The organism is Amycolatopsis solani (assembly GCF_033441515.1).
GTDB classification, from domain to species: Bacteria; Actinomycetota; Actinomycetes; order Mycobacteriales; family Pseudonocardiaceae; genus Amycolatopsis; species Amycolatopsis solani.
In genome coordinates, this window is sequence record NZ_JAWQJT010000002.1 from 1 (window position 1) to 108,529 (window position 108,529).

120 protein-coding genes (1 of these 120 cut by a window edge) are annotated in these 108,529 nt (G+C 72.7%); 60 read left to right on the forward strand and 60 right to left on the reverse strand.

The features are described from left to right. Positions 1-112 precede the first annotated feature (112 nt). Both SD460_RS20825 and SD460_RS20830 read right to left on the reverse strand, forming a co-directional pair. The gene (locus SD460_RS20825; RefSeq protein ID WP_290061470.1) at positions 113-742 is read right to left on the reverse strand and encodes a ScbR family autoregulator-binding transcription factor; all 630 of its coding nucleotides are present in this window, start codon (positions 740-742) and stop codon (positions 113-115) included. Then, a complete protein-coding gene (locus SD460_RS20830; protein WP_290061467.1) occupies positions 739-1,158 on the reverse strand; it encodes a nuclear transport factor 2 family protein in 420 nt (139 codons plus the stop codon). Before SD460_RS20830 ends, SD460_RS20825 begins: the two co-directional genes overlap by 4 nt. A 253-nt stretch (positions 1,159-1,411) precedes the next feature. Between SD460_RS20830 and SD460_RS20835 the strand changes: the two genes are divergently transcribed. The 6 genes from SD460_RS20835 (at position 1,412) to SD460_RS20860 (ending at position 9,281) form a co-directional block, all read left to right on the forward strand. Continuing rightward, on the forward strand, positions 1,412-1,939 hold the full coding sequence (locus tag SD460_RS20835) for a DUF4142 domain-containing protein (RefSeq protein WP_290061464.1): 528 nt from the start codon (positions 1,412-1,414) through the stop codon (positions 1,937-1,939). 113 nt (positions 1,940-2,052) lie between these two features. Then, on the forward strand, positions 2,053-2,721 hold the full coding sequence (locus SD460_RS20840) for a response regulator (RefSeq protein ID WP_290061461.1): 669 nt from the start codon (positions 2,053-2,055) through the stop codon (positions 2,719-2,721). Positions 2,722-2,822: 101 nt separating this feature from the next. Beyond that, complete coding sequence (locus SD460_RS20845) at positions 2,823-3,374, forward strand: lamin tail domain-containing protein (RefSeq protein WP_290061458.1); 552 nt, start codon at positions 2,823-2,825, stop codon at positions 3,372-3,374. Between the two features lie 79 nt (positions 3,375-3,453). Then, positions 3,454-3,708, forward strand: coding sequence for a helix-turn-helix transcriptional regulator (locus SD460_RS20850; RefSeq protein WP_290061455.1), 255 nt, complete (start codon positions 3,454-3,456; stop codon positions 3,706-3,708). A gap of 115 nt (positions 3,709-3,823) precedes the next feature. Then, positions 3,824-4,441, forward strand: a complete 618-nt coding sequence (locus SD460_RS20855) for a lamin tail domain-containing protein (RefSeq protein WP_290061453.1) — start codon at positions 3,824-3,826, stop codon at positions 4,439-4,441. Between the two features lie 934 nt (positions 4,442-5,375). Next, a complete protein-coding gene (locus tag SD460_RS20860) occupies positions 5,376-9,281 on the forward strand; it encodes a S8 family peptidase (protein ID WP_318306580.1) in 3,906 nt (1,301 codons plus the stop codon). On the opposite strand, the gene SD460_RS20865 is transcribed toward SD460_RS20860, so the two are convergent. The 5 genes from SD460_RS20865 to SD460_RS20885 all read right to left on the reverse strand — a co-directional run bounded on the left by SD460_RS20865 (position 9,271) and on the right by SD460_RS20885 (position 13,213). Further along, positions 9,271-10,257 carry a helix-turn-helix domain-containing protein gene (locus SD460_RS20865; protein WP_290056827.1) on the reverse strand — a complete coding sequence of 329 codons (987 nt, stop codon included), beginning with the start codon at positions 10,255-10,257 and terminating at the stop codon, positions 9,271-9,273. The genes SD460_RS20860 and SD460_RS20865 overlap by 11 nt on opposite strands. Positions 10,258-10,335: 78 nt before the next feature. Next, on the reverse strand, positions 10,336-11,295 hold the full coding sequence (locus SD460_RS20870; RefSeq protein ID WP_290056829.1) for a threonine ammonia-lyase: 960 nt from the start codon (positions 11,293-11,295) through the stop codon (positions 10,336-10,338). Next, complete coding sequence (locus SD460_RS20875) at positions 11,292-11,936, reverse strand: helix-turn-helix transcriptional regulator (protein ID WP_290056830.1); 645 nt, start codon at positions 11,934-11,936, stop codon at positions 11,292-11,294. Before SD460_RS20875 ends, SD460_RS20870 begins: the two co-directional genes overlap by 4 nt. Further along, complete coding sequence (locus SD460_RS20880) at positions 11,929-12,282, reverse strand: RidA family protein (RefSeq protein ID WP_290056832.1); 354 nt, start codon at positions 12,280-12,282, stop codon at positions 11,929-11,931. Before SD460_RS20880 ends, SD460_RS20875 begins: the two co-directional genes overlap by 8 nt. 46 nt (positions 12,283-12,328) lie before the next feature. Beyond that, positions 12,329-13,213, reverse strand: coding sequence for a CE1 family esterase (locus SD460_RS20885; protein WP_290056833.1), 885 nt, complete (start codon positions 13,211-13,213; stop codon positions 12,329-12,331). A gap of 78 nt (positions 13,214-13,291) precedes the next feature. Between SD460_RS20885 and SD460_RS20890 the strand changes: the two genes are divergently transcribed. Further along, complete coding sequence (locus SD460_RS20890) at positions 13,292-13,867, forward strand: TetR/AcrR family transcriptional regulator (protein WP_290056835.1); 576 nt, start codon at positions 13,292-13,294, stop codon at positions 13,865-13,867. A 123-nt stretch (positions 13,868-13,990) separates the two neighbouring features. Here the strand turns inward: SD460_RS20890 and SD460_RS20895 are convergent, their stop codons facing one another. Both SD460_RS20895 and SD460_RS20900 read right to left on the reverse strand, forming a co-directional pair. Continuing rightward, positions 13,991-14,704: an ANTAR domain-containing protein gene (locus SD460_RS20895; protein ID WP_290056837.1), complete on the reverse strand. Its 714-nt coding sequence runs from the start codon at positions 14,702-14,704 to the stop codon at positions 13,991-13,993. Positions 14,705-14,804: 100 nt separating this feature from the next. Further along, positions 14,805-16,325: an FAD-dependent oxidoreductase gene (locus tag SD460_RS20900; RefSeq protein ID WP_290056838.1), complete on the reverse strand. Its 1,521-nt coding sequence runs from the start codon at positions 16,323-16,325 to the stop codon at positions 14,805-14,807. A 156-nt stretch (positions 16,326-16,481) separates the two neighbouring features. Here SD460_RS20900 and SD460_RS20905 point away from each other — a divergent pair, with 156 nt between their 5' ends. Both SD460_RS20905 and SD460_RS20910 read left to right on the forward strand, forming a co-directional pair. Then, positions 16,482-17,285 (forward strand): GAF and ANTAR domain-containing protein, encoded by an 804-nt coding sequence (locus SD460_RS20905; protein ID WP_290056840.1) that lies wholly within the window; start codon positions 16,482-16,484, stop codon positions 17,283-17,285. Next, complete coding sequence (locus SD460_RS20910) at positions 17,282-17,542, forward strand: hypothetical protein (RefSeq protein WP_290056841.1); 261 nt, start codon at positions 17,282-17,284, stop codon at positions 17,540-17,542. The genes SD460_RS20905 and SD460_RS20910 overlap by 4 nt, the downstream gene beginning before the upstream one ends. Positions 17,543-17,547: 5 nt before the next feature. Here the strand turns inward: SD460_RS20910 and SD460_RS20915 are convergent, their stop codons facing one another. From SD460_RS20915 to SD460_RS20950, 8 genes are all read right to left on the reverse strand, one after another. Continuing rightward, a complete protein-coding gene (locus SD460_RS20915; RefSeq protein ID WP_290056843.1) occupies positions 17,548-18,027 on the reverse strand; it encodes an ANTAR domain-containing protein in 480 nt (159 codons plus the stop codon). After that, a complete protein-coding gene (locus SD460_RS20920; protein WP_290056844.1) occupies positions 17,982-18,269 on the reverse strand; it encodes a hypothetical protein in 288 nt (95 codons plus the stop codon). The genes SD460_RS20915 and SD460_RS20920 overlap by 46 nt, the downstream gene beginning before the upstream one ends. Positions 18,270-18,320: 51 nt before the next feature. Further along, a complete protein-coding gene (locus tag SD460_RS20925) occupies positions 18,321-19,016 on the reverse strand; it encodes a GAF and ANTAR domain-containing protein (RefSeq protein ID WP_318306581.1) in 696 nt (231 codons plus the stop codon). A 111-nt stretch (positions 19,017-19,127) separates the two neighbouring features. Further along, positions 19,128-19,289 carry a hypothetical protein gene (locus tag SD460_RS20930; protein ID WP_290056846.1) on the reverse strand — a complete coding sequence of 54 codons (162 nt, stop codon included), beginning with the start codon at positions 19,287-19,289 and terminating at the stop codon, positions 19,128-19,130. 73 nt (positions 19,290-19,362) lie between these two features. Beyond that, positions 19,363-19,593 carry a DUF6480 family protein gene (locus SD460_RS20935; protein ID WP_290056848.1) on the reverse strand — a complete coding sequence of 77 codons (231 nt, stop codon included), beginning with the start codon at positions 19,591-19,593 and terminating at the stop codon, positions 19,363-19,365. Further along, on the reverse strand, positions 19,590-19,919 hold the full coding sequence (locus tag SD460_RS20940) for a DUF3140 domain-containing protein (RefSeq protein WP_290056849.1): 330 nt from the start codon (positions 19,917-19,919) through the stop codon (positions 19,590-19,592). The genes SD460_RS20935 and SD460_RS20940 overlap by 4 nt, the downstream gene beginning before the upstream one ends. 272 nt (positions 19,920-20,191) lie before the next feature. Continuing rightward, on the reverse strand, positions 20,192-21,472 hold the full coding sequence (locus SD460_RS20945; protein WP_290056850.1) for a PP2C family protein-serine/threonine phosphatase: 1,281 nt from the start codon (positions 21,470-21,472) through the stop codon (positions 20,192-20,194). Between the two features lie 77 nt (positions 21,473-21,549). Further along, a complete protein-coding gene (locus SD460_RS20950) occupies positions 21,550-22,299 on the reverse strand; it encodes a GAF and ANTAR domain-containing protein (protein ID WP_290056851.1) in 750 nt (249 codons plus the stop codon). 102 nt (positions 22,300-22,401) lie between these two features. On the opposite strand from SD460_RS20950, the gene SD460_RS20955 reads away from it, so the two are divergent. Both SD460_RS20955 and SD460_RS20960 read left to right on the forward strand, forming a co-directional pair. After that, complete coding sequence (locus tag SD460_RS20955; protein ID WP_290056852.1) at positions 22,402-23,145, forward strand: ANTAR domain-containing response regulator; 744 nt, start codon at positions 22,402-22,404, stop codon at positions 23,143-23,145. A gap of 20 nt (positions 23,146-23,165) precedes the next feature. After that, the gene (locus SD460_RS20960) at positions 23,166-23,780 is read left to right on the forward strand and encodes a LysE family translocator (protein WP_318306582.1); all 615 of its coding nucleotides are present in this window, start codon (positions 23,166-23,168) and stop codon (positions 23,778-23,780) included. 16 nt (positions 23,781-23,796) lie between these two features. Here the strand turns inward: SD460_RS20960 and SD460_RS20965 are convergent, their stop codons facing one another. The 7 genes from SD460_RS20965 to SD460_RS20995 all read right to left on the reverse strand — a co-directional run bounded on the left by SD460_RS20965 (position 23,797) and on the right by SD460_RS20995 (position 29,402). Next, complete coding sequence (locus SD460_RS20965; RefSeq protein ID WP_290056513.1) at positions 23,797-24,219, reverse strand: YkvA family protein; 423 nt, start codon at positions 24,217-24,219, stop codon at positions 23,797-23,799. 96 nt (positions 24,220-24,315) lie between these two features. Continuing rightward, the gene (locus SD460_RS20970) at positions 24,316-24,591 is read right to left on the reverse strand and encodes an SRPBCC family protein (RefSeq protein ID WP_290056514.1); all 276 of its coding nucleotides are present in this window, start codon (positions 24,589-24,591) and stop codon (positions 24,316-24,318) included. Between the two features lie 57 nt (positions 24,592-24,648). After that, complete coding sequence (locus SD460_RS20975; RefSeq protein ID WP_290056515.1) at positions 24,649-25,713, reverse strand: acetate/propionate family kinase; 1,065 nt, start codon at positions 25,711-25,713, stop codon at positions 24,649-24,651. Further along, entirely contained in the window at positions 25,701-27,983 is a 2,283-nt protein-coding gene (locus tag SD460_RS20980; protein ID WP_290056516.1) for a phosphoketolase family protein, read from the reverse strand. The genes SD460_RS20975 and SD460_RS20980 overlap by 13 nt, the downstream gene beginning before the upstream one ends. Then, positions 27,983-28,420, reverse strand: a complete 438-nt coding sequence (locus tag SD460_RS20985; RefSeq protein WP_290056517.1) for a PPOX class F420-dependent oxidoreductase — start codon at positions 28,418-28,420, stop codon at positions 27,983-27,985. Before SD460_RS20985 ends, SD460_RS20980 begins: the two co-directional genes overlap by 1 nt. A gap of 25 nt (positions 28,421-28,445) precedes the next feature. Next, positions 28,446-28,919, reverse strand: coding sequence for an SRPBCC family protein (locus SD460_RS20990; RefSeq protein WP_290056518.1), 474 nt, complete (start codon positions 28,917-28,919; stop codon positions 28,446-28,448). Positions 28,920-28,982: 63 nt separating this feature from the next. After that, positions 28,983-29,402 (reverse strand): DUF6292 family protein, encoded by a 420-nt coding sequence (locus SD460_RS20995; RefSeq protein ID WP_290056519.1) that lies wholly within the window; start codon positions 29,400-29,402, stop codon positions 28,983-28,985. A gap of 103 nt (positions 29,403-29,505) precedes the next feature. Here SD460_RS20995 and SD460_RS21000 point away from each other — a divergent pair, with 103 nt between their 5' ends. Both SD460_RS21000 and SD460_RS21005 read left to right on the forward strand, forming a co-directional pair. Continuing rightward, a complete protein-coding gene (locus tag SD460_RS21000) occupies positions 29,506-29,955 on the forward strand; it encodes an MSMEG_6728 family protein (protein ID WP_290056520.1) in 450 nt (149 codons plus the stop codon). Positions 29,956-29,992: 37 nt separating this feature from the next. Then, on the forward strand, positions 29,993-31,351 hold the full coding sequence (locus SD460_RS21005; protein WP_318306583.1) for a cytochrome P450: 1,359 nt from the start codon (positions 29,993-29,995) through the stop codon (positions 31,349-31,351). Between the two features lie 11 nt (positions 31,352-31,362). Here SD460_RS21005 and SD460_RS21010 read toward each other — a convergent pair whose 3' ends face one another. From SD460_RS21010 to SD460_RS21020, 3 genes are all read right to left on the reverse strand, one after another. Further along, on the reverse strand, positions 31,363-31,845 hold the full coding sequence (locus tag SD460_RS21010) for a hypothetical protein (protein WP_290056522.1): 483 nt from the start codon (positions 31,843-31,845) through the stop codon (positions 31,363-31,365). Beyond that, positions 31,842-34,187, reverse strand: coding sequence for a molybdopterin oxidoreductase family protein (locus tag SD460_RS21015; protein WP_290056523.1), 2,346 nt, complete (start codon positions 34,185-34,187; stop codon positions 31,842-31,844). The genes SD460_RS21010 and SD460_RS21015 overlap by 4 nt, the downstream gene beginning before the upstream one ends. Positions 34,188-34,248: 61 nt before the next feature. After that, entirely contained in the window at positions 34,249-34,722 is a 474-nt protein-coding gene (locus SD460_RS21020; protein WP_290056524.1) for a MarR family winged helix-turn-helix transcriptional regulator, read from the reverse strand. 87 nt (positions 34,723-34,809) lie between these two features. On the opposite strand from SD460_RS21020, the gene SD460_RS21025 reads away from it, so the two are divergent. Further along, the gene (locus tag SD460_RS21025; protein WP_290056525.1) at positions 34,810-36,603 is read left to right on the forward strand and encodes a thiamine pyrophosphate-requiring protein; all 1,794 of its coding nucleotides are present in this window, start codon (positions 34,810-34,812) and stop codon (positions 36,601-36,603) included. A 56-nt stretch (positions 36,604-36,659) separates the two neighbouring features. Beyond that, positions 36,660-37,139, forward strand: coding sequence for a hemerythrin domain-containing protein (locus tag SD460_RS21030; protein ID WP_290056526.1), 480 nt, complete (start codon positions 36,660-36,662; stop codon positions 37,137-37,139). Between the two features lie 12 nt (positions 37,140-37,151). Here SD460_RS21030 and SD460_RS21035 read toward each other — a convergent pair whose 3' ends face one another. Continuing rightward, entirely contained in the window at positions 37,152-38,204 is a 1,053-nt protein-coding gene (locus SD460_RS21035; protein WP_290056527.1) for an NAD-dependent epimerase/dehydratase family protein, read from the reverse strand. 39 nt (positions 38,205-38,243) lie between these two features. Then, a complete protein-coding gene (locus SD460_RS21040) occupies positions 38,244-39,671 on the reverse strand; it encodes an MFS transporter (RefSeq protein WP_318306584.1) in 1,428 nt (475 codons plus the stop codon). An 86-nt stretch (positions 39,672-39,757) separates the two neighbouring features. Between SD460_RS21040 and SD460_RS21045 the strand changes: the two genes are divergently transcribed. Beyond that, positions 39,758-40,723 (forward strand): TIGR03557 family F420-dependent LLM class oxidoreductase, encoded by a 966-nt coding sequence (locus SD460_RS21045; protein WP_290056529.1) that lies wholly within the window; start codon positions 39,758-39,760, stop codon positions 40,721-40,723. A 10-nt stretch (positions 40,724-40,733) separates the two neighbouring features. Here SD460_RS21045 and SD460_RS21050 read toward each other — a convergent pair whose 3' ends face one another. Further along, complete coding sequence (locus tag SD460_RS21050; protein ID WP_290056530.1) at positions 40,734-40,970, reverse strand: hypothetical protein; 237 nt, start codon at positions 40,968-40,970, stop codon at positions 40,734-40,736. After that, positions 40,946-41,413, reverse strand: coding sequence for an alpha/beta fold hydrolase (locus SD460_RS21055; RefSeq protein WP_290056531.1), 468 nt, complete (start codon positions 41,411-41,413; stop codon positions 40,946-40,948). The genes SD460_RS21050 and SD460_RS21055 overlap by 25 nt, the downstream gene beginning before the upstream one ends. A 97-nt stretch (positions 41,414-41,510) precedes the next feature. Between SD460_RS21055 and SD460_RS21060 the strand changes: the two genes are divergently transcribed. Continuing rightward, positions 41,511-42,047: a helix-turn-helix transcriptional regulator gene (locus tag SD460_RS21060; protein WP_290056532.1), complete on the forward strand. Its 537-nt coding sequence runs from the start codon at positions 41,511-41,513 to the stop codon at positions 42,045-42,047. Beyond that, positions 42,029-42,487 (forward strand): helix-turn-helix transcriptional regulator, encoded by a 459-nt coding sequence (locus SD460_RS21065; protein WP_318306585.1) that lies wholly within the window; start codon positions 42,029-42,031, stop codon positions 42,485-42,487. Before SD460_RS21060 ends, SD460_RS21065 begins: the two co-directional genes overlap by 19 nt. Before the next feature lie 28 nt (positions 42,488-42,515). Here the strand turns inward: SD460_RS21065 and SD460_RS21070 are convergent, their stop codons facing one another. From SD460_RS21070 to SD460_RS21100, 7 genes are read right to left on the reverse strand one after another with little or no spacing between them, the layout of a single operon-like run. Next, complete coding sequence (locus SD460_RS21070; RefSeq protein WP_290056534.1) at positions 42,516-44,033, reverse strand: hydroxysqualene dehydroxylase; 1,518 nt, start codon at positions 44,031-44,033, stop codon at positions 42,516-42,518. Then, positions 44,030-44,737: a class I SAM-dependent methyltransferase gene (locus SD460_RS21075; RefSeq protein WP_318306586.1), complete on the reverse strand. Its 708-nt coding sequence runs from the start codon at positions 44,735-44,737 to the stop codon at positions 44,030-44,032. The genes SD460_RS21070 and SD460_RS21075 overlap by 4 nt, the downstream gene beginning before the upstream one ends. Then, entirely contained in the window at positions 44,734-45,051 is a 318-nt protein-coding gene (locus SD460_RS21080; protein ID WP_438860616.1) for a lycopene cyclase domain-containing protein, read from the reverse strand. Before SD460_RS21080 ends, SD460_RS21075 begins: the two co-directional genes overlap by 4 nt. Beyond that, the gene (locus SD460_RS21085; protein ID WP_290056536.1) at positions 45,051-45,398 is read right to left on the reverse strand and encodes a lycopene cyclase domain-containing protein; all 348 of its coding nucleotides are present in this window, start codon (positions 45,396-45,398) and stop codon (positions 45,051-45,053) included. Before SD460_RS21085 ends, SD460_RS21080 begins: the two co-directional genes overlap by 1 nt. Before the next feature lies 1 nt (position 45,399). Beyond that, a complete protein-coding gene (locus SD460_RS21090) occupies positions 45,400-46,347 on the reverse strand; it encodes a phytoene/squalene synthase family protein (protein ID WP_318306587.1) in 948 nt (315 codons plus the stop codon). After that, entirely contained in the window at positions 46,344-47,846 is a 1,503-nt protein-coding gene (gene crtI / locus SD460_RS21095) for a phytoene desaturase family protein (protein ID WP_290056538.1), read from the reverse strand. The genes SD460_RS21090 and crtI overlap by 4 nt, the downstream gene beginning before the upstream one ends. Beyond that, positions 47,843-48,922, reverse strand: a complete 1,080-nt coding sequence (locus tag SD460_RS21100; protein WP_290056539.1) for a polyprenyl synthetase family protein — start codon at positions 48,920-48,922, stop codon at positions 47,843-47,845. Before SD460_RS21100 ends, crtI begins: the two co-directional genes overlap by 4 nt. A gap of 152 nt (positions 48,923-49,074) precedes the next feature. On the opposite strand from SD460_RS21100, the gene SD460_RS21105 reads away from it, so the two are divergent. After that, positions 49,075-50,082, forward strand: a complete 1,008-nt coding sequence (locus tag SD460_RS21105; protein ID WP_290056540.1) for a Rieske (2Fe-2S) protein — start codon at positions 49,075-49,077, stop codon at positions 50,080-50,082. Here the strand turns inward: SD460_RS21105 and SD460_RS21110 are convergent. The 4 genes from SD460_RS21110 to SD460_RS21125 form a co-directional block, all read right to left on the reverse strand. Further along, positions 50,064-50,450, reverse strand: coding sequence for an STAS domain-containing protein (locus SD460_RS21110; protein WP_290056541.1), 387 nt, complete (start codon positions 50,448-50,450; stop codon positions 50,064-50,066). The two genes, SD460_RS21105 and SD460_RS21110, sit on opposite strands and share 19 nt — an antisense overlap. A gap of 239 nt (positions 50,451-50,689) precedes the next feature. Further along, positions 50,690-51,556, reverse strand: coding sequence for a manganese catalase (locus tag SD460_RS21115; protein WP_290056542.1), 867 nt, complete (start codon positions 51,554-51,556; stop codon positions 50,690-50,692). 49 nt (positions 51,557-51,605) lie between these two features. Then, positions 51,606-52,040, reverse strand: a complete 435-nt coding sequence (locus tag SD460_RS21120; RefSeq protein WP_290056543.1) for a DUF6292 family protein — start codon at positions 52,038-52,040, stop codon at positions 51,606-51,608. A 73-nt stretch (positions 52,041-52,113) separates the two neighbouring features. Next, positions 52,114-52,557, reverse strand: a complete 444-nt coding sequence (locus tag SD460_RS21125) for an Hsp20/alpha crystallin family protein (RefSeq protein ID WP_290056544.1) — start codon at positions 52,555-52,557, stop codon at positions 52,114-52,116. A gap of 103 nt (positions 52,558-52,660) precedes the next feature. Here SD460_RS21125 and SD460_RS21130 point away from each other — a divergent pair, with 103 nt between their 5' ends. Next, entirely contained in the window at positions 52,661-53,272 is a 612-nt protein-coding gene (locus SD460_RS21130; protein ID WP_290056545.1) for an HSP18 transcriptional regulator, read from the forward strand. Positions 53,273-53,325: 53 nt separating this feature from the next. Continuing rightward, positions 53,326-54,006, forward strand: a complete 681-nt coding sequence (locus SD460_RS21135; RefSeq protein ID WP_290056546.1) for a VOC family protein — start codon at positions 53,326-53,328, stop codon at positions 54,004-54,006. On the opposite strand, the gene SD460_RS21140 is transcribed toward SD460_RS21135, so the two are convergent. Next, positions 53,928-54,869: a helix-turn-helix transcriptional regulator gene (locus SD460_RS21140; RefSeq protein ID WP_290056547.1), complete on the reverse strand. Its 942-nt coding sequence runs from the start codon at positions 54,867-54,869 to the stop codon at positions 53,928-53,930. The two genes, SD460_RS21135 and SD460_RS21140, sit on opposite strands and share 79 nt — an antisense overlap. 117 nt (positions 54,870-54,986) lie before the next feature. Here SD460_RS21140 and SD460_RS21145 point away from each other — a divergent pair, with 117 nt between their 5' ends. Further along, positions 54,987-55,892, forward strand: a complete 906-nt coding sequence (locus SD460_RS21145) for an oxidoreductase (RefSeq protein ID WP_318306588.1) — start codon at positions 54,987-54,989, stop codon at positions 55,890-55,892. Here the strand turns inward: SD460_RS21145 and SD460_RS21150 are convergent. Beyond that, positions 55,883-56,197: a CBU_0592 family membrane protein gene (locus SD460_RS21150; protein ID WP_290056549.1), complete on the reverse strand. Its 315-nt coding sequence runs from the start codon at positions 56,195-56,197 to the stop codon at positions 55,883-55,885. The two genes, SD460_RS21145 and SD460_RS21150, sit on opposite strands and share 10 nt — an antisense overlap. A 72-nt stretch (positions 56,198-56,269) precedes the next feature. On the opposite strand from SD460_RS21150, the gene SD460_RS21155 reads away from it, so the two are divergent. Further along, positions 56,270-57,211 carry a LysR family transcriptional regulator gene (locus SD460_RS21155; protein ID WP_290056550.1) on the forward strand — a complete coding sequence of 314 codons (942 nt, stop codon included), beginning with the start codon at positions 56,270-56,272 and terminating at the stop codon, positions 57,209-57,211. Between the two features lie 76 nt (positions 57,212-57,287). On the opposite strand, the gene SD460_RS21160 is transcribed toward SD460_RS21155, so the two are convergent. Next, complete coding sequence (locus tag SD460_RS21160; RefSeq protein WP_290056551.1) at positions 57,288-58,181, reverse strand: SDR family oxidoreductase; 894 nt, start codon at positions 58,179-58,181, stop codon at positions 57,288-57,290. Positions 58,182-58,288: 107 nt separating this feature from the next. On the opposite strand from SD460_RS21160, the gene SD460_RS21165 reads away from it, so the two are divergent. The 4 genes from SD460_RS21165 to SD460_RS21180 are packed head-to-tail and all read left to right on the forward strand — an operon-like array spanning position 58,289 to position 60,843. Next, positions 58,289-58,876, forward strand: a complete 588-nt coding sequence (locus tag SD460_RS21165; RefSeq protein ID WP_290056552.1) for a TetR/AcrR family transcriptional regulator — start codon at positions 58,289-58,291, stop codon at positions 58,874-58,876. A 59-nt stretch (positions 58,877-58,935) separates the two neighbouring features. Beyond that, positions 58,936-59,436, forward strand: a complete 501-nt coding sequence (locus SD460_RS21170; RefSeq protein WP_318306589.1) for a TetR/AcrR family transcriptional regulator — start codon at positions 58,936-58,938, stop codon at positions 59,434-59,436. Positions 59,437-59,449: 13 nt separating this feature from the next. Further along, positions 59,450-59,800, forward strand: a complete 351-nt coding sequence (locus SD460_RS21175) for a hypothetical protein (protein WP_318306590.1) — start codon at positions 59,450-59,452, stop codon at positions 59,798-59,800. A gap of 14 nt (positions 59,801-59,814) precedes the next feature. Further along, entirely contained in the window at positions 59,815-60,843 is a 1,029-nt protein-coding gene (locus SD460_RS21180) for an alpha/beta hydrolase family protein (protein WP_318306591.1), read from the forward strand. Between the two features lie 12 nt (positions 60,844-60,855). Here the strand turns inward: SD460_RS21180 and SD460_RS21185 are convergent, their stop codons facing one another. Continuing rightward, entirely contained in the window at positions 60,856-62,532 is a 1,677-nt protein-coding gene (locus tag SD460_RS21185; RefSeq protein ID WP_318306592.1) for an alpha/beta fold hydrolase, read from the reverse strand. Between the two features lie 177 nt (positions 62,533-62,709). Between SD460_RS21185 and SD460_RS21190 the strand changes: the two genes are divergently transcribed. Next, entirely contained in the window at positions 62,710-63,276 is a 567-nt protein-coding gene (locus tag SD460_RS21190; RefSeq protein ID WP_290062877.1) for an RDD family protein, read from the forward strand. On the opposite strand, the gene SD460_RS21195 is transcribed toward SD460_RS21190, so the two are convergent. Both SD460_RS21195 and SD460_RS21200 read right to left on the reverse strand, forming a co-directional pair. Further along, complete coding sequence (locus SD460_RS21195) at positions 63,157-63,807, reverse strand: response regulator (RefSeq protein WP_290062876.1); 651 nt, start codon at positions 63,805-63,807, stop codon at positions 63,157-63,159. The genes SD460_RS21190 and SD460_RS21195 overlap by 120 nt on opposite strands. 17 nt (positions 63,808-63,824) lie before the next feature. After that, on the reverse strand, positions 63,825-65,000 hold the full coding sequence (locus SD460_RS21200) for a sensor histidine kinase (protein WP_318306593.1): 1,176 nt from the start codon (positions 64,998-65,000) through the stop codon (positions 63,825-63,827). Between the two features lie 145 nt (positions 65,001-65,145). Here SD460_RS21200 and SD460_RS21205 point away from each other — a divergent pair, with 145 nt between their 5' ends. The 3 genes from SD460_RS21205 to SD460_RS21215 all read left to right on the forward strand — a co-directional run bounded on the left by SD460_RS21205 (position 65,146) and on the right by SD460_RS21215 (position 66,987). Beyond that, positions 65,146-65,583 carry a hypothetical protein gene (locus SD460_RS21205; protein ID WP_290054661.1) on the forward strand — a complete coding sequence of 146 codons (438 nt, stop codon included), beginning with the start codon at positions 65,146-65,148 and terminating at the stop codon, positions 65,581-65,583. A gap of 9 nt (positions 65,584-65,592) precedes the next feature. Next, complete coding sequence (locus SD460_RS21210) at positions 65,593-65,955, forward strand: MerR family transcriptional regulator (RefSeq protein WP_290054664.1); 363 nt, start codon at positions 65,593-65,595, stop codon at positions 65,953-65,955. A gap of 96 nt (positions 65,956-66,051) precedes the next feature. Continuing rightward, positions 66,052-66,987, forward strand: coding sequence for an NADP-dependent oxidoreductase (locus tag SD460_RS21215; protein ID WP_290054667.1), 936 nt, complete (start codon positions 66,052-66,054; stop codon positions 66,985-66,987). Here SD460_RS21215 and SD460_RS21220 read toward each other — a convergent pair. After that, entirely contained in the window at positions 66,974-67,858 is an 885-nt protein-coding gene (locus tag SD460_RS21220) for an AraC family transcriptional regulator (protein ID WP_318306594.1), read from the reverse strand. The genes SD460_RS21215 and SD460_RS21220 overlap by 14 nt on opposite strands. A gap of 88 nt (positions 67,859-67,946) precedes the next feature. Between SD460_RS21220 and SD460_RS21225 the strand changes: the two genes are divergently transcribed. The 3 genes from SD460_RS21225 to SD460_RS21235 are packed head-to-tail and all read left to right on the forward strand — an operon-like array spanning position 67,947 to position 70,503. Beyond that, a complete protein-coding gene (locus tag SD460_RS21225) occupies positions 67,947-68,996 on the forward strand; it encodes an acyl-CoA dehydrogenase family protein (protein WP_290054672.1) in 1,050 nt (349 codons plus the stop codon). A 45-nt stretch (positions 68,997-69,041) separates the two neighbouring features. Then, entirely contained in the window at positions 69,042-69,905 is an 864-nt protein-coding gene (locus tag SD460_RS21230) for an oxidoreductase (RefSeq protein ID WP_290054674.1), read from the forward strand. Then, on the forward strand, positions 69,898-70,503 hold the full coding sequence (locus tag SD460_RS21235; RefSeq protein WP_290054676.1) for a TetR/AcrR family transcriptional regulator: 606 nt from the start codon (positions 69,898-69,900) through the stop codon (positions 70,501-70,503). The genes SD460_RS21230 and SD460_RS21235 overlap by 8 nt, the downstream gene beginning before the upstream one ends. Positions 70,504-70,792: 289 nt before the next feature. Here the strand turns inward: SD460_RS21235 and trpA are convergent, their stop codons facing one another. The 4 genes from trpA to SD460_RS21255 form a co-directional block, all read right to left on the reverse strand. Further along, positions 70,793-71,590 (reverse strand): tryptophan synthase subunit alpha, encoded by a 798-nt coding sequence (gene trpA / locus SD460_RS21240; protein WP_318306595.1) that lies wholly within the window; start codon positions 71,588-71,590, stop codon positions 70,793-70,795. Continuing rightward, a complete protein-coding gene (gene trpB / locus SD460_RS21245) occupies positions 71,587-72,813 on the reverse strand; it encodes a tryptophan synthase subunit beta (RefSeq protein WP_290054681.1) in 1,227 nt (408 codons plus the stop codon). Before trpB ends, trpA begins: the two co-directional genes overlap by 4 nt. 79 nt (positions 72,814-72,892) lie before the next feature. Further along, positions 72,893-73,069, reverse strand: coding sequence for a tryptophan biosynthesis modulator TrpM (trpM, locus tag SD460_RS21250; RefSeq protein WP_290054683.1), 177 nt, complete (start codon positions 73,067-73,069; stop codon positions 72,893-72,895). A gap of 53 nt (positions 73,070-73,122) precedes the next feature. After that, on the reverse strand, positions 73,123-73,659 hold the full coding sequence (locus SD460_RS21255) for a TetR/AcrR family transcriptional regulator (RefSeq protein WP_290054686.1): 537 nt from the start codon (positions 73,657-73,659) through the stop codon (positions 73,123-73,125). Positions 73,660-73,723: 64 nt separating this feature from the next. Here SD460_RS21255 and SD460_RS21260 point away from each other — a divergent pair, with 64 nt between their 5' ends. Then, positions 73,724-74,758, forward strand: coding sequence for an aldo/keto reductase (locus tag SD460_RS21260; protein WP_290054688.1), 1,035 nt, complete (start codon positions 73,724-73,726; stop codon positions 74,756-74,758). A 67-nt stretch (positions 74,759-74,825) separates the two neighbouring features. Here the strand turns inward: SD460_RS21260 and SD460_RS21265 are convergent, their stop codons facing one another. After that, complete coding sequence (locus SD460_RS21265) at positions 74,826-77,960, reverse strand: LamG-like jellyroll fold domain-containing protein (RefSeq protein ID WP_290054690.1); 3,135 nt, start codon at positions 77,958-77,960, stop codon at positions 74,826-74,828. 329 nt (positions 77,961-78,289) lie between these two features. On the opposite strand from SD460_RS21265, the gene SD460_RS21270 reads away from it, so the two are divergent. The 3 genes from SD460_RS21270 to SD460_RS21280 are packed head-to-tail and all read left to right on the forward strand — an operon-like array spanning position 78,290 to position 83,306. Then, positions 78,290-79,216, forward strand: a complete 927-nt coding sequence (locus SD460_RS21270) for an ABC transporter ATP-binding protein (RefSeq protein ID WP_290054693.1) — start codon at positions 78,290-78,292, stop codon at positions 79,214-79,216. Then, on the forward strand, positions 79,213-80,556 hold the full coding sequence (locus SD460_RS21275) for an ABC-2 transporter permease family protein (protein WP_318306596.1): 1,344 nt from the start codon (positions 79,213-79,215) through the stop codon (positions 80,554-80,556). The genes SD460_RS21270 and SD460_RS21275 overlap by 4 nt, the downstream gene beginning before the upstream one ends. A 5-nt stretch (positions 80,557-80,561) precedes the next feature. Next, positions 80,562-83,306 carry an alkaline phosphatase family protein gene (locus SD460_RS21280; protein WP_318306597.1) on the forward strand — a complete coding sequence of 915 codons (2,745 nt, stop codon included), beginning with the start codon at positions 80,562-80,564 and terminating at the stop codon, positions 83,304-83,306. Between the two features lie 156 nt (positions 83,307-83,462). Here the strand turns inward: SD460_RS21280 and SD460_RS21285 are convergent, their stop codons facing one another. The 5 genes from SD460_RS21285 to SD460_RS21305 form a co-directional block, all read right to left on the reverse strand. Beyond that, a complete protein-coding gene (locus SD460_RS21285) occupies positions 83,463-84,143 on the reverse strand; it encodes an alpha/beta fold hydrolase (protein ID WP_318306598.1) in 681 nt (226 codons plus the stop codon). A gap of 121 nt (positions 84,144-84,264) precedes the next feature. Next, positions 84,265-85,296: an MBL fold metallo-hydrolase gene (locus SD460_RS21290; RefSeq protein WP_318306599.1), complete on the reverse strand. Its 1,032-nt coding sequence runs from the start codon at positions 85,294-85,296 to the stop codon at positions 84,265-84,267. Further along, on the reverse strand, positions 85,293-86,039 hold the full coding sequence (locus tag SD460_RS21295) for an SDR family NAD(P)-dependent oxidoreductase (protein WP_290054702.1): 747 nt from the start codon (positions 86,037-86,039) through the stop codon (positions 85,293-85,295). Before SD460_RS21295 ends, SD460_RS21290 begins: the two co-directional genes overlap by 4 nt. A gap of 25 nt (positions 86,040-86,064) precedes the next feature. Further along, complete coding sequence (locus tag SD460_RS21300; RefSeq protein WP_290054705.1) at positions 86,065-86,823, reverse strand: SDR family NAD(P)-dependent oxidoreductase; 759 nt, start codon at positions 86,821-86,823, stop codon at positions 86,065-86,067. Then, the gene (locus tag SD460_RS21305) at positions 86,820-88,106 is read right to left on the reverse strand and encodes an MFS transporter (protein WP_290054708.1); all 1,287 of its coding nucleotides are present in this window, start codon (positions 88,104-88,106) and stop codon (positions 86,820-86,822) included. The genes SD460_RS21300 and SD460_RS21305 overlap by 4 nt, the downstream gene beginning before the upstream one ends. Before the next feature lie 210 nt (positions 88,107-88,316). Here SD460_RS21305 and SD460_RS21310 point away from each other — a divergent pair, with 210 nt between their 5' ends. From SD460_RS21310 to SD460_RS21395, 18 genes are all read left to right on the forward strand, one after another. Beyond that, positions 88,317-89,105, forward strand: a complete 789-nt coding sequence (locus SD460_RS21310; protein ID WP_290054711.1) for an enoyl-CoA hydratase/isomerase family protein — start codon at positions 88,317-88,319, stop codon at positions 89,103-89,105. Between the two features lie 19 nt (positions 89,106-89,124). Next, entirely contained in the window at positions 89,125-90,132 is a 1,008-nt protein-coding gene (locus SD460_RS21315; protein WP_290054713.1) for a phosphotransferase family protein, read from the forward strand. After that, complete coding sequence (locus SD460_RS21320) at positions 90,129-90,878, forward strand: SDR family NAD(P)-dependent oxidoreductase (protein WP_290054715.1); 750 nt, start codon at positions 90,129-90,131, stop codon at positions 90,876-90,878. The genes SD460_RS21315 and SD460_RS21320 overlap by 4 nt, the downstream gene beginning before the upstream one ends. After that, the gene (locus SD460_RS21325; protein ID WP_318306600.1) at positions 90,875-92,092 is read left to right on the forward strand and encodes an acyl-CoA dehydrogenase family protein; all 1,218 of its coding nucleotides are present in this window, start codon (positions 90,875-90,877) and stop codon (positions 92,090-92,092) included. Before SD460_RS21320 ends, SD460_RS21325 begins: the two co-directional genes overlap by 4 nt. Before the next feature lie 124 nt (positions 92,093-92,216). Further along, positions 92,217-92,450 carry a hypothetical protein gene (locus tag SD460_RS21330; protein WP_290054720.1) on the forward strand — a complete coding sequence of 78 codons (234 nt, stop codon included), beginning with the start codon at positions 92,217-92,219 and terminating at the stop codon, positions 92,448-92,450. After that, on the forward strand, positions 92,447-93,244 hold the full coding sequence (locus SD460_RS21335; protein ID WP_290054722.1) for an SDR family NAD(P)-dependent oxidoreductase: 798 nt from the start codon (positions 92,447-92,449) through the stop codon (positions 93,242-93,244). Before SD460_RS21330 ends, SD460_RS21335 begins: the two co-directional genes overlap by 4 nt. Continuing rightward, positions 93,241-93,654, forward strand: coding sequence for a Zn-ribbon domain-containing OB-fold protein (locus tag SD460_RS21340; RefSeq protein WP_290054723.1), 414 nt, complete (start codon positions 93,241-93,243; stop codon positions 93,652-93,654). Before SD460_RS21335 ends, SD460_RS21340 begins: the two co-directional genes overlap by 4 nt. Further along, the gene (locus SD460_RS21345; RefSeq protein WP_318306601.1) at positions 93,647-94,792 is read left to right on the forward strand and encodes a thiolase family protein; all 1,146 of its coding nucleotides are present in this window, start codon (positions 93,647-93,649) and stop codon (positions 94,790-94,792) included. The genes SD460_RS21340 and SD460_RS21345 overlap by 8 nt, the downstream gene beginning before the upstream one ends. Before the next feature lie 9 nt (positions 94,793-94,801). Then, a complete protein-coding gene (locus SD460_RS21350; protein WP_290054728.1) occupies positions 94,802-96,091 on the forward strand; it encodes an acyl-CoA dehydrogenase family protein in 1,290 nt (429 codons plus the stop codon). Further along, complete coding sequence (locus tag SD460_RS21355) at positions 96,088-97,146, forward strand: acyl-CoA dehydrogenase family protein (protein ID WP_318306602.1); 1,059 nt, start codon at positions 96,088-96,090, stop codon at positions 97,144-97,146. Before SD460_RS21350 ends, SD460_RS21355 begins: the two co-directional genes overlap by 4 nt. Continuing rightward, positions 97,118-98,452, forward strand: coding sequence for an FAD-binding protein (locus SD460_RS21360; RefSeq protein ID WP_318306603.1), 1,335 nt, complete (start codon positions 97,118-97,120; stop codon positions 98,450-98,452). Before SD460_RS21355 ends, SD460_RS21360 begins: the two co-directional genes overlap by 29 nt. 54 nt (positions 98,453-98,506) lie before the next feature. Then, a complete protein-coding gene (locus SD460_RS21365) occupies positions 98,507-99,148 on the forward strand; it encodes a TetR/AcrR family transcriptional regulator (RefSeq protein ID WP_318306604.1) in 642 nt (213 codons plus the stop codon). Positions 99,149-99,238: 90 nt separating this feature from the next. Further along, the gene (locus SD460_RS21370) at positions 99,239-99,607 is read left to right on the forward strand and encodes a nuclear transport factor 2 family protein (RefSeq protein WP_290054740.1); all 369 of its coding nucleotides are present in this window, start codon (positions 99,239-99,241) and stop codon (positions 99,605-99,607) included. Beyond that, positions 99,604-99,975, forward strand: a complete 372-nt coding sequence (locus tag SD460_RS21375) for a nuclear transport factor 2 family protein (RefSeq protein WP_290054743.1) — start codon at positions 99,604-99,606, stop codon at positions 99,973-99,975. Before SD460_RS21370 ends, SD460_RS21375 begins: the two co-directional genes overlap by 4 nt. 25 nt (positions 99,976-100,000) lie before the next feature. Further along, a complete protein-coding gene (locus tag SD460_RS21380) occupies positions 100,001-100,321 on the forward strand; it encodes an EthD family reductase (protein WP_290054745.1) in 321 nt (106 codons plus the stop codon). Beyond that, a complete protein-coding gene (locus SD460_RS21385; RefSeq protein ID WP_318306605.1) occupies positions 100,318-101,805 on the forward strand; it encodes a class I adenylate-forming enzyme family protein in 1,488 nt (495 codons plus the stop codon). The genes SD460_RS21380 and SD460_RS21385 overlap by 4 nt, the downstream gene beginning before the upstream one ends. A 10-nt stretch (positions 101,806-101,815) precedes the next feature. Beyond that, on the forward strand, positions 101,816-102,853 hold the full coding sequence (locus tag SD460_RS21390; protein WP_290054750.1) for an alcohol dehydrogenase catalytic domain-containing protein: 1,038 nt from the start codon (positions 101,816-101,818) through the stop codon (positions 102,851-102,853). A 38-nt stretch (positions 102,854-102,891) separates the two neighbouring features. Next, positions 102,892-103,572: a nitroreductase family protein gene (locus tag SD460_RS21395; protein ID WP_290054751.1), complete on the forward strand. Its 681-nt coding sequence runs from the start codon at positions 102,892-102,894 to the stop codon at positions 103,570-103,572. 4 nt (positions 103,573-103,576) lie between these two features. Here SD460_RS21395 and SD460_RS21400 read toward each other — a convergent pair whose 3' ends face one another. Continuing rightward, the gene (locus SD460_RS21400; protein ID WP_318306606.1) at positions 103,577-104,734 is read right to left on the reverse strand and encodes a mandelate racemase/muconate lactonizing enzyme family protein; all 1,158 of its coding nucleotides are present in this window, start codon (positions 104,732-104,734) and stop codon (positions 103,577-103,579) included. A 73-nt stretch (positions 104,735-104,807) separates the two neighbouring features. Here SD460_RS21400 and SD460_RS21405 point away from each other — a divergent pair, with 73 nt between their 5' ends. From SD460_RS21405 to SD460_RS21420, 4 genes are all read left to right on the forward strand, one after another. Then, the gene (locus SD460_RS21405) at positions 104,808-105,542 is read left to right on the forward strand and encodes a FadR/GntR family transcriptional regulator (protein ID WP_290054758.1); all 735 of its coding nucleotides are present in this window, start codon (positions 104,808-104,810) and stop codon (positions 105,540-105,542) included. 48 nt (positions 105,543-105,590) lie between these two features. Continuing rightward, a complete protein-coding gene (locus SD460_RS21410) occupies positions 105,591-106,739 on the forward strand; it encodes a Gfo/Idh/MocA family protein (protein WP_318306607.1) in 1,149 nt (382 codons plus the stop codon). Positions 106,740-106,813: 74 nt separating this feature from the next. Beyond that, entirely contained in the window at positions 106,814-108,238 is a 1,425-nt protein-coding gene (locus tag SD460_RS21415) for an extracellular solute-binding protein (protein ID WP_290054764.1), read from the forward strand. Then, positions 108,235-108,529, forward strand: the 5' portion of a protein-coding gene (locus SD460_RS21420) for an ABC transporter permease (RefSeq protein ID WP_290054767.1). The gene runs 1,724 nt beyond the window's last position; the window shows 295 of its 2,019 coding nt (coding positions 1-295); the start codon lies at positions 108,235-108,237; its stop codon lies off the right edge, out of view. The genes SD460_RS21415 and SD460_RS21420 overlap by 4 nt, the downstream gene beginning before the upstream one ends.

Here is a 108,529-nt window from a genome sequence, read left to right on the forward strand (position 1 = left end):
GGGGGGCGCCGCCCCGGTCCGGCCCCCTTGCGTGTTGTGTGTTTTGTGGGGTACAACCCCCAAAAACCCCCCACGACAAGGTGACCACCAGGAGAGCGGTGCCCCTCGACGGTCACCCCGGCTCCGGTGGCTCCAGGCGCACCCGCGCCGACGTGCCGGGTTCGACGAGCCCGGGCAGGCGCTGCCGCCACATCGCGCGGACGCGGCCGGCGAGGTCAGGCTCGCCGGCCGTCGCCCGCGCGAGCAGGTGGGTGCCGGCGAACTCGGCGACGGTGCTCTCGGCGGCCGCCCGCACGTCGACGCCGTCCCGCAGTTCACCCGCGTGCCGGGCGCGGCGCAGCAGCTCGCGCACCACGGCCAGCCAGCCGAGGAAGTGCGCGGGCGCGAGCACGTCCGCGAGCTCGGCGTGCAGCGGCAGGCGGACGCTCGCCCGGTAGCGGGGATCGTGCTGCAGCCGGCGGGCGACCTCGAACGTCAGCCCGACGAGCACCTGCACCGGGCTGGACTGCCGCGCGGAGAGCCGCGCCGTCAGCTCCCACCACAGCGGGCAGTACCGCTCCACGACCGCGGCGGCCAGCGCCGCCTTGGACGGGAAGTGGCAGTACAGCGCGCCTTTCGTCACCTCGGCCTCCGCGCACACCGTCTCCAGCGTGGTGCCCGCGAAGCCGAGCCGGTCGAAGATCGCGGCGGCGGCGTCGACGAGCTCCTCCCGCGTCCGGCGGCCGCGAGCGGTGCCGCTCACGCCGCGGGGCCCGCCGGGTGCGCGAGCAGCCAGCACGAGTCGACGAGGCCCGCCCCGGCGGTGAGGGACACGGCGAACTCGTAGGCGGTTTCGGCGCCGCCGGTCTTGGCCTGGCAGCGGATCCGGCCCAGCACCACGACGGTGTCGTCCTCGCAGACCCAGCGGCCCACGCTGAGCCCGGCGACGGTCAGCGCGGAATCGAACGCCGAAAGGAACGACTCGACCTGCCGCCGGGTGCAGACCACGCAGGTTCCGCCGGGTTTCTCCGGGGTCGGTCCACGCCATTCGACGCGCGGCGCGAGCAATTGCGCGACGCCCGCGAAGTCTCCGGTGCCGAACCGCAGGAGCACTTGCTGCGCGAGGACGATGGCGGCCGGATCCGGGCGTCGGCAGCGGGCCTGGACAGCAGAGTTCACGCGGTCTCCTGGGGGATTCGCGGTCGGTGGACGGCGGGGCGACGATACCGGAAAAACGGTCCTCCGCCGCTCCTCGGTGGTGATTCATCATCAGGGACGACGGCATTCGCAGGTGATCTTTGCGCCGTTCGCGGGAGTTGCGTTTCTGGGGCGTGGCCGCAAATCGGATGTCGGCTTTCGTTCCTCGGATTGCCGGTGCCGCGACGATCATCGACGATCGGCCCCGGCCTGCCCCCGACCCAGGGAGAACGACATGAAAGCTCGGTCCGTCTTGGCGGTGGCCGCGGTGCTCGGCGTCCTGCTGCCGGTGGCGCCGGCCGCCGCCGCCCCGGTGCCCGCCGACGTGTCCGTGGAGGACCGCGAGTACCTGAACCGGGCGCACCAGGACAACTTGGCCGAGATCGTCACCGGACGGCTGGCGGAACGGGGCAGCTGCGCGGCCGTGCGGGAACTCGGGCCCCGGTTCGCCGCCCACCACACGGATTCCGACGCCGACCTGATCGGCGTCGCGACCCGGGAGTCGGTCACGCTGTACTCCGTGCCCGACCCCGGCAGGCTCGACCGGATCGCCGACCTCGCGGCCCGCTCGGGCCCGGACTTCGACGCCGCCTGGCTGCGCGACCAGATCGGCGCGCACGTGGCGGCGCTCGCCTCGGCCGACCGGGAAACGCGGCAGGGGTGGTCGCCCGAGGTCAAGGCGCTGGCCGACCGCACGGCGCCGATGCTGCGGCAGCACTTGGACGAGGCCGTCACGGCACTGGACGTGTGCACCCCCGCGTGAGGGATCCGTTCGGCGTGTGAACGCGGCGTATCACCCGGATGACGGTCTGCGTCCGGCGGCGGAAGCGGCAGGATCGCACCCGGCCGGAGCCGGACGAGACACCAAGGGGAACCATGCACTGCGTCACGACGCTCGTGGTGGACGACCAGCCCGTGCTCCGGTATGCGCTCCGGCAGCTGCTGCGGGACTACGCCGGGGTCCGCGACGTCACCGAAGCCGGCTCCGAGCGAGAAGCGTTGCGGCACTGCGAAACCACGCACCCCGACCTGGTCATCACCGAGCTGTCGCTCGCCGGGGAGCCGGCGGGGGCGGGCATCTGCCAGTTCGCGAAGGAACGCCTCGACCGCACGGCCGTGCTCGTGTTCGCCGGCGACGCCTCGCCCGCGGCCGTCGCGACAGCCCTGAACGCCGGCGCCGACAGCTTCGTGCACAAGTCGGTCAGCGGCACGCGGCTGATGGCCGCGGTGCGGGCCACGCTCGCGGGCAGCCGGGTGTGGGTGCCGGCCGGGCAGGCGGCGCCGCTGCTCGCCGGGGCCGTGCCCCACACCGCCGCGATGACCAAGCGGGAGGAGGACATCCTCGCACTGATGCTCTGCCGGTGGTCGAACGACGAGATCGCCGGCGAGCTGCACCTGGCCCGGCAGACGGTGAAGAACTACGCCAGCCGGATCCTGCAGAAGCTCGGGTTTTCGAGCCGGCGGGAGCTGGTGCACTCGCTGGCCTCCGGGGCCGGCCCGGTGCCCTGCGCGACGCCGTTCCGCCCGCCGGGTGCCGACGGTTGACCCGGGCGCGGTACCGGCGGTACCGGGAGTACCCCTCGCGGCCGAGGTTCGGTACCGGCCGGTCCCTGTGACCCGGAGATCTTTTTCCTAGTGTGGCCGGAGTGAGCACTTCGGCGTCGGCGAAGCAGCCGTTCCCCCGGGAGGCCGGTTCCGTGATCGCGCGAGGCGCGCTGGCTCTTTCGCTCGCGCTCGGCGGGCTCCCGGCGCCACCCGCCGCGGGGCCGCTGGTCAAGATCCACGAGGTGCTGACCGGCACGGCCGGGTACCTCGTCCTGCACAACGTCGGCGCCGCGGACGTGGACCTCGGCGGCTGGTCCGTGCGCTCGTGCACGGGCAGCCCGGCGCCGGTCGAGCTGGCGCTGCTGCCGGCGGGCGCGGAACTCCCCGCCGGCGGCCACTTCCTCATCGCCGCGGCGGGCTTCGGCGGCACGGACGCGGCGCAGCTCGTCGTGCCGGAGGTGCCGGGCGACGGCGAAATGCTGCTGGACCAGCGCCGGGCGCGAGCCGACGCCGTCGGCTGGACGGCGTCGTCACCGTGCCGGGAGCGGCAAGCGGCGACGGCGTGCCCCGGGCTCGCGGAATCGCGGGACGCGGCGAGCCGTGACACCGACGACAACCTCGCCGACTTCAGCTGCGTGCGCGCGAGGATCTGAATTCATCCGAAATCAGGAGAAAGGGGTGTTCGTGGTGCCCGCAAAAAGCAGGCGCGGGGAAAGAACGTCGTTCGATTCGATGTGCGAACTGCTGGCCGAGCGACGGACGGCGCGGGGCTGGTCCCAGGACGACCTGGCGGCCCGGCTGCACGCGATGTCCGGCAACGACAGCGTCACCCGGGAGGAGATTTCCCGCTGGGAGCGGGGAAAGCGGATCCCTGGCCCGTACTGGCGGAGCTGGCTCAGCCGGGTGCTGGAAACCCCGTGCGCGGAGCTGGAACTCGCTGCGGCGGTGACCCGGCGGCAGCGCCGGCTGGCTGAAAGTACCGGATAACTGGCCCCTTCCGGTCGCGTCGATCTTCCTTGGATACTGGTCCGGCCACCGACCGAAAACAGTTCCGGAATGGTGGACAGCGGTATTCTCAATTCCTCCCCGAAAGGATTCGATCATGCGTCGTCTTCTGGCTTGCTCGGCAATCCTGGCCTCGGTAGCGGGCCTCGCGGCCGGCGGTGTGGCCGCCGCGACCGAAGAGCAGCCTGCCGTTTCGTCGTCGGTGGTGATCAACGAGCTCTCGACCCGCGGCCCGAACGGCACGACCGACGAGTTCATCGAGATCCGCAACGTCTCGAACCGCGCGCAGGACCTGACCGGCTACACGATCCGCGTGTACGGCCCGGGCAACGCGGTGCTGGACACGATCGCGCTGCCGGCGGGCACGGTGCTGCAGCCGAAGGGCAACCCCGGCCAGTTCGTGGTCCTGACCGGCCAGAACTTCTCCGGTACGATCACCGACCAGACCAACGTGGTCCCGTTCTTCCTCTCGACGGTGGAAGGCATCCCGTCGAGCGGCGGCGTCGCGGTGTTCAGCCAGACGGGCGCGAAGGTCGACGGCGTCGCGTTCAGCACGTCGGCGTTCACCCCGCGCGAAGGCCAGGCGGCGGTCCCGGAGACGGCGACGACCGAGCAGCTCGCGGGGGCCAGCGCCCGCGACATCCTGAGCACGGACACCGACAACAACCGCATCGACTTCTCCCTGCACCAGCGCACGCCGGGCATGGAGAACTGACCTTCGCCCCCGCGGCGGCCGGCTCGTGAGTGCCGGCGCCCGGGCGGGTCGCCTGGTCGGGTGGATGCCGGACCTTGGCGGCCCGCCTGGGAGGGCCTCGTCCGGCTGATTCCGCTGCCTCGGCCGGGTGGGGAGCCTCGCGGTCGCGGAGCTTTGTTCCACCGGAATGCCGAGCCCGGCCGCGGGTCGGCCGGGCGGCTTAGCCGGGGCTGGGTCGTGAGTGCCTGCGCCGGGAGCCGCTGCTCGCGGTCGGGCCGGCCGGGCGGCTTTGCCTGCGCCGCGAGCCGCTGCTCGCGGTCGGGCCGGCCAATTTCCCGGCAGGGCCCAGGGAACTGCGGTCGCGGGTCCGGCCACTCGCCTGGCGGAAGTCCCGACGGGGCGGATCGCCCTGCCGCGGCCGGGCAACCGCGATCTCGGGTCCGGCCGCCCGCTCGGCGAGAGTCTCCTCTGGCGGCGGGACCCCTGCCGCGGCCGGGTCGTGACGGGGGCGTGGCCCTCACGGCCCGGCCGCACTCCATCCGGCGGGCGCTCGCGCCCCGGCGGGCGCTCCCGCCTGGCGGGTACCCCGCCAAGACGGACGCTTCCGCCCGGCGGGTACCCCGGCCCGGCGGGCGCTCCCGCCCTGGCGGGTACCCCGCCCCGACGGGCGCCCCGCCCGCGGCCGCCGTTCCCCTCGCGTGCGGCATCCGCCAGGCGCGGCGGAGCGCCCGCCGCGGCCGGGCCGTCCGAGCGCCGCTCCGGTCCGGTCGCACCCCGGGAGGCCCGGGCCGTCCCACTCGGCCCGGGCCTTCCCCTTGGCGGGATGTCGCCGATGGCGACACCCCGCCAGCCGAACCCGTGTCTTTCTGGCAAAACCTCGCTCATCCTCGGAAAAACCCTCGCGGCGGCCGTGCTCCACGGCCGCCGCCTGGCATCCGAGGAGAGTGAGGTCCCGATGTCCCCGCGTCCCCCTCACCGGCCGAAGCGGCTTCACCTGGCCGTCGTCGCCGCGATCGTCCTGTCCCTGCTGCCCGTGCCCGAAGCCGAAGCAAAAGCCGCCACACCGCCCGACCTCCACCGCGTCACGCTGCTCACCGGCGACGTCGTGACCTACGAACAAGACAACGCGGGGCACCGCACCGCCCAGGTCGAGCCGGCGTCGCGCCCGGACCGGCCCCAACCCGCCTTCACCATCACCACCACCGCCGAAGGCCTGCTCGTCTACCCCTCGGACGCCCTCCCGCTGATCACCACCGGCGTGCTGAACCGCGACCTGTTCAACCTCACCGCACTGGTCGGTGACGGCCGGGACGACGCGGCCTCCGCGACGATCCCGGTCATCGCCCGCTACGGCGGCCGGACCGCGCTCTCCGCGACGGCGCTGGACGCGAAGGCGAAAGCCCTCCCGCGCACCGCCCGCCGAATCCCGCTGACCAGCGCCAACGGTGTCGGGCTCCGGGTCGAAAAGGCCGGCGCGGCGGACTTCTGGCACGCACTGGTGACCCGGGACGCCGCGGGCCGGCCCGCGCTGACCGGCGGGATTTCGGCGGTCCAGCTCGACCGGAAAGTCCGGGTGGCGCTGGACCAGAGCACCGTCCAGGTCGGCGCCCCGATCGCGTGGCAGCACGGCTTGACCGGGGCCGGGACGACGGTCGCCGTCGTCGACACCGGGATCGACGCCGAGCACCCGGACCTGGCCGGCAAGACGGTCGCCGCCGCGGACTTCAGCGGGGAAGGCGACGTCGTCGACCGCAACGGCCACGGCACGCACGTCGCGTCGATCGTCGCGGGCACCGGTGCGGCTTCCGGCGGGCGCTACAAAGGTGTCGCGCCGGACGCGAAACTGGTGGTGGCCAAGGTCTTCGACGCCTCGGGCGAAGGCGACACCGCGCAGGTGATGGCCGGCATCGACTGGGTCGTGGCGCAAGGCGCGAAGATCGTCAACCTCAGCCTCGGCGCCGGGGTCAGCGACGGCTACGACCCGCTCAGCCAGCAGCTGGACACGCTTTCGGCCGAGAAGGGCACGCTGTTCGTCGTCGCCGCGGGCAACGCGGGCCCCGGCGACCGGACGGTCACGACCCCGGGCGCGGCGGCGTCGGCCCTCACCGTGGGCGCTCTCGACCGCGACAACTCCCTGGCGTGGTTCAGCAGCCGCGGGCCGCGCCTGCGCGACGCGGCGGTGAAGCCGGAGATCGCCGCGCCGGGGGTCGGCATCGCGGCGGCCCGCGCGGCGGGCACGGAGCTGGGCGAGCCGGTCGACGACTTCTACACGCGGTTGTCGGGCACGTCGATGGCCACCCCGCACGTCGCGGGCGCCGCGGCGATCCTGCTCCAGCAGCAGCCGGGGCTGTCCGGCGAAGCGCTGAAGAACGAGCTGGTCAGCACGGCGAAGGACGTCGGCCTGCGGTGGTACGAACAAGGGTCCGGGCTGCTCGACATCGCCCGCGCCGTCACCCAGGAGTCGAGCGGCACGGCGGTGGCGAGCTTCGGCCGCACCGAGCGCACTGCCGCGGCGCGGGTCGTGCGGACGCTGACCTACGCCAACACCGGCGACCAACCCCTCGATCTCACCCTGAAGCTCCAGGTGCGCCCGTGGGACGACAAGGCCGCGCCGCTCCCGGGGATGAAGCTGTCCGGGACGACCCTGTCCGTGCCGCCGAAGTCCACGAAGTCCGTGGAGCTCAGCGAAGATCCGAACGACGGCACGGCCGGCGTCTACGGCGGCTCGGTGCTGGCCACGACCGCGGACGGCTCCGACGCCGTGCGCACCGCCGTGAGCGCGTACAACGCGGCGGCGCTCGCCCCGGTCACCGTGCGGGTGCTGGATTCGACCGGGGCGCCCGCGGCGCTGGCCTCGGTGCAGCTGATCGACGACAGCGCGGGCAGCGCCAACCGCAACGACCCCTTCCTCGACCAGGTCAGCCAGCAGGTCGACCTGGTGGACGGGATCGGCCGGGTCGGCGTGCCCGCCGGCCGGTACTCGGCGCTCGGCTGGGTCGTCGAAAACGGCGCCGCGGCGCGCCGCTGGTCGGGCGTCAGCGCGGCCGCCGTCGCTGTCACCGGCCCGGCGGAGATCACCTTGGACGCGGCGACCACCGTCCCGGCCACGTTCGTCCTGCCCGAGCCCGTCGACCCGCGGGACCGGACCGTGATGCTGCGGCGGGTCATCCCGCCGTCCGCGAGCTCGAACGGCTACGTCGGCGAAGCCGGGCTGTCGACCGGCGGGTCCACTTGGGACGTCCGGGTCGCGCCGGCGCCGGCCACGACGACGGGCACGATCTCGTTGCAGGACAGCGCGGTCCTGTCGTCGGCCGCCGTCTTCCTGAGTGCGGGAACGACCGTGCTCGATCCGGCGTACGACGTCCCGTCGCTGACGGCGAAACTGCCCGGCGAGCGGACGCTGCCGCTCGTGTTCGCCGAGGCGGCGAACCTGGCGGCGGCCGACGTCCGCGGAAAGGCTGTGCTCGTGCGGATCCCGGCGGGCTCGCCCGAAGCGGTCTCCGCGAGCGCGTCGGCCGCGGCCCGCCAGGTGGCCGCGTCGGGCGGGACGGTGCTGCTCCCGTACGCCGGTCCGGCGCCGATCCCCGGGCTCACGAGCACGGTGGTGCCGACGCTTTCCCTGGGCTACGACCAAGGCGAGGCGCTGCGCGCGGCGACGTCGGTGCACCTCGTGGTGCGCGCGGTGCCCGACGCGATGTACAACCTCAGCTACTTCGACCGCAACGGCGTGCCGAAGGACCTCACGCGGCGCGTCGACCGGTCGTCGCTGGTCGCGACGAAGACGACCTACCACGCCGACCGCCCGGACCTGAGCGGGCAGAAGACCTGGTACGCCTTCCCGACCGGCTCGTGGAAGACGCAATTGGTCCAGGGCGAGAAGATCCCGGTGCCGGGCACGTGGACCGAGTACACCGGGCCGGGCGACGACCGGCTGGTCTGGAAGCGCGTGGTGACGTTGTCCGGCACCGACGCGACCGGCAGACGGGCGTCACTGGCGATGAACCGCCAGGGTGCCTACCGCCCGGGCGAGCGGACGCGGCCCGACGAGCACTGGTTCCGCGCGCCGCTGCACAGTACGGCGGTGGAGCTGCCCCTCGACCACCCGGCTCGCTACCCGGCGACGGCGAACGGCTGGACGGTGCTGTGCTCGCTGTGCCGCGGCGGGACCGACCCGGACCTGTTCGTCCCGGGTCTGCAGTGGACGGACGGCGCGAACTACACGAGCCCGTACGAGAACGCCCGCTACTTCACGGGGACGACGGCGCGCCTGTTCCGCGACGGAGCCGAAGTCCCGCGGTCCAATGCGGACGATCCGCTCGCGCTGTTCCCGCAGTTCCGGCTCGCGCCGGAGCAGGCGACTTACCGCCTGGACGTCACCGACGTGATGCCGGCCCAGGCGTGGGTGGGCACGCCCAGCACGGTCCTGTTCCAGCGCGCGCCCCGCACGGACACGTCGTGGACGTTCACCTCGGCGCGCTCCGCGGCGGCGCCACCCGCCGGGTACACGTGCTACCCGGCCGGGGCCGCGTGCTCGTTCCAGCCGCTGATCCAGCTGGACTACCGGATCCCGCTCGACCCGGCGAACCGGGCCCCGTCGGGTCCCGCGTTCACGTTCGACATCGCGGCGGCGTCCCATTCCGGCGCGCGCGGTGGCCCGGTGACCCAGCTGAAGGTGTCGTCCTCTGTGGACGATGGCCGGACGTGGACGGCGGCGGTGGCCAAGCCGCGCGGCGACGCGGTGTGGACGGTGACGGTGAACCAGCCTTCGGGTGGGTTCGTCTGGCTGCGGACGGAAGCCCGGGACGCGTCGGGCGACTCGGTCACGCAGACGGTGCAGCGGGCGTACGCGCTCACTCCCTGACGTCGGGCCGGGGAAGCGCGACCCACCCGCGCGCGGCTGCTTGCAGGCCGGCTTGGAACCGGGTGCCGGCGCCGAGCTGGTTCATCAGGTTCTGCAGCCGGCGCTGGAAGGTCCGGTAGCTCATCCCGAGCTGCTTGGCGATGCTGCGGTCGGGCAGGCCGGTGGTGAGCAGGGCGAGCAGCCGGGCGTCGTCGAAGGACAGGACGCCCGGCTGCTCGGCGGCCGGCAACCGCAGCGGCAGCCCTTCGCGCCACAGGAGCGCGAAGAGCGCACCGAGCGCGTCGAGGAGGGCACACCGCCGGATGACGAGCGCGGTCCGGATTTCGGGCAGGTCGGACCGCAGCGGGACGAGCCCGAACTCCCGGTCGACGAGGATCATCTTCACGGGTGCTTCCGGCACGACCCGGGCTTCCTCGCCGAGGACGAGCCCGGCCTCGAGATCGGTGGGGAGGTCGTGCAGCTCGAGCGCACTCCGGTCGTAAACCCCGCGAAACCGGACCCCCCGTTCGAGCAGCTCGCGTTCGGCCGGGTGCAACACCGTGGGCGGCTGCGCGTAGGGCGGCTTGTCCACGAAGGTGACCTCTTGCCGGGCCCGTCGCAACAGCTGATCGGCCCGCTCGGCGATGCGCTCGGTGCCGTGCACGACTTCGACGAGGTCGACGGGATGCTGCGCGGGCGCCTCCCGGAACCGCTGTTCGAGCCGCTCACTGACCAACCGGGCGGCGGCCAGCTCCTGCTGCTTGCGCCCGAGCATGGCGCCGAGCGCGACCTCCGGCCGCACAGGGGCGTAAGCCTTGGGCGTCCCGGGGAGCCGGGCGAGCAGCCCCTTCCGCGTGAGGACCCGGACGATCGGCCCGAGCTGGTCGTCGGAAAGCCCGGTGGCGTCCCGGAGTTCGGCGATGGTCATCGATCCGGAGCCGGCGAAGGCTTGGTAGACGTCCAGGTCGGTTTCCCGGAGGCCGATGATGTCCAGCATGACCCTCCCGCGGGGCTTTGCTGCACGTTAGCGCCGCCGTGCGGCGGGGGAGCGGTACGGAAGGTACTTTCCGCACCGCTACCGGGCGATCAGTTCGGCGAAGCGCTCCGGGCTGACGTTCCCGCCGCTGAGGATCACCCCGACCCGGCCGGACGCGGCCACCCGCCCGCTCAGCACCGCCGCCAGGCCGGTCGCGCCACTGGGTTCGAGGACGAGCTTGAGGCGTTCGAACGCGAACCGCATCGCCTCGCGCACCGCGTCGTCGGACACCAGCGCGATGTCGTCGACCAGGTTACGGTTGATCGAGAAGGTCAGCTCGCCCGGAATCGAGGCCGCCTGGCCGTCGGCGATGGTGCGCGGGACGGGGATCGAAACGCGTTCGCCCGCGTCGAGGGAGCGCTTGGTGTCGTCCCCGTCTTCGGGCTCGACGCCGACGATGCGGATGCCGGGTTGCAAGGCCTTCGCGGCGGTCGAACTGCCCGCGATCAGGCCGCCCCCGCCGACCGGGACGACGAGCGTGTCCACCGGACCGTGGTCTTCGAGCAGTTCCAGCGCCGCGGTGCCCTGGCCGGCGATGACGTGCGGGTGCTCGTACGGCGGGATCAGGGCCAATCCCCGCTCGGCGGCCAGTGCTTCGCCGAGTGCGACGCGGTCGCCGGTGTACCGGTCGTAGGTGACGACCTCGGCGCCGTACCCCCTGGTCGCGTCCACTTTGGACTGCGGGGTGTCTTCGGGGACGAGGATGACCGCGCTGCTCCCCAGTTCCCGGGCGGCGAGCGCGACGGCCTGGGCGTGGTTGCCCGAGGAGTACGCGGCGATGCCCTTGGCCAGCTGTTCGGGTGAGAGCCGGGAAGCGGCGTTGTACGCGCCGCGGAACTTGAACGCCCCGATGCGCTGGAGGTTTTCGCACTTCAGCAGGACTTCGGCGCCGACGAGGTCGTCGAGGGTGCGGGAGCGCACGACCGGGGTCCGGTGGGCGACGCCGGCAAGCCGGGCGGCGGCGTCGCGGATGTCGTCGAGGGTCACGGGCGGGGTCATGAGGCTCCTTCGGCGCGGATTTCGGCGAGGTAGGTGTAGGCGGAGGCGCGGGAGATGCCGATCCGGGTGGCGACCTGGGGCACCGCTCGCCGGACGGCGAACACGCCGCGCCGGTGCAGGCTGCGGAAGAGGTCGAGGCGCTCGTCGCGGCTCAGCGCGGCCCACGGCTTGTTCAGGCGCAGCTGGTGTTCGTCGACGATCGCGTCCACGACGGCGTCGATGTCGTCGCCGAAGGTCGTGGTCGGCGCGTCCACGGTCGTCCCGACGTCGGCGAGCTCGGCGACGAGGGTGCGCAGCTGCCCCAGCGCGGTCACGTCGAGGTTCACGCAGAGCGCGCCGAAGACCGTGCCGCCGCTGTCGCGCACCAGCATGGTCGAGGACTTCACGAGCTTCCCGGACGCGGTGCGCGTGACGTAGTTCAGCTGGTCCTCGGCGTCGTCGCCCTGCGCCAGCAGGCCCATGCCGATCTCGCTCATCGAGCCGCCGACGCTGCGTTCGGTGACCGAGCCGGCGATCGCCACCACCGACGTCTCCGGACGGCGGAAGTCGTGCACGACGACTTCGCAGAACGAGCCCAGCGTCGCCGCGATGCCGTCGGCGACCGGGGCCAGCGCGGCGAGGATCGCGTCCTGCTCAGACATCGCGCACCCGGGCGAGCGCCTCGACTTCGACGACCCCGCCGTAGGGCAGCGCCGCGACCCCGACACAGCTGCGAGCGGGTCGTGGCTCGGCGAAGAACTCTTCGTAGACGCGGTTGAGGCCGTCGCGGTCGGCGATGTCGGTCAGGTAGACGACGACCTTGACCACGTCCGCGCGGCTCGCCCCGACCGAGTGCAGGGCGGCGTCGAGGTTGGCGAACGCCTGGGGGCATTCGGCGTCGAAGCCGCCGGGCGCCGGCGCGCCGGTCGCGGTGACGCCGAGCCGGCCGGACACGGCGACGAGGTCGCCACTGCGGAAGGCGGCGGGGTAAGGGTGTTCGCTGCTCACCAGACAGACTGTACAAGATCTGGACGAAGAGTCCAGATGGCGCCGGTCACTTCACCGCGGCGGTCACCGGCGGGCCGAAGAAGGTGCCGATCAGGTCGGCGGCGTCGGCTTCCCGGCTGGTCTTGCCCAGTACCGCGGGGTTCTTGGCCGGCCCGGGAACGGTGTGCCCGCCGCCGTGGATGGTGTAGAGCACCACCGGCGGCTTGCCGTCTTCGCGGTAGTCCGAGCGTTCGACCTCGGTGGCGGCGCCGGCCGGGGCCGGTTCGCGCGTGACGACGGGGCCGGCGGTGATGCCGTTGCGTTCGGCGAAGTACCGCGCGGTCCGGGGCGCCGACCAGCTCGTCCCGCCGACCTTGAACAGCCGCCGCTGCCACCAGCTCATGGTGCCGCCGTCGTAGGCGATGATCGGGTCCTTCGTGCCGTGGACGAGCACCACGGGCAGCGGCGCGGGCGGGGTGTCCGTGGCGAGGAAGTTCTCCGGCGCGGGCATGGTGGCGGCGAGCACCGCTGCGCCGGCGAGGAGCCCGGGTGTCTCGTGGGCGAGCCGCATGACCAGCTGGCCGCCGTTGGAGTAGCCGATCGCGTACACCCGGTCCGGGTCGATCCCGCGTTCCCCGGCCAGCTTGGTGATCACCGCCCGGGTGAAGGCGAGGTCGTCGACGCCGTCGCGCCGGGCGGGGAACCAGCTTTCCTTGCGGGCGTCGTTCCAGTTCCCGCGGTGGCCGTCGAGGTAGGCGACGACCGCGGCGCCGGTGGCGGCGAACCGGTCGAAGGCCTGTCCGGTGAACGCGCGGTGCTTGTCGCCGCTCTGGCGGGAACCGTGGAAGACCAGGACGAGCGCGCGGCCGGTCCCGTCGCCGTCGGGGCTGACGGTGGTGAAGGTGCGGGTCGCGCCGGCGACGTCGACGTGGTCGCGAGTGGTGGTCAGCATGGCAGGCCCCTTGAATACGGATGAGCTATCCGTTTCACCGTAGCACAGGTGGATAAGTCATCCGGTTATCCTGTGGGGGTGACCACGACTCCGCTGCGCAAGGACGCCGCCCGCAACTGGGAGCGCATCGTCGCGACCGCCCGCCGCTACGTCGACGAGGGCAGGCCACTGCAGCTCAACGACGTCGCCCGGGCGGCGTCGATCGGGGTGGCCACGGTCTACCGGCACTTCCCGACCCCGGAGGCGCTGCTGGAGACGGTGGCCACCCCGGCGCTGGAGGAGCTGGCCGAGCGCGCCGAGCAGGCGCTGGCCGCACCGGATCCGCGGTCGGCGTTGCGCGAGTTCCTGGCCGCGGGGATCCAGGTGCAGCTGACCGACGCGGCGGTACCGCCGGTGTTCGCCGCCGCCACCGACGCGCTCGCGCGCACCACCGAGCTCAAGCGCGAGCTGAACGCCGGCTTCGGCAGGCTTCTGGCGCGTGCCCAGGCGGCCGGTGCGATCGATCCTGGACTGTCCGAAGTGGACTTGGTGGCCCTGGTGTGCGGGGTCGCCTACGCGGTGAACGTCCACACGGGACTGGACACCACGGACCGCGCCGCCACCGGCCGCCGTTACCTGGACATCCTGCTGGCGGGCCTGCGCCGGCCCGAGTGAGTCCCTGGTGAGGCATCCGCCAGGGGGTTTCACGGGTGCGAGCCGCGGAACGAGTACGACCTGCGGCGGGTCGAGTACCGGCTCAATGCGCTGCCGCAGTTCACGACCGAGAACCAGCCCGGCTCAGCCGCCGGAAATGGTGTCGTCGATGAAGGCCTGGGCGACTTCGTGGAGTTTCGTGTTGGAGTGCTGGGAAAGCTCGACGAGGATTTGGAACGCTTCGTCGGCGCTGCAGCCGCGCTGGCCGATCAGGATGCCTTTGGCCTGCTCGATCCGGCCGCGCGTCTGCAGGGCCTCGCGCAGGTGGCTGTTCTCCTGCAGCACCGCGTCGTGGGCGTCCTGCAGCTGGGCCAGTGCCTGCGCGGCTTCGTACAGCGGACGCCGGTGCGCCGCGTCGGGGTCGACCGGGTCGGTGAGGGCTTCCTGGAGGTGGGTGACGTCTTCGACGTGGTGGAGGATGCCGGCGATCCGGTTGTCCGGGTCGCGCAGCGGCACGTTCACCGGCGCCCACACCTTGTGCACGAACTTCGCGCGGTCGTCCGGCGCCGGGACGTCGTAGCGCTGCAGTCCCATGTAGTGGCGGTGCCCGGCGCGGAGAACGCGCTCCAGCGAGCCGGACAGGTTGGCCACGCCGTCGGCGCCGGGGTCGGCCGGGTTGTCGGGGAACGCGTCGAACAGGTATGTCCCGTGCAGGTCGGCCGCGCTGGTCAGCGTGGCTTGGGCGTACGCCGGGTTCGCGGCGCGGATCCGCAGGTCGGGGTCGAGGATCAGGTAGGGCGCGGGCGCGGCCTGGAACGCCGGATCGGTCCTGAGCCGGTCGAGCGGCGCGCGCTTCATCCTCGTGGTCCTTCCTCGGGCCGAAGGGGTTCAGCCGAGGCGGCCGCGGAGTGCCGCGTCGGCTGGGGGTGTGCTTGCTGACGTGGTTCGCGTGACGATCTTACCCACCCGGTCCGGCACCGAAACCACCACGGCGCAGCGGGCGGACAGCCGGTCCCTGCACGACTTCGCCGTCCACACCGAAGCGCGAACCGTGGCAGGGACAGTCCCACGTCTTCTCGGCGTCGTTGAACGAGACGAGGCAGCCGAGGTGGGTGCAGTGCGCTCCGACGGTGTGCAGCTGCCCGGCTTCGTCGCGGTAGGCGGCGACGAGTTCGCCGCCGGTGCGCACGATCTCGGCGTCACCGGGGCCGAGGTCGTCGAGCTTCGCGGTCCGCCGCAGTGCGGCGACGTGGTCGCCGATCAGGTATTTCGCCACGGTGAGGTTGTCCTCGGCCAGGTCGAGCACCGAACGGGCGTCGAAGCGGTTGGGGTCGTACAGGTCCGCGGCGGGGTGCGGTTCGCCGAGGATCCGCGCGGCGAGGACGTGCCCGGCCACCGTCCCGCCGGTCATGCCCCACTGGCCGAACCCGGTCGCCACCCACAGGTTCCGCGTCCCCGGCAGGTACCGGCCGACGTACGGCAGCTTGTCCACAGTGGACAGGTCGTGCGCGGACCAGCGGTGCGTGACGCGGTGCAGGCCCGCGTGCGCGTCCGCCCAGCCGGCGAGCCGCCGGTACCGGCGTTCGACGTGCACGTGCGCCCCGACGCGGTAGTGCTCGCCGCCGGCGATGACCATCGGCGTGCCGTTCTCGGTGTACCCGCGCACGGAGTGGTGGGTGTCCGCATCGAGGAACATGCCGTCGGGCGAGGCGTTCCCGGCGGCCGGGCCCGCGACGACGAGGTCGCGGACCGGCTCGAGCCGGGCGAAGTACAAGCCGCGGTCGAGCACGGGGTAGTGCGTCGCGACGACGACGTCGCCGGCCACGACGTCGCCGCGCGAGGTGCGCACGGTCCGCCCGTTCAGGCCCGTCGCGCGGGCGTTTTCGACGATGGTGCCGCCGGCCCGCTCGACCTGGCCGGCCAGACCGAGCAGCCAGCGGCGCGGGTGGAAGTGCGCCTGCCCGGTGGTCCGGACGGCGCCGAGGGCCGGCACGTCGAGCGCGACGTCGTCGACGAACGACGCGGGCAGCCCGGCCGCGGCGGCCGCGTCCGCCTCCCGCTTCAGCGAGTCGAGGGTGCGCTGCCGCGTCGTGTAGACGTAGCTGTCCGCCCGGGTGAAGCCGCAGTCGATCGCGAGTTCGGCCGACGTCGCGGCGATCCACTCGAGCGCGTCCGCCTGCGAGTGGGCGTACACCTTGGCCGCCGCCGCGCCGTGCCGGGAGGTCAGCTCCGCGTACTTGGCGCCGTGCTGGGCGCTGACCTTCGCGGTGGTGTGGCCGGACACCCCGGCCGCGACGCGCTCGGCCTCCAGCACGACGACCGAACGGCCCGCGCGCGCCAGCAGCAGCGCGGTGGTGAGCCCGGCGATGCCCGCACCGAGCACCGCGACGTCGGCCTCCGGGGGCACCGGCTCGCCGGTGCGGTCGGGTGCCGGAGCGGTGTCGACCCAGAGCGAAAGCGGCGCGGGCAACGCTGTCATGCGCGGCGGGTGCCCGCTGCCGGGCGGCTGAAACCCCGACCGTCCGGCGCGTCCTCCGTCTCGCGCGGCCGGTTGCTTCACCGCGTACGGTCTTGGTGAGGGACGAGCCCGCGTTCGCGGAACCCCTCGGAGTTCAGCGGAAGGCACGGACCAAGCATGACGACGGACCACGTCCACGACGTGTCGGTGGCCCTGCTCGAGCTCGCGGAATCGTTGCGGGCCGAGCAGCCTCGCGACGAGACGCTCGCGCGGATGGCCGCCCGGAGCGTGACGCTGGTGCCCGGTGCCGACGCCGCGAGCGTCACCTTGTTCGACGGCGGGGTGCCGGCCACCGTCGCGGCGACCGAGCCGGCCGTGCTCGCCCTCGACGAAGCCCAGTACGCCCTCGGCGACGGGCCCTGCATCGAGGCCACGCGCACCGAGACGGTCGTGCGGACCGACCTCGACCAGGCCCGGCGGCGGTGGCCCGTGTTCGCCCGTGCCGCGGCCGGTGCCGGTGTCGAAACGATGCTTTCGTGCCCGCTGTTCGTGCGCGCGGACAACGCCGCCGAGCAGGAGGCCGCGCAGTACCACCACCTGTCGGGCGCGCTCAACGTGTGGAGCCGCCGCCGGGGCTCCTTCGAGCCGGTGCACGCCGCGCTGATCGCCGTGTTCACCACCGCGATGTCGAGCGTGATCCTGACCGCGGCCCGCTGGCGGCACGCCGAGCTCGAAGCCCGGCAGCTGCTCGCCGCCCTGGAGTCACGGGACACGATCGCCACGGCCAAGGGGATCGTGATGGCCCGCCGCGACCTCACCGCCGGCGAGGCGTTCGCCTGGCTCACCGCATTGTCCCAGCGCAGCAACCGGAAGGTTCGCGACATCGCCGCGATCATCCTGGCGAATCCCCATGTCGTCGAACCGCGCGCGAACGAAGGCCGGCGCACGGCCGCGACCGACCGGGGGCTGCCGAGCCCATGACCGCTCCCGCGCCGGGTTCCGGCTCGCGGCCGGAAGAGGCCGCGCGCCGGCTGCTCGCGCGGACCGAGCTTCGTGCCGCGGCGAACGAGGCCGTCGGCATCCTCCAGGTCTGGTACGCCTGCCGTCGGGAGCAGGCGCGTGACGAGCTCGACGTCACCGGCACCGCCGCGGGTCAGGAAGTCGAAGCACGCCGGATCATCGCGGTGGTGGACGCCGCCGCGAACGGCCGGGCCGACCCCGACGCGGGGTGGGACTGAGAGGGTCAGGCCCCGAGGGCTGTCCGCAGGTCGAGGGCGCGGTCGGTCACCGCCTGGGCGACCTCGCGCAAACTCCGGCCGGAGTGGGTGCTGTAGGCGAACAACCGGGCCCGCGCGACGTCCGGGGCGATGTCCAGCGAGGCGGCGACCACGCCGACCGCTTGACCGACGTGCACGCGGTCGTTCAACGTCGTCAGCGTGTGCTCGGCCAGCCGCGCCAGGCGCCGCTGATCACGCTCCTGGGTGAGCCCGAGCATCGCCAGGTCGGCGAGGGCCTGACCTTGCCGCAGCCGCCGGACCGAAAGCTCCACCGGCCGGTCGTAGAACACGTTGAGCCCGCCGACCGCGTGGTCGACCAGCGACATCGGGAACGCGTAGACCGCCCGGTAGCCCGCGGCCGTCGCGGTGGCGGCGAACTCGGGCCACCGCCGCTCCCGGGTCAGATCGGTGCTGCGGACGACGGTGTTGTCCTCGATGCAGTCCACGCACGAGCCCTCACCGCCCTGGGCCTGCAGGAGCTCGAGGAACCGGACCGTTTCGTCCGAGGCCGAAGCACGCCGACCCCGCCCCGCGGGTCGGTCACGAGCACGCCGGTCGCGGTCGCCTCCAGCACCGTGCCGTACGCCTGCGTCACCGCGCGCAGCACCGTCAGCCCGTCGTGGTGGGCGGCCAGCAGCGCGGTGATTTCGGTGACGGCGTCGCTGAAGTGATCCGTCGGAGTGCTCACGCCGCCAGCATACGGCCACCTCACGACCCCGGCCCGGCGGTCACGCACGGCTCAGTCCGGCGGTGCGTCGAGGCGGAGCTGCCGCAGCACGATCGCCCGCGCGACCTCGGTCAGCGGCAGGTGGTTGCTGAAGGCGTGCGCCCGGAGCCGCAGCAGCGCGTCCTCCAGGCTCACCCGCAGCTCGGTCGCCAGCATTCCGGTGGCGACGTTGACGTCGTCGTAGTAACCCTCGTGCGCCTCGGCCGACGCCGGTTCGGCGCCGGAGCTGTCGGTGAGCAGCGCGGTCGTCGCCAGGTCCGCCAGTACCAGCGCGTCGGCCAGCTCGTCGGCGCTCAGTTCGCCGGTCTGCCGCCGGTAGAGGCTCAGCGTCCCGAGCCGGATCGCACCGGCCTGCATCGGGAACGCGAAAGCCGCCGCGACGCCGCTCGGGAGCGCGCTGTCGGTCAGTCCCGGCCACCGGTCGTGGTCCGCCCGCAGGTCTTCGACCAGCACCGGGCCGCCGGTTTCGAACGCCTCGACGCCGGGGCCTTCACCGACGGTGTACTGCAGTTCCTCGAGCGCGGCCGTCCAGTCGTCGCTCGCCGCGGCCAGGTCCTGCACCCGGGACGCGGTCCGCACCGTGATCGCGGCGCCTTCCACCCCGAGCTCCGCCACCACGAGGGCGACGACGACGCCGGCCCAGCCACTCCCGCCGGGCGCACGCTCGCTGAGCAGCCGCCACAGCCGCTCACGGCGCCGACCGTCCACCGCCCGCTACCTCCGCGCATCCGGCGGCCGCGAGTGCGAAGGCCGCTCCGGTGCCCATCATCGCGCAAGCGCCGCGGAGATGCCGCATCGTGCGGGGGCGCGCCCGGTGCGTCAGCCGGACTGGGGGTCGCTGTCGTCGTGCTCGTCGCCGCCGGACGTGCCCTGTTCGCCGCGGAGGGTTTCGCGCTGCGCTTCCGGCGTGTCGCCATGCGGGTCGTCGTGCTCTTCGGCGGCGGGTTTCGTCGGATTCTGCGTACGGTCGTCGGACGTCATGCCAATGCTCCTTCGCTGGTCGTTTCCGGCCCGGATACCCGGCCGGCCGCGGTTGAACCCGGGCGTTCGCTCCTCAGAGCAGGTCGAGTCCGCGGAGCACGAAGAACGCCGCGGTCCCGAGAACGAGCACGGCGACGACGACCAGCGTGACGATGGCCGGTGCCCGCGACGGGATCGGCTGCGGGTGCGACAGGCCCGAGGTCTGGCCGGCGTCCGGCGGGGTGTCCCCGGGCGTGACCGAGCCACCGGCTTCGAGGCCGGGCGCGTCTTCGGGCTCCGGGCCGGGCGCCGTGGACCCGGTCACGACGTGGCCCGGACGGGGTCGTGACCCCAGTTCATCAGCGAGTAGCGCCAGGTCGTCTCGCGCACGTCGCCGTCGGGGCGCTGGGCCAGGTGGCGGTGGATGTAGCCCACCACCTTGCGCATGTGACCGTAGTCGTCGTCATCCAGGTCGGCCTTCTTCTTGCGGAGGATGGCGACGATGTGCCGGCCCGACTGGTGCCCGACCGATTCGGCCTGCTTGTGCTGTCCGGAACGTTTCGACTCGTCGGTGTCCAGCCACTCGTCCAGCTGCTTCGCGGTCATGTTCACGCACGCGCCGAATTCGGTGCGGGTTTGGTCGTCGTCCATGGTCAGGGGGTACCCCGGCAGCGGAGTTCAACCACCGATCAGCTCGGGGGGAGTCCAGCGGGTGCGGGTTTCGGGCACCGGCCTGGCCGACGACCCTCGGGGCTGGGTGCGCCCGGCTGGCCGAGGCCGGTCCGCGGGGAGGCTGAGCTGGTGCTCGGCTCCGGTGCCCGTTCGGCTCGGCCGCGGACAGCATCCTGGCCGCCCGCAGGGGCACCGGCGACCCGCCACCGGAGCTGGTGGGCCTGGTCGCGTCCGGCGGTGGGCCGCCGCGTTCAACCATCGATCAGTTCGGGGGGAGTCCAACGGGTGACCACGACGGCGACGTCGCCGGGGAGTTGTCCGCCGTGGTGGTCGGTCAGCGCGGCGACGATCCGGCGGGCGATCTCCGGGGCCGGCAGCCCCGAATGGCGCCGGAGCGCGGCGGCGATGTCCGCGCGGCCGAACCGTTCCCCGTGCTCGTTCGCGGTGTCGAGCGCGCCGCGGGAGCAGAGGGCGAACAGGTCGCCGGGGCGCAGCCGCTTCGGGTCCGGCTCGCCGCAGCGGATGAACGCCGGTGCCCCGGTGCCGGTCGTCAGGCAGTGGAGGTCGCCCGTGTGCAGGTCGAGTTCGGCCACCGTGGCGGCCGCGGCCGGACGTGCTTCGAGCGACTGGCAGACCGCCGCGTGCTGGGCGTCGAGGGTGCCGCCGTCCCGCCGGGCGGCGCGGTAGGCCGACAGCGCGGAGACCACCACGAGGCTGGCCGCGGCGTCGCGCGGGCCGGCGTCGACCAGGGCCAGCCAGGCCCGGTGTTCGGAGAGGGCGTAGTCGAACCCGGTGGCGCACAGGTCGTAGGCGGGCTGCACGCTCGCGCCGACGACGACGGCACCGGTCGCTCCGGTCAGGGGAGGCAAGGCCTGCCACAGCAGTTCGGCGGGCGAGGCGCGGTGGCGTCGCCGCCGGTGGACGTCGAGGCCGTCGCCGTACTGCGTCACGATGGTCACCAGGTGGCCGAGCAGGGTCGCGAGCCAGTGGCTTTGCTGCCGCAGCACCGGATCGTCCGGGTCGGTGCCGTCGAGGGGTTCGATCTCGAGGACGCCGAGCCGTTCGACGCCGTCGAGCAGCACCGTCCAGAGCACGGGCCGGCCGTCGTCACGGGTGACGGCCGAGCCCACCCGGCGGAAGACGTCGCCGGCCACGGTCGTCGCGATGTCGAGGGTTTCGGAGCCGGCCGGGGGCAGGGGCACCAGCAGCCGCTGCTCGTAGTCGGCCAGGTAGACGCCGATGCGCACGTCGAGCGCGCGAGCGGCGGCGGCGACGGCGGTGGGGAGCCGCTCCGGTGGTGCCCGGTGGGTGCCTTCGAGCAGTTCGACCAGCCCGCGAAGCGGGCCGTGCAACGGCTTTTCCGGCACCAGCCTGCTGTACGGCGCCTTGGGTGGTCCGTGGAGTTCGTCCAGCCGCTCGTTCACGGCGTGCGCGAGCATGTCCCGGTCGGCCCGGGGCAAGGGAGTCAGCCCGTGGAGGTAGGCGTCCACTTCGAGGAGGCTTTGGCTGCCGCCGAGCGCGAAGTAGCGCATCCAAAGCTGCTCGAGCGTCAGCTCGCTCCGCGCGAAACAGGCAGCGAGTTGTGCTTGCTGCTCTTGGGGATTCGGGTTCACGCGCGGGATGCCTCCGTTCCCCGGCCCGCCGCGAGGATGGCGGTGGCGGTTTCCGCGGCGGTGCGGCCGTCGGCCTGGGCGAGCGACAGCAGCCTTTCCCCCGCGGCCTCTTCGTCGATGCCTTGACTAGCCATCAGGAAACCCCGCGCCATCGCGATCGTGTCGCGGCCGCGCAGGGCGTCCCGGAAGCGCTCGCTCAGGACTTTCGCGCCGTCGTTCGTCAGCGCCTGGGCGACGAGGGCCGCGGCGCCGGCCGCGAGCCTTCCCAGCGCGTGCTCGTCTGAGGGCCCGAAGGCGCCGGGTGTGCCGCTGTACACCTTGATGGCGCCGAGACAGCCGGTTCCGGACCGCAGCGGGACGGACAGCACGGACCGGAGGCCCGACTCGGCGGCCGCGGCGGACCAGCGCGGCCAGCGCCGGTCCGCCGCGGTGTCGTCGATCCGCATCGGCGTGACGTCCCGCAGCGCGGCCAGGCACGGCCCTTCCCGGAGCGTGTACTGCAGCTCGTCGGCGGACCGCACGGCCTCGCCGGAGGCGGCTGTCGTCGCCGGCGAGCCGTCTTCGCCGAACAGGGTGACCCCGGCACCCACGGCGGCGGGTGTGGACGTCACCGCCAGCACGACGATGAGCTCGAGCAGCGAATCCACGGTTTCCCGGGACAGCAGGAGTCCCGACATGCGCGCCACCACGGCAGCGACTTCACGGTCGAGCGGCAGTTCGCCCGGCCCGGCGTTCCCCGGCGTCATGGCAGCGGAATACCAACCGCCGGCACCCGGCAAACCTGCCGGGACATGACCGGGGGCCGTTTCGGGTACCCCGGAACCACCTGGCCACCAGAAAGGACGCCCATGGAAAATCCGGAGCCGTCGACCGCGGCGTTGCCCCTGCTCGACGACGTGACGGGCGCGCTCGAGGCGCTGAGCGCGGCGCTGCGCGACGAGGACGACTTCCGCGTCGTCGTGCAGCACGTCTGCCGCCAGGTCGCGCAGGCCGTTCCCGGCGTCGACGAGACGAGCGTGACGCTGTCGCAAGGCGGCCGGGCGCGCACCACGGCGTCGACCAGCGAGCGCGTCACGAGCCTCGACGAAGACCAGTACCGGCTCGACGACGGCCCGTGCCTGGAGGCGATGCGCTCCGGAAAGCTCGTCCGCACCACCGTGGCCGACGCGGCGGAGCGGTGGCCCGACTTCACGCGAGGGGCCCAGGAAGCCGGTTTCGGCAGCTTCCTGGCCGCGCCGCTGGTCGCCGACGAGGTGTATTCGGGAGCGATCAACTGCTACGGCGAGCAGGACGACGGCTTCGCGGAGGTCGACGCGCAGGTCCTGGAGCTGTACACGTCGGCCGTCGAGGCGGTGTTGCGCGTCTACCACCGGTACGTGGAAGCCCGCGACACCGCCGACCACCTCCGGACGGCGCTGACCTCCCGGTCGGTCATCGACCAGGCCAAGGGCATGCTGATGGCGATCCGGCAGATCGACGCCGAAGCCGCGTTCGCGCTGCTGGTCGAGCAGTCGCAGCAGGAGAACGTGAAGCTGCGCGAGGTGGCCGAGCGCTTCGTGGCTCGCGTGACCGGCCCGGCCGCGACACCGTGAGCACTAACTGGGGTGCCGGGGTGCTGCCGCTGTTCGCGGGGGTCGTCATGGTGGCCTACGTCGTGCCCGGCCCGGACTGGATGGTGGTCCTGCGCGCTTCCGCGCGAGCCCGCCGCTTCGGGTTCCTCGCCGCGGCGGGGGTGCAGTGCGGGTTGTGCGTGCACATGGCGGCCGCGGCGCTGGGGGTGTCCACCGCGCTGCTGCACAGCCCGCTCGCCTTCACCGCCCTCAAGCTCTTCGGTGCCGCCTACCTGGTGTTCCTCGGCTCGCAGGCGCTGTGGCAGTCGTGGCGGCGGCGTCGCGTCGAGCCGCCGCCCGGGGAGCCGGGCACCGAGCTCCGCCCGGGCCGGGTGTTCCGGCAGGCTTTCCTGTCCAACGTGCTCAACCCGAAGGCGGCGCTGTTCTTCGTCAGCGTCCTGCCGCAGTTCCTCGACCCCGCGGGCCCGGCCGCCGTGCAGGTGCTCGTCCTCGGCAGCCTCGACATCGGGCTGGGTGTGGCGTGGTGGGCGTTGTTCGTGCTGCTCACCTCGCGGCTGTCCGGCCTGATGCGCCGAAGCGGGCCGCGCCAGGCCCTCGACCGGGTGACCGGCACCGCGCTCGTCGGCCTCGGCGTCACGCTGGTCGCCACCGGCTGAACCGGCGCGCCTTCGATCACCTCGCCGATGTCCGGATGCCGGTGAGGCGGGCCACCGCGGCGAAGCCGTCGTCGGTGCCGGGCCAGTGGGCTCGCACGGCGTCGATCCCGGCGCGGCGGACGACGCCGCGCAGGACCGCGGTGACGACGATGGCGTCGTCGGCGTACCCGAGCACGGGGATGAAGTCCGGGATGAGGTCGATGGGCAGCGCGAGGTAGGCCAGCAGCAGGCCGAGCCGGATCCGGACGCCGCGCGGCAGGGTCTTGTCGGCGGCCAGGCGGCGGATCAGCCGCAGGACGTCGGGCAGCAGCCGCAACGCCTCGCGCAGCAGACCGCCGCGCGGCCAGACGAGCAGGAGCGCGACGACCAGCGCGAGCCAGGCCAGCACGAGCGCAGCGGCGACGCCGATGAGCAGGTCCCACCAGAACGAGCCGGTCACCGGTTTTCCACCGCGCGCGGCAGCCACACCGATTGCGGCAGGTAGCGCGCGATGCTCACACCGCCAGGTTACGCCCGCGGCATCGGCCCCGGTTCGCTAGGACGGCGTGCCGAGGATCCGCTTGAGGCTCTTCTCGGTGTCCGCGCCGACCTTCTCGAACACGGCCTTGGCCAGCGGTGCCGCGAGCTTCGCGGCGCCGTGGAACTCGATCGTGGCGTGGTAGGTGAGGCTGGTGCCCCCGCCGTCCGCGGTCAGGGTGATGTCGTCGGTCGACGTCGCGGTGTCGTTGCGGCCGACGAACACCACCCGGCCGGGCTCGAGGCGGGTCAGTTCGTAGGTCAGCTCGGTCTCGACGCCGGCGATCTTGGACACGTTGCGCCAGCGCGAGCCGACGGCGATCGGGCCGCTCGCAGGACCGCGTGCCGGGGTTCATCGGAGGGCGCCCGCCGCGGCGCGCGCCAGTTCGAGCTCTTCGCGGGACTGGATGGCCAGGACCGGCGTCGGCGCGCCCGGCGGGCTGATCACCGCGTCTTCTTCGCGGACGCGGGAAAGCCCGCCGGTGAGCCCGAGGACACCCAGCCCGCCGGCGACGGCTTCGGCCACCTCGGGCTGGTCCCAGCCGATGTCGCCGGTGAACACGAGCGCGTCGATCCGGTCGAGGCTCGCCGCCACCGCGGCCAGCTCCCGGCGAGTCCGGTGCTCGAACACGGCGAGGGCGAACCGGGCCTTGACGTCGCCGCCGCGGGCGTCGCGGACGAGGTCGCGCGTGTCGTCGGAGGTGCCGGACAGGCCGAGCAGCCCGGAATGGTGGTAGAGCCCGTCCTCCAGCTCGTCCACCGACAGCTTGCCCTCGCGCAGCAGCCACAGCAGCAGGCCCGGGTCCACGGACCCCGACCGCTTCGCCATCATCGTGCCCTCCAGCGGCGTGAACCCCATCGACGTGTCGACGCTGCGCCCGCGCGCCACCGCGGTCACCGAGCAGCCGCCCGACAGGTGCGCGACCAGCAGGTTCAGGTCTTCGGCCGGCCGCCGGAGCACTTCGGCCGCGCGCCGCGCAGCCCAGCTGAAGGACAGGCCGTGGAAGCCGTAGCGGCGCAGGTCCCAGCGGGCTCGCCAGCGCGCGGGCAGCGGGTAGGTGCGGGCGACTTCCGGGATGGTCCGGTGGAAGGCGGTGTCCGGGCAGACGACGTGCTTCGCGTCCGGCAGCAAGGAAGTCAGCTGGTCCAGCAGGGCCTCGGTGTTCGGTACGTGCTCCGGAGCGAGGGAGCGGGCCTCGGCGATCGTCGCGCGCACGGCCGCGGTCACGAGGGTGGGCTCGACGAGGTCGGGGCCACCGTGGACGAGCCGGTGCGCGACCACGCCGACCGCGCCGATCTTGTCCACAAAGGATTCGACGTCGTCGTCGGCGGAGTCGACGACTTCCCGGTCGCGCACGAGGTGCAGGCGCAGGCTCCCGGAGCCGGGGTTGACCGTCAGCACGGTCACCTCGGCCACCGCCAGCCGGTGATCTCGGCCGGGTCTTCGCCGTCCCGGTAGGCGCGGGCCAGCACCTCGTCGCGCTGCCGCCGGAACCCGCGGGCGAGGTCGCCGCCGGCCGAGGACCAGCCGCGAGCGCGCGTGACGGCGTCGGCGGCCAGGTCGTGGCGGGTCATCGAGTTGCCGGCCAGCAGGTCGAAGGGGGTGGTCGTGGTGCCTTCCTCGCGGTAGCCGTGCACGTGGAACCGCTGCGTGGCGGGCCGGCCGTGCAGCACCTCGTGGACGGCCGAGGGGTACCCGTGGAAGGCGAAGACCACCGGGACGTCCTCGCCGAAGCACTCGGCGAAGGCCTCGCCGGACAGGCCGTTGGGGTGCCGGTCGGCCGGGCACAGCGAGAGCAGGTCGACGACGTTGACCACGCGCACCCGCAGGTCCGGTGCCGCGTCGGCGAGCAGCCGCACGGCGGCGAGCGTCTCGACGGTCGGTGTCGTCCCTGCGCACGCGAGCACGGCGTCGGCCTCGCCGTCGTGACCGGCCCAGTGCCAGACCGCGGCGCCGGCCCGGCAGTGGGCGCGGGCTTCGGCGGGGGAGAGCCAGACCGGTCCGGCCTGCTTACCGGCGACGACGACGTTGATCAGGCCGGTCGAGGCCAGGCAGCGGTGCATCGTCTCCAGCAGGGTGTTGGCGTCCGGCGGCAGGAAAACCCTGGCCGTGTCGGCCTTCTTGGTCAGCATCTGGTTGATGAAGCCGGGACCCTGGTGGCTGTAGCCGTTGTGCTCCTGGCGCCAGCCGTCGCTGGTGAGCAGGTAGTTGAGGCTCGCCACCGGAGCCCGCCACGGCACTTCGCCGGACTTCTTGAGGAACTTGGCGTACTGGTTGACCATGCTGTCCACAATGGACACGAAGGCTTCGTAGCACGGGAAGAGCCCGTGCCGCCCGGTGAGCAGGTAGCCCTGCAGCCAGCCCTGGCAGAGGTGTTCCGACAGCACTTCGAGGACCCGGCCGCGCGCCGCGAGGTGCTCGGTGTGGCCCGGCACCTCGCGGTCGAACTGCCGCGCGGTGACGTCCAGCAGCGTGCCGAGCTTGTTGGACTCCAGCTCGTCCGGGCAGACGACGCGGAACGTCTCCGGCGCGCGCCGGACGAGCTCGGCGAGCCAGGCACCGAGCACCTCGGTCGGGCTTTCGTCCGTCCCGCCGGGCTCGGAGACGTCGACGGCGAACTTCGCGACGTCGGGCAGCGGCAGGTCCTGCCGGAGTTTTCCGCCGTTCGCCTGGGGGACGCGGCCGAGCCGCAGCTGCGGCTCCGGCGGCACGGCGAGCAGGTCGGGCGCGGGAACACCGTCGGCGTCGAACAGCTCGTCGGGCCGGTACGAACGCAACCACCGCTCCAGCTCGGCGAGCTGCGCCGGGTCGTCGGCGGCGCCGGGCAGCGGGACCTGGTGGGCGTGGAACGTGCCTTCGAGCGGGGTGCCGTCCGGCGAGGTCGCCGGCAGACCCATGCCCTTGGTGCTGCGCAGGACGATCATCGGCGGCGGCCCGCTGTCCTGGGCGTGCGCGCGGGCCAGTGCGTCGGCGAGCGGGGTGTCCGGGTCGTCGGCCCCACGGACGTCGACGAGCAGCGGGGTCCAGCCGCAGCCGGTGAAGTAGGCGAGGAGCTCGTCGTCCGACATCGCTTCGTAGAGAGTCGGTGACGCGATCTTGTAGCCGTTGAGGTGCAGGATCGGCAGCACGCGCCCGTCACCCGGACTGGTGAACTTGGGGCTGTGCCAGGACGCGGCGGTCGGCCCGGTTTCCGCTTCGCCGTCCCCGACGACGCAGGCGACGAGCAGGCCGGGGTCGTCGAACGCCGCCCCGAACGCGGTGGCCAGTGCGTAGCCGAGCTCGCCGCCTTCGTGGATGACGCCGGGGACCTCGGGGGAGAGGTGGCTGGGGAAGCCGCCCGGCCAGGAGAACCGCCGGACGAGCTCGGCGAGCCCGTGGCCGTCGAGGCCCAGCCGCGGGTCGTACTCGGCGTGCGTGCCTTCGAGCCACAGGTTGGCGTGGATCGCCGGGGCGCCGTGCCCGGGACCGGTGACGAGCAGGGTGCGCTGCCCGGTCCCGGCGACCAGCCGGTTCAAGCCGGCGTAGATCAGCGTGAGGCCGGGGCAGGTGCCCCAGTGGCCGAGCGGCCGCGGCTTGAGGTGCTCGCGCCGCAGCGGCTCGGCCAGCAGGACGTTGTCCTTGAGGTGGATCATCGCCGCGGCCAGGTAGTCGCACGCCCGGCGGTAGCGGCGAAGGGTGTCGTCCATCAGTCGGCGACGCCGTTGCCCTGGTCGATGTAGGTCTGCCGCTCCGGCGTGACGCGCAGGATCACGCGCTCGGACTTGATCGCCTCGGGCGGGTAGTCCTCGCCGGTGTACTTGCGGGCGAGTTCGTCGACCTGGCGGCGGGCGCGTTCGCCGTTCTCCACGCCGGTCACCTTGCCGCGGACCTCCGCGTAGCGGTACGGGTCCTGCTCATCGCGGATGAGCACGGTGATCCGCGGGTCGCGGGCGACGTTGTGGGCCTTCGTCCGGTGGGTTTCGGTGTTGAGGACGATCTCGCCGTCCTCGACGTGGACCCAGATCATCTGGGTCTGCAGCCGCCCGCTGGGCAGGACCGTCGTGACCGCGGCGAATTTCTTGCCGGTGGCCAGTTCCACGGTTTCGGGCATCAGCTCAGGGCCGTCCGCGGTGCGTGCGGGCATGCCGGCTCCCTCCGGTCGCGGCGAGTCAGGCGCGGTGCTGGCCGGGGCGGTCGACGTCGCCGCGCCACGCGCCGGTCTCGTGACCGTCGCGGTCCTCGATGAACTTCTTGAAGCGGTCCAGGTCGCCCTGCACGCGGTGGTCGAGGACGCCGAGCTTGTCGGCGGCGGTTTCCACGAAGCCGTCGGGGTCGATGTCCATCTGGACGGTGACCCGGGTGGTGGTGTCGCCGAGCCGGTGCACGGTGACGACGCCGGCGTGGTTCGGGCCGGAGTCGGACTTCCAGGCGACGCGCTCGTCGGGGTTCTGCTCGGTGATCGTGGCGTCGAACTCACGGGTGACGCCGGCGACGCTGACGGTCCAGTGGGTGTGGGTGGCGTCGCGCTGCTCGATGCGGTCGACGCCCTCCATGAACCGGGGGAATTCGGTGAACTGGGTCCACTGGTTGTAGACGGTGGGCACGTCCGCTTCGACGTCGACGGACTTGGTGATCGTGCTCATGCCGCGGTCAGCTCCTTTTCGTGGTCGGGGGTACAGCACTCGCTGTGCACGGCCACCCTCCGGCTACCCCGTGTGCGGTCGCGCAAACGAGCGTCGGCAGCCCGCGTAGCGATCCAGCACCCGGCTGAGCCGATCGCCCGCGCACTGGCGGCGGACGAGGCGCTCGCCTCGAGCCGCGAGGGCGCCGAGAGCGAAGTCCGCGACCGCTCGCGGGTCCGGTGTGGACTCGCCCCGGAGTTCGGCGAAGACGTGCAACGAACCGGATCTGCCCTCCGCCGCGGCCAGTTGCCAGCCACCGGCGGAATCCCAGAGCAGAGCCAGGCTCGTCGCCGTCGCGTCGGCCGGGCAGCCGGCGAACCGGATCTGCCCGTACCGCGGGTCGTCGGGCTCGACGGCGGCGTCTTCGAGCGGCAGCCCGAGCACGGTGGCGACGTCACCGAGGTACGCGAGCGCCGACTGTCTTCCCGAAAGGTGGGTCTCCACGGTTCACCTGCCTGCCTCGAGGCCGTAGTACCACCGGATACCCGGACGGCGGCGGGAGAAACCCCGGCGGTTGGTGGTCGGTTCGCGGGGTACTCGCGCCCCGATGCAGACGTTCCTCCCCCTGCCGGACTTCACCGACAGCGCCCGGGCGCTCGACAGGCGGCGCCTGGGCAAGCAACGCGTCGAGACGCTGCAGGTGCTGCGCGGGCTGGTCGTGCCGGGCTACGGCTGGCGGCACCACCCCGCCGTGAAGATGTGGGTGGGCTACGAGGAGGCGCTCGTCCGCTACGGCCTGGAGGTGTGCACCGTCTGGCAAGCGACCGGTGCCGCCGACACCTGCGCCCTGAAGCTCGTCGACGAATACCAGGGTGCCGCGGTGCGGAGCCAGGCCGAACTGGCCGCGGCCGGGGAGCTGCCCCCTTGGCTGGGTGACGACGCGGTGCACCGCAGTCATCGCTCCGCACTCGTGCGCAAGGATCCGGCGCACTACGCGGCCCTGTTCTCGGACGTCCCTCCCGATCTGCCCTACGTGTGGCCGCCCTCGGACCGGTGACCGGATTCGGACTTCGCGGAGTGGGTATGCCGACGGCATGACGACGCGACCAGCACCCCGCGCCATCCCTTCGGACGAAGCGCTCTCGGCCGCCGCGCCGGAATCCGTCACGCAAGCGTCCCTTGCGGACACCTTCCGGGTGGTGGGACGCGTCCTGGTGCCCACCGTGCTGACCGGCGTCGTCAAACGCCGGCCGCGAGTCATGGCGCTCGCGCAGAAGCTGCAGACCGACCGGGCCGCCGTGCGCCTGCTCGGCGAACTCCGCCACCGCTACGGCCACGCGCTGCGCCTGCGGCTTCCCGCGCGTCCGGTCGCCCTCGCGCTCACCCCGGAGGCCGTCGGCGGCGTCCTCGCGGGCACGCCGTCGCCGTTCAGCCCGGCGAGCAAGGAGAAGAAGGCGGCGCTGGGCAAGTTCCAGCCGCACGGTGTCCTCATCTCCGAAGGACCCGAGCGCACGGCCCGGCGCGAGCTGAACGAAGCCGTCCTCGAACCCGGCCGGGCCGTGCACGAACTCGCGGATCCGTGGGCGCGGACGATCGCCGGCCAAGCCCGCGACCTGCTCGGCGGGGACACCCTCGACTGGGACGAGTTCACCGCCCACTGGTGGCGGATCGTCCGGCAGGTGACGCTCGGCGGCGACACGGCCGAGGACCGGGAGCTCACCGACTTGCTGGCGCCGCTGCGGCGCGCGGGGAACTGGGCTTACGCGACGCCCGGCCACCGCCGCACGCGGGAGCGCTTCCTCGAACTGGTCCGGCGCCAGGTCGCGCTGCGGCGCCCGGGCAGTCTCGCCGCGGCGTTGGCCGCCGAGCCCGCGGCGGAAGGGGTGGACCCGGCCGGCCAGCTGCCGCATTGGCTGTTCGCCTTCGACGCCGCCGGCATCGTCGCGTTCCGGACACTGGCGTTGTTCGCCACGCTCCCGGACCAGCTCGCGGCGGTCCGAAAGGAACTCGACGGCGTCGACCTGACCGAGCCGCAGCAGCTGCCGAGGCTGCGCGCGAGCGTGCTGGAGTCGGTGCGGCTGTGGCCGACGACCCCGGCGCTGCTGCGCGAGACCCGCGGCGAGACGGCGTGGGGCCCGGACCGCACCACGATCATGGTCTACACGCCGTACTTCCACCGCGATCCGGAGCGCCTCCCGTACGCCGACCGCTTCGAGCCGGAGATCTGGCTCGACGGCCGCGCGGCGAACAACGCGGCCCTGGTCCCCTTCAGCGGCGGCCCGGGCGCGTGCCCGGGCCGGGACGTCGTGCTGTTCGCAACGCCGACGCTGTTGGCCAATCTGGTGGCCGAGCACGACTTCCGGCTCGTGGGGACGGCGCTGGAACCGGGAAACCTGCCGCTGACGCTGGACAACTTCGGCTTGCGCTTCGAAGTCGGCGATCGCCGGTCCTGACGGGCCGGGCTTCAGCTGGCGAGGATCTGCGGCGAGAGGATCTTGAGCATCGCGTTCGTCCACTTCAGCTGCCGCAGCGTCTGCGGGTGGCAGCGGGTGGCGAGGGCCAGCAAATCCGTGTCCTTGACCGCCTGCGCGCCCTGGGCCAGCAGTTCCCAGTCCAGGGACACGCCCGCGGCCTTGCGATGCAGGCGGCGCAGATCGGCGAGCAGCACCAGGCCCGGCTCGGGACGGCGGCCGGTCAGCTCGGACGCGGTCGTGCGGAGCGCCGTCAGCGGGGCCGATGGGACCGGAGCGTCGCCGGAAAGGTGAACGTCGTAGTGCCGGCCGGCGTCGGCGAGGTCGCGGAGGTGGGCGTGGGACCAGCGGGCGAGGTCGTGGGCGACGTGGTGGACCTCGTGCTCGACGGCGTGCCGATCGGCCACCTTGAGCAGGTCCTTCGCCAGCGCCGTCTCCGACCGGTGCAGTTCACGGATGGCCAGGCCGAGCTTCACCGGGCGCCTCCCAGGGCGTCGAGGCCGCGGATGCGAGCCGCGGCCGTCTTGAACAGGGGCTGCTTGGACACCGGGTCCCAGTCGGTCATGGTGAGTTCGTTCGCCGCGCGGCCGCCCTCGTGGCCGGCGGGGTCGTCGGTGTCGAAGTAGCCGTAGTGGAACGGGATGAACAACACGCCTTCGCGGATCCCGCCCACTCGCACGCGCGCGCGGACTTCGCCCCGGGGTGTGGTGATCGCGGCCCGGTCGCCCTCGTGCAGGCCGAGGCGTTTCGCGTCCCCATCGGACACCTCCACCCAGGACTCCGGCGCGGCGGCCTGCAGTTCCGGTGCACGGGCGGTCTTGGTGCGGGTGTGGAAGTGGTAGATGGTGCGGCCGGTGATCAGCGCGAACGGAAACGTCTCATCCGGTGACTCGTGCGGTTCGAGGTACTCGGCCGCCTTGAGCATCGCTTTGCCGTCGGGATTCATCGCCCGGTATTCGCCCGGTTCGACCGGCGCGCCGGTGATCAGGTCGCGGCCGTAGCTCTCGCAGTGGTCGGGCTGGGCGAAGAACTCGCCGTCGGTGTAGAGCCGCTCGGTGCCGTCGGGGTGTTCGCCGGTGCAGGGCCATTGGACGCCGCTGGTGGCGCGGAGCTTCTCGTAGCTGAGGCCGGTGTAGTCGCACGGCCGGCCCGCGGACGCGCGCTTCCACGCTTCGAACGCCGACTCGGCGTCGTGCCACGGCGGGAGCGGTGCGCCGTCCTGGTCGCGGAAATCCATCCGGCGGGCGTAGTCGAGCAGGATGTCCAGGTCCGGACGGGCTTGCCCGGGCGGCTCGACGGCTTTCTCCGACAGGTGCACCGTGCGGTCGGCGTTGGTGAACGTGCCGGTCTTCTCACCCCAGATCGCCGCGGGCAGCACGACGTCGGCGAGTTCGGCGGTCTCGGTGCGGAAGGCGTCCTGGACGACGAGGAAGAGCCGCTCCTGGGCCAGGATCGAGCGGATCCGCCGCAGCTCCGGCAGCGAGACCGCCGGGTTGGTCGCCGAGACCCACAGGAACCGCAGGGTGCCGTTTTCGGCGTAGCGCAGCAGCTGCATCAGGTGCGTCGGCGGGCCGTAGTGCGGAATCCGGCTCACTTCGACGTTCCACAGCCGGGCCAGCTCGGCGACGTGGCCGTCGTTGGCCCAGTTGCGGAAGCCGGTGAGGTCGCCGTCGGCGCCGCACTCGCGGGTGTTCTGCGCGGTGGGCTGGCCGTTCATCTGCAGCACGCCGGCGCCGGGCTTGCCGAGCATGCCGCGCACCAGGTTGAGGTTGTTGACTTGCACCGCCGCCGCGGCCGCCTGGTGGGACTGGTAGAAGCCCTGCAGGACAGTGCACAGTAGACGGCCGGCCGAGCCGAGCAGCCGTGCCGCGGCGCGGATCTCGGCTTCGGTCAGGCCGCAGATCCCGGCGACGCGCTCGGGCGGGTAGCCGGCGACCATCGCCTTGAGGTCTTCGTAGCCGACGGTGCAGCGTTCGACGTACTCGTGGTCGACCCGGTCGTCGGCGATGATCAGGTGCAGGAGGCCGTTCATCAGCGCGAGGTTGGTGCCCGGCAACGGCGCGAGGTGCAGCGTGGCCGCGCGGGCGACCGGGGTGTCACGCGGGTCGACGCACAGGATCTCCGGCGGGTTCGGGCCGGCGAGCCGGTCGAGGATGCGCGACCACAGCACGGCCTGGGTCTCGGCGACGTTGTGCCCGAACAGGGCGATGACGTCGGCGTGGTCGACATCGGTGTAGGACGCCGGCTGGCCGTCGCTGCCGAAGGACTCCTTGAGCGCGGCGGCGGCGGTCGCGGTGCAGAGCCGGGTGTTGCCGTCGAGGTGGTTCGTGCCGAGGCCGGCGCGCGCGATGGTGGCGAGGGTGTAGTACTCCTCGGCGAACAGCTGCCCGCTGGTGTAGAAGCCGATCGCGCTGGGCCCCTGCTCGGCCAGGAGTTCCTTGCTGTGCTCGACGATCCGGTCCATCGCCTCGTCCCAGCTCGCCTCGACGAGCTCGCCGTCGCGGCGGATCAACGGCGTGGTCAGCCGGTCCGCCGACGCGTTGGCCTGCCAGCCGAAGAGGTCCTTCGGGTCCAGGCGGCCGCGGTTGACGCGGTCGTCGGCCCGGCCGCGCACGCCGACGATCTCGCCGTCCTTGACCGCGATGTCGAGGCCGTCGCCGTTGGAGTGCAGGACCGCGGCGCTGCGGACCCAGCGGTCCACGTCGGCCGGTGCCAGTCCGTCGGCGAGGTGGCGGTCCACGCGCACGGGCCATTCGCCGCCCGGTCCGTACGGCGTTCGCGTGCCCCACGGCTGGTCGATGCCGTCACGTCCGGCCAAGGTCGCACCTCCCGAAGGTCATCCGTCCCGGCTACCCGGGAGATCGCGACGCAAACACGGGTCATTTGCCGGGCGCAACGATCGAGGGGATGGGGTCGCCTTCGGCGGCAGCACGGGCGAAAGCCGTGAAGCCCGCGACGACCGAGGCCCGGACGTCGTCGCCGAGCCGCCCGAGCACGTCGTCGAGGACGCGACGGCGCCGCTGGTCGACCCGCTCGACCAGCTGACGCCCGCGCGCGGTCGGCGCCAGGAGCGTCTCACGCCGGTTCAGCGGGTTCTGGGCCTTTTGCAGCAGATCAAGGCTGGTCAGGCGCTCGCAGGCGCGGGTGACGGTGGACGGGTTCAGCCCCAGCTCGGCAGCGACGCGGCTCATCGTCACCGGCGTGCGCTCGCCGACGACGCGCAACGCGCGGAACTGCGTCAGCGTCAGCTGCCCGGCGTGGTCCTCGACGGTCGAGTCCGCGATCGCCACCATCGCCCGCAGGGCGGCCAGCGCCGCGTCGGTGTCGTGGTTCGGCCCGTTCGTTTGCGGCACGCAAGCATGGTATCGGCTGAGCACGCGTACCGGGCCCGGCACCGGGTAACCGCCCAGGACTTTCGATTTATCGGGTGAGGAGTTTTCATGGCTCAGACGGTCGGCGACCACCTGCTCCAGCGCTTGCGCGAGTGGGGCGTCGAACAGGTTTTCGCCTACCCCGGTGACGGGATCAACGGCCTCGTCGCCTCGTTCGGCAAAGCGGGCAACCAGCCTCGATTCGTGCAGACCCGGCACGAGGAAATGGCCGCCTTCGCCGCGGTCGGCTACGCGAAGTTCAGCGGCAACGTCGGCGTCTGCATGGCCACCTCCGGCCCCGGCGCCATCCACCTGCTCAACGGCCTCTACGACGCCAAGCTCGACCACGTCCCGGTCGTCGCGATCGTCGGGCAGACCGCCCGCAGCGCGATGGGTGGCAGCTACCAGCAGGAAATCGACCTGCAGGCGCTGTTCAAGGACGTCGCCAGCGAATACCTCGTCGAGGTCAACGTCGCCGAGCAGCTGCCCAACGCGCTCGACCGCGCGATCCGCATCGCACAGGCGTCTCGCTGCCCGACCGCCCTGATCATCCCCGCGGACCTGCAGGAAGAGCCCTACGCGGCGCCCAAGCACGCGTTCAAGCAGGTGCCCTCCAGCCCGCCGAGCACCTCCTGGCCCACCCCGGTCCCGCACGAGGCCGATCTCGATGCCGCGGCCGAGGTGCTCAACGCCGGTGAGAAGGTCGCCGTCCTGGTGGGGCAGGGTGCCCGCGGCGCGGCCGCGGAGGTCCGGCAGCTCGCCGAGGTCACCGGCGCGGGAGTGGCGAAAGCCCTGCTGGGCAAGGACGTGCTGCCCGACGACCTGCCCTGGGTGACCGGGGCGATCGGGCTGCTGGGCACCCGGCCGAGCTACGAGCTGATGCGTGACTGCGACACGCTGCTGATCGTCGGCTCGAACTTCCCCTACAGCCAGTTCCTGCCGGACTTCGGCCAGGCCCGCGCGGTGCAGATCGACCTGGACGGCCGGTTCATCGGGATGCGCTACCCGACCGAGGTCAACCTCGTCGGCGACAGCGCGGCCACTCTCCGCGCGCTGCTGCCCAAACTGGAAAGCAAGCCGGACCGCTCGTGGCGGGAGACGATCGAGAAGAACGTCGCCTCCTGGTGGGACACGATCGAGCGGGAAGCCGCGGTGGCCGCCGACCCGGTGAACCCGATGGCCGTCGTGTCGGAGCTGTCGAAGCGGATCCCGGACAACGCGATCGTCACCGCGGATTCCGGGTCCTCCACCAACTGGTACGCCCGCAACCTGCGTATCCGCGGTGAAATCCGCGGGTCGCTGTCGGGGACGCTGGCCACGATGGGCCCGGGGGTGCCGTACGCCATCGGCGCGAAGTTCGCCCACCCCGACCGGCCGGTGATCGCGCTCGTCGGCGACGGCGCCATGCAGATGAACGGCCTCGCCGAGCTGATCACCATCGCCCGCTACCAAAGCCTGTGGAGCGACCCGACCTGCGTGATCTGCGTCTTCCACAACAACGACCTCAACCAGGTCACCTGGGAGCTGCGCGCGATGGGCGGCGCGCCGAAGTTCGAGGAGTCCCAGAGCCTGCCGGACGTCGACTACGCCGGTTTCGCGCTCTCCCTCGGGCTCACGGCGGTCACCGTCGACCGGCCGGACCAGCTCGCGTCGGCGTGGGACACCGCGCTGGCCGCGGGCAAGCCGGCCGTGCTGGACGTCCGGTGCGACCCCGAGGTCCCGCCGATCCCGCCGCACGCCACCTTCGAGCAGATGAAGTCCGCCGCCCAGGCGGTGCTGAAGGGCGACCCCGATGCGTTGCACCTCGTCGCACAGGGCGTCAAGACGAAGCTGCAGGAGTTCCTGCCCGGCCGGAAGAACTGACGCTCGGTTGAAGCGGGTCACGCCGGGTATTCCCGGCGGGACGAGAAGGAGAACACATGTCGACCGACGCGATCGTGCTGCTCAAAAAGGATCACCAGGAAGTCGAGAAGCTGTTCAAGAAGTTCGAAAAGGCCGGGGACGACGCCTTCGAGGAGAAGCGGCAGCTCGTCGACGCGATGATCGAAGAGCTGACGACGCACACCTACATCGAAGAAGAGATCTTCTACCCGGTCGCCAAGGAAGCCGTCCCGGAGACGCGGGACCACGTGCTGGAAAGCGTCGAAGAGCACCACGTGATGGTGTGGCTGATGGCGGAACTGCGGGACTTGGACCCGCAGGACGAAACCTTCGACGCCAAGGTCACCGTCCTCACCGAGAACGTGCGGCACCACGTCGAGGAAGAAGAGGACGAGTGGTTCCCGGAGGTGCGCAAGGCGCTGGGCCGCAAGCGCCTCCAGGAGGTGGGGCAGCAGATGCTCGACGCCCGCCCGGACGCGCCCAAGGATCCGCTGAAGATCTCCAGCGCGCACGCCTGACGGCGGCGTGGCTCAGGGGCGGCGGCCGACGCCGGTGGCGAGTTCGTGCCGGCGCCGGCCATCCGGCGCGAGGGGAGCGGTGTCGGTGCCCGCGCCGGTGCGCAACCCGGCGAAGAACTCGTTCAGCGTCTCGGCGGCATCGTGGCGCGGTCGCCAGTCCAGTTCGGCTTCCGCCCGGCCCGTGCTCATCACCGGCAGCCGCATGACCGCGTCGAACAGCCCCGGCGTCGCCGGCACGAGGTGCAGCCGCCAGGCGGCGCCGAGCACCGCGCGGACGGCGGGGACGGGCACCGGCACCGGCCGTGCGCCGAACATCCCGGCGACGAACCGGGTGCCGACGACCGGTGCGGTGGCGACGTTGAACGCGCCGGTCACCGGGCGCAGGGTCGCCCGGGTGATCGCGTCCGCCAGGTCCGCGGTGTGCACGACCTGGACCCGCAGGCCGGGCAGGTGCGGCAGGACCGGCACCAGGCCGGGGCGCACCAGGCTGCCGGGGACGAACGGACCACCGAAGAGGCGGCGCTGTTCCGAGGCCGCGGCGCGCTGGAAGACGAACCCCGGCCGGATCCGCACGACGTCGACGCCGGGAGACCGGAGCTCGAACGCGTCCAGCCACCGCTCCAGATAGGCCTTCTCGCGGGTGTAGGCCGCCCCCGGCCAGCCGTGCGTCGGCCAGCTTTCGTCGACCGCCGCGTCGGTTTCCCGGGGCGAGTACGCGCCGACCGAAGACGAGTAGACGATCTTCGGCACCCCGGCCGCGGCCGCGGCTTCGAACACGCGGATCGAGCCGAGGACGTTCGCTCGCCAGGTCCGCTCGGGCCGCCGCGTGGGCTGGAACAGCCACGCCAGGTGCACGACCGCGTCGGCCCCGCGCAGCAGCGGCACGAGGTCGTCCCGCTCGACGTCGGCCTGCACGAGCCGGACCTTCGGCGAGTGTCCCGGCGCCGGGCGGCGAGCCAGCCCGACGATCGTCTCGACCTGGGGATCGGCCGACAGCGCGGCCACCACACCGGTGCCGATGTTGCCCGTCGCGCCGGTCACCACGATCCGCTTCACGTCCGTCATGTCACGCCGGTTACCCGGCATCGGCGGCCCGAACCGGAGCTAGGTGGCCGGCTGCGCGGACAACGGCTTCGCGATCGACTCCAGCGATCGCCGCTCGGCCCGCACACCCAGCACCGCTTCGGCGAGGCCGCCCGCGATCATCATCCCCGCGCCCAGGTAGTAGCCGAACGCGACGTTGCCGATGACGCCGGTCTCGACCAGGCTGCCGAACAGCACCGGCCCGACGATCCCGCCGAGACCCGTACCCACCGAGTAGAAGATCGCGATCGCCAGCGCCCGCACTTCCAGGGGGAAGATCTCCGACACCGTCAGGTACGCCGAACTCGCGCCCGCCGACGCCAGGAAGAACACCGCGCACCACGCGAGCGTCAATGTGAGCGCCGAAAGCACGCCCGCCTGGAACAGCAGCCCGGTCCCGACGAGCAGCACCCCGGACCCGACGTAACTGGTGACGATCATCGGGCGCCGGCCGACCGAGTCGAAGAACCGCGCGAGGATCAAGGGACCGGCGAAGCTGCCCAGCGCCAGCGGCACGAGGTAGAGACCCACCGAGCCGCTGGAGACGCCGAAGAACCGGCTCAGCACCAGGCCTTGGGTGAAGTACACGGCGTTGTAGAGGAACGCCTGCCCCACGAACAGCGCGAGCCCGAGCAGCGTCCGCCGGGGATAGCTGCGCACCAGGGTCACCGCGACCTCGGTCAGGCTGGTGCGGGTGCGTTCCCGGACTTCGATGGTGTCCTCGACCGGGTCGAGCCGCCGGCCGGTCGTCTCTTCGACGCGCTGTTCGATGCCGGAGACGACTTTGTCGGCTTCGTCGTTGCGGCCGTGGGTGAACAGCCAGCGCGGGCTCTCCGGCACGGTCCGGCGGACGATCAGGATCAGCAGGCCCAGCACCGCGCCGAGCCCGAAGGCCAGGCGCCAGCCCAGCCACGCCGGGATCAGTTCGGCGTCGAGCAGCACCAGGCTCAGCGCCGCGCCGCCGGCCGCGCCGAACCAGTACGAGCCGTTGACGGCCAAGCTGACCGTCGCGCGCCGGCGGGCCGGCACCATCTCGTCGATCGCGGAGTTGATGGCCGCGTACTCGCCGCCGATGCCGGCGCCGGTGAGGAACCGCATGAGGAAGAACCACCACGGCGCGAAGGAGAACGCCGTCAGCACCGTGGCGAGCAGGTACAGGCCGAGCGTCAGCAGGAACAGGCGTTTGCGGCCCCAGCGGTCGGTGAGGTAGCCGAACACCAGCGAGCCGCAGACCGCGCCGGTGACGTAGCACGACGTCGCCAGGCCGATCTGCGTCTCGGTCAGCACCAGTCCGCTGCCGGGCTCGGTCAGCCGGTCGGACAACGCGCTGACGATGGTCACCTCGAGGCCGTCGAGGATCCACACCGTGCCCAGCCCCACGAGCATCAGCCAGTGCCAGGACGACCAGGGCAGCCGGTCCATCCGGGCCGGGACATCGGTTTTCACCACGTCGATCACCTCGCGCCGCGAGTGCCCGGCGGCGATCAGGCGCAAACCGCGCGTGTGTGGCCGGGACGGTGGGGTACCCGGCGGCCATGACGTCGATCGGCTACTTCCTGTCCTGCGAGCAGTACGGCCCGCACGAGCTCGTCGCCCAGGCCCGCGCGGCCGAGCGAGCGGGCTTCGAGCGGCTGTGGATCTCCGACCACTTCCACCCGTGGAACGACGCGCAGGGCCAGAGCCCGTTCGTCTGGTCGGTGATCGGCGCGCTGTCGGAGGCCGTCTCCCTGCCGGTCACGACGGCGGTGACGTGCCCGACCGTCCGGATCCACCCGGCGGTGCTCGCGCAGGCCGCGGCCACCGCCGCCGTCCAGCTGAAGGGGAAGTTCGTGCTGGGCGTCGGCTCGGGGGAGGCGCTCAACGAGCACGTCCTCGGCGACGCCTGGCCTTCCGTCGGGCAGCGGCTGGAGATGCTGGAGGAAGCCGTGGAGGTGATCCGCCTGCTGCACGCGGCGGGCGCGCGCGGCGAGTCCGTGAGCCACCACGGCGTGCACTACGAGGTGCAGGACGCGCGGATCTACACGATGCCCGCCGAGCCGGTGCCGATCTACGTGTCCGGGTTCGGCCCGCAGGCGACCGAGCTGGCCGGGCGGATCGGCGACGGCTACTGCACGGTGTCGCCCGACGGCGATCTCGTGCGGACCTTCCGCGAGTCCGGCGGCGGCGGCAAGCCCGTGCAGGCCGGGATGAAGGTCTGCTGGGACGCCGACACCGAAGCCGCGATCGACCGGGCCCACCGCCTGTGGGCCAACGACGCCCTGCCCGGCCAGCTGGCGCAGATCCTGCCGCGCCCCGAGGACTTCGAGGCCGCGACGAAGTTCGTCCCGCGCGAGGACGTCGCGGAGGCGATCGTCTGCGGCGACGACCCGAAGGCCCACGCCGAGCGGGTGCGTCAGTACGTCGACGCCGGCGTCGACGAGATCTACGTCCAGCAGGTCGGGTCCGACCACGAAGGGTTCCTCCGGGGCTGGCAGGAGCACGTCCTGCCCGAGTTCCGCTGACGGCGCCCGGTCAAGCGGTGCCGGCCACCGCCGCGAGCACCCGGGCGAGTTCGGCCGGCTGGGTGTGCGTCGGCCAGTGGCCGGAGTCGAGGTCCAGGAACTCGAGGTGCTTGACGCGCGCGAGTTCGGGCGCGTCGCCGGCGCTGATCCACTCCTGGGCCTGGGCCGGGGTGAACTCGGGGCACACGACCACCACCGGCACGTCGAAGCGCCGCTCGTCGGTCAGCCGCACGACGCCGGTGGCCACGCCCGCCGGGACGGGGATCGCGGCGGCGGCGAAGGCGCGTCGGCGTCCAGGTCGGCCGAGTCCGGGCCCTCGAACGGTTCCCAGCCGGGGAACGGCATGACGCCGTCCCGGATTTCGAAGAAGTCCGCGTACGGCTTCCCGTCGGAGGTGGGGAAGCCGCCGACGAGGACGACCGCGGCGACCTTGTCCGGACGCGCGTCCGCGGCCAGCCAGGCCAGGGTGGTCGCGGCCGAGTGCCCGACCACCACGGGTTTGCCGGCGGTCGCGTCGACCGCGGCGAGCACGGTCGCCAGCTGGTCGTCGAGGGTGGCGGACGTGGCGCCGTCGCCCTGGCCGGGCAAGGTCAGCGGTACCGGCCTGTGGCCGCGCGACCGGAGCTCGGACGCCACGCCGTCCCAGGCGGATCCGTCGAGCCACAGGCCGGCGATGAGCAGGATGTCCATGAGCGAGTCTCTTTCTCCCGTGCGGTCCGGGCTCACGCTAGAGGCCATTCCGGACAGTCCGCTTCCGGTTCCCGATGCGATCACCTAGCCTGCCCGGGTGCCGAGTGAGCTCAGCCCGACCGCCCGGGCCCTGCGCGCCCTGGAGGTCCTCCAGGCGCGGCCCGGCACGACGGCCGACCAGCTCGCCGAGCGGCTGGGTGTCACCGAGCGCGCCGCCCGCCGCTACGTCGGGATCCTCCGGGAGGCCGGCATCCCGGTCGAGTCGACCCGGGGCCCGCACGGCGGCTACCGGCTCCGGCGCGGGACGCGGCTGCCGCCGATCGTGTTCACCCAGGCCGAGGCGCTGGGCCTGGTCATGGCGGTGCTCGACGGCCAGCCCGCCGCCACCGAGGCCGACGACCCGGTGAACGCCGCGCTCGGCAAGGTCATCGAGGCGCTGCCCGAGGGCGTCGGACGGCAGGCAGCCGCCTTGCGCGAGCACGCCACAGCGGCGCCCGACCGGCACTCGGCCCACCCGGACCCCGCCACGACCAGCGCCCTCGTCGCCGCCGTCGCGGCCAGGCGCCGGGTGGTGATCGCGTACCGCAGCGAGAGCGGCAACGCGTGGGAGGCGAGGTGGACCCGTGGGCGGTAGTGGTCCGCCACGGGCGCTGGTACCTGCTGTGCCATTCCCACCGGGCGGACGCGATCCGCACCTACCGGGTCGACCGGGTCCACGCCGTGGGGCAGACCCCGCACGAGTTCGAGCCCCCCGAGGACCTCGACCCGGTCGCGGCGCTGGAGGAGAACCTGGGCACGGGCTGGGAGTTCCCCACCCGGGTGGTGTTCGACGCCCCGCTGACCGAGGTGGCGCCCTGGATCCGGCCACCCATGGGACGGCTGTACCCCGCGGCGGACGGGTGCGTGCTCGTCGGCAGCACGAACAATCCGGCGATGTACGCGCAGGAGTGGCTGGCGGCCATCCCGTTCGCGTTCCGCGTCGAGGGCGGAGCCGAGCTGCGTGCCGCGGTCGCGGAGGTCGCGACACGGTTCACCGCGGCCCTGGCACCGCACGCCCCAGACGGTCGTGAGTGAAAAAGAGGGTTCTAACCCTCTTTTTCACTCACGACCGCGCTCCAGCGGCGCCGGCGTTGAGACGGTCGAGGACCCGGATCCGCCCGTGGTTGGGCACTGACCGGATCGGGTGGCCCGCCAGGCCCCATTGGCGCAGCAGGGTGTTCGCGGCGGTCCAGCCCGTGGTCGCCGCGCGTTCCATGAGCGCCACCGGCAGGTCGATCCGGATCGCGTCGCCGGCCAGGACCAAGCCGGGCTGGGGCGTCTCGACGGTCGGCCGGTGGGTGAAGCCGCCGACCGGGAACAGCGGGCAGTCCGCCCGCTCGAGGGTGATCGAGCCGACCACCCGCGCGTCGGCGGTCTCGGGGTAGAGCCGGTGCAGGAGCTGGTCCAAGTCCTGCGCGACGCGGTCGGTGTCGTCGCCGGCGGCGTAGGCGTGCAGTTCGACGACCGAGCCGTGGTGCCGCTGGGCCCACCGGCGTGCTTCCCCTTCGTACCGGTCGAGGACGCTGATGTTGTCCAACGGCCGCAGCCCGCCGGTGCCGAGGAAGGCCGGCCGGGCCGCGTCCACGGGCCGGTCGAGCCACAGCCGCCGGACGACGAACGGCGGGGCCGTGCGCAGCCGGGCCACCGCGGCACGCCAGTCCTCGGTGCCCAGGCCGGGTGAGCCGCTCACGATCCGTTGCAGGCCAGGCACATCGCACGCGAGGACGACGGCGTCGAAGAACTCGCCGTCGACGAGGAAACCGCCGGGGCGAAGCTCGACGGCCGTGACCGACTCCCCGGTGCGGATGTCGGCGCGCCGGGCGGAAAGGTAGTCGCCCAAGGGATCCCACAGCGCCTGGGGGAACGGCTCGGTGGGGACGTCGAAGAGCAGCCCTTCGGCCGAGCCGAGGAAGTACAGGTGGAACATCGTCGCCAGCTCGGCCGCGGACAGCTCGCCGGGGTCGGCGAAGAAGCTGCGGGAGAACACGTCGAACGCCAGGTGCCGGGCCGCGGCGGGGAAGTTGATCGCGGCGAGGAACGTGGCCGCGTCGACGTGGTCGAGCTGCTCGTAGACGCGGGGGACGCCGACGCCGGCCAGGGGCAGCGCCCGCCGTCCGTCGAGGCGCAGCAGGTCGCGGGCCCGGAAAGTGGGGCTGCGCAAGGCGAACGCGAGCGCGTTCAACGGCGGGGTGCGCGGCAGCCCGGCGAAGGTGTCCGTGCGGCCGAGCGCGTCGACCAGCGGGTAGTCCGGCACCGCCGTGAGCCGCCGCAGGCCCGGGTCGGTGCGGGCGAGCAGCGCGCGGAGGTTGTAGTACTGGCGGAAGAACGCGTGGAAGCCGCGGCTCATGGTGACCTCGGTGCCGTCCGGCAGCCGCTCGGTCCAACCGCCGACCCGCCCGCCGAGGTACTGCTCGCGCTCGAACACCGTGACCTCGACGCCCCGCTCGACCAGGCCGGTCGCGGCGGTGAGCCCGGCGATGCCGCCCCCGACGACGGCGACGCGGGGTCGGCGGTCGAGCGTCCCGGCATCGGGGAGCCCGGCGGGGGCGGGGTGGAGTTCGGCGCGGCGGTCGCGGCTCACGGGCGGGTGCCCAGGACGGTGTGGACGATCCCGCGCGACCAGCCGGGCATGGTGCCCGTGCGGACGTCGGTGAACCCGGCGCGCGTGAGGCGCGCGCAGAGGTCGCCGACGCCGTCGAAGGCGACGACGCTGCGGCGCAGGTGCCGGTACAGCGTCGCGTCGCCGGTGGCGAGCCGCCCCAGCGGGATGACGACGGCGCCGCACACCGCGTTCCACACCCAGCGGGCGCGCCGCGAGTCCCGCACCGAATACTCGTGCAGCGCGATGCGCCCACCCGGGCGCAGCAGCCCGTACAACTTCGCCAGCTGAGCGTCGGGATCGTCGAGGTTGCGCACCAGGTAGGCGGCGAAGATTGCGTCGAACGGCTCGTCGGCCGTCAGGTCCTCCACGGGCGTGTGGACGAACTCGACGCCCGCCGGCCATCGTTTCGCCCGCGCCTGGGCCAGCATCTCGGCGGACGCGTCGATCGCGGTGACGCGCGCGCCGGGCGCGACCCGCAGCAGCGCGGCGGTCGACGCGCCGGTGCCGCACCCGGCGTCGAGGACCCGTGAGCCGGGGGCCGGGCCGAGGCGCCGGGCCGAGATCCGGAGGTGGTGGTGGTAACCCGGGTTGGCGCCGACGAGCCGGTCGTAGGCCGCGGCGCCGCTGTCGAACGCCGACGGCACCTCCGCGCGCGGCAAACCGTTACGGGTCAACGGGCTCATGCACTCTCCTTTGGCGACTTCCCGCGCTCCCACAGCAGCAGGACGGCGGTGACCATGGCGTAGCCGAACAGGAAGTCCTCGACCGGGATGTCCCAGGGGAACCGCCACCCGGTGATGCCTTCGGGGGAGTACCGGACGATCGGGGCGGACAGCTTCGTCAGCCAGCCGTCCACCGGGACCTGGAACGCGGTCACGATGGCCATCGTGACCCAGTAGGACGGCCGGCGCAGCAGGCCGGTGCGCAGGACGAGCAGTTCGGCGGCGACCACGACGAGCACGGCGGCGACGGCGGGAACCGTGTAACCCCAGGGCATCAGCGCGACACCCGCTCCCGGCGCCGGAGCAGCCGCGCGAGGACCTTGCCGGTCAGCTGCACGGCTTCGTGGGTCAGCAGCCCGCACACCGGGACCACGACGAAGAACAGCACTTCCTCGAGCGGGATCCCCAGCGGCGCCCGCACCCCGATGACGAACTCCGGGGCGAAGTCCCACACGCCGGCGGCGATCGCGACGGCGTCCCAGACCAGGAACACCCCCGCGACCGGCAGCACGGCCCGCGCCAGCCGCCGCGGCCGCCGCCAGACGCGAGCGCCCGCCAGTTCCAGCGGCAGCGTGACGACGACACAGGCGGCGAGGACGAGCAGGTACTCCAGCTTGCCCACGTCAGGCCACCGCCACCGGATGACGGCGGCGCGCCCACTGGGCCCGGACGAGCGCGTCGCCGGCCGCGAGCGCCCGGCGGTACCGGGGTACCCGGGCACGCCCGGCGAAGACGTTGAAGCCCGCGGCCTCGATGCGGTCGAGAATGCCGCCGTAGAGCGTGAACGCCGTCGCCACGCACGGCCGGGACGCCGGGTGCAGCATCGCGATGCCCGGCCGGGCCTCGGCGTAGATCCGGCGGGTCCGCTCGACCTGCTCGACGAGGGCCCGCCGCACCGCGGAGTCCAGCTGCCGCGTCCGGGCGCACCACCGCAGCCGGTCCCGGTCGACGCCGGCCGCGGCGAGCTCGTCGGCCGGCAGGTACACCCGGCCGCGGTCGAGGTCCTCGGCGACGTCACGCAGGAAGTTGGTCAGCTGGAACGCCTTGCCGAGCGCGGCGGCCCGCGGGGCCGCGTCCGCGCGGGCGACGACGGTGCCGAGCACCGGCAGCACCTGCAGCCCGATCACCTCGGCCGACCCGTGGACGTATTCGTCGAGCGCGGACCGGGTCGGGTAGCCGGTGACCGAAAGGTCCATCCGCATGGACGCGAAGAACGCGCGGAAGTGCGGCTCGGAGATTTCGTAGCGGGCCACCGTGTCGAGCACGGCGGTGAGCAGCGGGTCGTCACTGTGGCCGGCGGCGAGTTCGGCGAAGAACCGCCGTTCGACGTCGTGCAGGGTGGCGGCGATCGACTCCGGCGTGGCGCCGGGCTCGGGTTCGTCGACGAGGTCGTCGAGCCGTCGCGCGAACGCGTAGAGGGCGTGGACGGCCGGGCGTTGCGCGGGGGAGAGCATGCGCGTGGCGAGGAAGTAGGTCCGGCCGTGCCGGGCGTTGACCTCCCGGCAACGCTGGTAGGCCTGCCGCAGCCCCGGATCGGTGATGCCGGCGGCGTCGAGCTCACGGCTCGTCATCGGGCTCCCTCCATGGTGCGGCCGGCGGTGCGGCGGGTGCCGGTGATCCGGTCCGCGGCGAGCCGGCCGGAGATCAGGACCGTCGGGACGCCGACGCCGGGCACGGTCCCGCCGCCGGCGAGCACCACGTTTTCCGTGCCGGGCGGCAGGTTCCGGGGCCGGAACGGCCCGGTTTGGCCGAACGAGTGCGCGTAGCTGAACGGCGTCCCCGCCACCAGCCCGCGCCGCTGCCAGTCCGCCGGGCTCAGGACGTAGGACACCTCGGGGGTGAAGCCGGGCAGCAGCCGGGACCGGACGTGCTCGAGGACCTCGTCGGCGTAGGGCCCGGCTTCGGCGTCCCAGTCGCGGGGCCCGCGGTCGAGGTTCGGCACCGGCGCCAGGATCGAGAACAGTTCCTTGCCCGGCGGGGCCAGCGACGGGTCGGTCGCCGTCGGGCGGGTGATCAGCAGGGACGGGTCGCTCATCCGCCGTCCGTCGGTGATCAGCTCGCGGAACGTCGAGGCCCAGCCTTCCCCGAAGGAGATCGTGTGGTGCCCGATCGGGTGATCCGCGTGGCCGCCCGCGTGCAGAACCAATGCCGATGGCGCCGCGCGCAGCGGAACGGGACGCCGTGGGGCCCGGCCGAGCAGCCGGTAGCTCTCGTGCGGTTCGGTGGTCAGGACGACGGCGTCGGCTTCGATCCGCTCGCCGTCGCTTGTGTGCACGGCCGTGACCCGCGTGCCACGGCGTTCGAGCGCCGTCACGGACGCGCCGAAGCGGAACTCGACGCCGGCGTCGGTGGCGGCCCGGGCCATGGCCTGCGGGACGGCCGCCATGCCGCCGTCGGGGAAGTAGACGCCGCCGACCGTGTCCATGTAGGAAATGACCGCGTACAGCGCGAGGGCCCGCATCGGCGATTCCCCCGCGTACAACGCTTGGAAGGTGAAGACGCGCTTGAGGCGTTCGTCGGTCAGGAAGGCGCCGATCCGGTTGTCCAGGCGCCGGAACCCGCCGAGCGCGACCAGCCGGGCCAGGTCGGGGGAGAGCAGGCCGAGCGGCGAGTCGAAGTTGGCCGCGATGAACCGGTCGAACTCGGCGCGGTAGAGGCGGGTCAGCCAGTCGCGCAGCCGGCGGTAGCCCGCGGCCTCGGTGGGGCCGGCGAAGTCCCGCACGGCGTCGGTCATCCGCTCGGGATCGGTGTGCACCGGCAAGACCGACCCGTCGCCGAACCGGGCCGTGTAGGCGGGCTCCAGGCGGGTGAGCCGCACGTGGTCCGCCAGGTCCGTGCCCACCGCGGCGAAGGCGTCGCCGAGGAGCTCCGGCATGGTCAGCACCGTCGGGCCGGTGTCGAGCCGGTAGCCGTCGAGGTCCACGCGCCCGGCTCGCCCGCCCGGGCCGGGATCGCGTTCGACGACGACCACCGAACGACCACGCCCGGCCAGGTGCAGGGCCGCCGAGAGCCCGGCGAGCCCGGCTCCGACGACCACCACCCGGTCGGTGCGGCCGGTGACCGTCCTCATCGGACCCGTTCGGTGCACTGCAGGGCCAGGGTGGTCAGCGCGTCCGCGGGTTGCTGGGGCAGACCGGCCAGGTCGAGCACCTCGAGCGCGTGGCGGACCCGGTCGTCGGCGAACTTCTCCAGCTGGTCGCGCGCCCCGGTCGCGGTGATCAGCCGCTGCCAGCGCTCGACCGCGGCCGTGTCGACGACGTCGAGGGCCAGCAGCCCGGCCAGCTCGGCGCGCTGCGAGTGGTCGGCCAGCTCGGCGGCGAGGACGACGACCGTGGAGGCCTTCCGCTCGCGCAGGTCGTCGCCGACCGGCTTGCCGGTGACGGCCGGGTCGCCGAACACCCCGAGCAGGTCGTCGCGGAACTGGAAGGCTTCCCCGACCAGGCCGCCGTACGTGCCGAGCGCGGCGCGGACGCGCTCGTCGCACCCGGCGAGCGCGGCGCCGAACTCGAGTGGGCGGCGCACGGTGTAGTTGCCCGACTTGCGGCGGACGACGTCGAGGACGTCACCCCACGAGGGCAGCGCGCGGGCGTCGTTGACCAGGTCGCCGAGCTGGCCGACGGCCAGCTCGGAGCGCAGGTGGTCGTAGACCGGCCAGCCCCGGGCGAGCACGTCGGCGGGCAGGCCGCTGCTGCGGAGCAGCTGCTCGGACCAGACGAGGAACAGGTCGCCGGCGAGGACCGCGGCCGACTCGCCGAACCGCGCGGCCGAGCCGCCGAGTCCCGCCTCGGCGTGCCAGCGGGCGAACGTGACGTGCAGGGCCGGCCGGCCTCGCCGACGTTCGGAGCCGTCCATGACGTCGTCCTGGGCCAGCGCGAAGCAGTGCAGCAGTTCGAGTGCGGAGGCGGCTCGCAGCGCCGCTTCGTCGTCCGGCTCACCGCAGCGCCAGCCGGTGTAGGCGAACAGCGGCCGCAGGAACTTGCCGTCCGCGACGAACTCCGGAAGCGCGGTGGCCGCGGGGGTGGCGGCGCGTCCGGTGAAGTGCTCCCGCACCCGTTCGGTGACGAAGTCGTGCACGTCGTCCGCGCACTTCCGGCGCAGCCCGGCCAGCCACGCGGTGGTCGATCCGGCGTCGGCGATCACGGCCATCCGAGCTCCTTCGATTGACGCCGGTCATTCGATGCACGATCGATGCATCTGGTCGCCTGTACCCTAGCGGCGTCCGGATAAACGTTCTGTCCCCCAAAAGAGGAGTGACGCCCCGTCGTGCACTTTCGTTGCGTTGCGTCCACGATAGATCAGTGAACGTCAGTCAGCGCGTCGCCGGGTTCTGGCCGCGGCGGTGGCCCGTCCAGCCGTTTCGCGAGCCGCGGTGGGCCCACCAGGAACCGACCTACCGGGAGTGCTCGCCGGCCCTGATCGAGGCCGCGGGCAAGAGAGCGTCGGCTCGTCCGGCGGGCAACTGGTTCGTGCTCGGCGCCAGCCGTTCGGTGCGGCCCGATCGGCCGTTCGGCGTAACCGTGGGCGGCCGGGAACTCGTCGCGTGGCGGGACCGGGACGGAGGTCTCCGCGTCGGACCGGGTGCGTGTCCCCACCTGGGCGCGCCCCTCGCCGACGCCCGGATCGACCGGGGCGAGCTGCTGTGCCGGTGGCACGGCCTGCGGCTCGGCGGCGATCGCTGCGGCAGCTGGGCACCGATCCCGGCGTACGACGACGGCGTGCTCGTCTGGGCTCGCCTCGACGACATCGGCCGCGAGCAGCCGACGGACCGGCCGGTAGTACCGGCGCGGCCCGGTCCGGGCGCGCGCATCGACGCCGTGGCCACGCTCACCGGCGTCTGCGAGCCGGAGGACGTCGTGGCGAACCGCCTCGACCCGTGGCACGGCGCCTGGTTCCACCCCTATTCCTTCGCGCGCCTGCGGGTGCTTTCCGCGCCCCGGGGTGTCGACGTGCCCGAAGACGAGGACCGGTTCCTGGTCGAGGTGACCTTCCGGCTCGCGGGAAGGTGGGGCGTGCCCGTCGTGGCCGAGTTCGTCTGTCCCGAGCCGCGCACGGTCGTGATGCGCATCGTCGAGGGCGAAGGCGTCGGCAGCGTCGTCGAAACGCACGCGACACCGCTGGGCCCCGGCGCCGACGGCCGGCCCCGGACCGCGGTGATCGAGGCGACGATCGCCGCGTCCGAGCGGCCCGGTTTCGCGGTGGCGGCCAAGCTGGCGCCGGCGATCCGCCCGCTCATGCGCCACACGGCGGCGCGGCTCTGGCGCGACGACCTCGCCTACGCGGAACGGCGTTACGCGCTGCGCGCTTGACCCGCGATTTCCATCGTCTCGGTGAAACGCAGCTGGAACACCCGGGCGAGGCGCAGCAGCTGCCCGGCGGCGTCACCGCACACGGTGCAGGTGATGCCGCGTGCGGTGGCCATCAGGTAACCGTGTTCGAGCGCGGCCAACCCGGCCGCGCCGATGAAGGTGACGTCGTAGAGGTCGATCACGAGCCGGTCGATGGTGCTGCTCGCCCGGCAGGCGAGCAGTTCGCGCAGCCGCGGTGCGGTGGCCGCGTCGATGTCACCGGCGACTTCGATGGTGGTGGTGGCGCCGACGCGCTGGGTCGTCAGGCGCAGGCTGTCCGGGAGTGCGACGGCGTGCGGGCTCGTCGGCACCGTGAGCTGGCTGGTCATCGTGGCCTTCTTTCGTTGGCCACACCCTGGGGTACAACGCTGAAGTGCGATCGCGGCTTTAAACCGGCGGCGCGACAACTGGTGCCCCGAGCGCGGGGGATTCAGATCCGGCCGGATGCTTGACCGCTCATCCCACCGTAAACCACTTTCCGCCTCAAGCCAAGCCGAGCGGACTTCGACCCGGCGGGTTCCCGGACCCGGGAGTCCGATGTGGACACCCGGAGCCGGGCCGGCCGCGGTCAGGTCAGCTTGTTCTTGGCTGCCTTGGCTTTGCCCTTGGCCGTGCCTTTCGCGTCCTGCAACGGGGCGTAGGTGCCGTACAGCGCCGGGTCCGGCTTCGGTGCGGTGCCGGGGCCGCCGAGGGGGTCCGGGTCCATCAGGTACTCGATGCCCGCGTCGGTGGTCCAGCTGCGGCCCTTGGCGCCGTCCGGGCCGTCGGAGAGGTGCCAGATCGTGTGGTTGTGGGTCTGGTCTTCTTCGTCGAGCAGGGCGTTCGGGGCGATGTCGTCTTCGAGCCCGTCGGCCTTGAGCTCTTCGATGGCGGCGAGCCACTGTTTCTGGTGGACGGTGTCGCGGGCGAGGTTGAACTGCAGCATCGCCTTCACGCCGGGGTCGTCGGTCATGTTGTAGAGCCGGGCGGTCTGCAGCCGGCCTTGGGCTTCGGCGGCGGCGTTGGCGCGGAAGTCGGCGAGCAGGTTGCCGGAGGCGACGATGTACTTGCCGTTCCAGGGATAGCCGTTGCTGTCGGCGGGCAGGGCGCCGCCGCCGGCGACGATGGCTTGCTGCGGGTCCATCCCGCCGATCACCGCGGCCATCACGGGGTCCTTGACGGATTCGGCGGTCGCGGTGGCGGGTGCGCCTTCGAGCAGCCGGGCGACCATGGTGGCGAGCATTTCGACGTGCCCGATCTCTTCGGTCGCGGTGTCCATGATCAGGTCTTTGTACTTGCCTTCGATGCGGCAGTTCCAGCCTTGGAACAGGTATTGCATGGTGACGGTCATTTCGCCGAAGGCGCCACCGATGAGTTCTTGGAGCTTGTGGGCGTAGACGGGGTCGGGCTTCTCGGGCTTGGCTTCGAACTGCAGGAGTTTGGTGTGACGGAACACGCGGGGGTCCTTTCGTCCGGAAGCCACCGCATTCCCGGTTAGCGGACGGTTAACCGCTGATCTGGTTCCGGAGGACGGCGTCCAGCTCGGCCAGGCCCGCCGGAATGCGAATGGCGGGCGGATCGAGGAGCCCGATGTGGTGGTCGCCTTCGCGCAAGGCCTCGACGAACCGGGCGACGCGCGCGGGTGACGGGGCGACGGTGGCGCCGCCGAGGTGGCGGACGACGATGAGGTCCTCGCCGGAGTGGGTCTCGGCCGCGACGGCCCAGCCGTGCCGTTCGTCCCACAGCAATGCGATGTCGCGCCCCGGGTGGGCGGGCAGGTGCCCGTCGAGGGCGACGTAGGCGGAGACCGGGGCGTCGTGGTCGACGGTGCAGGACTCCAGGCCGATGCCCAGTGCGTCGGTGACGTCGGCGAGGTAGGTGGTCAGCGCGACGAAGGCGGGGTGGGAGCGGCCGACCGGGGTGTGCAGCGATGCGGTCACGAAGATGCCTTTCTCGCACGAGCCGCGCGCAGGACCGGCTCGGGGTTACCGGTCCTGCGCGCGGCGGAGGCCCTCAGGCCTGGATTTCCTTCCGGTCGGACCGGGAGCTCGCGACGTCGATGCGGCGCGGCTTGGCTTTCTCGGCGATCGGGATGCGCAGCGTCAGCACCCCGGCTTCGTAGTTCGCGGAGATGCGGTCGGTGTCGAGGGTGTCGCCGAGGAACAGCTGGCGGGAGAACACGCCGAGGGGGCGCTCGGTGACCTGCATCCGGACGTCGTCACCGCCGGGGAGGGGTCGTCGTTCGGCCTTGACGGTGAGGACGTTGCGCTCGATGTCGAGCTCGATGGCGTCGGAGGTGACGCCGGGCAGGTCGAAGCAGACGACGAACTCGTCGCCGGCGCGGTAGGCGTCCATCGGCATCGGCGCCGGCTTGGACCACGTTCCCGGCGTCGCGGCGCCGAAGACCTGCTGGGCGAACCGGTCCAGCTCGCGGAACGGGTCGGTGCGCATCAACATGGGTTCCACCTCCTGGGTTGTCGGCACTGGTGTCAACACGCCCCACTGTTCTAACATGTCATCGAAACGATGACAAGTCTTCAGTCGTCGAAAGGATGACAAAATGGCGGAGGGTGATCCGGCCGGGGTGGTGCGGAGCGTGCAGGAGGTGGTCGACGCCGCCCGGCGCGGCAGCGCGCCGCCCGAAGACCTGCTGGGAGCGCTGACCGCGTTGCGTTCGGTGCGGGAGCAGCTCGCCGGCTGGGAGCCGGAGCTGATCGCGGCGGCACGCGCGGGCGGCGCGAGCTGGACGGCCTTGGCCCCGGCCCTCGGGGTGGCCAGCCGGCAGGCAGCGGAGCGGCGCTTCCTGCGCCTGCAGCCGTCAGCGACGGGCGAGGCGACCGGCGAGGCCCGGGTCGACGCCGAGCGCGGCCGCCGGGCCGGAGATCGCGCGGTGGCGGACTGGGCCCGCCGCAACGCTTCGGTGCTGCGGCAACTGGCGGCCCAGGTGACCACATTGGACAACCTGGACGCGGCAGCCCGCCAGAGCGCCGACCGGCTGGGCGCGGCCCTGGGCGAGGACGACGTCGCGGGCTTGCTACCCCCACTGGCGGCGGTCCGCGGCCACCTGCAGCGCGACCACGCGGGTTTGGCCGACCGGCTGGGCGACATCGGCGCCGAGACGGCCCGACTACGCCGAGACGCGGCTGGGCGCCGCCACGCGCAGCCGGGCTGAGCGGATTCCATAACGGCTTGCTGCCTCACCGGGGCGGTGTCTACGTTCCGGTGATGCCTTCCCGACTGCTGGCGGTGACCTTCGAGGCCGAAGACCCGGCTGAACCGGCCCGCTTCTGGGCCGCCCTGCTCGGGCGCGAAATCCTCGAGGACACCGGCGGCCTCCTGCTACCGGGCACGGACACCCAGCTCGGCCTGCGGTTCGCACCGGGCCGCGCGGGCCCGGTCGGTGCGAACCGGATGCACCTGCACCTGACCAGCGACGACCAGCAGCGCAAGGTGGCCACGGCGGTAAAGCTCGGCGGCCGCCACCTCGACGTCGGCCAGCGGCCCGAGGAGCCGCACGTCGTCCTGGCCGATCCGGCGGGCTACGAGTTCTGCGTCATCGAGCCCGGCAACGGCTACCTCGCCGGGTGCGGTCCGCTGGGTGAGCTCACCTGTGCCGGCAGCCGGCAGGCCGGCCTGTTCTGGAGCGAAGCGCTGGGCTGGCCCCTGGTGTGGGACCGGGGCGAGCAGACCGCGATCCAGTCACCGCGCGGCGGCACGAAAGTCGCGTGGGACGCCTGGGACAGCACGGCGGACCGGCAGCGCTTCGAGCTGCTCCCCGACGGCGATCAGCAGGCGGCGATCGACGCGTTGACATCCCTCGGCGCCGCTCAGCTCGACGCCCGCGACGACGGCACCGCCGTGCTGGCGGATCCGGACGGCACCGAGTTCTGCGTCCGGCCGGGGTGACCCGGCGCGGAGCGGGACGCGTGCACCGAGGCCAGGAGCCGTAGCCGATCCTCGTCGGGGCTGCCCGGCTCGGCGGTGAACACCAGCATGACCGGACCGGGGTTGCCGGGCAGGGGATAGGTGTCCCAGTCCAGGAGGATGTCGCCCACCTCGGGCACCCGGAACGTCTTGGTCCCGCGCACCGACTCGCGGACGTCGTGGCGGGCCCACAGGCGGCGGAACTCGGGGCTGCGGATGCTCAGCTCGCCGACGATCGCGGTAGCGCGGGGGTGGGTGGGGTCGGCGGCGACCGCGGTGCGCAGCATGCCGATGTAGTCCAGCGCCTGCCGCTCCCAGTCCGGGCAGCTCCGCCGGCCGGTCCGCTCGTCGTCGAACAGCAGCAGGAGCATGTTCAGCCGGTCCGGCGGGTAGCCCTCCGGGTCGCCGAGCAGCGCCTCGGCCATCGGGTTCCAGTCGAGCAGGTCCAGGTGCCTGCCGAGCACGACCGCGGGGGTGTCAGTGACCCGCAGCAGCCGGCGCGTGCTGTCCGGCACCCGCTCCGGCTCGCGGTTCACCGGCGTGGCCACCGGCCGGCGGGCGGCGTGGCCCAGTGCGAACAGGTGACGGCGTTCCTCCTCGCCGAGGCTGAGCGCGCCGGCGAGCGCTGCCAAGACAGTGTCGGACGGGCGGACGTCGCGGCCCTGCTCGATGCGCTGGTAGTAGTCGGTGCTCAGCCCGGCCAGCAGCGCCATCTCCTCGCGGCGCAGCCCGGTGACCTTGCGCCGGCCGCCCGGCTCCAGGCCGACGTCGTGCGGCCGCAGCCGGGTGCGCCGGGCGCGCAGGAATTCACCGAGCTCGCGAGCGTGGGGATGCGGACTGCTCATGCCACCAGTGTCCCCCCTCCGCGGGTGCCCAAGGTGGTTCTCGCAGACCCACCGAAGTCGGCCGGATCGCTCCTAACGTCGCCGGCACAAGTGCACCGACACCCTCAGGAGCAGCAGATGACCGGATGGACCGCCGACCGCATCCCCGACCAGCACGGCCGGGTCGCCGTCGTGACCGGCGCGAACTCGGGCCTCGGCCTGGTCACCGCCACCGAGCTGGCTCGCCACGGCGCGCACGTCGTGCTCGCCGTCCGCGACACCGCCGCCGGCGAACAGGCGGCCCGCCGGATCGACGGCAACACCGAGGTGCGCGAGCTGGACCTGGCCTCCCTCGACTCGGTCCGCGCGTTCGCCGCCAAGCTGGTCGTCGACCACCCGGTGGTCGACCTGCTGGTCAACAACGCCGGCGTGGTCCTGCTCGGCCCGCGCCGCACCTCGGCCGACGGCTTCGAGCTGCAGTTCGCCACCAACGTGCTGGGCCACTTCGCCCTGACCGGCCTGCTGCTCGACCACCTCGCCGCGGCCCGGGAAGCCCGCGTGGTCAGCCTCAGCTCGATCACCCACAAGAACGCGCACCTCGACTTCGACGACCTGATGTTCGAACGCGGCTACCGCGCCTCGGCCGCCTACGGCCGGTCCAAGCTCGCCACCACGATCTTCGGGCTCGAGCTGGACCGCCGCCTGCGGTCCGCCGGATCGCCCGTCGTCAGCGTGCTGGCCCACCCCGGTCTCACCCGGACCAACCTGACGCCGCGGGCCTGGGAACACCGCGGCCGGCGCGGACGCGTGATCGCGCGGCTCGGCCTGCTGGCCACCCAGCCGGTCGAACGGGGTGCGCTGCCGCAGTTGTACGCCGCGACCGCGCCCGGCGTGCGGGGCGGCCAGTTCTTCGGGCCGGCCGGACTGGGGGAGACCCGCGGCCGCGTCACCGAGGCCCGGCTCAACCGCGACGCGGCCGACCCGGTGATCGGCAGGCGGCTCTGGGCGGCGGCCGAGGGATGGGCCGGGGTCAGCTACCTCTGAACCAAGCCGCCCGAGGTCGTCCGCGTCCGCCGCAGGCGATCGCGGACGGTACCCAGGACACCCCGCGCACTCATCAACGCGAGCACGCTGATCAGGACCCAGACGAAGTTCGCGGCGACCGCGGGCCACGCGCCGCTGGCGGCGGCCGACACCGCGAGCAACGCGGCGCCGGACAGGTTGAGCGACTGGAACACGGCCGAACTCGGCTCGACCTTCCGGCGGGACACGAGACCGTAGGCGACGACGGTTCCCAGTGCTCCCAGCCACCCGGCCGCGGTGGCGGCCAGGGACAACATTTCCTCCATGCCGCCATCGTGACCGGCCTGAGGGGTACAACGCAATCGAAGTTATCTGCTCCGGGGGTTAAGCTCCGCTGAATGCAGATCGATCCACGCCGGCTCGCCGTCCTGCTCGCCGTGCACCGCGCCGGCGGCGTCCTCGCCGCCGGGGACCTGTTGCACCTGACGCCTTCGGCGGTGTCGCAGCAGATCGCCCGGCTCGAGGAGGCGACCGGCACCGCGGTGCTCGACCGCCAGCCGAGCGGCGCCGTCCTGACCCCCGCCGGCCGGGTGCTGGCGGAGGCCGCGGAACACATCGAGGCCGAACTCATCGACGCGCGCAAAGCCCTGGCCGCGCTGGCCGAAGACGTCACCGGCACGGTGGTCATCGCCGCGTTCCAGTCGGTCATCCGGACGCTGCTGATCCCGCTCGTGCACCAGCTGCGGGAGCAGTTCCCCGCGCTGGAAGTGGTGATCCGCGAGATGGAGACCGGCAAGGCCCGGCAATCCCTGCGCGAGGGCGCGGTCGACCTGCTCATCCTCGAGGGCCGGAGCTCGGCGGGCCAAGGGAAGCCGGCGCGCGGCATCCGCGACGTCGCGATCCTCGAAGAGCCCTGGCTGCTGGTGCTGCCCACCGGGATGGCGGACCCGGTGAGCACGGCGGACCTGGAGCACCTCACCTGGCTCGGCGTCGACTCCGACACCGCGGCGCACGCCGCCACCGAGCGCGTCCGCCGCGGGTTCCCGGACGCGGCGGAGCCCGGGCACAGCTACTACGACTACAACGTGGCGCTGTCGATGGTCGCCGGCGGCCTGGGCATCGCGCTCGTGCCCGCGCTGGCGGTCCGGGAAGCCGTCCCGGAGGGGGTGAAGGCGGTGTCGCTGCCCGGCCTCGGCACCCGCACCCTCGTCGCCCGCCACCGCACCACCCGCTCCGAACCGCGCACGGAGGTGGTGACCGTCCTCAACGCGATCGTCGCCCTCGCGGCCGGTCTCGGCGCGGACATGTCGCGGACCGAATATCCGGCGGATCCGTTCTGACCTGCGTGTCGTGTGCGGTCGCGCTGTGCCGCACCGGCCTGCCGCGAAGTGGTGCGGCACAGCGTTTCCCCGTCGCCTAGACCGAGTACGCGCCGCCGTCGAGGTCCTCGATCAGGGTGCGGCCGGTCGGCGTCCAGCCCAGCAGTTCCTGCGTGGCCGTGCTCGTGGCCGCCAGGTCCATCGAGAAGAACCCGCCGATCCAGCCGAAGTGGGCCGGGACGTCGGCCGGGTCGATGGAGGCCACCGGCAGGTCGAACGTCCGGCCGATCGCCTCCGCGATCTCCTTCGTCGGCACGCCTTCCTCGGCGACCGCGTGCAGGCGGCTGCCCGCCGGTGCCTTCTCCAGGCCGAGGGCGACCATGCGTGCGGCGTCGCTGACGTGCACCGCGGCCCAGCGGTTGGTGCCGTCTCCGGGATAGCCGGCCACGCCCTTCTCGCGGGCGATCGCCGAGAGGTACGCGATGAACCCGTGGTCGCCGGTGCCGTGCACGGTCGGGGAGAACCGCAGGCTCACCGGGTGCAGGCCGCGGTCGGTGAAGCCGAGCGCGAGGTTCTCCGCGCCGCCGCGCGGGGAGTCCGGGCCGTGGAACGGGGACGCGTCGGCCTCGGTGGCGGGGCGGCCCTGCACCAAGGCCGCGATACCCGAGGCCAGCAGGAACGGGCGGCCGGTGCCCTCGAGCGCGTCGCCGATGGTCTCGACGGCGGCCCGCTCGGCCGCGTTCGACGCGGCCTGGTCGGCGAAGTCGTGCTTGTTCGCCAGGTGGATGACCGCGTCGGCCGCCTCGGCGCCGGCGCGGATGCCGGGCAGGTCGTCGAGGTCGCCGCGCCGGACCCGGACGCCCTTCGCCTCGAGCTTCGCGGCGGACTCGGCCGAGCGGGCCAGCCCGGTGACCTCGTGGCCGGCGCCGAGCAGTTCGCCGACGACGGCGGTGCCGATCCAGCCGGAGGCACCGGTGACGAAAACGCGCATGGCGTGAACTCCTTCAAGAGGGACGTGATGTCAGTGACCGACGTCAGTCGCTGACATTCACACCGTACGCCTGTCTGTCAGTCGCTGTCATCACTAGACTCGGCGGCATGGTGCGCTGGGAACCCGGGACCGCGGAGCGGCTGCAGCAGGCCGCGCTCGAACTGTTCGCCGCGCGCGGCTACGAGCAGACGACCGCCGCGGAGATCGCGCAGGCCGTCGGCCTGACCGAGCGCACCTTCTTCCGGCACTTCAGCGACAAGCGCGAAGTGCTGTTCGGAGGGCAGGAACTGCTGGTCCAGGCGTTCCTCGACGGCATCGACGCTGTCCCGCCGGAGGCGTCACCGCTCGAGGTCGTCGCGTCCGCGCTGCAGTCGGCGTCCGCCTTCTTCCCGGACGAGCGCCGCCCGCACTCCCGCGCGCGGCAGTCCGTGATCGACCGCAATCCCGCTCTTCAGGAACGGGAGCGGCACAAGCTGACGACCCTGGCCACGACGGTCGCGGACGCCCTGCGCGCCCGCGGCGTCGCCGAGCCCGCGGCCACCCTCGCGGCGGAGTCGGGGGCGACGGTGTTCGGGATCGCGTTCACCCGGTGGCTGCGCGAGGAGCGGTCGCTGGCCGATCTCGCGGCCGAGGTGCTGGACGAACTGCTGAGGCTGGCGGGTGAAGCCGCGCGGGCCTTGCGCCCCACGAGGTGAAAGATTTTGAGGAACGATTGTTCTTGACTGATCGTTCCTCAAACGGCTATCGTCCTGGCATGGGCAGGCAGCGGGCGTTCGACGAGGACGAGGTGGTGCGCGCCGCCGTGGAGCTGTTCGGTGGCCGCGCGTTCGACGGGGTGTCGGTCGACGACCTGGTCACCCACCTCGGCGTGCACCGCAACAGCTTGTACAAGACGTTCGGCAGCAAACGGGGCCTCTACCTGGTCGCCCTGCGCCGCCACCTCGCCGACGACGTCGGCCCCTTGGCCGAAGCGCTGGCCGGGGCGGCGGACGCCGCGGAAGCGTTGCGGCTGGTCACGTCGGCCGACCTCGGGCTGCTCGTGCTCGCGGCGGTCGACCGGGCGCCGGCCGACGAGGAGGTGGCCGCCGAGGTGGCGGCCGCGTTCGCCGTCGTCGACCAGGCGATCGCCGATGCGCTCGGCGTTCCCGCCGAGCTGGCCGCCGCCCTCACCGCCGCCGCACTGGGCGTTCGCCTGCGCGGCAACCCCGACGGTGTCGGCGCCGCGCTGGCCCGGCGCCTCGATCCACTCGACTGAAAGGAAAATCGACATGGCACTGGTCCGCATCGACGGCGAAGATCTCGTCGTCGTCATGGAGGGTCTCGACAAGCTTTGGGCCTTCAAGAGCAGCGTGACCATTCCGCTGGCCAACGTCCGCGGCGCGACCGCGGACCCCGGCATCGCCGCCGACCCCAAGGGCATCCGGGCCCCGGGCGCCCACGTCCCCGGCGTGATCACGGCGGGCACGTTCCACCAAGACGGCGAGAAGATCTTCTGGGACGTCCGCGACGCGTCGAAGGCCGTCGTGATCGAACTCGCCGACGAGCGCTACTCCCGCATGGTCGTCCAGGTGGACGACCCCCGCGCGACCGTCGCGCTGGTCGAGAACGCCCTGCGCTGAAAAGAGGCCGCACGATGTTCTCCCGCACCGTCACGATCGTGGTGGCGTTCGCCGCCGCCGTGACCGCCACCCCCGCCGAGGCGGCCCCCTGTCTCGTGCCGGCCGCCGACCGCGAAGTCGTCTTCACCGTCGACGGGACGGCGACGTACGGCACCCTGCACGTTCCCGAACACCTGGCCGGGCAACGGTTGCGCGCCGCGTTGCTGCTGCCCGGCAGCGGACCCACCGACCGCGACGGCAGCCAGCCGCCCGCGGCCCAGAACACCCTGGCGCTGGTGGCCGGCGCGCTCGGCACCGACCGGGTCGCCACGCTGCGCTTTGACAAGTACGGCACCGGGCGGACCGGGCTCGGTGCCTACCGCGACCACCCGGAAGCCCTCGACTACCCGGCGTTCGTCCGGCAGGCGAAGGCCGCCTACGAGTCGTTGCGCGACCAGCCGGAGACCGACCCGGCCGCGCTCATGGTGGTCGGGCACAGCGAGGGCGGGATGACCGCGTTGCTGCTCGCCGGCACCGTCCGCCCGCGCCCGGCCGGCGTGGCGCTCCTGCAACCGCAGGCGATCCGCCTGCTCGACCTGGTCGCGCTGCAGCTGCACGCCCAGACCGCCGAGGCGGTGCGGCTGGGCCAGCTCACCCCGGAACAGCAGGACGCCGTCGACGCGGCGATCGACGCCGCCGTCACCGCCCTGCGTGCCCACCGGCCGGTCGACACCACCGGCCTGCCGCCCGCCCTGGCCCAGCTCTTCACGGCTTTCCAAGGGCCGAGCGGCCGGTTCGTCGACAGCGATGACGCCGTCTACCCACCGGACACCGCCGCGGCCCTGCGGCCGGGGACCAGGGTGCTGCTGACCTGCGGCACGAACGACACCCAAGTCCCCTGCGCCACCACGGAAGCCCTGACCACCGCCCTGCGCCGCGCACACACCACCGGACCGGGCCGGGTGCCGCTGCCCGGAGTGGACCACCTGCTGCACGACGCGGCCCACCCGGCCACCCCCGCCCCGGCCGTGCTCGACGCCCTGCACCGGTTCGCGGGGCACTGAGGCGGACGGGACTCAGCGCTGCCGGTTCAGCGCGCTGATCTCCGCCTGCACCTGTGCGCGCAACTCGTTGGGCCCGGCGGAAAGTCGCGTTTGGACCGATGCGGCCGCGCTTCGCACCGGGCCGGCCACCGGGTACACCCGGTCTTCGCCAGGCAGCGGTACGCCCGGGCACGTGGTGGATCGCGGGCGGGAGTTCTTGACCAGGAAGACGTTCACCAGGCCGTCGACGCACGGGTTTCCGGCCAGTGCGTACTGGCCGTGGAACGGCGAGTCGTCGACCGACACCAGCGGGACACCCGCGGCACGGGCCCCGGACGTCGCTTGCTCGTAGCCGGTCTGCGGATCGAATTCGCCTTGCACGACGAGGATGTTCGCGACCGCTTCGGCGGGGACCCCTGGCAGGTCGTGCCGCGGTGGTTCGGACCACGGGCCGCACGTTTCGCCGAGGCCGTAGGCCCAGCCGAACAGCGGGTAGCGCGGGCCCTGCCGGTCGCTGAGGTGCCGGTACCAGGCGGTCGACCGGGTGGGCTGGTCGCCGCAGGCCACGGCGTAGCGGGTGCCCGGGGCCTGGGTGTAGTCGGGGGCCAGCTTCGGTGCCGCCGCGACGACGCGGTCCGTGGTCAGCTCGGCGGCCGGGACGCCGAACGTCGTCCGCGAGACCGCGTCGAGGTCGGTGGGGTCGGCGGGCGGGCCGCCGTCGAGTGCCTGGGCGCCCAGCAGGAAGACCAACGCGCCGAGGACCCACTGGAGCGGGCTGCCGTTGCCGACGAAGACGCCGTCGAACGTGTCGGGCGCCAGGCCTTGCGTGGCGTAGTAGGCGCGGACGCGCTCCCACTTCACCTTGACCTCCGCGGCGGTCTTCCCCAGCTGGGCGGGGAAGTTCCGGGCGAGCCACGGCAGGTAGACGTCGTCGAACTGCCGCTGGTCGATGACCGGGAACGCCTCGAAGTCGGCCTGCAGCCTGCCTTCGAAGTCCACACTGGAGTCGAGCACGAACTTGCCGCTGTGCCCGGGGAACAGCGCCGCGTACTTGGCGCCGAGCCAGGTGCCGTAGGAATAGCCGAGGTAGTTGAGCTTCTCGTCCCCGAGCAGCGTGCGGACCAGGTCCATGTCGTGCGCGGTCTGCCAGGTCGTGACGAACGGCGCGAGCGCGTCGCTCTGGCACGCCTCGGCGACGGCCCGTGGCGTCTGCTGGTGGGCCGCGATGCTCGCCGCGGACCGGTCGCGGGCGTCGAGCGGGCCCGACGGCAGGCGCCCGGCCGGGACCTGGCACTGGAAGCCGTGGTCGTCCGTGCCCGCGTGGCCGGTGCCGCGCGGGTCCATCCCGACGAAGTCGTAGAGGGCGCTGACCGTCGGCTCCAGCGCGGCCAGCGACCCGGCGAGCGGCGTGCCCTGGCCGCCCGGGCCGCCGGGGTTCAGCAGGATGGCGCCGCGCCGCTCGCCGGTGGCGGCCACCCGGCTGATCGACACCTCGAGCTCCGGCCCCGCGGCCGGGGCGGCCCAGTCCCGCGGGACGGTCACCCGCGCGCACTGCGCGGCCGGCGTGCCTGCCGCCGGCTTGAACGGGCAGTCGCCCCAGCTCAGCTGCTGCGTCGTGTAGGGCGCTAGCGGATCGGCGGCCGCGGCGGGCACCGCCGCCGCGAAGAGGGCGGCCGTCGCGGCCACCAGTCCTGTCCGGGAGAGGCGCACCGGGTTTCCTTCCGTCGGGGGGTGGGTGCGCCCGAGCCTGGCCCGCCGCCGCCCGCCGGTGATCAGCCCGGAGCACGATCCGCCCGGCTCCGCCTCGGCCCCCGGTATGAGGACGTGGTCCGGTCCGCGGTGGGGCTCAGCGCGCGCCGGGCCGCCGGGACCGAGATCATGGGGGCCATGACCGGTTCCCGGCCGGGGCTGGGCGTCGTCGGGCGCCGCCTCGCGCAGTTCCTGCTGGACGAGCTGCTCGTCTTCCTGCCCATGCTGCTGCTCGCCATCGCGGTGGTCTGGCTGTTCCACCCGCACGGCCCCGGCTTGCTGACGTTCCTGAAGGTCGTGCTCTACACGATGCTGGCGCTCGACTTCGCCGGCCAGTGGTTCGTCAACGCGTGGTGGCCCTACCGCCACGGTGGGCAGACGCCGGCGATGCGCTGGCTGCGCCTGCGGGTCGTCACCGTCGACGGCGGGCACCCGTCGCTGGGCGCCTTCGTCGCGCGCGAGCTGCTGATGCTGGTCGACGGGTTCGCCTGGGGGCTGGCCGGGACCATCGTGATGCTGGTGAGCAAGCGGCGGCAGCGGTTCGGCGACATCGTGGCGCGCACGCTCGTCGTGCGCGTCCCGCGGTCAGCGGACCAGCCCGCTTTCCCAGGCCCAGATGGCGATCTCGGTGCGGTTGCGGACCCCGAGCTTGCGCTTGACCGCGCCGATGTGGGTCTTGACCGTGGGCATCGACACCACCAGTGAGCGGCAGATCTCCTCGTTGGTCTGACCGCGTGCCACGGCCCGCACGACGTCGGATTCCCGGGGCGTGAGCGGGTTTTCCGGGTTGCCGGCCCGCCCGGGGTCGCGGCGCGCGAAGTGCTCCAGCAGCCGGGTCGTGATCGCGGGGGAGACCAGCGCCTCGCCGTGCGCGGCCGCGTGCACGGCCTCGACGAGCAGGTTCGGCCCCGCGTCCTTGAGCAGGAACCCGCAGGCGCCGGCCCGCAGCGCCGCGTGGACGTTCTCGTCCAGCCCGAACGTCGTGACCATCACGACGTGCAGCGGCTCCGGGACGCCCGGGCCCGCCAGCAGCTCCGTGGCGCGCAGTCCGTCCACACCGGGCATCCGGATGTCCATCAGGGTCACGTCCGGGCGCAGCTCACGGGCCAGCCGCACGGCCTGGTCGCCGTCGGCCGCCTCGCCGACGACCTCGATGTCCGGCTCACCTTCGAGGATGAGCCGGAAGCCCGCGCGGACCATCGCCTGGTCGTCGGCGATCAGCACTCGCGTCGGCACCCCGGTCTCCCCTCGCCTCAGCCCGGTTCGAGCGGCAGCCGCGCGGCGACGCGCCAGCGCCGGCCCGCTGCCGGTCCCGCGTCGACCGTACCGCCCACCGCCGCCACCCGCTCCGCCATCCCGAGCAGCCCGTAGCCACCCCGGCGGGCGGGGCGGGCGGCACCGTCGTTGACGACCTCGACGCGCAGCGCACCGGGTGGTTCGTGGCGGACGAGCACCCGCACCTCGGTCGCCTCGGGCGCGTGGCGGCGGACGTTGGTGAGGGACTCGGTGAGCAGCCGGTGCGCGGTGGTGACGACCTCGGGCGCGACCGGGAGCGCGGCGAGATCGGGGCTGACGTCGAGGTGGACGCGCTCGTCGTCGGGCACCGCGCGGTCGACGGCGGTGAGCAGGTCGGCCGGCGGCACGAAGAAGGCTTCGTCGCCGGTGCGCAGCGCGCCGACGAGCCGGCGCATCGCGGAGAGCGCCGCCGCGCCGGCGGTTTCGAGTTCGGCGAAGGTCGCGGTGTCGCCGCCCGAGCGTTCGGCGACCCGGTGCGCGGCCTGGACCCGCACGACGATGCCGGTGACCTGGTGGGCGACGAGGTCGTGCAGCTCCCTGGCCAGCCGCAGCCGCTCGGTGTTGCGCAGCTCGTGGACCGCCGCGCGGTGGCGGACGTCGGCGTCGCGCAGGACCAGCCCGCCGGCCAGCGCGCCGCCCCAGAGCACGGCGGCCCCGGTGGCGTAGAGCCCGGCCGGGGTGCCGGCGCCGTACCGCACGATCGGCGCGAGCGTGGCCGCGCAGCCGCCGAGAACCGCTTGCAGGGCAGCCGCTTTCGGCGAGAGGCGGTGGCAGCACGCGCCGACCACCAGCGCCAGCGCGAGGGCCTCGGCCGCACCGGGCTGGGGCGGCAGCCGCGCGCCCGCCGCGGCGAGCGCCGCCGAGACCGCCGTGCCCAGCAGCGAAAGCCCGGAGACGGCGGTGGCGAGCGCGGCGATGTGGCCGGGGAACCGGCGGCGCAGCACGGCCAGCACGGCCACGACCGGCCCGAGTCCCGGCGCGAACTCGACGGCGACGGTGGTGAGCTCGCTGGGAGCGGCGCGCGTCGCGAGCACCGCGTCGAACACCACGAGCACGCCGAGGACGGCCACCTCGGCCACCAGCGGGCCGCGGCGGCCGGTCCACGGGATGCCCGGCCGGCCTGCGAAGGTCATCTGCCGATCGTGCCCGATCCCGGCCGCGGCGAAACTCGTACCCGGGTACGAGACGCCCGGCGCGATCTCCTACCGGCGGCTGAATCGCGGCCGCGGTGATCCGCGCCAGGCTTCGGGTATGGACGACCGAAGCACACGCACACCGATGCCGGAACCCACGATCCCGCCGGGGAACGGCAAGATCGAGGGGCTGCCGGGCTGGTACTTCGTTCTCGTCGGGCTGCTGGTGGCGAGCAACGACCTGAGCCTGCAGTTCAGCGACCGCCACAGCTGGGTCGCCGTGCTGCCGCTGGTGCTCGTCGCGGTGCACCTGACGCTCTGGTTCACGCTGCTGTCCCGGCGTCGCAAGTACCTGCGCGCGATCTGGCGCTCGAAGCAGGCGCTGGCGCTCGTCGCCGTCCTTTTCGCCCTGCGCCTGGGGTTGCAGTTCGGGCTGGCGAAGCTGACCGACGAAGCGGCGCCGCTGCACAGCTACCGGCACCTGGTGATCGGGCTGGCGATGCTGGTGGTGACGACCGCGGGGGCGTGGTTCGACCAGTGGCTGATCCTGCGGGTGGTGAACCGCGAGCCGGCGGCGGGGTAACTTCGAAGCATGAGGATCGGCGAGCTGTCCCGGCGCACGGGCGCGAGTGCGCGCTCCCTGCGGTACTACGAAGCGCAGGGTCTCCTGAGCAGCATCCGGTCCGAAGCCGGGCAGCGGCACTACTCCGACGACGCGGCCCAGCGCGTTTCGCTCATCCGGCAGCTGTTCGACGCGGGCCTGTCGAGCCGGGTGATCGCGACCGTGCTGCCGTGCGTCGAGACCCCCGGTGACGTCGGTGTCGTCGAGTGCGCCTTCGCGGTGATGAAGCGCGAGCGCGATCGGATCGACGCGGAGATCGCGCGCCTGGCCGAGACCCGGGACGCGCTGGACGGCCTGCTGGAGGTCAACAGCCGGCACCGCGCGCAGATGTGACCCGCGCCTCAGGCGGTTGCCCCTGACACCGGTGTGAGCGGTGACGATGGCCGCAGGTCCGGAACGTGCCGGGCCGGTCGTCGGAAAGGCGTGGAAATGGGACAGGCGTGGGGTTTCGGCAAGTACGGCGGGCCCGAGGTGCAGGAGTTCTTCGAGCGGCCCGATCCCGTCCCCGGTCCGGGTGAGGTGCTGATCCGGGTCGGCGTCGCCGGGGTCAACCCGCTCGATCACCTCCTGCGCGCCGGGCTGGTTCCCGGCCTCGACGGCGGGCGCCCGTTCCCGCGCGTGCTGGGGATGGAAGCCGCCGGGACCGTGCTCGCCCTCGGAGAAGACGTCGACGGGCTTCAGGTGGGGGACGCGGTTTTCGGCTTCGCGCTCACCGGCGGTGGCACCTACGCCGAGACGACCGTGCTGACCGCGGTGAACACCGCGCGCGTTCCGGCCGGCTTGTCCGCGACCGTGGCGGCGACCTTGCCGGTGGCCGGGACGACCGCGGTGGACGCGCTCGACCAGCTCGGCCTCCCGTCCGGCGCCACGATCCTGGTCAACGGGGTCGGCGGCGGGGTCGGCCTCGCCGTCGCCCGGCTGGCCGTGGCGCGCGGGCTGCGGGTGGTCGGGACGGGGAGTGCCGCCAAGCGGGAGCAGGCCGAGGCCGCCGGGGCGCAGTTCGTCGACTACGCCGCCGAGGACGTCGTCGCGGCGGCACGCGCGCTGGTTCCGGAGGGCTTCGACGGGATCGTCGACCTGGTCGGGGGTGCGTCGCTGCGGGCGGTGGCCCCGCTGGCCCGCGAGCCCGGCACCGTCGTCTCGGTGGGCGATCAGTCCGTCGGCGAGGTCGGCGGGCGGTTCGTCGAGCGCCGGCTCGGCCGCGAGAACCTGGAGCACGCCGCCCGGCTGGCCCTCGACGGCGTGCTCGTACCGGTGATCAGCGCCGTCCACCCGCTGTCCGACGCCCCGGCGGCCCTGGCCGCGGTCGAAGACGGGCACGCGGCGGGGAAGGTGGTCGTCGAGGTGGGCCTCAGCCGTTCGTGAGGGCGGTGCGGAACCGGCCCGGCGCCACGCCGTACTCGCGCCGGAACGCCGCCGAGAACGCGAACTCCGTCGCGTAGCCGACCTGCGGGGCGATGCGGGCCAGTGACGCGTCGGTTTCCCGGAGCAGCCTGGCGGCGCGGCCGAGCCGCCAGGTGGTCAGGTAGGTCATCGGCGGCCGGCCCACCGTCGTGGTGAACGTCCGCGAAAACGCCGTGCGGGGCATGCCCGCCACCTCGCTGAGCCGGCCCACCGTCCACGGCAGCTGCGGGTTTTCGTGGATTTCCCGCAGCGCCGCGGCGATCCCGGGGTGGGTGACGGCCGGCCACCCGGACGTCCCGTCGCGCTCGTGCCACTGCCGCAGCGCCTGGACGAGGACCAGGTCGAGCAGCGCCCGCCGGGTCGCGGCGGAGCCCGGGCGGTCCGTGGTGACGTCTTCGGCCAGCAGGTCGACCAGGGAACGCAGCCCCGGGTCGCGGTCGTGGTCCGGCGTCAGCACGATGAGGTCGGGCAGCGCGCGCAGGTACTGCGGCGCGCGACCGCGGTCGAGCCGGTAGGCGCCGCACAGGAACTCGAAGGAGACGGGCCCCGGCGACGGCGGGAGCGGGCCTGGCGCCACGAGCGTGAGGTCCGCCAGTGCGCACGGGACCGGGCTGAGCCCGTGCTCGGCGCCGGCGGACGTGAGCACGATGTCACCGGGCCGCAGCGGCACCGGGTCGCCGTGGCCGATCAGCCAGCACGTGCCGCGCATGAGGATGTGGAAGCCGCTGCCGTCGAACGCGGCGAACCGGATGCCGGCCGAGGCGAGCTTGATCAGGCGGACGCCGGCCGTCCCCACCCGGACGGTGCGGACCACTTCGCTGATCAGGTCCATGGCGCCAGCTTAACGGTGCACGGCCGCGTATGAATCGGCGCCGTTCGCGCATGGCACGGCCGGCGCCGGCGGTGGTTGGGTCGGCAGGGTGATCGACTACGTGAACGCCGCGACCACCGAGGTCCTGCGCGCCCATGCCGCGAAAGCGGAAGAAAACCTGCGGCCGGCCGGTGAGGCACTGGCCGCCTTGCGCGAGGACGGCGTCTTCGCCCTGCGGACCCCGCGGGAGCACGGCGGCGCCTGGGCGGACGCGGAGACCGTCGCCCGGCGGCTGACCGGGCTGGGCCGGGCCTGCCCGTCCACCGCGTGGATCGCCGGGGCCTGCGTCACCGCGAAAACCCTCGCCGCCCGCACTTTTCCCGCAGCGGCGCCGTTCTTCGCCGATTCGGACGCGCTCTTCTGCGGTTCGGGCGTGCCCGGCGCCCGGGGCGTGCGCGTCGCGGACGGCGTGCGCGTCACCGGCCGCTGGCCGAACGTCTCGGGCTGCGAAGACGCGGCTTGGGCCACGCTCGCGGTGCTGGTGGACGGCGAGTTCTCCTTCGCGGTCGTCCCAGCGGCTGACCTCGTCGTCGACCGGACCTGGGACATGGCCGGCATGCGCGCCACCGGCAGCCACACCCTGGTGGCGGCCGACGTTTTCGTGCCCGCGGAACGCATCGCGGCGGGGGCGCCGTTCCCCCTGGCCGACGCGATGCTGTACGCCACGACCGTGCTCGGCCCGGTGGTGGGCGCCGCGCAGGGCGCGCTCGACGCCGTCACCGCGATGTTCGCCTCGGACCGCAAGCCCTTCATGTCCGCCTACTCGCGCATGGGGGAGTCGCCGGGCGCCCGCCACTGGCTGGCCGAGGCGAGCTACCTCGTGGGCCGCGCCGAACGGACGATGCTCGAAGTCGCCCGCGAAGCGAGCTCGGCCGAATTGTCCCCTGTGGACGGTCCGCGGCTGCGCCGGGCGCTCGCGGACGCCGGCCAGGACAGCCGCGCCGCCGTCGAGCGGATGCTCGACCTGCACGGCGCGAGCGGGTTCGCCACGACGAACGTCCTGCAGCGCTGCTGGCGGGACGTCGCCGTCGGCAGCAGGCACCCGCACCTCAACCCGTACCTCGCGGTGGAGAACCTCGGCGTGGCGCTGACCTCGTAGTCGACACTGTGTAGAATTTTTTCTACGAGGTGTAGAGTTGAGGTCATGACGAAGCGAACGTTCCTGATCACCGGCGTGAGCAGCGGCCTCGGCCGCGCCTTCGCCGAAGGCGCGCTGGCGGCCGGGCACACCGTCGCCGGCACCGTGCGCAAGCCCGCCGACCGGGCCGCCTTCGAAGAACTGGCGCCCGGGCGCGCCCACGCGCGGCAGCTCGACGTGACCGACGACGACGCGGTCTCCGCCGTGGTCGCCGAGGTCGAGCGCACCGTCGGCCCGATCGACGTGCTCATCGCGAACGCCGGTTACGGGCACGAGGGCGTGTTCGAGGAGTCGCCGATGGCCGAGCTGCGCGCGCAGTTCGACGTCAACGTGTTCGGGGTGGCGGCCACCGTCCACGCGGTCCTGCCGGGGATGCGGAAGCGGCGCTCCGGGCACATCTTCGCCGTCAGCTCGATGGGCGGGCTGATGACCGTGCCGGGGCTGGCGTACTACTGCGGCAGCAAGTACGCGGTGGCGGGGATGCTCGAAACGCTGGCCAAGGAGGTGGCCGGGTTCGGGGTGCGGGTGACCGTCATCGAACCCGGCTCGTTCCGGACGGACTGGGCGGGCCGCTCGATGGTCCGCAGCGAGCGGTCGATCGCCGACTACGACGAGCTGTTCGAGCCGATTCGCGCGGCCCGCCACGCCGCCAGCGGCAACCAGCTGGGCGATCCCGCCAAGGCCGCCGCGGCGGTGCTCGAGGTGGTCGAAGCGGAAAAGCCGCCGGTGCACCTGGTGCTCGGTTCGGACGCGTTGCGCCTCGTGGCGGCCGGCCGTGCCGCGGTGACCGCCGACATCGAAGCGTGGGAGGAGCTCTCGCGGTCCACGGACTTCCCGGACGGGCACCAGATCGCGGCGAACGATGCCTGAGCCCGGGCGCCGGCGTGCGGCACCGTCCAAAGGGGACCTGCGCGAGGCGAAGCTCCTCGCAGTCCTCGAGGAACTGCTGGCGGTCAAGACCTTCGACGCGCTCACGACCAACGACATCGCCGAGCGCGCCGGGCTGTCGCGCGCGTCGATGTACTTCTACTTCAGCTCGAAGCAGGAGGCGCTGATCGCGCTCTTCGCCAAGACCGTCGAAGCACTGCACGAGAAGTCCCGCGCGGCGGCCGGCGACCCGGCGCCGCCCCGCGACGCGATCGCGACGGCCCTGCGCCGCACCCGCGAACGCTGGCACGAGCACGGCCTGATCATGCGCGTCGCGATCGACCAGTCCTCGGCCATCCCCGAACTGGGCGCGCTGTGGATGCAGACCGCGGAGATCTTCATCGACGCCATCACGGCCATCCTGGTCCGGGCCGGCGCCGCGGACGACGAGGGCCCCGGCGGCGCGCGGGCCGTCGCGGGCGCGTTGTGCTGGATGATCGAGCGGACGTTCTACCACGCGTCGGCGGTGTCGCCGGAGGCACTCGACGAGGCGTCGGAGACCTGCCGGGTGGTGTGGCTCCGCGCGGCGGGGATCGAGTGAAGGGCCGGGCCCGCGCCACCGCGAGCCCGGCCCGCCACTCAGCCGGCGTGAGCGCGCACCCCGGCCGCGAGCCGGCCGGAGGCGTCCCAGACCTGCCGGGTGGCGGGGATCGAGTGACGGCGGGCCCGCGCTGCCGCGAGCCGGCCCGCCACTCAGCCGGTGGGGGCGCGCACCGCAGCCGCGAGCCAGCCGTGAGGCACTCGACGAGGCGTCCGAGACCTGCCGGGTCGTGTGGCTCCGCGCGGCGGGGATCGAGTGAAGGGCCGGGCCCGCAGGCCCGGCCCGCCACTCAGCCGGCGTGCGCGCGCACCCCGGCCGCGAGCCGGCTGGTGAGGCGCTCGAGCCCCGCCAAACCCTCGCCGCCGTCGAGGAACGGGCTGACGAGGGCCGAGCCGACGATCACCCCGTCGGCGAACCCGGCGACCTCCGCGGCCTGGTCCGCGTCCGACACCCCCATGCCGACGCACACCGGCAGGTCGGTGACCGCGCGCAGGCGGCGGGCCAGGACGGCGGCGCTCGCGTCCACAGTGGACCGGGTGCCGGTGACGCCCATCAGCGCGGCCGCGTAGACGAAGCCCGTGCCGGCCGCGGCCGTTTCCGCGAGCTGTGCGTCCGTGCTGCTCGGTGCCACCACGAACACCGTCGCCAGCCCGTGCTTCGCCGCCTCCCGCCGCCACGGTGCCGACTCGGCCACCGGCAGGTCGGGCAGCACGCAGCCCGCGCCGCCCGCGTCGGCCAGCTCGCGCGCGAACCGCTCGATGCCGTAGCGGGACACCGGGTTCCAGTAGGACATCACCAGCACCGGCTTGCCCGTGGCCGCGTGCACTTCGCGGACCGTGCGCAGGACGTCCGCGATCCGCACCCCGCCGCGCAGCGCGATGTCGTCGGCGGTCTGGATGACCGGGCCGTCCAGCACCGGGTCGCTGTGGGGGACGCCGACTTCGACGATGTCCGCGCCCGCGTCCAGGGTGGCCCGCAGCGCCTCGATCCCGCCGTCGACGGTGGGGAACCCGGCCGGCAGGTACGTGATGAGCGCGGCCCGGCCCTCGCGCTTCGCCCGGGCGAGTGTCTCCGTGAGCGGGCTCATCGCGCGGCCTCCAGTCCGAAGTGGACGGAGGCGGTGTCCATGTCCTTGTCGCCGCGCCCGGACAGGTTCACCAGCAGGAGGGCGTCCGGGCCGAGTTCGGCGCCTGCCCGCAGGGCCCCGGCCAGCGCGTGCGCGCTTTCGATCGCCGGGACGATCCCTTCGGTCGAGGCGAGCAGACGGAACGCGGTCATGGCTTCGTCGTCGGTCACCGGGCGGTACTCGGCGCGGCCGGAGTCGTGCAGGTGCGCGTGTTCCGGGCCGACGCCGGGGTAGTCGAGACCGGCCGAGATCGACCAGGCCTCCTGGATCTGGCCTTCGTCGTCCTGCAAAACGTACGAGCGGGAGCCGTGCAGGACGCCGGGTTCGCCCGCCGACAGGGACGCCGCGTGCTTGCCGCTGCGCACGCCGTGGCCCGCCGCTTCGCAGCCGATCAGGCGGACGCCGGGATCGTCGAGGAACGCGTGGAACAGGCCGATCGCGTTGGACCCGCCGCCGACGCAGGCGATCGCGGCGTCGGGCAGCCGTCCGGTCCGCTCGAGGAGCTGGCGGCGGGCTTCGACGCCGATGACGCGCTGGAAGTCGCGGATCATGGCCGGGAACGGGTGCGGCCCGGCGACCGTGCCGAACAGGTAGTGGGTGTCCCCGACGTGGGCGACCCAGTCGCGGAACGTCTCGTTGATGGCGTCCTTGAGGGTGCGGGACCCCGACGTCACCGGCACCACCCGGGCGCCGAGCAGCTCCATCCGCGCCACGTTCACCGCCTGGCGGCGCATGTCCGTCTCTCCCATGTAGACGGTGCAGGCGAGGCCGGTCAGCGCGCACGCGGTGGCGGTCGCGACGCCGTGCGAGCCCGCGCCGGTCTCCGCGATGACGCGGGTCTTGCCCATCCGCTGGGCCAGCAAGGCCTGGCCCAGCGCGTTGTTCACCTTGTGCGAGCCGGTGTGGTTGAGGTCTTCGCGCTTGAGGAAGACTCGCGCGCCCCCGGCGTGCGCGGCGAAGCGCGGCACCTCGGTCAGCGCGCTCGGTCGGCCGACGTAGTGGGCGAGCAGGTCCTCGAACCGGGCGACGAAGGCGGGATCCGCTTTCGCCCGTTCGTACTCGGCGGCGACCTGGTCGACGGCGGCGACGAGCGCCTGCGGGACGAACTGGCCGCCGAAGGCACCGAAGTAGCCCTTGGGGTCGGGGAAGTGTCCCGGCGGGGCCGGGAAGAAGAAGTCGGGCATGGCGATGTGCTCCTGACCCGGGACGTCCCGGGTGGTTCGTGGCTGGTCGGGGATCACCGGAGCGCACGAACGCGCGAGCTCACCGGGTGAGCCGGTGATCCCTCGCGACGCGCGGCAGCCGGCGCCATCGCATCCCGTCGACCTGGCCCGCCTCGGCGCCGATCGCGTACCGCACCCGGCGTCCGCGCACGCGCCGCGCGGGCGCCTGGCAGCCACGCGGCCGGCGGCCACGGGCGAAGCGGACGGTGAGGGGCACGAACGCAGCTTAACCCGCCGGAACGCGGTTCCGGCAAGCGCTTATCAGCCAGGTCACGACTCGATGATCGCCAGCAGGGCCGCCGCGAACGGGCCGGGGTCGAGGTCGCCGCGGACGGCGAGCTGCTGGGTGTAGCCGTGGCAGAGGGCCACGAACGCTTCGGCGATCCGGGCCGCCTCGGCCGGTTCGCGGCCGGGCAGGAGCGCGGCGACCGCGGCGCGCAGCTCGTCGAGCTGCCGCTGGACGAGCGCGGCCAGGGGAGGGGAGACGGCGGCTTCGGCGTAGATCTGCGCGACGAGCCGCGCGTGGTCCTCCTCGCGGGCGATGGCGCGGATGTGCTCGGCGAACTCGCGCACCGACGCGGCCGTCAGCTCGGCGGGCAGGGCCTGCGTCGCCTCCTCGCAGATGGCGGTGACGATCTCGTCCTTGCCCTTGAAGTACCGGTAGATCGCCCCGACCGAGAGACCGGAGGCTTCGACGAGGTCGGTCATGGACGTGTGGGCGAAGCCGTGCGTGGCGAAGCGGGCGCGGGCCGCGTCGAGGATCTGCCGGCGGCGGGCGTCGAGGTGGGCTTGCGTGACTCTCGGCATAAAAGAATGACCATTCGTTTTTTTCTGCTAGCGTCCTGACCATACTGGTTCAAGGAGGCTTGTGGTGCGTTATCGGACGTTCGGACGGCAGACCGGGCTGCGGGTCTCGGAGTACGTGCTGGGCACGGCCAACTTCGGCTCGGCACCCACCGGCGCGGGGGTCGCGGGCGCGAAAACGATCTTCGAGGGGTTCGTCGCGGCCGGCGGCACCACTTTCGACGTCTCGAACATCTACCAGGACGGCGAGGCCGAGACCGTGCTCGGCGAACTCGTCGGCCGCGAGCGCGACGACTTCGTGCTGATCACCAAGTACAGCGGGACCCGGCAGGCGGCGGCACGGGCGGGCACCACCGGCAACAGCCGCAAGACGATGATCCGCTCCCTGGAGGAAAGCCTGCGGCGCTTGAAGACCGGCTACGTCGACGTCTTCATGCCGCACTTCCCCGACGGCGTGACGCCGATGGCGGAGATCCTGGCCGGCTTCGAGGACCTGATCCGCGCGGGCAAGATCCGCTACGGCGGCCTGTCGAACTTCCCGGCCTGGCGGATCGCGGGTGCCGCGGTCCGGTCGGAGCTGGGCGGGTACCCGGCGCTGGCCGGCATCCAGACCGAGTACAGCCTGGCCGAGCGGTCCGCGGAACGGGAGCTCCTCCCGATGGCCGAGGCCCACGGGCTCGGCGTCGTCCTGTATTCACCGCTGGCGGCCGGCCTGCTGACCGGGAAGTACCGGCGCGGCGAGCAGGGCAGGCTCAGCGCCCGGCCGGCGGACGCCGCGAAGGCGGCCGTGCTGGACGCGGTCCTGGACGTCGCCGAGGAGACCGGGATCGGGCCGGTGCAGATCGCGCTGGCGTGGCTGCGCCGGCGCGCGGCCGAGGCCCGGACTTCGCTGATCCCGATCGTGGGCCCGCGCACCCCGGTGCACCTGCAGGGGTACCTCGACGCGCTGGACGTCGAACTCTCCGATGAGCACTACGACAGGCTGACGGCGGCGAGTGCGATCCGGCTGGGTACGCCCCACGAGGACGTGGCGGGCGCGCTGGCCCACGGCCTCGACGGGGATCGGAGCCTGCTCGACGCGCCGCTCGTCCCCGTGCACTGAACTCCGCGGGCACGCAGATGCGGGTGCCGCGATCGAGATCGCGGGCACCCGCATCGCCGGTGTGCCGTCAGGAGAGCTGGGCCACCTCCGCGTCCGTCAGGGCCTGGCCGGCCAGCCGGACGTCGTCGACCGCGCCGCTCCAGAAGTCGACGTTGCGGCCGTCGTACTTGGCCCGGCCGACCGTGAACGCGCCGGTGCTCGCCACCGCCGGTCCGGCCGCGGCCGTCGCGACCTTCACGCCGTCCACGTAGAGCCGGATTTCGTTGCCGGCCCGCACACCCGTGAGTGAGTACCAGCGGCCGATCTCCGGCACGACCTCGTACCGGGCCCGGTTGCCGCCGGGCGTGCTGAACGCGAACGCGCCCTGGCCGTACTGCAGGTAGAACGGGCTCTCCCGCTCGCGGCCGTCCTGGCTCACCGCGGTCGCGTAGTTGCCGGGCAGCTGGTCGAGCCGCACCTTCGCGGACACGGTGTAGTCACCGGTCGTGTCGACGACCGGGCCGTAGGTGTCGGCCGAGCCACCGGTGAACTGCAGCGCGCCGTCCTTGAACGCGGCCCCGGTCGGGGTGAGCGTCAGCGCGTTGTTGCCGCCGCTCGAATCCCTCGCGGTCGTTCCGCCGCGCTCGTCCAGGTTCCACGCGCCCTTGCCCGCGTACGGGTACGGCTTGCCCGCGTTGGCGCCGGCCTCGATCACGCGCCGGTTGATCTCGCGGACCGGACCGGGGTCGACCTTGATGCGCTTGCGGTCGTAGGTCCAGAGCCCGTTGAGCTCGCCTTCGAGGTCGGTGACCTGCGTGTACACCGAAGCCGACAGCTCGGCCCTGGCCTGCCCGAGGTAGAACGTGCGGGTGTTGTCGACGTACTTCGCCGTCAGCGCCGCCTTGTCCGCCACCCCGCTGTAGATCGCGATCGGCGCACCCGGCCACTGGTGACCCGGCGTGCGCAGCGTGAAGCCGCCGTGCTCGCCGTCCATCGCGACGCGCTTGCCGTCCGAGTGGGCCGGGTCGGTGTTGTTGTAGTCGTGGTGGTCGATGACGTCACCCGCACCCGAGTCGCCCTTGGAGGCACAGCAGTTCACCCCGCTGTGGGCGCTGACGATCCGGCTCGGGTCGGCGGCCTTGACCTGGTCGGTGATCCGGCCGGTCGCGGCCTTGTCCCACTCGCCCCAGCCCTCGTTGAACACGATCCAGGCGTAGACGGACGGGTAGTTCTGCAGCTGGTGCATCTCTTCCAGACCCTGGCTGAGCCACGCCTGCTGCGCCGCCGGGTTGTTGCCGTCGTCGAGGGACACGAAGTCCTGCCACACCAGCAGTCCCAGCTGGTCCGCGTGGTAGTACCAGCGGGCCGGCTCGACCTTGATGTGCTTGCGGACGGAGTTGAACCCGAGGTCCTTCTGCGCCTTCAGGTCGAAGACGAGGGCGTCGTCACTCGGCGCGGTGTTGAGGCCGTCCGGGTAGAAGCCCTGGTCCAGCTGCATCAGCGAGAAGAACGGCTTGCCGTTGAGCGTCAGCTTGGGCGTGCCGTTGACGTTCGTGATGCCGGTGGACCGCATGCCGAAGTAGCTCTTGACCTTGTCGCCGCCCAGCTTGATCTCCAGCTGGTAGAGGTACGGGTCGTCCGGCGTCCACAGGTGCGCGTTCGGCACCGCCAGCTTCAGGTTCGCGTTCGCCGGGCCGCTGACCGTGCCGACCTGGCGGCCGCGCGCGTCCTTGGCGACCGCGGTGACGACGGCGTTGCCCGCGGACTTGACATTCACCGACAGCGAGCTGGTGGTGAGGTCGGGCGTCGTCTTGATCTCGTCGATGCCCTTGTCCGCCACCGGCTCCATCCACACCGTCTGCCAGATGCCGGACGACGGGGTGTAGAAGATGCCACCGGGGTTGGGGGACTGCTTGCCCTTGGGCTGGTACGGGCCGGTCGTGTCGGTGACGGCGACGACGATCTCCTGCTCGTCACCGCGCTTGAGGGCGTCGGTGATGTCGGCGCTGAAGGCCAGGTAGCCGCCGGTGTGCTCGGCGACGAGCTTGCCGTTCACCCAGACCTTGGCCTGGTAGTCGACCGCGCCGAAGTTGAGCTTGAGGCGCTGCCCGCCGCCGATCTTCCAGTCACGCGGGACGCTGACCGTGCGGCGGTAGAACATGTGGTCCTCGTGCCGTTCGAGCCCCGAGAGCTGCGACTCGATCGGGTAGGGCACGACGACCTTTTCGGGCAGCTTCTTGCCGAACGTCGGCTGCTGGCCCTCCTTGGCGGCGGAGAACTCCCACGGGCCGTTGAGGTTGACCCACTTCTCGCGCTCGAGCTGCGGCCGCGGGTACTCCGGCAACGGGTTGCGCGGGTCGGCCTTCTCGCCCCACGGCGTCTTGAGCCGTTCCGTCGACGCGTTCGAAACGGTGCGTCCGGACTTGCCGATCTTGACGCCGTTCACCGCGAGCGCGCCCGCGCCGTCGTAGTAGACGGTGACGCGCTGGCCCTTGAGCACGCGCTCGGCCAGCTGGATCGTCGCCCGGTCGCGGCCGGCCGTGATGGACGAGATCGGCATCGGCGTCGCGTCGACCTCGATCAGCAGGTGGTCCTTCAGGTCGCCGGTGCCCGAGAGGCGGCCGTCGAAGCCGGCGGTGAGCGTGCGCCCGTCCTTGGACACGTCCGCGGTGCGCGGCACGACGGCGAAGTCGGCCGGCGGCGTGAACGCCGACAGCGGCACGATCTGCTTCGCGATACCCGCGCTCGACCAGCGCAGGAACATGTTGGCGCCGCCGGTGTCCTGGAACATCTCGAGCTTGAAGTCGTACTGCTTGCCGGCGGTCAGCGTGACCGGCGCGCTGGTCTGTTCGGTGTCCCAGTCGCCGACCCAGTGGTCGATCACCGGGGCGCCGTCGATGAACAGCCGGAACCCGTTGTCCCCGATGGCGTAGAACGTGTAATCGCCGGTCGTCGGCACGGCGAGCTGCCCGCTCCAGCGAGCGGTGGTGTGCTCGGTGCGCCCGGCGACCAGCCCGAAGACCGAGGTCAGGTCGGGGTGGTTGACCTCCGAGTCGAGGGCGGTCCCGGCGAGGGTGGCGAAGTCGTGCGCGTCGGGCGTCGACGGCGTGAAGTACTCGGCCTTCAAGCCGTGCACGGGCTCGGCGGCCCCCGCGGGCGGCGTACCGGACGCCACGCCCAGCGCCACCAGGAAGGCGACGAGTACGGAAGCGGCTCTTCTCATCGGCGAGGTCCCTTCGGTTTTACAACGTTGTAAAAACGTTCTGCCGGGATCCAAGCAGACAAGTCGGACTCTCAACTACCGCCGAATGGCGGTATCTGGGCGGCCGACTGCCGAGGCCGGGGGACGGGTGACCGCCGGCGCGGCCCGGACCGGGAAGCCAAAAGCAAGGAGAGGATTAACCCGGGGCAAGGCGACGCGGCGAATCAGACATTTCACCGCACTGGTCGCCGTCTGTCGTCGGGCGTTTGCCGGGTGTTCATGCGGGGCGCCGCGCGGATTCATTTGCGGTCCCTAAGTTCTGGGCGCACGCCGAGGAGGCAACGAGCTCCATGGACACACCCCTGGCAGTGAAAGCGCGCGGGATCACCAAGTGCTTCGGTGACGTCGTCGCGCTCGACGGTATCGACTTCGACGTGGCGGCCGGGCGGATCCACGGCCTGGTCGGGCCGAACGGCGCCGGCAAGACGACGCTGCTCGGCCTGCTGCTGAGCCTCGCCGTCGCCGACGAAGGGCGGCTCGAGATCCTCGGGGCGCCGATCGGGAATGCGCTTTCCGCGCCCGGCGGCGTCGCCGGGTTCGTGGACGGGCCCGGTCTCTACCCTTCGCTCACCGCACGGCAGAACCTCGCCGCGCTGGCCGCACTGCGCGGTGGTGACCGGCGGACCGCGAAGATCGGCGACGTGCTCGACGAGGTCGGGCTCGCCGACGTCGCCGACGACCGCGTCCGCGGGTTCTCGCTCGGCATGCGGCAGCGGCTCGGGCTCGCCGCGGCCCTGCTCACCGAGCCGCGGCTGCTGGTGCTCGACGAGCCGGCCAACGGGCTCGACCCGGCCGGCAAGAAGCACGTGCACGGTGTCCTCGGCCGGCTCACCGGCGGCGGCACCACCGTCGTGCTCTCCAGCCACCGGATGGACGACCTCGAAGCGCTGTGCTCGGAAGTCACCATCCTCGCCACCGGCCGCGTCGTCTTCAGCGGCCCGCTGAGCACGCTCTCGGCCGAACACGGCGAGCTCGACTACCGGCTCCGCACCGCCGACCCGGCGGCCACCCGGCCGCTGATCGCCGACCTGCCGGGGATCCGCCTCACCGACGCGGACGACGGTGTCTTCGTCGTCCGGGCGCAGGTGCCCGCGCTCGACGAACTGGTGCTGCGGCTGGGGAAGGACGGCATCGCGGTGCGCGAGCTCGCCCCCGTCGTGTCCCCGCTCGAAGCCGCTTTCCTCGCTCTCACCGAACAACCGGAGGCCGGCCGATGACCACGACCGCGACGGCGACCGCCCGGCCCGTCCCGGTGGCCCGCGGCTACCGCTTCGAACTCGTCAAGCTGTTCTCCGCCTGGCGCATCCGCCTGCTGGTGCTGGCGTGCTGGCTCGCCCCGGCGTTGTTCGTCGCCGTGGTCAGCGGGCAGAGTTCGCTGCCCGTCGACACGCTCTTCGGCCGGTGGATGAACGCGACCGGCTGGGCGGGACCGCTGGTGATGCTCGGATTCGCGGGCACGTATGCGCTTCCGCTGCTGACGTCGGTCGTCGCCGGGGACGTCTTCGCCGCCGAAGACCGGCTCGGCACCTGGCGGCACCTGCTCGTCGCGGTCCGGTCCACCCGCCGGATCTTCGCGGCGAAAGCGCTTGCCGCGCTCACCGTGCTCGTCGTGCTCGTGGCCGGGATGGCCGGTTCCGCCGCGGCGGGTGGCGTGCTGGCCGCCGGCAGCCGGCCCCTGGTCGGCCTCGACGGCCACCTGCTGACGCCCGGCGACGCCGCGGTGCGCGTCCTGCTCGCGTGGGTCTGCGTGTTCGCGCCGACGCTGGCCCTCGGCGCGATCGGGCTGCTCGGCTCGATCGTCTGGGGCCGCTCGCCGATGGGCCTGCTGCTGCCCGCCGTCGTCGCGCTCGTGCTGGCGCTCGCCCAGCTGCTGCCGCTGCCCGTCGCCGTCCGCCTCGCCCTGCCGAGCTGCGCCTTCGTCGCGTGGAACGGCCTGTTCACCGACCCGGTGCAGCTCGGGCCGCTGCTGATCGCGGTCGGCGTCAGCCTGGCGTGGGCCGTTGTCGCGACGGCGCTCGCCTACACGCTGTTCGTGCGCCGCGACTTCACCAACCCGGCGCACGACGGCCCGGGCCGCCGCGCGTTCGCCGTCGGGGTCCTGCCGCTGGTGGCGTTGCTCGCCGCCACGGCCGGGATCGTCGCCGTCGCCACGCCGGCCACCGGGTCCGGGATCGAGCTCGACAAGGTCCAGCGGTCGGTCGCCACCGCGTTCGCGCACCTCTACCGGCTGCAGGCCGCTCAGCTCGACCGGCCCGACGTCACCGAAGCGCAGCTGGCCGCCACGGCCGCGTGCACGAAGGGCGACGGCCTGGTCGAGCCCGACGGCCCCGGCAACGACTGGCGGTGCGTCGTCTCCTGGCACCTGCCGGGGATCGACGCGACGGGGCAGGCGATCTACCAGCTCGACATCACCTCGGACGGGCGGTACGTCGCCGACGGCGACGGACCGAAGGAAGTGAACGGCTACTTCCAGGTGCGGTCCCCCGCGGGGGACCAGCCGAACCCGCTCTGGCAGTTCGACGGGAACGTCGAGCTGCTCACCACCACGAAGGGATAGTCCCGATGCAGGTAACCCGCCGCAGACGGCGTGCCGGGAAGCGCCGGAGCAGCGGCCATCGGCTGCGCTACGCGACGGCCGGCTCCGCCACGCTCGTGCTGGTCGCCACCGGCACCGGCGCCGGTGTCGCGTCGACGGCCCAGTTCGGCACGGACCAGGTCGGCCAGGTCACCGCGAACGGCCAGGTCGTCTCCGCCGACCAGTACCTCAAGCCGATCGGTGACCGGCTGGTCGTGAACAACGGCAAGATCATGGCGTCCTCGGTCAGCCCCGACGGTGCCCACCTCGCCGCGCTGACCACGGACGGCGGGATCGCGCTCACCATCGTCGACCTCAAGAGCTGGAAGGTGCAGCAGCTCGTCGGCAACTCCGCGACGGCGAACCTGCGCATCGCCGGCAACGACGTCGGCCAGGAAGGGCCGTCCTACGCCCCGGACGGCAAGAGCCTGTGGCTGGCGCAGACCGACGGCTACACGAAGTTCACGGTGAACCCGGACGGGACCGTCGCCGCGCCGGTGCCGGTCAAGATCCCTGCGGACGGCGCCAAGCACGCGCTGGTGGCCCAGGCCGTGTTCTCGCCCGACGGTGCCACCGTGTACTCGGCGGTCAACGGCCAGAACCGCGTCGTCGCGCTCGACGCGGCGACCGGGGCGATCAAGCAGAGCTGGGCCGTCGGCAACGCGCCGCGCGACCTGGTCCGCGTCGGCACCAAGCTGTACGTCAGCAACGAAGGCGGCCGGCCCGCGAAGCCCGGCGAGCCGACGCTGAACTCGTACAACACCCAGGTGCCGGCCAGCCAGTTCACCGGCGCCAGCACCAGCGGCACGGTCAGCGTGATCGACCTGGCGAACGCGGCCGCCGCGCCGAAGAGCATCGACGTCGGCCTGCACCCGACCGCGGTGTACGCCGCCAAGGGCGCGCTGTTCGTCACGAACACCGCGAGCAACACGGTTTCGGTCATCGACCCCGCCCGCGACAAGGTCGTCCAGACCATCGCGACCCAGCCGTGGCCCCAGGCCTCGGTCGGGTACGAGCCGGACGGCGTCACCCTCACCGAGGATGGCCATCTGCTGGTGACGCTCGGCCGCGCCAACGCGGTCGCCGTCTACCGTTTCCAGCGGGCGCAGGAGCCGGTGAGCTACGTCGGGCTGCTGCCGACGGACTACTTCCCGACCGCGATCACGACGGTCGGCAAGGACGTCGTCGTCTCCAACACCCGCGGCATCGACGCCCGCCGCCCGACCACCGCCGCCGGGCACGGCACGCACGACACGACGTCGAGCGTGCAGCGCTTCCGGCTGCCGGACGACCGCGCGATCCGCGGCTACACCGGCCAGGTCTTCAAGCAGAACGGCTGGACGGACAACTCCGTCCAGGTCGCGCAGGACAACGGCCACCGCAAGGCCGTCCCGGTCCCGGCGCGCCTCGGCGACCCGTCGACGATCAAGCACGTCTTCCTGCTGGTCAAGGAGAACCGGACCTACGACCAGGTCTTCGGCGACGACGCGCGCGGCAACGGCGACCCGTCGGTGACGCAGTTCGGCGAGAACGTGACGCCGAACCAGCACGCGCTGGTGAAGCAGTTCGGGTTGTACGACAACACCTACGACATCGGCACGAACTCCGCCGAGGGCCACAACTGGCTGATGCAGGCGGACAACCCGGAGTACACCGAGTCGTCGGCGGGGGAGTACCTGCGCAGCTACGACACCGAGGACGACGCACTCGGCCACCAGAGCTCCGGGTTCCTCTGGACCGGCGCGCAGGCGGCCGGCAAGTCGGTGCGGGACTTCGGCGAGTTCCAGCAGTTCCTGACCAAGCCCGCCGGGGCGAGCTGGCAGAACCTCTACTGCGACGCCAAGAACATGGCGGCCACCGGCGAGCCCAGCGCTTACCCGATGGTGTCGTCGTCGCCGATCCCGTCGCTGAACGACGTGTCGGTGCCGGGCTTCCCGAAGTTCGACACGGCGGTGCCGGACGTCTACCGGTACCAGATCTGGAAGAACGACTTCGAGAAGAACGGGCCGGCCAACCTGAACATGTTCTGGCTGTCCAGCGACCACACCGGCGGCCCGCCGAACGCGGCCGCCCAGGTCGCCGACAACGACCTCGCCGTCGGTCGCATCGTGGACGAGATCTCGCACAGCCAGTACTGGAAGGACTCGGCGATCTTCGTCGTCGAGGACGACTCGCAGGCCGGGCTCGACCACGTCGACGGGCACCGGGCGCCGGTGCAGATCATCAGCCCGTACGCCCAGCACGGCGTCGTCGACAGCCACTACTACTCGCAGATCACGATGATCCGGACGATCGAGCAGATCCTCGGCGTCAAGCCGATGAACCAGAAGGACAGCGCGGCGACGCCGATGAGTGCGGCCTTCACCCCGAAGCCGGACTTCACGCCGTTCACCGCGCTGCCGAACCGCACGTCCCTGACCGGCGGCCTGGCGACCCAGCCGTCGTGCGGCCCGGACACCCCGGCCGCGGTGAACCCGGCCGCGGCGCCCGTGCCGTCCTCGGCGGTGCCGGCGGACAAGGAGCAGGTGGCCGCGCAGTGGCAGGAGTGGACGACGCACCAGCGGCTGACCGGCCCGAACGCCGTCGCGGACTACGCCAACCCCGCGCAGATGAACCACTTCACGTGGTACCAGACGCACGGGTGGCGGCAGCCGTACCCGGGAGAGGCTGAAGTCGTCGCGCCGGACCGGGTGCCGGGGGCGTACCTCCCTTCGGCGGAGTCGGACGGCTGACGGACCCCCATTGCGGGCACCTGTCAGGGGTTCGGGACGGGTGCGGCATGATCACTGCGCCCGGGACGTCCCCGGGCTCTGGGTGGGTACCCCGACCCGGCCGGCGTCGCGCCCCTCGCGCGGCGCCGGCCGGTGGGGCCGGTGGTTCGGTTTTCGTCAGAGCGAGTCGGCGGCGCTGCGGATCACGTCGAGGACGAACTCGGGGTGCGACAGCATCGGGACGTGACTGCTGTCGATGTCGAACGTCTTCGCGCCCATGCGCTGCGCGGCCGCGCGCTGCAGCTCCGGGTTCACCGTCCGGTCGTCGTTCGCGACGATGTACCAGCTGGGCTTCGACCGCCAGGCGGTGCCGTCCGCCTTCTGGTCGAACAGGTCGGGGACGGGGACCATCTGCGTCGCGTAGACCAGCTTCTGCTCGGCCTCCGGCAGGTCCCCGGCGAAGCAGCCGATGCCGTCGGGGCGCAGCCAGATGCGCCCGTCGGTGACCTCGATGTGCTCGAAGACGTCGGTACGGGCGAACTTGCTCTGCTGTTCTTGCGAGGTCTCCGTCTCGTCGGGCGCGAGCGCGGCGATGTAGACGAGCCCGGCGACGCGGTCGTCGGTACCGGCGGCGGTGATCAGGGTGCCGCCGTAGGAGTGGCCGACGAGCAGGACCGGGCCGGTGACCCGGCCGAGGGTCCGCACCACGGCGGCGACGTCGCCGCCGAGGCTGTCGAGTCCGTGCTGCGACGCCGCGACCTCGTACCCCTCCTGCAGCAAGGGGGTGATGAGCTTGCTGAAGCACGAGCCGTCGGCCCAGAGGCCGTGGGCGAACACGATGCCCGGTTTGGCCGGCATGACTTTCTCCTCTGCGCGTGGGGGAACGACAAACCGACGTTAGGACGGCCGGGCGCCTCCGGCCATCACCCGAATACCGGATCCTGTGTGGCGTCCGATGTGGACGGACGAGCACCCCTTGTCACGGCCGGTAGTGGCGGACGCCGTCGACCTCGACCGCGGCCAGGTGGCCCTGCGCCGTGAGGAGGTCCAGGTGGGCGCCGGTTTCCAGGACGGCCAGCATCCGGTTGAACGGGTCCATCGTCGCGAGGTGGCGGGCCCGCCGGGTCCAGCTGATCCGCGTCGCGGCCTCGAAGGCCGTGGCGGCGCCGGACTCCACCTGGTCGAGGAGCAGGTCGAGCCGGGCGCGGTGGTGGTCCAGGAGCTCGTCGATCCGGGCGTGGACGCTGGCGGTGACCGGGCCGTGCGCCGGGAGCAGGCGCCGGTCGGGCAGGGCGCGCACCAGGCGGAGCGAGTCGAGGTAGGCGCCGAGGGGCAGGTCGGGTGGTGCGGCCTGGAAGCCGATCGAGGGCGTGATGTGGGGGAGCACGTGGTCGCCGGAGAACAGGAGGCCGGCGGCGGGGTCGACGAAGACCACGTGCCCCTCGGTGTGCCCGGGGGTGGCGACGACGTCGAATTCGCGATCGGGGAGCACGCGGCGGCGGCCGGGCGTGAGCCACTCGTCGGGCCGCTCCCAGAGCTCCGCGTCCTCGTCGGCCAGCACCGCCCGCACCTCGGGGATCAGCTCCGCGCCGCCGCCGAGGCGGAGCAGGTCGAGCTGGGTCCGGATGGGGTCGGTGGCGGGGTCGGCCACGATGCGCAGGCTGGGTTCTTCGCCCGAGCCGAGGGAAACCTTGCCGCCGAACTCGCGGCGCAGCGCCAGCGCCTGGGTGTAGTGGTCGCGGTGGATGTGGGTGATCAGGAACTCCCGGACGTCGTCAAGTTTCGCGCCGATGACGTCGAGTGCGCCGGCCAGGAGCCGGCGCGACTCCGGGAGGGCCCAGCCCGAGTCGATCAGGACCAGCTCGCGGCCGTCGGTCACGGCGTAGACGTTGACCGCGCGGAGGCCGTCGCCGGGCAACGGGAGCGGGATCCGGTACACGCCCGCGGCCACCTCGTAGATGCCCGGCGTGCTCCAGTCGGGGTCGTCGCCGTCGAGCCGTGGGGCGTTCACCGGGCGCTCCAGCCGCCGTCGACGAACAGGTCGGACCCGGTGGTGTAGCCGGAATCGGCACTCGCGAGGTAGGCGACAGCGGCGGCGACCTCCTCTGGACGGCCGAGGCGGCCCATCGGGGTGCCGGCCAGCATGGCGGTGTGGCGTTCGGTGTGTTCGAAGCGCTCCAGCAGCTGCCGCGTGCCGATGAAGCCGGGGACCACGGAGTTGACCCGCACGCCGTCGGTGGCCCAGTGCAAGGCGGCGTTCATGGTCATCGAGCGGACCGCGCCCTTCGCCGCGGCGTAGGAGAAGCTGTTCGCGAGGCCGCCGGTGCGGCCGAGGATCGAACCGACGTTGACGATCGCGCCGCCGCCCGCGCGGGCGATGGCGGGTCCGGCGTGCTTCATGCCGAGCCAGGTGCCGAGCTGGTCGACGGACACCACCTGGTCCCACCGCTGCCGCTCTTCGGTTTCGACGGTGCCGGTGCTGCCGATGCCGGCGTTGTTCACCAGGACGTGCAGCTCGCCCCAGCGTTCTTCGACCGCGTGCACGGCCGCCGGCCAGGCGTCTTCGTCGGCGACGTCGAGCGCGACCGCCAGGGTGTCGCCGCCGACGCGGTCCGCGAGTTCCGCGCAGGCGGCCTCGTCGACGTCGCTGAGCGCGAGGGACGCGCCTTCGGCGGCGAGGCGGGTGGCGATGGCCGTGCCCAGCCCGCCGGTGGCGCCGGTGAGCAGCACCCGGCGGTTCTCGAATCGTCGCACTCGGTCTCCTCGGTGGTGAACGGGGTCAGACGGCGGTGTAGCCGCCGTCCGCGGGAAGGCAGGCGCCGGTGACGAACGACGCGTCCGCCGACAGCGCGAACGCGATGACGGCCGCGATCTCCGCCGGGTCCGCGGCCCGAGCCGCCGGCGGCCGCACCCGGCCCGCGACGGTCGGGCGGAGGTCCGGCCGCAGTCCCGCGGTGTCCGCGGCGCTGTTCGCCGCGAGGTCGGTCGCGACGAGCCCCGGGCACACGCAGTTCGCGCGCAGCCCGCGATCGGCGTACTCGACGGCGATGCTGCGGGTGAGGGCGAGCACGCCGCCCTTGGTCGCGTCGTAGGCCGCCGAACGGCCCGCCGCCACCAGCGCCCCCACCGAGCCGATGGTGACGAGGGCGCTGGCGGGATTCTCCAGCAGGTACGGGAGAGCTTGCTGAACGCAGAGGAAGGTTCCGGTCAGGTTCACGTCGATCATGCGCTGCCACGCGGCCGGCGAGGTTTCCTCCACAGTGGACCCGTGGGTGACTCCGGCGCACGTGACGACGCCGTCGATGCCGCCCAGCCGCGAGGCGAGGTCCGAAACGGCGGCCGCGACGGAATCCGGTGCGGCGACGTCGCATTCCGCGGAGAACGGGGGCCGTTCGCCGAACGTCCGGTGGTCGAGGGCGTTCCGGTCGAGTACGGCGACCGTCGCGCCGTCGGCGAGGAGCCGTCGCGTGGTGGCCAGGCCGATCCCGCCGGCGCCGCCCGTCACGAGCAGGCGCCGGCCGTCCAGGTTCCGGGTCACGACGGCGAAGCCGACGTCTCGGCGGGACTCGCGTCCGGGGTGCGGCCCGACAGCTTCGAGGACGCCGTCTCCTTCATGGTCGCGACCACGAGGAGGCCGACGAGGGCGGCGAAGATGATGTAGAACGCCGGTGCGATGGTGATCCCGGTCGTGGCGACCAGCCAGGTCGTCACGAGCGAGACGATCCCGGTGCCCAGCACGCCGCCGACGTTGAAGCCGAGGGACACGCCCGTGTAGCGCACGCGGGTCGGGAAGAACTCGGCGTACTGGGCGTAGATGACGCCCTGCTGGACGCTGAACGGCACGTTCAGGACGAGCGCGGCGACGATGGCCAGCGGGAGCGATCCCTGCTGCATCAGCCAGAAACAGGGCACGGCCAGCACCACGAAGCCCGCCATGCCCGCGGTCAGGACGCGACGGCGGCCGAAGCGGTCGCTCAGCGAGCCCGACCACGGGATGAGCGCCAGCGGCATCAGGACGATGAGGACGATCAGCCACAGGGCTCCGGTCAGGGGGTAGTGCAGCACCGCGGAGAGGTGGACCAGGAGGTAGACCGAGGCGATGCCGCCGGTGGTCTGCGTCGAGTAGGCGATGCCGACCAGGCGCAGGAGGCCGGCTTTGTGCTTGCGCAGCACTTCGGTGACCGGCGCCTTCGGCGGTGCCTGCTCCCGCACCATCTGCAGGAAGAGCGGCGAATCCTCGACGCGCATCCGGTAGAGCACGGCCAGCACCAGCAGCGGCGCGGCGAGCAGGAAGGGGATGCGCCAGCCCCAGCTGCTCAGCTGCTGCGGCGAGGTGAAGGCGCTCAGCGTGCCCACCGACGCGGCGGCCGTGGCGAGGCCGAGGGAAATGCCGATGGCGGTGGCCGAGCCGAAGAAGCCGCGGCTGCGGGTGGGGGCCGACTCCGTGGACAGCGAGGCGGCACCGCCGATTTCGCCGCCGGCGGAGAGCCCCTGCAGGATGCGCAGCGCGGTCAGCAGGACGGGGGCCGCGATGCCCGCGCTGGCGTACGTCGGGAGCAGCCCGGTCAGCGTGGTGGCGATGCCCATCAGGGTCACGGTCGCCATCAGGACGGTCTTGCGGCCGCGGCGGTCGCCGAGCCTGCCGAAGATCAGCCCGCCGATCGGCCGGGCCAGGAAGCCGCTGGAGACGACGCCGAGCGTGCTGAGCACGCCGAGCAGCCCGTCCTGGCCGGGGAAGAACAGCGGGGCCAGCACCACGGCCAGGTAGCCGTAGATGGCGAAGTCGTAGTACTCGATGGCGGTCCCGACCGCGGCGGCCACACCCGCTCGTCTGGCCACTCGATCCTGATCGGGAAGCGATGGTGTCGGCATCTGCGCTCCTTTGCGCTTTCGCGGATCGGCTGCCGCGGGGGTCGGCCCTTCGCGACGGGGTCACCATAGATCTGAACTGAGGTCAGTTCAAGTAGGAGTTGACGCCGCCGCAGGAGCCGTGTCAAGGTGACCTGAAGTCAGTTCAGTTTGGGAGGATTCATGGCAGTCGAGGACGACATCCAGTTCGAGCGCGACGGGAACATCGCGCGCATCTGGTTCAACCGGCCGCACAAGCGCAACTGCATCACCGTCCCGATGCTCCACCGCCTGGACGAGATCATCACCGAGATCGAAGCCGACGCGGAGCTGCGCGTCGTGGTCGTGCGAGGGCGCGAGAACACCTTCTCGTCGGGGTTCGACCTCGACAGCCTGCAGGCGGACTTCATCGGCACGAGCACGGCGATGGACGTCGCGGTCGTCTCGGCGAAGGTCTGCGACCGGCTCTACAACATGTCCAAGCCGTCCGTGGCGGTGCTCGAGGGGTACGTCACCGCGGGCGGGTTCGAGGTCATGATCTCGTGCGACTTCGCGATCGCCGACGAGACGGCGAAGATCGGCGACTTCCACATCCGCCGCGCGCTGTTCGGCGGCGCGGGACCGATCTACCGGCTCCCGCGGATGCTCGGCATCCGCAAGACGAAGGAGCTCATGCTCACCGGCAAGCTCCTCTCCGGCAAGGAAGCCGACGACTTCGACCTGGTCAACGCCAGCGCGCCGGCCGCGGAACTGGACGCGACGGTGGACGAGTTCATCAGCCACCTCACCGACAAGAGCCCGTTCCAGCTCAAGCTGACCAAGATGGCCGTCGACCGCGGGCTCGACGCCGACATCGCCTCGCTGATGGTCCTCGAGCACCTCGCCGTCGGGGTCACGCTGAACTCGGAGGACGCCGCCGAAGGGGTCGCCGCCTTCCTGGAGAAGCGCGAACCCAAGTGGACCGGCCGCTGACCGACCCGGAGAACACGTGATGAGCACATCGAACGGGGAAACGGACGCCGACCCGCGGCTCGGCGCCCGCGTGCGCACGGCGCTCGGCCTCGAGTCCGGGCCGTTGACGGTGCTGGAAGGCGGTCGCTCCGGGCTGACCTACGCCCTCCGGGGCCCGGAAGCCGGGTACGTCGTCAAGGCGGTCCCGCCGGGCCGGCGGGCCACCGGGCGCCATGACGTGCTGCGCCAGGCCGTGATCCTCGACGCCGTGGCGGGGACGGGCGTCCCCGTCCCCGCCGTGCGGGCCGTGGACGAGGAACAACCGGCGTGGTTCGCGATGGACCTCGCCGCCGGGGAGGCCGTGGAGCCGGTGCTTGAACCGGACCGGGCGATCGACCCGCCGACGGCCCGGGCGCGGATGCTCACCGCCGCCCGCATCCTGGGTGAACTCCACTCGGTTCCGCTGGGGGCGATCGAGCGTTCGGTGGCCGCGAGCCGGCCGGTCCCCGAGGTGACGACGCTCGAAGCGGAGATCGGGAAGTGGGCGCGGACGATGGACGCCGTGCCCGAAGATCTCCGTCCGCAAGGGACCGAGCTGATCGCCGAACTGGCCGCCGACATCCCGGCGGCGGTGGAGCCGGTGCTGGTGCACGGGGACTTCCGCCTCGGCAACGTGCTGTTCGACGGGCTCGTGCCCACCGCGCTGATCGACTGGGAGATCTGGAGCGTCGGCGACCCGCGGGTCGATCTCGGCTGGTTCGGGGTCTTCACCGACGGAACGTTGTTCCCGGGGGCCGGGCACGCGGTCGACGGTCTTCCCGCCGAAGCCGAGCTGGCGGACACCTACCGCGAAGCCCGTGGCCGGGGAAGCGGGCCGACGGCGTGGTTCGCTGCCTTGAGCCGGATGAAGATGGCCGCGATCATGGGCCACAACCTCGTCCGCCACCGCCGCGGGGCGCACCACGACCCGGTCCAGGAACAGCTGCCGCCGAGCATCGCCAAGATGATTGCGGACGCTCGCGCGCTGCTGGCCGGGGAGCCGCGATGAAGGTCCCGGCTCCCGGCGAGCTCTTCGACCTGACCGGCCGCACCGCGATCGTGACGGGCGCGTCCTCCGGGCTGGGCGAGCGTTTCGCCCGCGTGCTCGCCGCGGCGGGGGCGACGGTGTGGGCGTCCGCGCGCCGCCAGGAACGGCTCGAGCGGCTCGCCGCCGAAGTGCCCGGCATCCGGCCGGCGCCGTGCGACGTCGCGCTCGCGACCGACCGCGCGGCGCTGGTCGAGCGAGTCGGCCCGGTCGACATCCTGGTCAACAACGCGGGCACCAGCAGCAAAGCGCGTCCGCACGAGGAGACCTCCGAGGCGTTCGCCGACGTGCTCGGCACGAACCTGGTCGCGCCGTTCCACCTCGCCCAGCTCGTCGCCGCCGCGGGCCGGCCGGTGTCGATCGTCAACGTGAGTTCGATCGTCGGCGTCGTCTCGACGGCCCCGCGCGGCGGAGCGAGCTACGCGGCGGGAAAGGCCGGGCTGATCGGCTTGACGCGCCAGCTCGCCGGGCACTGGGGCCGGACCGGAGTCCGGGTCAACGCCTTGGCCCCGGGCTGGTTCCGCACGGAGATGAACGACGCGATGTTCGACGACGAGGCGTCCGTGCGCTGGATCGAGCGCAACACGATGGTGCGCCGCGCGGGCGAGCCGAACGAGCTGGACGGCGCGCTGCTGTTCCTCGCCTCGGCGGCATCCACGTACTGCACCGGCCAGGTGCTGGCCGTCGACGGAGGGTGGACCGCACGATGAACGGGGTACCGGCCGCATTCACCGAGGACGCCCGCACGTGGCTGGCCGAGCGGCTGCCCCGGCGGGACGGCGCGCCACGCCGGTCGGTCGCGGTGTTCCACGACCTTCCCCACGACGACGAACGCGCCCTCATCGAGCGCCTCCAGGCCTGGCAGCGCACGAAGTTCGACGCCGGCTACGGCGCCCTGTCGTGGCCGGTGGAAGCCGGGGGAGCCGGGCTGACGCCGCTGCACGAAGAAGCGTTCGCGGAGGTGGAGCGGGAGTTCGCGACGCCGGGGCAGCACGAGCTGACCTCGGTGAGCACCGCGCTGATCGCACCCACCGTGCAGCTTTTCGGTACCGCGGAACAGAAGGAACGGCTCGTCCGGCCGCTGCTGCGCGGCGACGCGCTGGCGTGCCAGCTGTTCTCCGAACCCTCCGCCGGGTCGGACCTCGCGGGACTGGGGACCCGCGCGGTCCGCGAAGGCGACGAGTGGGTCGTCACCGGCCAGAAGGTCTGGAGCTCGGGCGCTCAGTTCGCCGGGTGGGGAGAACTGATCACCCGCACCGACCCCGACGTGCCGAAACACCGCGGCATGACGGCGTTCCTCCTGCCGATGGACTCGCCGGGCGTCGAAGTGCGGCCGCTGCGGCAGATGTCGGGTGGTTCGTCGTTCTGCGAAGTCTTCCTCGACGAGGTGCGGATCCCCGACACCCTGCGCCTCGGCGACGTCGGCGGTGGCTGGGCGGTCACGCTCGCGACCCTGGGTTTCGAGCGCGGCCACTCGGGGGCCACCGCGGACGTCGGCGGCGGGTTCGCCGAGCTGCTCGACGACGCCCGCCGGCTCGGCCGGGTGCACAACCCGGAGGTCCGCCGGCTGCTGGCGGAGGTGTGGGCGGCCGAGCAGGTGGCCGCGGTGTCCGCCCAGCGCGACCGCGAGTCGCGCCAGGCCGGCCGGGAACCGGGCCCGCTCGGCTCGCTGCGGAAACTGGCCTGGGCCCAGCGGCTCAAGCTGGTCTCCGAGGCCGCGGCGGCGATCCTGGGACCGCGGCTCGTCGCCGACTTCGGCGACGGCAGCTACCGCTGGACCGAGCACGTGCTCGGCGCACCCGGCTACCGCATCGCCGGCGGCTCGGACGAAGTCCAGCGCACGATCATCGCGGAGCGCCTGCTGGGCCTGCCGCCGGAACCGCGCGCCGATCGCGGCGTCGCGTGGAAGGACGTCCCGAAATGAGCACCAGTACGAGGGGGGCCGTCGCGCGGGTGCGCGAATGCGGCCGGCCGCTTGAGGGTCGGATCGCGTTGGTCACCGTTGGGTCGCGCGGTGATTGTGGCGTCGCGTGGAAGGACATCCCGAAATGACCACCAGTACGAGGCAAGTCGTTGCGCGGGTGCGCGAATTCGGCCGGCCGCTCGCGGGTCTGACTGCGCTGGTCGCCGTTGGGTCGCGCGCCGATCGCTGCGTCGCCTGGGAAGGACGTCCCGAAATGAGCACCAGTACGAGGGAAGTCGTCGCGCGGGTGCGTGAATGCGGCCTGCCGCCGGAACCGCGCGCCGATCGTGGCGTCGCGTGGAAGGACGTCCCGAAATGAGCACCAGCACGAGGGAGGCCGTCGCGCGGGTGCGCGAGAACGGCCGGCCGCTCGCGGGCCGGACCGCGTTAATCACCGGGGGGTCGCGTGGCCTCGGCCGGGAGATCGCCATCGCCTTCGCCGCGGCCGGGGCCGACGTCGCCGTGGTGTCGCGCAAGCGGGACAACTGCGTCGCGCTGGCCGGCGAGCTCGCCGAAGCGACCGGGCGGAAGATCACCGCGCACGCCGCGCACGTCGGGGACTGGGACCGGCTCGGTGGGCTGCTCGACGAGGTCGAAGCCGGGCTGGGGCCGGTCGACGTCCTGGTCAACAACGCCGGGATCGCGCCGCTCTACCCGAGCCTGGCCGAGGTCGGCGAAGACTTGTTCGACAAGGTGGTCGCCGTCAACTTCAAGGGCCCCTTCCGCTTGCTGGCCCTCGCGGGCGCGCGGATGGCCGAACGCGGGGGCGGGGTGATGCTGAACATCTCCTCGATGGCCACCGGCCGCCCGACGGCGCACGACCTGCCCTACGCCGCCGCGAAGGCCGCGCTCAACACGCTGACGGCCGGGTTCGCCCAGGAATACGGGCCGTCGGTCCGGGTCAACACCATCGTCGCCGGTCCGTTCCGCACCGACATCAGCAAGTCCTGGGACATGGCCGCGGTCGGCGAAATGGCCAAGACCTGGCCCTCACGCCGGGTCGGGCGGCCGGAAGAGATCGTCGGCGCGGCCCTGTACCTGTGCGGACCGCACGCGAGCTACACCACCGGCTCGCTGCTGACCGTCGACGGCGGAAGGCTGGCCGCGCCGTGAACCTCGTCGACGACACCCTCGTGCTCGACACCCCCGACGGACCCGCGCTGCGGGGGAGCGAGTGCCGGGACTGCGGGGCCCACACGTTCCCCCGGCAGGACGGCTGTCCCCGGTGCACCGGATCCGCGATGCGCGAGGTCGCGCTGGCGCGCCGGGGCACGCTCTGGTCGTGGACCGTCCAGGGGTTCCGCCCGAAACCGCCGTACACCGGGTCCGCGGCGTACGAGCCCTACGGCGTCGGCTACATCGCGCTGCCGGGGCAGCTGATCGTCGAGGCCCGGCTGGCCGAGGCCGACCCCGCCAAGCTCGAAATCGGAACCGAGGTGGAGCTGATGTTCGTGCCGTTCCGCGACGACGCCGAGGGGCGTCCGGTCTACACCGTCGGCTTCGTGGCGGTCGATCATGCCTGAGGTCGCGATCGTCGGGATCGGCATGCACCGGTTCGGCCGCACGGACGGCGTGTCCGGCCGGGCCCAGGCCGTGCACGCGGCGCGCGAGGCGTTGCGCGACGCGGGCTTGAAGTTCTCCGACATGCAGTTCGGGTTCGGCGGCTCGCACTCCGCGGGCGGCGCGGACACCCTCGTGTCCGAGCTCGGCCTCACCGGACTGCCCTTCATCAACGTGGCCAACGGGTGCGCGACCGGCGGCAGCGCGCTGATCGCCGCCGACGCCGCCATCCGGTCCGGGCAGCACGACGTCGGCATCGTGATCGGTTTCGACAAGCACCCCCGCGGTGCCTTCGCCACCGACCCGGCGGAGCACGGGATCGGGTCCTGGTACGGCGAAACCGGCCTGATGGTGACGACCCAGTTCTTCGGGATGAAGATCCAGCGCTACCTGCACGACCACGCCATCGACCCGGCCGTGCTGGCGTTGGTCGCCGAGAAGTCCTTCCGCAACGGTGCCCGCAACCCGATGGCGTGGCGCCGCAAAGAAATGAGTGCCGGCGAGATCGCCGCCGCGCCGATGATCTCGCACCCGCTGACGCAGTACATGTACTGCTCACCCGGGGAAGGCGCGGTGGCGCTCGTGCTCTGCCGCGCGGACCGGGCCCGGAGCCACACCGGCCGCCCGGTGTTCCTGGCCGCCGCCGAGTTCCGCAGCCGGCGCTACGGCTCGTTCGAGGTCTTCGCCCCGTGGATCGCTTCGGAGCGGGCCCCGTCACCGACCGTCGAAGCCTCGGCGGCGGCGTTCGAGAGCGCCGGGATCGCCCCGTCCGAAGTGGACATCGCGCAGATCCAGGACACCGAGGCCGGCGCGGAGCTGATGCACCTCGCCGAAACCGGGCTGTGCGCCGACGGCGAGCAGGAAGCCCTGATCAAGGCCGGGGCCACCGAGATCGGCGGCCGGCTGCCGGTCAACACCGACGGCGGGTGCATCGCCAACGGCGAGCCCATCGGCGCCTCCGGCCTGCGGCAGGTCTACGAAAACGTGCTCCAGCTGCGCGGCGACGCGGGGGAGCACCAGGTCCCGGGCCGCCCGCGTGCCGGGTTCACCCACGTCTACGGCGCACCGGGCATTTCCGCCTGCACGGTGCTGACGCGTTAGGAGCGCCCCATGAGCTGGGGATTCGAGACCGATCCCGAGATCCAGGAGGAACTGGACTGGGTCGAGGAGTTCGTCCGGTCCGAGGTCGAGCCGGTCGACCAGGTCGTCGAGCACGCCTGGAACCCGCGCGACCCGGTGCGCAACGCGCTCATCAAGCCGTTGCAGCAGCGGGTGCGCGAACGGAACCTGTGGGCGGCCCACCTCGGCCCGGAGCTCGGCGGCAAGGGGTTCGGGCAGCTGCGGCTGGCGCTGCTGAACGAGAAGCTCGGCCGGACGCACTCCGGCCCGGTGGTGTTCGGCTGCCAGGCCCCGGATTCGGGCAACGCCGAGATCCTGGCGCACTACGGCAGCGAGCACCTCAAGACGACGTACCTGAAGCCGCTGGTCGACGGCGAGATCGTGTCGTGCTTCTCGATGACGGAGCCGCACGGCGGGTCCGATCCCACCGGCTTCCGCACCACGGCCCGCCTGGACGGCGACACCTGGGTGATCAACGGCGAGAAGTGGTTCTCCAGCCACGCCCTGTTCGCCGAGTTCCTCATCGTCATGGCCGTCACCGAGCCGGAAGCGCCGCCGCACAAGTCGATGTCGATGTTCGTCGTCCCCGCCGGCACGCCGGGGGTCGAGCGCGTCCGCGACGTCTCGGTGTGGGGGCACGAGGAGCCGGTCGGCACCCACCAGTACTTGCGCTACACCGACGTCCGCGTCCCGGCGGAGAACCTCCTCGGCGGCCGCGGCGAGGCCTTCGCGGTCGCGCAGACGCGCCTCGGCGGCGGCCGCATCCACCACGCCATGCGGACCGTCGGCCTGGTGCAGACGGCCTTCGAGATGATGAAGCGCCGGGCGGTCTCCCGCACCGTCAGGGGCGGCCGCCTCGCCGACAAGCAGCTGGTCCAGGAGATGATCGCCGACTCCTGGATCCAGCTCGAACAGTTCCGCCTGCTCGTGCTGCGCACCGCGTGGCGGATCGACCGGTTCGACGACTACAAGAAGGTGCGCGCCGACATCTCCGCGGTGAAGGCCGCCATGCCGAAGGTGCTGGCGGACATCGCCGGCCGGGCGATCCAGATCCACGGCTCGCTCGGGATCTCCAAGGAACTGCCCTTCGGCAAGTGGGTCATGGAGTCGTTCCACATGGGACTGGCCGACGGCGCCACCGAGGTCCACAAGGTCAACCTCGCCCAAGCGCTCCTGCGGGGCACGGAACCCGACGACGGGTTGTTCCCGCCGTACACCCTGCCGGCGCGGCGCGCGGAAGCCCGGCTCCGGTTCGCCGACGTCCTCGGGGACGACGTATGAGCCCGCGCCTCACGCCCGGCGCGGACGCCGAAGAGCTGCGCACGGTCGTCCGCGAATTCCTGCTCAAGCACACCGAGCCCGCGCGGGATGCCGAACGGGGCTGGGATCCCGCGACCTGGCGGCGGTTCGCCGTCGAACTCGGCGTCGCCGGACTGGACGTGCCCGAGGACCGCGGCGGCGCGGGTGCCGGGTTCCGCGAAGTCGCGGTCGTCGCCGAGGAACTGGGCCGGTCACTGGCGCGGCTGCCCTGGTTCGGCACGGCGGTGCTCGGCGTCGGCGTGCTGCTGCACGCCCCCGGCACGGATCTCCTCCCGTCCCTGCTCGACGGCACGACGACCGCCACCCTCGCCTACCGCGAGCACAGCCAGACCCGCGCGGCCGCGGACGCGCACGGGGACTGGTTCGTCTCGGGGGAGAAGGTGCTCGTGCTGGAGGGTGCGACGGCGGACCTGCTGTTCGTCACGGCGGAAACCGCCGACGGCCCCTCGATGTTCGCGGTCGAGGCCGCGCTCCCGGAAGTCAGCCGGCGTCCGGCCCGGGCGATCGACCCGAACCGCCAGCTGGCGACCGTGGCTTTCGACAGCGCGCCGGCGGTCCTGCTGGGACCGGCCGCGCCCGTGCTCGAGCGGGTGCTGCTGCGAGCTTCGGCCGCGTTGGCCGCCGAACAGACCGGCGGGGCGGCCGCGGCCATGGAAGCCGCGGTGGACTACGCGGCCCACCGGCTGCAGTTCGGCAGGCCGATCGCCACGTTCCAAGCGATCAAGCACCGCTGCGCCGACATGGCCGTCGAAGTCGAAGCGGCCCGGTCGGCGTCGCTGTGGGCGGCCGCCGAGCTCGCCGAAGGAACGCCGGAGGCGGCCCGCGCGGCCGCGACGGCGGCGCTCGTGTGCGGGCGGGCGTACCGCTGGGTCGCCGACGAGAACGTCCAGGTCCACGGCGGCATCGGGTTCACCTGGGAGCATTCGGCCCACCTGCACGTCCGGCGCGCGCTGAGCAGCGCGGTGCTCTTCGAAGGGAGTCACGGCGATGCCCTCCTCGACGCCATCGGAGTCTGACGCGGCCGACCTGCTCGTGCTCGGCGGCGGCATGGCCGGCCTCAGCGCCGCGGCGCGGGCGGTCGCGCTCGGGGCGCGGGTGCTGGTAGTCGAGCGCGCACCCCGGCTCGGTGGTTCCGCGCTGTACGCGGGGTACCTGTGGACCGGCACGACCGGCGAAGCCATGCACGCGCTCAACCCGCACGGGGCGCCGGAGCTGACCGCCGCGGTCGTCGACGGCTTCCCGGCCGCGCTGGCGTTGCTGGCCGACCTCGGGGTGTCGTACGGGCCGCCGGTCACCGTGCTGCGCCACGGCACCGGCCACCAGTTCGACACCGCCCAGTTCGTCGACGCCGCCCGGCGGCGGGTGACGACGAACGGCGAGATCGTCACCGGCGCACGCACGGAACGGCTGCGCGTCGACGACGGAGGTGCCGTGACCGGGGCGGACCTGCTCCTCGCCGACGGCACCCGCCGGTCGGTGCGCGCGCCGGCGACCGTGCTGGCGACCGGCGGGTTCCAGGCCGACGCCGGGCTGCGCGCGGACCTCGTCCACCCCCAGGCGGAGCGGATCGCGCTGCGGTCGAACGAGTGGAGCCGCGGGGACGGACTGCGGCTCGCCCGGCAGGCCGGCGGCCGGGTCGCCAACCGGGGCGGGGGCTTCTACGGGCACCTGATCCCGGCCGGCGTCGCCCTCGAGCCGGAACTCTTCGTCGACCTCGCCCTCTACTACAGCGAGCACGCGGTGCTGTTCAACCTCAAGGGCGAGCGCTTCGTGGACGAGACCGCGGGCGACCACCTGACCACGATGGCGCTGCTCGACCAGCCGGAGGCGCGCGGGCTGCTGGTCACCGACGCCCACGGGTACCGCGAGTGGGGCGTCGGCGCCTACGTCGAAGGCGCCCCGGCCACGGACAAATTCGCGCTCGCGCGGCGTCGGGGCGGCCGGTGCGTCGTCGCCGAGTCGCCCGCGGACTTCGCGGAGATGCCGCCGGAGTGGGGTTACGACGGAGCGGCCGTCGCCCGCGAGCTGACGCGGATCGCGGCCGGCGCCCCGGACGGGCTGGGCCGCCGGTACGACCCGCGGCCCCTCGATCGGCCGCCGTACTACGTCGTCGAAGTCGCGCCGGCCATCACGTTCCCGTTCGCGGGCATCGAGGTGGACCGGGCCGGCCGGGTGCTCGGCGAGACCGGTCCGGTGGCCGGCCTGTACGCGGCGGGGTCCGACATCGGCGGCCTCTACGCGCACGCCTACGCCGGCGGTCTCGCGCCCGCCGTCGTCTTCGGCATGGCGGCGGCGGAACACGCGGTCCGGCGAATGACCTGAATCCGGTTCAGGTGAGCGTCTAGAGTGTGGTGACCGCCGTACCAGGGAGCCAGCGTGAGCATTGAGTCATTGACCGAATCCGACGACGGGCCGCGGTCCAAGCGGCCGGCCATCCTGGCGGTGGCCGTCGAGCGGTTCGGCGAGGTCGGGTACGAGGCGACCAAGTGGTCCGAGATCGCCGAACGCGTCGGGATCGGGCACACGGCGCTCTACCACTACTTCGAGTCCAAGGCGCACTGCCTGCTCACGATCATGCGGCTCGGCCTGCGCAACTCCGACACGGCGTTCCGCGAAGCGACGAAGGAGACCCCCACCGCGACGGCGGCGCTGCGGGCGGCCGTGGCCGCCGCGTGCTCGATCCCGCCGTGGGAGGTGCAGCAGAACCGGATCCTGCAGTCGAACATCGCGCTGCTGGCCAACGAGCGGGCGTCCAAACGGGAAGAGACGGAGCGGCTGGCGTGCCGCGCCCTCGTCGTGAAGATCGAGCACAACTGGGCGGAGCTCCTGGAACGGGGCATCGCCGCCGGCGAATTCCCGGACCGCGATCCGCTGCTGATGGCCCGCGGCATCCTCGGGATGATCGTCGGCGTGTGGCGCTGGTACCGGCCCGGCGGGACGCTGGACCTCGACGCCATCGCCGGGTTCGTCGAAGGGTGCTGCGTGCGCATGGTCGTGGCGGCCGATCCGGTGGGCTGAGCGCTCTTGCTCTCCGGTTCGCGGCTGTTTAGAGTCGAGAGAACAGAACTGACTTCATGTCAGTTTCGGTCCGTCAAGGAGGACGGTGCGGTGATCATCGAGGACTACTACGCGCGGCTGGACGGCCCCGAGCCGCTGCGGGCGCTCGAGCTGGCCGAACCGCGAGTCGAGTTCCTGATCGCGTTGCCCGGCAACGAGATCCGCGGTACCGGCGTGGCCGACCTGGAGGCCTACATCGCGGCCCGGCCCGCCGTGGGACGACGGCACGTCGTCCGCCGCCGCGGCGTGGACGGCGATCTGGAGATGGCCTACGGGATCATCACCGAGGGCGACGGGCGCGGGACCGGCTCGTTCTCCGCGGCCGCCGAAATCTCCCCGGCCGGGCGCCTGCGGCGCTACCAGGTGTTCTTCCACCCGGAGTTCAGCCTGTTCCCGCTGCCGGCGGGCGGTGCCGCATGAGCGGGGCCCCGACCCTGGACCGCTGGTTCGCCGCGATCGACTCGGCGCGGCCCGAGGGCATCCTCGACCTGATCGCCCCCGGGTTCCGGTTCTCGATCGTCTTCGGCACCGGCGGTGGCCGGGCCACCGACTTCGCGGGCGGCCGGGCGGCCATGGAGGGCTACCTCGCCCAGCGGGAAAAGGGCGTGCTCACCCACCACGTCCTGACCGGCTCGACGCGCGGCCGGGACGAGCTGGTCCTCGGCGAGACCCGCCGCGGCGAGGAATTCGAATCGACCTTCGTCGCCGCCGCGAGGCTCGACGAAGACGGCAACGTCGTCTCGCTGATGATCGGCCGTTCCCCGGAGCTGGAGATCGGCGCGGCCTGAAGCAGGCGGCCCCACGGAGGCAGTGATGTTCAACCTTGTTCTGCTCGCCGCTCGCCCGCCCGAGTGGACCCACGACCGGTTCATCGAGTGGTGGCGCGGCGAGCACGCCGAAATGACCTACCCGCTGCCGGGCCTGCGGGCCTGGCGGCACACCGCCGTGTCCAGCGCGCTCGAGCCCCGCTCGGAAGGCTGGGACGGGCTGTCCGTGCTCAGCTTCGACGACGAAGCCGCGGCCCGTACCGCGCTCGCCAGCCCGGAGTGGGACGCCGCGGTGCGCCACGTCGGCGCCATGCGCGGCAAGCGGATCGCCCTGCTCGGCGACGAGCGCGAGATGTTCCCGGGATGAAGGAACTGGTCGCGGAACTCGACGCGCGCGTGGCCACGGACCCCGGCGCGGTGGTGGCGATCGACGCGGACGGCGCGCACGCGCTGGCCGCGGTGCTGGGCGCGGCGGACGACTTCGCCGAGGTGCTGGCCGACGTGGCCGGCCCGGGGGTCACCTTGTTGCTCCAGGCCGACAACAGCAAGCGCACGATCGCGGGCGCGCTGGCGGTCGGCCGGCTCGGCGGGACACTGGCGCTGATCAGCAGGCACAGCACGCGCGAGGAGTTCGCCGCCGCCCGCGAAGACATCGCGCCCGACGTCGTCGTCGCGTCCGCGGCGGCACTGTCCACTTGGGACGTCGCGGCCGCGGACGGCCCCGTCCTCGACGGCTGGCACCTCGCGGCCGCCGGGCGGGCCGCGGCCGATCGCTGGGCCGGGGGCGTGGTCGTCGGGCTCACGTCCGGGTCGACCGGGCGCGCCAAAGGCGTGGTGCAGAGCGAGGCCGCGCTCCGCTACGCCGGCCGCCGGACGATCGAAGCGGTGGGGCTGCGGCCCGGTGACGCGGTGGGCGCGCTCGTACCGCTTTCGTCCGCCGCGGCCATCTGCTTCGGCCTGTACCTGCCCCTCATGCTCGGCGGGCCGATGCTCCTGCTGGAGAAGTGGGAGCCGGGCGCGGCGGTCCGGCTGCTGGCCGAACACCGGGCCCGGTGGACGATGTGCGTCCCGACCATGGCCCTGCAGATGGGCTCGGCGGCCGGCGCCGAGGGCGCGCTCACGGCGATGACCGCGATGACGGTCGGCGGCGGCCCGATGGACGCCGGTGCCCTCGGCCGGGCCGAACGCCGGCTGGGCACGCGGTTCCTGCGCGTCTTCGGCATGTCCGAGTGCCTGGGGCACACCACGCCGCGGCCCTCTGACCCGGTGGACCAGCGGCTCGGAACCGACGGGCGGCCCTTCCCAGGAACCGAGCTGCGCGTCGTGGACGAACTCGGCGCATCCCTGCCCGCCGGGGTCACCGGGCACGCCCAGGTCCGGGGGCCGTCGCTGTTCCTGGGCTACGCGCGCGGCGGCACGGTGGAAAGCCCGCGGCTGACCCGCGACGGCTTCCTGGCCACCGGCGACCTGATGGAGATCCGCCCGGACGGCTCGGTGACCGTGAAGGGCCGCGAGAAGGACATCATCATCCGCGGCGGCCGCAACATCGACATCACCGAGGTCGAGAGCGCGATCGCCCGGCACCCGGAGGTCGACCAGGTCTGCGTGGTCCCGGTGCCCGACGAGGTGCTGGGCGAGCGCGTCGCGGCACTGCTGGTGACCGGGCGCGAGGACCTGGACGTGCCGGCCCTGCAGGAGCACCTCCACGGCGAGGGGCTGGCCAAGGGGAAGTGGCCCGAGTACGTCTTCCGCGTCGAGGCGCTGCCGCAGAACCGGGTCGGCAAGCTGGCCCGCCGCGAAGCCGCGGTGCTCGCCGACCGCTTGCGTGGCGCGGCGGGCGGTGGTGGGTGAGGTGGCTGTGATGCGGGCGTTCCGGTTGACCGGCCCGGGATCCGCCCGGCTGGTGGAGGTCGAGACCCCGGAGCCAGGGCCCGGGCGGGTGCGGCTCGACGTCCTGGCGGCCGGCGTGTGCCGCTCCGATCTGGCGGTGCTCGACCGCGTGGGGGCGCTGGGGTACGGCCTGCCGTTCACCTTCGGGCACGAGATCTGCGGTCGCGTGGCCGCGCTCGGCCCCGGTGTGACCGGAGTCGGCGTCGGGGACGAGGTGGTGGTGCACGCCCCGGTCGGCTGTGGGCGCTGCCGGCGGTGCGGGCGCGGCGAAACCCAGTACTGCGACCACGGCCACGCGAGCGGGGCGGCGGGCTTCGGTCTCGGGCTGGACGGCGGGATGGCGGACGCCGTCGTGGTCGGCGCCGATCGGCTGGTGTCCAGCGCCGGCCTGGTGCCCGCGCACGCCGCCGTGCTGGCGGACGCGGGCCTGACGTCCTACCACGCCGTCGCCGGGTCGCTGGCCCGGTTGTCCGATGCGGACGCGGTGGCCGTGGTGATCGGCGTCGGCGGACTCGGCCACGTCGCACTGAGCATCCTGCGCGCCCTGACCGGGGCGACCGTGGTGGCGGTCGACCTCCGCGAGCAGGCATTGGAACTGGCGCGAGAACTGGGCGCGGACCACACCGCGACCACCGGCACCTGCGCCGAGGTGGTCCGTGCCGCGACGGACGGGCGCGGCGCGGACGTCGTGTTCGACTTCGCCGTCGCGCCGAGCACCGCCGACGTCACGCCGTCGTTGCTGCGCAAGGGCGCGGACCTCGTGCTCGTGGGCAGCGGGGGCGGCGTCGTGCCGGTGACCAAGCCCGGTCCGCTGCCCGCCGGCACCCGGGTGAGCCTGCCGTTCTGGGGATCGCGCGCCGAGCTGGCCGAGGTCGTCGGGCTCGCGCGCCGAGGGCTGCTTCCGGTGCGTACCACCGAGTTCGGGCTGGCGGAAGCGCCGCGGGTCTTCGGCCGGCTCGCGGCGGGCGAGGTCGTCGGACGCGCGGTGCTCGTCCCGGGCCTCGGGTGAGGCTTGACATGGGAACCGAACTGAAGTTAGTTCAGTCCATGGACGCCGACGAAATGCTGGCCACCACCCGCGCGGTCCGGAAGCGGCTCGACCCGGATCGGGACGTGCCGGAGCACCTGATCCGGGAGTGCGTATCCCTTGCCCTGCAAGCGCCCGCCGGGTCGAACCTCCCGCGCACGAGGTTCGTCGTGGTGCGGGAACAACGCCTGCGCGCGGCCGTGGCCGAGATCTACTCCGACATCTACCTGCACTCCTATCGCGCTTCGGCCGGCTACATCGGCCGGGTCGAGGCGAGCGGCACGCAGCAGCGGACAGCCCGCTCGGCGGACGCGCTGGAACGCGCGCTCCACGAGGTCGGGACGATCGTGATCGCGTGCCTCGACGGCGTGCGGCTGGACGGCGCCTCCGCGTTCACCAGCGCGTCGATGCTCGGCGGGGTGCTGCCGGCGACCTGGAGCTTCATGCTCGCGGCCCGGGCTCGCGGGCTCGGCACCTGCTGGACGACGATGCACCTGTCCCGGGAGAAGGAAGTCGCCGAAGTCTTGGGCATTCCTTTCGAGCGGGTGCAGCAGGTCTGCCTGACGCCGCTGGCCTTCACCCGCGGGGAGAAGTTCAGCCCCGCCCGGCGGCCGGCCGCGGAGGAGGTCATCCACTGGGACGGGTGGGACGCGGCCAAGCTCGCCGCGCCCCCACTGGACGGCATCGCCGCCCCCTCGTGAGCGCCTACTCGAACACCCCGTAGCCCGCGACCGCGTGGGCCCGGACGCCGTCCATGTCGAGTTCCACGCCGATGCCGGGCGCGTCGGGCAGCGTGATGTAGCCGTCCTTGACGATCGAGCCGCTCCCGTCGGGGGCGTGGACGTAGCTGTCCCACACCGCCCGTTCCTCGAGCGCGTGCCATTCCTGGATCAGGAAGTTGGGGATCGCGCCGCACTGGTGGGACGTCGCCATCGTGCCGAGCGGCGTCGACACCAGGTGCGGGGCGAACGGGACGTAGTGCAGTTCCGCGAGGTTCGCGATCTTCTTGGCCTCGGCGAGACCGCCGCACTTCGGCACGTCCGGCTCGATGACGTCCACCGCGCCGCGTTCGAGCAGTTCGCGGAATCCCCAGCGCAGGTAAAGGTTTTCTCCCGCGCAGATCGGGGTCCGCGTCTGCTCGCGGACCCGGACCAGCGCGTCGACGTTCTCCGCGGGCAACGGTTCTTCCAGCCACATCAGGTCGAACGGCTCGAGCTCCCACGCGATCCGGCACGCGCTCGGCAGGTCGTAGCGCGCGTGCAGGTCGATGGCCAGGTCGACGTCCGGGCCGATCGCCGTCCGGACGGCGGCCACGCGCTCGACCATCGAACGCAGCTCGGCCGCGTTGATCGTGTGGTTGAAGGCGTCGGCCTTGGCCGGGTGCTCCAAGTCGTCGATGTCGAACTTGAGGGCCGTGAACCCTTCGGCGACCATCCGCTGGGCCCGGTCGACGCACCCGGCGACCGAGCCCGCCGGGTCGTCGCCGTCGCCGCAGTCGGCGTAGAGGCGGATGCGGTCGCGGAACTTTCCGCCGAGCAGCCGGTACACCGGCTGGCCCGCTGCCTTGCCCGCGAGGTCCCACAGCGCGAGCTCGATGCCGGACAGGGCGATCACGAACACCCCGCCCTGCGCGCCCGCGAAAACCTTGCTGCGGCGCAGTTTTTCCCAGCACCGCTCGACGTTGCGCGGATCTTCGCCGAGCAGCAGGGGTTTCAGGGACTCGATCATCCCGACGACGGCACCCGCGCCCGCGTCGGGGTTGGCCTCGCCGAACCCGCTGAGGCCCTCGTCGGTGTCGATCCGGACCAGCGTGGCCTGACCGTGGTAGGCCACCACCGCCGTCGAGACGTTCACGATCCGCATTGCTCTCCTGCCGCTGGGTAATAGGTAGGAATGGGACTGTCGCGAGGTCCAACTTGTCCGATAAGCTGATGACATGCAAAGGAGACAAGAGTCTCTGGACGCTGTCAAGGTCCGGACCCTTCCGGTGCAGGTGGCGGCCCACCTGACCCGGCGCATCGTCAACGGCGAGTTCGAGGACGGCCGGGCCCCGTCGGAACTCGACATCACCCAGGAGTTCGGGGTGTCCCGCGTGGTGGCGCGCGAGACGCTCAAGATCCTTGCCTCACTGGACATCGTGGACGTCGCACAGGGCCGCCGCGTCGTCGTGCGGCCCCGCGCCGAGTGGGACTACCTGAGCCCGTTGCTGATCGAGTGGCTGCCCGCGGAGATCGTCGGCGAGCTGCTGCAGGAGCTGTACCAGATGCGCGCGCTGCTCGAGCCCGAGCTGGCCGCGATGGCCGCGGCCGGCATCACCGACGAGACGCTGGCCCGGCTCGGGGACGAGGTCGGCCGCATGGCGGCGCTCGAGGGCGATCCCGAGGCTTACCTCGAGGTCGACCACGAGTTCCACATGGAGATCTGCCGGGCCGCCGACAACCGCATCCTCGACCGGATCATGTACTCCGCCCGCTGGCTCGGCACGGCCAGCCGGCGCGTCACCAACGAGGCGCCGTCCGGGCTGCACCGCGCCACCGCCGAGCACACGGAGATCTACGAGGCGCTCGTGGCGCGCGATCCGGAAGGTGCCCGCGCGGCGATGCGCAAGCACCTGAGGAACAACCACTCCACGCTCCTCTCGGAGAAGGCACAGCGAAGCAAGCGTCGCTAGCACCCTGCACGACTCAGATCCGGAACCGATGACGAGGACGGACGAGGCATGGCAGCACCCGCGATCCCGCCGATCCGGCTGGGACTGATCGGCACCGGACTCGCGATCGAGAAGCTGCACTGGCCGGCGTTGTGCGGGCTCGCCGACCGGTACGTCGTCACCGCGTTCACCGACTCCTCCGCCGGCCAGTGCCGTCGGTTCGCCGGCTACAGCGGAGTCGACCCGGCCCTGGCCGTCGCCGACCGGACCGCCTTGCTGGCCCGCGAAGACGTGGACGCCGTGCTGGTCTCCGTGCCGATCCCGCACCTGTACGAGGTGGCGCGTGACGCGCTCGCGGCGGGCAAGGACGTGTTCTGCGAGAAGCCGGCCGGCGCCGACGCGGAGCAGGCGGCGGCTTTCCTTTCCCTGGCGGTGGCGCACCCGGACCGCACCTTCATGGTGGGGGAGAACTACTTCTACCGCGACGACCTGCGCTACGCCCGCGCGCTGCTCGACGACGGCGCGATCGGCCGCCCGCACCTGATGGCGTGGCGGCACGCCGGCCAGTCGGTGCCACGGGCGGGCGGGTTCACCGGCACGCCGTGGCGGCAGCGGCCGCGCTACCGCGGTGGCGTGCACCTCGACTTCGGCGTGCACCACATCGCCCAGATCCGGTTGCTGTGCGGGGACATCGCGCGGGTGCACGGCGCCGTGCAGACGGCCAACCGCACGATCGACGCACCGTCGGACCTCACGCTCAACCTCGTCTTCACCGGAGGCGCCATCGGCAACTACACCGCGTCCTTCCCCGACATCCCGATCCCGCCCGAGCCCAACGACATGCGGCTGTACGGCACCGAGGGGGTGCTCGTGCTCGGCGGTTCGGAGGCCGAGCGCCGCGTGACCCGCAGTGGCGCCGACGCCACCACCCACACGACGGTCTTCCGCGGCAGCGACAACGGCTACCGCGCCGAACTCGCCGACTTCGCCGACGCCGTGCAGTTCGGCGGGCGGCCGGTCGGCAGCGTCGCGCAGAGCGTGGCCAACGCGATGGTCGTCCAGCGGGCGTTCGATTCCGCGGAACGGGCCACCGCACTGACGCTCGACCCCGTGCCCGGCGCGGGCCCGGTACCGCTGTGGCGCCCCCGCGGCTCGGCCGGGCTGTTCGACGGGCTGCCCGGACAACGCAGCAGCAGTACGGCGTCCTTCGCCGCCTGAACGAATCCACAGCGCGGCGCTCGCCTCGCTGCCCCGCCGGTCGCACCGCCGCCCCGTCGGTATGAGGAGTTGTCATGGAAGAGAAAACGGACCTTTCGAGGCGCACGTTCCTCGGGGTGAGCGCGCTGGGCGTGCTCGGCCTCGCCGGCTGCGGGGGCGGCCCCGCACCCGCGCCGCAGGTCGACGTCCAGGTGCCCCAGGCGCTGCTCGACCAGGCCGCGGCGCTGCGCGGCGGGTCGGTGGGAATGCTGTCGCAGAAGCTGTATTCGGAGGCCGCCAACAAGGCGCTGGACAAGTCGCTGCAGGTGCTCGCGCAGGCCACCGGCACCACGATCCGCAACGACCTGGTGTCCGGCGACGCCGGTGACATGGTCGCGAAGATGGACGCCGAGGTGAAGGCGGGCACCAACCGCGATCTGGCGTTCGTGAGCGACCGGCGGTTCGTCGGGCAGCTCCACAACCTCGGCGCCCTGACCGACGTCACCGACGTGGTCACGGAGATGAAAGCGCTTTACGGAGAACCGGCGACGGAAGCGAACAACTACTGCGTGTTCAACGGGCGCTGGTTCGCGATTCCGTACCACTTCATCGCGACCGGGATGTACCTGCGCAAGGACTGGTACCAGGAAAAGGGGCTGCCGCTGAAGCCCTACTACACGTGGGAAGAGTTGCGCGACAACGCATTGGCGGTGTCCGACCCGGCGAAGAAGCGGTACGGCTGGGGCCTCACGGTGAACCGCTCCGGCGACGCCAACGGCTTCATCCAGAACGTCATCAACGTCTACGGCGGAGCGATCGCCGACAACACCGGCACGAAGGTGGTGTTCAACTCGCCGGAGACCGTCGCCGCCGTCACGTTCATCGGCGACATCTACACGAACCCGAAGTACAAGCCGATGCTGCCGCCGGGGATCGGCAGCTGGACCGACTCGAGCAACAACGAGAACTGGCTGGCCCAGATCCTCGGGCTGACGCTCAACCAGTTCAGCGTCTACGCCGACTCGAAGACCAAGAAGAACCCCGTCTACGCCAACACGCACGTGTTCAACGGCGCCTCCGGGCCGGCGCTCGACCGGCCGCTCGCGTTCGGCGAGTCCAACTCGTTCGTCGTGTTCAAGGGGGCGAAGAACCCCGACCTCGCCAAGGTGGTCGCCAAGTTCATGGCCGGCGGGAGCGCCCTGCTCGCGGTCGCGAAGGAAGCACCGTGCCTGGTCAACCCTTCGTGGGACAAGGTATGGGATTCCGACCCGTACTACACCACCGGTGACCCGGCCTTCACCGCGCTGCGGGAGCAGACCCGGGCACCGCTCCCCGTGAAAACCACCACCGGGCACGCCTTCCCGCAGGCGCCGAGCCCCGGCGAGCAGGCCGCCGTCGCCGCCTACCTGCTGACCGACATGATGCAGTCGGTCATCCAGGGCACCAAGCCGGCCGACGCCGTCGCCGCGACCCACACCCGGATCGTGCAGATCTTCGAGCAGCAGGGCTACCGGCAATGACGGTCGTCCGCCCGAAGACGGCGCCGCCGGTGCCGGCCCGCCCGGCGCCGCGCGGGTCGTCCTCGCTCACGCGCGTGCAACAGCTGCTCGGGCGCGACTGGCGCCTCGCCGCGGTGTTCATCGGGCCGACGCTGGTGCTCGTCGCCGGCCTGATCCTGGTCCCGATCGTCGGCTCGGTCTTCACCAGCGCCACCGAACGCCACGGCGCGGAGACGGTTTTCGTCGGGCTGGACAACTACACCGCCCTCATCGGCGACGACCTGTTCCACCACGGCGTGCTCAACTCGTTCG

What these genes read in the sequence shown, in the direction of transcription:
- SD460_RS21175 (WP_318306590.1), top strand. Translation starts at nt 59,450, where the DNA reads ATGGCACTGGTCCGCATCGACGGCGAAGATCTCGTCGTCGTCATGGAG.
- SD460_RS21320 (WP_290054715.1), top strand. Translation starts at nt 90,129, where the DNA reads ATGAAGGTCCCGGCTCCCGGCGAGCTCTTCGACCTGACCGGCCGCACC.
- SD460_RS21265 (WP_290054690.1), bottom strand. Translation starts at nt 77,960, where the DNA reads ATGAGAAGAGCCGCTTCCGTACTCGTCGCCTTCCTGGTGGCGCTGGGC.
- SD460_RS21380 (WP_290054745.1), top strand. Translation starts at nt 100,001, where the DNA reads ATGTTCAACCTTGTTCTGCTCGCCGCTCGCCCGCCCGAGTGGACCCAC.
- trpB (WP_290054681.1), bottom strand. Translation starts at nt 72,813, where the DNA reads ATGCCCGACTTCTTCTTCCCGGCCCCGCCGGGACACTTCCCCGACCCC.
- SD460_RS21045 (WP_290056529.1), top strand. Translation starts at nt 39,758, where the DNA reads ATGACGTCGATCGGCTACTTCCTGTCCTGCGAGCAGTACGGCCCGCAC.
- SD460_RS21180 (WP_318306591.1), top strand. Translation starts at nt 59,815, where the DNA reads ATGTTCTCCCGCACCGTCACGATCGTGGTGGCGTTCGCCGCCGCCGTG.
- SD460_RS21155 (WP_290056550.1), top strand. Translation starts at nt 56,270, where the DNA reads ATGCAGATCGATCCACGCCGGCTCGCCGTCCTGCTCGCCGTGCACCGC.
- SD460_RS20855 (WP_290061453.1), top strand. Translation starts at nt 3,824, where the DNA reads ATGCGTCGTCTTCTGGCTTGCTCGGCAATCCTGGCCTCGGTAGCGGGC.
- SD460_RS21395 (WP_290054751.1), top strand. Translation starts at nt 102,892, where the DNA reads ATGGACGCCGACGAAATGCTGGCCACCACCCGCGCGGTCCGGAAGCGG.
- SD460_RS20950 (WP_290056851.1), bottom strand. Translation starts at nt 22,299, where the DNA reads ATGACGCCGGGGAACGCCGGGCCGGGCGAACTGCCGCTCGACCGTGAA.
- SD460_RS21075 (WP_318306586.1), bottom strand. Translation starts at nt 44,737, where the DNA reads ATGAGCCCGTTGACCCGTAACGGTTTGCCGCGCGCGGAGGTGCCGTCG.
- SD460_RS20840 (WP_290061461.1), top strand. Translation starts at nt 2,053, where the DNA reads ATGCACTGCGTCACGACGCTCGTGGTGGACGACCAGCCCGTGCTCCGG.
- SD460_RS21110 (WP_290056541.1), bottom strand. Translation starts at nt 50,450, where the DNA reads ATGACCAGCCAGCTCACGGTGCCGACGAGCCCGCACGCCGTCGCACTC.
- SD460_RS20980 (WP_290056516.1), bottom strand. Translation starts at nt 27,983, where the DNA reads ATGGACGACACCCTTCGCCGCTACCGCCGGGCGTGCGACTACCTGGCC.
- SD460_RS21255 (WP_290054686.1), bottom strand. Translation starts at nt 73,659, where the DNA reads ATGCCGAGAGTCACGCAAGCCCACCTCGACGCCCGCCGCCGGCAGATC.
- SD460_RS20940 (WP_290056849.1), bottom strand. Translation starts at nt 19,919, where the DNA reads ATGGACGACGACCAAACCCGCACCGAATTCGGCGCGTGCGTGAACATG.
- SD460_RS21000 (WP_290056520.1), top strand. Translation starts at nt 29,506, where the DNA reads ATGCAGACGTTCCTCCCCCTGCCGGACTTCACCGACAGCGCCCGGGCG.
- trpA (WP_318306595.1), bottom strand. Translation starts at nt 71,590, where the DNA reads ATGAGCCCGCTCACGGAGACACTCGCCCGGGCGAAGCGCGAGGGCCGG.
- SD460_RS21165 (WP_290056552.1), top strand. Translation starts at nt 58,289, where the DNA reads ATGGTGCGCTGGGAACCCGGGACCGCGGAGCGGCTGCAGCAGGCCGCG.
- SD460_RS21405 (WP_290054758.1), top strand. Translation starts at nt 104,808, where the DNA reads ATGCAAAGGAGACAAGAGTCTCTGGACGCTGTCAAGGTCCGGACCCTT.
- SD460_RS21230 (WP_290054674.1), top strand. Translation starts at nt 69,042, where the DNA reads ATGACGAAGCGAACGTTCCTGATCACCGGCGTGAGCAGCGGCCTCGGC.
- SD460_RS20990 (WP_290056518.1), bottom strand. Translation starts at nt 28,919, where the DNA reads ATGAGCACGATCACCAAGTCCGTCGACGTCGAAGCGGACGTGCCCACC.
- SD460_RS21235 (WP_290054676.1), top strand. Translation starts at nt 69,898, where the DNA reads ATGCCTGAGCCCGGGCGCCGGCGTGCGGCACCGTCCAAAGGGGACCTG.
- SD460_RS21210 (WP_290054664.1), top strand. Translation starts at nt 65,593, where the DNA reads ATGAGGATCGGCGAGCTGTCCCGGCGCACGGGCGCGAGTGCGCGCTCC.
- SD460_RS21310 (WP_290054711.1), top strand. Translation starts at nt 88,317, where the DNA reads ATGGCAGTCGAGGACGACATCCAGTTCGAGCGCGACGGGAACATCGCG.
- SD460_RS21145 (WP_318306588.1), top strand. Translation starts at nt 54,987, where the DNA reads ATGACCGGATGGACCGCCGACCGCATCCCCGACCAGCACGGCCGGGTC.
- SD460_RS21360 (WP_318306603.1), top strand. Translation starts at nt 97,118, where the DNA reads ATGCCCTCCTCGACGCCATCGGAGTCTGACGCGGCCGACCTGCTCGTG.
- SD460_RS21410 (WP_318306607.1), top strand. Translation starts at nt 105,591, where the DNA reads ATGGCAGCACCCGCGATCCCGCCGATCCGGCTGGGACTGATCGGCACC.
- SD460_RS21390 (WP_290054750.1), top strand. Translation starts at nt 101,816, where the DNA reads ATGCGGGCGTTCCGGTTGACCGGCCCGGGATCCGCCCGGCTGGTGGAG.
- SD460_RS21270 (WP_290054693.1), top strand. Translation starts at nt 78,290, where the DNA reads ATGGACACACCCCTGGCAGTGAAAGCGCGCGGGATCACCAAGTGCTTC.
- SD460_RS21125 (WP_290056544.1), bottom strand. Translation starts at nt 52,557, where the DNA reads ATGTTGATGCGCACCGACCCGTTCCGCGAGCTGGACCGGTTCGCCCAG.
- SD460_RS21375 (WP_290054743.1), top strand. Translation starts at nt 99,604, where the DNA reads ATGAGCGGGGCCCCGACCCTGGACCGCTGGTTCGCCGCGATCGACTCG.
- SD460_RS21415 (WP_290054764.1), top strand. Translation starts at nt 106,814, where the DNA reads ATGGAAGAGAAAACGGACCTTTCGAGGCGCACGTTCCTCGGGGTGAGC.
- SD460_RS20860 (WP_318306580.1), top strand. Translation starts at nt 5,376, where the DNA reads ATGTCCCCGCGTCCCCCTCACCGGCCGAAGCGGCTTCACCTGGCCGTC.
- SD460_RS20870 (WP_290056829.1), bottom strand. Translation starts at nt 11,295, where the DNA reads ATGACCCCGCCCGTGACCCTCGACGACATCCGCGACGCCGCCGCCCGG.
- SD460_RS20865 (WP_290056827.1), bottom strand. Translation starts at nt 10,257, where the DNA reads ATGCTGGACATCATCGGCCTCCGGGAAACCGACCTGGACGTCTACCAA.
- SD460_RS21090 (WP_318306587.1), bottom strand. Translation starts at nt 46,347, where the DNA reads ATGACGAGCCGTGAGCTCGACGCCGCCGGCATCACCGATCCGGGGCTG.
- SD460_RS21080 (WP_438860616.1), bottom strand. Translation starts at nt 45,051, where the DNA reads ATGCCCTGGGGTTACACGGTTCCCGCCGTCGCCGCCGTGCTCGTCGTG.
- SD460_RS20850 (WP_290061455.1), top strand. Translation starts at nt 3,454, where the DNA reads ATGTGCGAACTGCTGGCCGAGCGACGGACGGCGCGGGGCTGGTCCCAG.
- SD460_RS20985 (WP_290056517.1), bottom strand. Translation starts at nt 28,420, where the DNA reads ATGCCCGCACGCACCGCGGACGGCCCTGAGCTGATGCCCGAAACCGTG.
- SD460_RS20905 (WP_290056840.1), top strand. Translation starts at nt 16,482, where the DNA reads ATGACGACGGACCACGTCCACGACGTGTCGGTGGCCCTGCTCGAGCTC.
- SD460_RS21280 (WP_318306597.1), top strand. Translation starts at nt 80,562, where the DNA reads ATGCAGGTAACCCGCCGCAGACGGCGTGCCGGGAAGCGCCGGAGCAGC.
- SD460_RS20875 (WP_290056830.1), bottom strand. Translation starts at nt 11,936, where the DNA reads ATGTCTGAGCAGGACGCGATCCTCGCCGCGCTGGCCCCGGTCGCCGAC.
- SD460_RS21100 (WP_290056539.1), bottom strand. Translation starts at nt 48,922, where the DNA reads ATGGCCGTGATCGCCGACGCCGGATCGACCACCGCGTGGCTGGCCGGG.
- SD460_RS21275 (WP_318306596.1), top strand. Translation starts at nt 79,213, where the DNA reads ATGACCACGACCGCGACGGCGACCGCCCGGCCCGTCCCGGTGGCCCGC.
- SD460_RS20835 (WP_290061464.1), top strand. Translation starts at nt 1,412, where the DNA reads ATGAAAGCTCGGTCCGTCTTGGCGGTGGCCGCGGTGCTCGGCGTCCTG.
- SD460_RS21400 (WP_318306606.1), bottom strand. Translation starts at nt 104,734, where the DNA reads ATGCGGATCGTGAACGTCTCGACGGCGGTGGTGGCCTACCACGGTCAG.
- SD460_RS21025 (WP_290056525.1), top strand. Translation starts at nt 34,810, where the DNA reads ATGGCTCAGACGGTCGGCGACCACCTGCTCCAGCGCTTGCGCGAGTGG.
- SD460_RS20955 (WP_290056852.1), top strand. Translation starts at nt 22,402, where the DNA reads ATGGAAAATCCGGAGCCGTCGACCGCGGCGTTGCCCCTGCTCGACGAC.
- SD460_RS21200 (WP_318306593.1), bottom strand. Translation starts at nt 65,000, where the DNA reads ATGACCTTCGCAGGCCGGCCGGGCATCCCGTGGACCGGCCGCCGCGGC.
- SD460_RS21355 (WP_318306602.1), top strand. Translation starts at nt 96,088, where the DNA reads ATGAGCCCGCGCCTCACGCCCGGCGCGGACGCCGAAGAGCTGCGCACG.
- SD460_RS21215 (WP_290054667.1), top strand. Translation starts at nt 66,052, where the DNA reads ATGGGACAGGCGTGGGGTTTCGGCAAGTACGGCGGGCCCGAGGTGCAG.
- SD460_RS21035 (WP_290056527.1), bottom strand. Translation starts at nt 38,204, where the DNA reads ATGACGGACGTGAAGCGGATCGTGGTGACCGGCGCGACGGGCAACATC.
- SD460_RS21190 (WP_290062877.1), top strand. Translation starts at nt 62,710, where the DNA reads ATGACCGGTTCCCGGCCGGGGCTGGGCGTCGTCGGGCGCCGCCTCGCG.
- SD460_RS21220 (WP_318306594.1), bottom strand. Translation starts at nt 67,858, where the DNA reads ATGGACCTGATCAGCGAAGTGGTCCGCACCGTCCGGGTGGGGACGGCC.
- SD460_RS21345 (WP_318306601.1), top strand. Translation starts at nt 93,647, where the DNA reads ATGCCTGAGGTCGCGATCGTCGGGATCGGCATGCACCGGTTCGGCCGC.
- SD460_RS21160 (WP_290056551.1), bottom strand. Translation starts at nt 58,181, where the DNA reads ATGCGCGTTTTCGTCACCGGTGCCTCCGGCTGGATCGGCACCGCCGTC.
- SD460_RS20885 (WP_290056833.1), bottom strand. Translation starts at nt 13,213, where the DNA reads ATGCTGACCACCACTCGCGACCACGTCGACGTCGCCGGCGCGACCCGC.
- SD460_RS21385 (WP_318306605.1), top strand. Translation starts at nt 100,318, where the DNA reads ATGAAGGAACTGGTCGCGGAACTCGACGCGCGCGTGGCCACGGACCCC.
- SD460_RS21205 (WP_290054661.1), top strand. Translation starts at nt 65,146, where the DNA reads ATGCCGGAACCCACGATCCCGCCGGGGAACGGCAAGATCGAGGGGCTG.
- crtI (WP_290056538.1), bottom strand. Translation starts at nt 47,846, where the DNA reads ATGAGGACGGTCACCGGCCGCACCGACCGGGTGGTGGTCGTCGGAGCC.
- SD460_RS20900 (WP_290056838.1), bottom strand. Translation starts at nt 16,325, where the DNA reads ATGACAGCGTTGCCCGCGCCGCTTTCGCTCTGGGTCGACACCGCTCCG.
- SD460_RS21325 (WP_318306600.1), top strand. Translation starts at nt 90,875, where the DNA reads ATGAACGGGGTACCGGCCGCATTCACCGAGGACGCCCGCACGTGGCTG.
- SD460_RS21140 (WP_290056547.1), bottom strand. Translation starts at nt 54,869, where the DNA reads ATGAGCAGTCCGCATCCCCACGCTCGCGAGCTCGGTGAATTCCTGCGC.
- SD460_RS20930 (WP_290056846.1), bottom strand. Translation starts at nt 19,289, where the DNA reads ATGACGTCCGACGACCGTACGCAGAATCCGACGAAACCCGCCGCCGAA.
- SD460_RS21350 (WP_290054728.1), top strand. Translation starts at nt 94,802, where the DNA reads ATGAGCTGGGGATTCGAGACCGATCCCGAGATCCAGGAGGAACTGGAC.
- SD460_RS21315 (WP_290054713.1), top strand. Translation starts at nt 89,125, where the DNA reads ATGAGCACATCGAACGGGGAAACGGACGCCGACCCGCGGCTCGGCGCC.
- SD460_RS21285 (WP_318306598.1), bottom strand. Translation starts at nt 84,143, where the DNA reads ATGCCGGCCAAACCGGGCATCGTGTTCGCCCACGGCCTCTGGGCCGAC.
- SD460_RS20910 (WP_290056841.1), top strand. Translation starts at nt 17,282, where the DNA reads ATGACCGCTCCCGCGCCGGGTTCCGGCTCGCGGCCGGAAGAGGCCGCG.
- SD460_RS21135 (WP_290056546.1), top strand. Translation starts at nt 53,326, where the DNA reads ATGCCTTCCCGACTGCTGGCGGTGACCTTCGAGGCCGAAGACCCGGCT.
- SD460_RS21335 (WP_290054722.1), top strand. Translation starts at nt 92,447, where the DNA reads ATGAGCACCAGCACGAGGGAGGCCGTCGCGCGGGTGCGCGAGAACGGC.
- SD460_RS21330 (WP_290054720.1), top strand. Translation starts at nt 92,217, where the DNA reads ATGACCACCAGTACGAGGCAAGTCGTTGCGCGGGTGCGCGAATTCGGC.
- SD460_RS21150 (WP_290056549.1), bottom strand. Translation starts at nt 56,197, where the DNA reads ATGGAGGAAATGTTGTCCCTGGCCGCCACCGCGGCCGGGTGGCTGGGA.
- SD460_RS21005 (WP_318306583.1), top strand. Translation starts at nt 29,993, where the DNA reads ATGACGACGCGACCAGCACCCCGCGCCATCCCTTCGGACGAAGCGCTC.
- SD460_RS21055 (WP_290056531.1), bottom strand. Translation starts at nt 41,413, where the DNA reads ATGGACATCCTGCTCATCGCCGGCCTGTGGCTCGACGGATCCGCCTGG.
- SD460_RS21170 (WP_318306589.1), top strand. Translation starts at nt 58,936, where the DNA reads ATGGGCAGGCAGCGGGCGTTCGACGAGGACGAGGTGGTGCGCGCCGCC.
- SD460_RS21130 (WP_290056545.1), top strand. Translation starts at nt 52,661, where the DNA reads ATGGCGGAGGGTGATCCGGCCGGGGTGGTGCGGAGCGTGCAGGAGGTG.
- SD460_RS21030 (WP_290056526.1), top strand. Translation starts at nt 36,660, where the DNA reads ATGTCGACCGACGCGATCGTGCTGCTCAAAAAGGATCACCAGGAAGTC.
- SD460_RS20945 (WP_290056850.1), bottom strand. Translation starts at nt 21,472, where the DNA reads ATGCGCTACTTCGCGCTCGGCGGCAGCCAAAGCCTCCTCGAAGTGGAC.
- SD460_RS20895 (WP_290056837.1), bottom strand. Translation starts at nt 14,704, where the DNA reads ATGAAGCGCGCGCCGCTCGACCGGCTCAGGACCGATCCGGCGTTCCAG.